Origin of the sequence: Trinickia symbiotica (assembly GCF_002934455.1) — a bacterium.
GTDB lineage: Bacteria > Pseudomonadota > Gammaproteobacteria > Burkholderiales > Burkholderiaceae > Trinickia > Trinickia symbiotica.
On the sequence record NZ_PTIR01000008.1, the window covers coordinates 114472 to 229564 of the forward strand.

Sequence of the window (115093 nt, forward strand, 5' to 3'; positions counted from 1 at the left end):
CGTTCAGCCGGACGCTGATTGCTTCACCGATTCCACCCATCCCTCCCGTCACGAGGGCGACCTTGCGAGTCATTTCCTTAGTACTCCTATCTATGTGAGCTGAATAGCGTGGGTTTTTTGGGGCATCCGGCGCGGACCGTGAACCCCCCTTCGTCAGCGGATGCGCGAGCAGGCTTCCAGAACGGAATTACCGTTCTGTGTGATGCGTGGGCGCGAAAGGCCACGCTCCGCTCGTTCGAGCGCGACAAGCTCGCGCTCGAGCAACGTGCTGAGTTCGGCACGGTCGGCCTCTATCTGATCGGGGGCATCCCGAACCAGAATCAACGTCGCGATTTCATGAGGACTCAACATGCTCAACTCCTGATTTCGAAAGGCCTCAGTTGTTTTAATCGAGGTAGTTGCGGGCACAACTACCTGAGCGCAAGCCGGGGATCGCGCATCATTTACATAGTCGGAGAAAAGTGGCGACGAAAACCGGCAAATATTCCGTCAAGCTGCCCAACCAATGCATGAGGCCCTCTCGTGTAATATGTTACGAATTAGTCGTTTCACGCCCTTCCTCGAAGAGCTCGGGAAGGAATTTATTGCAGACGATAACCACTCCGCCGATCGGGGGATGGGTAATTGTTTCGGATTCTCGCTTTCCGGCGAGCCATCATTGGCGATTCGACGTTGGCCACATACTAATACCGATGGGCGCGGTTCGCAATACGGAATGACCACGTTTCCATCGCGACCTACTTACGTTATGAGGAATACGATGATTGAAAACGGTTTCCCGGCGGCTGAATCCGGCTCGAGCTGCGGCCCGGTCATTTTCTCGTAACATTGAAGTGCATATTCAAAACGCTTTATGCCGCGGTTAAAAGAGATCGCGAATCGATTTATACGCTCGTTTGGATAAAACAGGAGCCGTGCACATCTGAATTGTCCATTCACTCCTGAATCGCACGGGTGCCGGCAATGTCTGAAAACGATGTCTCGCCGGTCCGCCGGTTGCTCCGAGTACCCTGAAGGCGCTCGCGCCGACTTTCACGGAGGACCTTATGCAAGAATCCAACGAGCCGCAGAACCCTGGCGATGAAGGGCCGCCCGATGCGCCAGGAGTTGGCGAAAGCCCATGTCATGTGTGCCGCGGCACGGGAATGGTGGAAGGCCAGCCATGTACCGTATGCGGGGGGACAGGCAGGGTGTTGCAGGGAATAGGCGGCGGTTGAGACTCGAACGCTTTGCATCTCAGCTCTCGACGCGTGAAAAAGGGGCGGCGGAGCCGCCCCTTCCTTTATGCCCAAGCGTTGTCGTTGTGACGCCGGCGGCGCTCCGGCCAGGCGGTCGCTCGGAATTACACCGGGTCAGTGGGGCAAGTCGTCGCCGAGCGGCGTGTCGCCGAGCGGCGTGTCGCCGAGCGGCGCTCCCGCTTCATCGCCGCCTCTGGTTTGCGCTGCGCCACGCCAGTACGGCGCGCTGCCGTAATAGTCGTGGAGTTCGTTCGCCCATGCCACGTCAGCCATCGCCGGCCAGTGATTCTTATCGAACCCCGGTGCGTTTTTGACCGTGTCGGACGTCACCCCGAGCTGGAAGCATTTGCGATCGGTGTCGAGCGTCAGCGCGTTCCACGGGATGGCGAGCAGTTTGTCGCCGATACCGAGGAAACCGCCTACAGACATGACTGCATATGCGATGCGTCCGGTGTAGACGTCGAGCATGATCTCCTTGATCTTGCCGACCTCATTGCCGTCCGAGCACATGACCTTGTCGCCCTCGAGGGTGCTGGCCGCCATCACATACGGCCCCGGGCCTTCGGCGCCCGCGCTGCCTTTGCCAACGATACGCGTCTCGCCTTTACTGCCGATCGGATCGGGTGTCGTGCTCATGCTGTTCTCCTAACGTTTCCGTGTCACCGGAGCGGTCTTCGCCCCGCATCCCGCTATTCCATTTGCCCGATCGCCTTCGATACGGCGGCGGGGCTGTCGTAATCCTTGTCGGGCAGGCGATCGATCATATCGACGATATCCTGGTCGGCATGATGGGCGCGCGCGGTCTCGGCAAGGTGCTCGCGCGTCGTCGGGTAGTCGACGCCGGCGAGCGCTTTCTGAATCGCGACGGGCGAGGGGTGCCCCGACCGTCGATGGTCTTGCGAATGAGCCGGGTGTTGGGCCATGGATGCCTCCTTATCGCGCGGCGAACGGCGTTTGGCGCCTCGGGGCGCGGTGTTGTCCGCGCATCGTGCGCGCTCCGCGCGGCCGCTGGGTTGAACACATCGTCATCGGAGCAACGGCCGTTCCAATTCGCGCTCGGCTGCCCTGACGGGTTGTCGCCGCGTCGTTTGCAAAAACTGCTGAGATCGCTGAATGGATTGCCGTTTTCTATCCTTCGGCGGGCGGCCGCGCGCGGGTGCGGGTACGGACGTTGCGCCATTTATCGTTCGTTGTACGCCGACCGGACAGGAGCCCGCATGCGTCCCGATTTTGCCCTCGATCAACTCGCCATCGATACGATTCGCACGCTGTCGATGGACGCGGTTCAAAAGGCCCATTCGGGCCATCCTGGAACGCCGATGGCGCTGGCGCCCGTCATCTATCAGTTATGGCAGAAGCATCTGCGCTTCGACCCTGAAGAGCCGCTGTGGCCGAACCGCGATCGCTTCGTGCTTTCAGTCGGCCACGCGTCGATGCTGCTCTATGCAACGCTCCATCTCGCGGGGGTGAAAGCGGTCGACGATGAAGGTCGGGCGACGCGAGAGCCCGCTGTGTCGCTCGACGACATCAAGCGCTTTCGCCAACTCGACAGCAAGACGCCCGGACACCCCGAGTACCGTCTCACGACCGGCGTCGAAACGACGACGGGGCCGCTTGGCCAAGGGCTCGGCAACAGCGTCGGGATGGCGATTGCGGCCTGTTGGTACGCCGCGCATTTCAACCGCGACGATGCGGCGCTCTTCGACTATCGCGTCTACGCACTATGCGGCGACGGCGATCTGATGGAGGGCATATCGCACGAGGCGGGATCGCTCGCGGGGCATCTGCGGTTGGGCAATCTCACGTGGATCTACGACAGCAATCGCATCACGATCGAAGGTCGTACCGATCTCGCCTACAGCGACGACGTCGAGACCCGTTTTCGCGGGTACGGATGGCATACGCTGCACGTCGACGACGCGAACGATACCGCCGCGCTCGATGCCGCGCTGGACGAGGCGAAGGCGGTGGGGGACGCGCCCACGCTCATCGTCGTAAAGAGCGTGATCGCTTGGGGCGCGCCGAACAAGCAGGATACGGCTGCCGCGCACGGCGAGGCGCTCGGCGAGGAGGAAGTCGCGCTTGCGAAGCGAGCGTACGGGTGGCCGGAAGATAAGACGTTCTACGTGCCCGACGAAGTGCCAGGGCGCTTTGCAGAGGGAATCGGTGCGCGCGGCGCGCAGGCTCGCCGCGATTGGGAGGCGAAACGTAAGGAGTACGAAGGACGCTACGCCGAACTCGCGCGCGAGCTGGCGCAGATTGAATCGCATACGCTGCCCGATGGGTGGGATGCGGACATCCCCGTTTTCGAGCCTGACGCGAAGGGCGTTGCCACTCGCGCCTCTTCGGGCAAGGTGCTCAATGCGATCGCGGCACGCGTGCCGTGGATCGTCGGCGGCGCGGCGGACCTCGCGCCTTCCACGAAGACGTTGCTCGAATTCGAAGGCGCGGGCAGCTTCGAGCACGACAACCGGGCCGGACGCAATCTTCATTTCGGGGTGCGCGAGCATGCGATGGGTGCCGTCTCCAACGGTCTCGCGCTTTCCAACTTGCGTCCGTTCGCGGCTACCTTTCTCATCTTCAGCGATTACATGAAGCCGCCGATCCGACTGGCAGCCATCATGGAAGTACCCGTCATCTACGTATTCACGCACGACTCGATCGGTCTCGGCGAGGACGGTCCGACGCACCAGCCGGTCGAGCAGCTCGCGACCCTGCGCGCCGTGCCTGGCCTGACCGTGCTAAGGCCTGCCGACGCGAACGAGGTGGTCGAGGCTTGGCGCATCGCATTGAACAACGTGCGCCGTCCGTCCGCCCTCGTCTTGTCGCGCCAGCCGTTGCCCACGATCGATCGCCAACGTTATGCGGCGGCCGAGGGCGTGCGGCGGGGCGCATATGTCGTGGCCGATCCGGACGACGGCCGGGCCCCGCAAGTGTTGCTGCTCGCCACGGGCAGCGAAGTGGCGATTTGCGTCGAGGTCTATGAGCGATTGAAGGGCGAGGGCATTGGCGCGCGCGTCGTATCGATGCCATCCTGGGACATCTTCGAGCGGCAGGACGACGGCTACAAAGCCTCGGTGCTGCCGCCGGAAATCGACGCACGCGTCGCCGTCGAGCAGGCGGCCACGCTCGGCTGGGATCGCTACGTTGGGCGAACGGGCGCAAAAATCGTGATGCACACGTTCGGCGCGTCGGCGCCGATACGCGATTTGCAAGGCAAATTCGGCTTCACGCCCGAGTGTGTCTACGAGGCGGCGAAGCAGCAAATCGCGCGCACTATCGCGACGCGAGGGCTGCCCGAAGGAGATTGATGCGGTGATGACGCCGCGCGCCGCGCAACGGCAACCGCAATGCGCCGCGCAGGCTGGCCGTCGGCGGGAGCCTGGCGGCCGGGCTCGCAGCCTAGCGCAGGCTAGCGGCGCCCCGGAGCGGAGACCCCGCTCCGGGGCGGCCTCCCGTCACTGGCGATGCTGATAATCGGGTTGATTTTGCGGGTTGTCGTTCGGATTGTTGTAGCCCGGCTGGACGTTCGTGTTGCCGCTGGTGCCCGTTCCGTTCATGTCGCTACGGTTGCCCATCGCGCCGCCGGTCCTGCCCGGGGTGCCGTAACCACCCGTGTTGCCGTTGCCGCGCATCTGGGGCTGGTTCAGCGTATTGCCGCCGGGAGTGGCGCCATAGCCGCCCGTCGCACCGCCGCCGGTTCCGTTGCCGCCGGTCGCGCTCGTGCCGCCGCCCGCACCAGTACCGCCCGCGCCGGCGCCGCCGCCCGCGCCGCCGCCAGCCTGCGCGTAAACGCCGGTTGCGCATGCGATCGTCAGTGCCGAAGCAAGCAGAGTCTTCATCGTGGCTTTCATGGGGGTCCTCCTATAAATGGTTGCCTTATGCGTTGCATTGATTCCGCACGCATACGTAATTCCGCAAAGGCTGTGCCGCAAACGGCTCTTTGTGCGTCGCTTCGCCCCCGGGTATAGCGATTGCGAAACTTAGTATCATCTTGCGCCGCTCGCGGTCTGCACGCCGGCGCGCCGCCGCGCGGCACGAAAAGGAGCACGCCATGACCGTCGCACTCGATCCCCACCAAGGCCTTATGGAAATCGAACAAGCACTGTCTAAAAGTTTCCCTTTTCCCTCGACGAAGATCACGCATGTCACCGATTCAGAGGACGTCGTGACGATCCAGGTTTCCTGGGTCGCCTCGGCCGCCGATCTGAGCATCCTCGATTCGCGCTGCGCGTTGAACCTCGTGCTCGAGCCCGATGTGCTCGGGCGATACTGCGCGCTCGACGGCGCTTCCAGACTGCGCGTGAGAGAGTCACTGCGAGCAATGGCGGAGGACGCGTGGCGAGCGCGTACGCGCGAGGGCGGGGACGATCTCGCCGAGTGCAATCTCATGGTGGGCGTGAGCGTTTCCGCCGTCGATGCGGCGGCTAAAGGGCTGGCGACGTGAGGTTGGAGCGGCGCGCACGCGCAAGCGTGCAGCGGCGCATCGCGGCGGACCTTTGGCAAGCCGTCTGGCGCTACCGGAAAGAAACGCTGGGCGCGACGGTATTGATGATCGCGTCGAAACTCGCGGGCGTGACAGTACCGCTCGCGCTGCGCTCGATTGTCGACGATCTCGCGCACCCGGCGCCTTATCTGCTGATCCCGATCTTCCTCGTGCTCGCCTACGTTTTGCTGCGCTTTTTCGGCGATGCGCTCGGCGAGGCGCGAGACGTCGTGTTCAGCACCGTTACGCAGCACACGGTGGCCGCGCTCGCGGAACGCACCTTCGCGCGCCTTCATCGGCTCGGCGCAAGGTTTCACGCCAAGCGCGAGACCGGCTCGATCGTGCGCGACGTGCAAAAGGGCACCGACGGCATTGGTTATTTGCTCGGCGTCGGGCTCTTCACGATTCTTCCCGCCCTCATCGAAATTGGCACGGTCATCGCCATCATCGCGCTCCATCTGACGATCGAGTTCACCTGGATCATTGGGGCGACGCTCGTTTGCTATGCGATTTACACCGTGGTGTTCACGCGCCGCCGAATGGTCGTCCAGCGAGAGGTCAATCGCCTCGAATCGGCGGCCGACAGCCGGCTCGTGGACAGCATGCTCAATTACGACACCGTCAAGTACTTCGCGGCCGAGGAGATCGAGGCGGAGCGCTATCACAATGTACTCGCGCATTGGGTCATCGCGCGGCTGCGCAACCAACGCGCGCTGACGACGCTCCATGTCGGTCAGAGCGCAATCGTCTGCTTGGGCATTGCCGCGACGATGCTGCTCGCGGTGCAACATGTCGCGGCCGCGCGCATGAGCGTGGGCGATCTGGTTCTAGTCAATGCGTACATCGTGCAAGTCTGCATGCCGCTCAATACGCTCGGCTTCGTTTTCCGGGAAACCAACGATGCGCTAGTGAACGTCGAGCGCATGTTTTCGGTGCTGGCCGGGGAGCGCTACGGCGAAGCGGGCGGCGGAATCGGGGACGAGGATCGCGACGAGCCGGGCGCGCGCGATCTCGTCGTCGCGGCCGGAGAGATCGTGTTCGAGCACGTCGATTTCGGCTATGACCCGGCGCGGCAAGTGCTGCACGACATCAGCTTTCGCGCATCGGCCGGGCATACGATTGCCGTGGTGGGCGGCAGCGGTTCCGGCAAATCGACGCTGGTGCGGCTTCTCTTTCGTCTCTATGCGCCGTCGCGAGGAACGATATCGATCGACGGCCAGGACCTCCGCCAAGTCACGCGGCGAACACTGCGCGAAGCGATCGGCATCGTGCCGCAGGACACCGTGCTCTTCAACGAGACCATCGCCTACAACATCGGCTACGGACGCGTCCGGGCGACGCGCGCCGACATCGTGCGCGCGGCGCGCGCCGCGCAGCTCGACGCATTCATCGAGCGCTTGCCCGATCACTACGACACGCGCGTAGGCGAGCGCGGCCTGCGCCTGTCGGGCGGCGAGCGCCAACGTATCGCCATTGCCCGCGCCTTCCTGAAAGACCCGCCGATCATCGTATTCGACGAAGCGACTTCGGCGCTCGATACGCGCTCGGAGCGCGCAATCCAGACGGAGTTTCGTCGGCTCGCGCAAGGACGCACATCGATCGTGATCGCGCATCGTCTGTCGACGGTCGTCGATGCGGACCGCATCCTCGTCATGGAGCACGGACGCATCGTCGAGCAAGGCACGCACGACGAGCTCATCGCCCGCCCGCATGGCGTCTACGCGCGGATGTGGGCGCTTCAGCGCGAGCAAGGCGAACTCGAGCATACACAGCGCAGGCTCGCCGCGCAGCCGCGGACGATCGGGGACCTGGCCTCGGCGATTGCCGCGCGCGTCGCTCGTGTTGCCGCCACGCGCGGTGTCGCGTTTCGCACGAATGTCGCCGATCCGGAACTGCCCGTCACTGGTGAGACGGACGAGATCGAGCGGGTTGTCGCGATGCTCGCTTCGAACGAAATCGAGCATGCGGCCTACGGGCAACGCGTTGAGCTGCGCGCGCAGCGCAGCGAAAACGGCGCGTGGCTCGTCGTGCTCGGCGCGCACGAGGAGCCGGCCGAACTGACCGACGAGCAAGCGGCCGTTGCCGAGGCGGTGCTCAGTGCGGCCGGCGGGACGTTCATGCCGTCCCCGGTCGACGGACGCGTCGCCTACGTTGCGGCGCTGCCGCTCGTACCCGTCGTTCCGGTGGGCGCTGCAGCGATGCCGGGCGAGAGAACGGCTGCTTTGACCGTCGACGGGTACGCCACTGGCGCCCGGCCTCCGGCTGCCGCATCGATGCTCGAGGGGATCTCGGTTCTCGCGATCGACGACGACGAGGAGGCGCGCGATGCCCTGGAGGCGGCGCTCGCGTCACATGGCGCGCGCGTGGCGCTCGCTGCGTCGGGCGCCGATGCGGTCGATCAGCTCGAGCGCACCGTGCCGGCGCGGTGGCCGGGCGTCGTGGTCTGCGATATCACCCTCGGCGAAGAAGACGGCTGCGACGTGCTCGAGCGAATCCGCGCGGTGGCGCGTCGGCACGCGGTGCCCGCGCTGCCGGCCATTGCGCTGACCGGTCATGCCGATGGCGCAACGCGGGCTCGGACCGAGCGCGCCGGATTCGAGGCGCATCTCGTCAAGCCCGTGCAGATCGATGCGCTCGCCGATGAGATACGCCGATTGGCGGTTCCCGCCTGAGCAACCGACGCTTGGCTCAGACCGCGAGCGCCATCCGGCAGCTCGCCGATGCGCGCTCGAGCACCTCGTCCACCCATTGATTGATGCTTTTTCCGGCGGCCGCCGCCGCGATGCCCACGGCGGCATGGACCTCCGGGCGGATGCGCAGCATGAGCTTGCCTGAAGCGGGTTTTTGCGGCGAGCGCCCCGTCCGGGCGCAATCGTCCAGATAGTGATCGACAGCCGTATGGAACTCGGCGGTCAGCTCGTCGACCGTTTCACCATGAAAGCTGATGCCGTCGGCGATGCCCAACACGTGCCCGACGAAAATGTTGTCGCGCGGATCGTACTCGATGCGCGCGAGGTATCCCTTGTAACTCATGACATTCATCACGGCTTGACTCCTAATTCGCTGAACCACGTTCGCAGGACCTCGACCTGGTACCGCTTGGCCTCTTTCGCGGGATGCGGCCGGTGCATGTACTTGCTCGTGCCCCATAGTTCGAACGCGACGCGCGAACCGGCGCCTTCCCTGGCTTGTCCGCCGAGCGCGACGACAAGTGCCTCGATGTCCCCGAAAACGATGCTGACGGGCGTGGGCCTGGCGAATATCGCGCTGAGAGTTTTGACATGCTTGCTGTTCATCGGCACCTGCGATAGCGAAAGATGATATCAAACGAATGGGTTTGATGCTATCGAAAAGTGCAATCAACGGGCAGTCGGCTGTTTGGCTAAAGAAAGCCGGGGCGACAAGGGCGCCCCGGCTGGTGTGGAGGAACGTTGTCCGCGGGTTGCCCGCGCGGCTCAGAGTGAGCGCCGTGCCAGCATCGATCGGATATGACCGATTGCAGCGGCCGGATTGAGCCCTTTCGGGCAGACGTCGGCGCAGTTCATGATCGTTCGGCAGCGAAAGAGCCGATAGGGGTCCTCGAGGTTATCGAGCCTTTCGGCCGTGGCCTGATCGCGCGAATCGACGATGAACCGATACGCCTGGAGCAACCCGGCGGGGCCGACGAACTTGTCGGGGTTCCACCAGTACGATGGACACGAGCTCGAGCAACAGGCGCACAGAATGCACTCGTAAAGACCATCGAGCTGGTCGCGCTCCTCCGGCGTTTGCAGTCGCTCGCGCTCGGGCGGCTGCTCATCATTGATGAGATACGGCTTGATCGAGTGGTACTGGCGAAAGAAGTCCGTCATGTCGACAATGAGATCGCGAATCACCGGCAGACCCGGCAGTGGGCGCAGCACGATGTGCTGCGGCAGCGCCTTCATGTTCGTGAGGCATGCGAGACCGTTCTTGCCATTGATGTTCATGGCGTCGGAGCCGCAAATGCCTTCGCGGCACGAACGGCGATAGGCAATGCTTTCGTCGAGCGCCTTGATGCGCCCGAGAACGTCCAACAGCATGCGGTCTTCGGGCCGCAGCTCGATCTCGTAACGCTGCATATGGGGCCCCGCGTCGCGGTCGGGGTCGTAGCGGAAGATGTCGATCGAACGCGCGTCGCTCATATCTGGGCTCCAACGAGGGTATCGGCTTGCGGATGCGGTTGCGACGCGCATTGCCCGTGCCCGGCCAGCGGGGCTTGCAATGCCCGAATGCCCGCGTCGCGCCGAGCGGGACTCCCTCTTGCTCGTTTCGCTTCCTGTTTCGAACGCAACTCTGACGGAGAGCGAACATGAAGGCAGTGGTATTTCACGGGCTCGGCGACATTCGCCTCGATACGGTGCCTGATCCGACGATCGAGGCGCCCACCGACGCCGTCGTACGCATCACCTCGAGCGCAATTTGCGGCACGGATCTGCACATGGTGCGCGGCACGCTCGCGGGCATGAAGCCGGGCACGATCCTCGGTCACGAAGGTGTCGGCATCGTCGAGGCGGTGGGCGCGAAGGTGCGCAATTTTGCAAACGGCGACCGCGTGCTCATACCGTCGACGATTTCGTGCGGTTATTGCGCGTATTGCCGCTCCGGCTACACGGCGCAATGCGACAACGCGAACCCGAACGGGCGGCTCGCGGGCACGGCGTTTTTCGGTGGGCCGGCGCCGAGCGGTCCCTTCAACGGCTTGCAGGCGCAATACGCGCGCACGCCGCTCGCGAACGCGAGCCTTATTCGTTTGCCCGACGAAATCGACGACGACCGCGCGATTCTGATGTCCGATATCTTTCCGACGGGCTGGTTCGGCGCGCAGCTCGCCAACGTGCGCGTCGGCGATACCGTCGCGGTCTTCGGCGCGGGGCCGGTCGGGCAATTCGCGATTGCCAGCGCGAAGCTGATGGGCGCCGGCCGCATTTTCGCCGTCGACCGGCTCGAATCCCGCCTGGCCATGGCGCGCGTGCAAGGCGCCGACCCGATCGACTTCGATCGCGAAGACCCGGTGGAGGCAATTCGCGAGCTCACTGGCGGTATCGGTGTCGATCGCGTCATCGATGCGGTCGGCGTGGACGCCGAGCGCGCGCAGCGCGGCCCGGCCGTGAACGGTCATGGCGGCCAGTCTTTCGACGCCGAGCTCGAGCAAGTTGCGCCGCAGCGCGCGTCCGGCGCCGATAACCAAGACGGCCGATGGAGGCCCGGCAGCGGACCGTCGCAAGCGTTGCAGTGGTCCATCAAAGCCGTTGCGAAGGCCGGCACGATCGGCATCATCGGCGTCTATCCGCCAAGCATGACGAGCTTCCCGATCGGCGAGGCGATGAACCGCAACCTCGATATACGGATGGGAAACTGCAACCATCGCGCGATCACGCCGCACCTCGTCGAACTCGTGCGCAATGGCACGGTCGATCCGATCGGCATCCTCACGCAACGCGAGCCGATCGCCGACGCGATCGAGGCTTACAAGGCCTTCGACGCGCGCGAGCCAGGCTGGATGAAAGTCAAGCTCGAGCCGTGAGGCGGCGCGCCGCGGCCGTCATGGCGCGCGTGCGCGAGCTGTGCGCGGAAATAGCCGGCCGTTGCGGCGAGGCCTTCGTCGAGCGCGGTTCGGGGCTCCCAACCGATCAGCGCGCGGGCGGATGAAATGTCGGGACGGCGATGCCAGGGATCGTCGATCGGCAACGGCCGGAATGTGATCGGGCTGGCGGAGCCCGTCGCGCGCGCGATGCGCTCGGCGAGTTCGAGCATCGTGATCTCGTGCGGATTGCCGAGATTCACGGGATCGCAGGTGCCGTCCGGCGCATCCATGAGAGCGACGAATCCGTCGATCATGTCGTCGACATAGCAAAGCGAGCGCGTTTGCGAGCCATCGCCGTAGACGGTCAACGGTTCGCCGGACAGCGCCTGAACCATGAAGTTCGAGACGACGCGGCCATCCGCCGGATGCATGCGCGGCCCGTAAGTATTGAAGATCCGCGCGATCCGTATCTCGAGACCGTATTGCCGCCGGTAATCGGCGAAGAGGGTCTCCGCGCAGCGCTTGCCTTCGTCGTAGCATGAGCGCGGGCCGATCGGATTGACGTGGCCCCAGTAGTCTTCCTTTTGCGGATGCACGCGCGCGTCGCCGTAGACTTCGCTCGTCGATGCCTGGAAAATCTTCGCGCGCAGGCGCTTCGCGAGCCCAAGCATGTTGATCGCACCGTGCACACTCGTCTTCGTCGTGCGGACGGGGTCGTATTGGTAATGGACCGGCGACGCGGGGCAGGCGAGATTGTAGATTTCGTCGACTTCGACATAGAGCGGAAACGTCACGTCGTGCCGCATCAGCTCGAAATTGCTGCGTGGGATCAGGTGCGCGACATTTTCTCGAGTGCCGGTGAAAAAGTTATCGACGCACAGCACGTCGTGGCCCGCTTCGACGAGCCGCTCGCAAAGATGCGAGCCGAGAAACCCCGCACCGCCCGTCACGAGGATGCGCTTTCGATCGAATTCCCGCATGTTCGTTTCTCCCTTCATCCAGCCGTTTCGTCCAGGACGCGACACCAGTCGTCGACGAAGCGCCCGATCGAAAACCGCTCGAGCGCGGTGCGGCGCGCGCCGGCGCCGAGCCGCCGAGCCTCGGCGGCGTCGCCGATGAGCCCATGCATCGTCGATATGAGCGCGTCGACGTCCGTCGCGATGTATCCGTTCTCACCGTTTTTGACGACCGTCGCGAGCTCGGTCGTCGCGAGACCCACGATCGGCATGCCGATCGTCATCGCCTCGACGACAGCCAGGCCGAGGCTCGTCCAGCGAATCGGATTGAAGAAGAACCGATAGCGAGCCGTGAAGGCGGCGAGATCGAGGTTGCCGATCTCGCCGAGCCCGCCGGCCTGCTCGGCATTCATTCCGACCAGATCGAGCGGCACTTGCCGGCGGACCGTCTCATAGACGTCGGCGCCGAGGCGCCGGCCTCTGCTTGCAAGATTGTTGACGACGACGATGCCGCGCGCGAGCTCGCCCGTGTAGCGGACGCCTTCGGGCACGAGCACGCCGTGCTCGATCACGGATGTCGGCGTATCGCCGCAATCCCACATGAGGCGATTGAAATGCGTCACGTGCACGAGGCGCGTTTGCGGATCGTCGACCCAGTGCCGCTCGCAAAACGGATTGCATTGCGGCGGATCGTGTTCGAGATAGATGCGCGGCAGGCGGCGCTGCTCATCCGAAAGCACGGACAGGCGATCGTTTTCCCAATGATCTCTGTGCTGGTACAGGACCAGGTCGAACGAGCGGCCGGCCACCTCTGCCGCGTCGACCTCGTGGACGTTGTCGCCCCAGGGCAGCACGCCCGTTTTTCCCACGTGTCCGGCCGGGTTGCCGGGCCGCGTGACGAGCCAGAAGTCGTGCGGCGCCTGCGTGAGGTAGTAGAGGTAATTGCCGTGCACGTGCCAGGTCAAAATGCGCAGGCGCCGATCAGGTCGCATGGCGATCCTCCGTCGCGCGTCGCGCGCCGCGCGAATGCAAAACGCCCGGCGCCGCCGCGCGCGTGCGCGAGTAGCGAGAGAGCTGAGCCAGCGCCGCGTCTACTACCCGCTCGACGCCGACGTTGAGCGCGCACGGATGGCCGTACGGGCAATCGCGGAACGAGCACGGCCGGCACAGCGGATAGTCCGCCACGATCCGGTGTCGCTCGCGATTGAGCGGCGCCCAGCGGCGCGTGTCGCTGCCCAAGGCGACGACGGCGCTCGGGGTGCGCAGCGCCGCCGCGACGTGAGAGATGCCCGTATCGTTGCAGACCACGAGCTGCGCGCGCGCCACGAGCGCCGCAAGTCCGCCGAGCGACGTCGCGCCGGCCAGATGGAGCGCGGGTGCGGCCATCGCGCCGAGCACGGCGCTCGTGATCGGCGTCTCGCTCGAAGTACCCGTGATCGCGATTTGCCATCCCCGCGCGGACAGTGCGTCGGCCACTTCCGCGAAGCGGGCGGGAGGCCAGCGGCGGGACGGCAATTGTGCGCCGGGATGCAGCAGCACCAGCCTTTCGGGCTCGATGCCGTGCCGTGCTTCGAGCGCCGCATACTCGTCGCGATCGCCAGGCCTGAGCGGAAACGTCAGCGCGTCGCTGGACGCGGGCAGGCCGAGCGCACGCACGAGCGCGAGATAGCGCCGAGGCTCCGGCAGCACGTCGGGCCAGAGAATGAAGCGCGGCTGCGGCGCTTCGTGCGGCTGCAGAAATCCTGCGCAGGCGCGGGCGCCGAGCTGCCTGACGATAGCGTTCGCCGGGCCGCCGCTGCCGTGAATCTGAATGGCGAGATCGAAGTGGCGCTCGCGCATCGCCGCGAAAAAGCGAGGCAAGCCTTCGTCCGTCTCGGGCTGCTCGGGAAAGCCGAGCGCGCCGGGAAAGACGGCGAGCTCGTCGACGAGCGGCGCAAATCGCTCGACGAAGCTCACCGCCCACGGCAAGCCGATCAGCGTGATGCGCGCGCGTGGCCACGCGGCTCGCAGCGCTCGCAGCGCGGGCACGGCGCAGAGCATGTCGCCGAGCTGCAGCGCGCGGAACACCGCGACGCGACGAGGCGGCCGTTGACCTGGCGCGACGGGGGGACTGTCGATCAAAGGAACCATGTCCGATAGTGGATGGCGCCACGGATGCGCCAATAGATGGAAAGAAACGGAATCAGTGCCGACGTGACGGCCATCTCGGCGATATGGCGCCAGTCGCGGCTGCGGCCGCGTATGCGCCGCGCGAAGAAGTGCGCGGTCAACGCGAACCAGACGAGCGCACTCGCCGCGGCGATCGGAATCGCGCCGTAGGCCGCGCCGATCGCGGCGACGAGCGCTGCGATTGCCGTCGCGTAGTAGTCGAGCGGCGGCTTGCGCGCGATGCGGTGTTTGTAGAGTCGGCGGTGTTTGTAATAAAGAAGCGCCTCGAAGCGGCTTTTCTTCTGCTGCGTCAGGCTGATGCCCCAGCGCGCGGGCCTGACCGGATGCGCGACGATCGCGTCGGGCGCGCGCACGATGCGGCCGCCGGCTCGCATCAGCGAGAACTGAAGGTCCGAATCCTCGCGCCAGGCGGACGTGAACCGTTCGTCGAATCCGCCGACCGTATGGAGCGCCGCGCGCCTGACGAACGCGTTGGCCGTCGCGAATTCGGCCCGCTCGAGCCCGCTCGCGTCGGCCTCGTAATCGGTCGGCGGGTCCGGAATCGGTACGACGATCGCGCCCGCGGCCGCGGCCGTGTCGTCGTCGATCGCCGCGAGGCCGGCTTCCAGCCACCGTGCATCGGGGATCGTGTCGTCGTCCGTGAAGGCGATGACGGGCGCGTGCGCGTGGTGCCACCCCGCGTTGCGGGCGGCCGCCGGGCCTTGGGTCGCTTTGATCGCGAGATATCTGACCGTCAGCCCGTGTGGGCGATGTGCGTTCGCGAAGCGGTGGACCAAAAGGCGCGTCTCGTCGTCGGGACCGTCGTCGCAGACGATGATCTCGTAACGCTCGGGCGCGAGCGTTTGTGCGGCGAGCGCATTGAGGCAGCGCTCGAGCAACTGCGGCCGTTGCCACGTCGGCACGACGACCGACACAGCGAGGCTTGCCATCCCGCGCTCCGGCGCGAGGGTGGGCGATACGACGGCGGCCGGCGCGGCGAGCCTCACGGCTTCGGAATTTTCCGAGGAGTCGGCGGTGTCAGCGACCCGAGCGGCGGGTCGGAGATTGTATAAGCTCACGCGGCTGCCTCCTCTTTTGTGACGAGAAACGGGCCGATGACGAGTGCGTCGAGCGGCGATGTCCAGAACGACTCGAGCGCATCGCGCGGCGAATTGACCATCGGCTCGCCGCGCGTATTGAACGAGGTGTTCACGAGAATCGGCACGCCGGTGCGCGCAAGGAAAGCGGCGAGCAGATCGTAGTAGAGCGGATGCTGCTGCCGGTTGATCGTCTGCACGCGCGCCGTGCCGTCGACATGCCGCACGGCGGGAATACGCTCTGCCCGCTCGGGCCGCACGTCGAAGATGAAGAGCATGAACGGCGCCTTGCGGCCGCCTACGAACCAGTCCGCGACGTGCTCTTCCATGACGACAGGAGCGACGGGGCGAAAATCTTCGCGGTCCTTGATCTCGTTGAGCTTGGCCTGCATGCCCGGGTCGATCGGCGAGGCCAGAATCGAGCGGGCGCCGAGCGCGCGCGGGCCGAACTCCGTACGCCCCTGGTACCAGCCGATCACGTTGCCTGCCGCGAGCAGATCCGCCGTTTCGCCCGCGACATCGGCGAGACGCTTGAATCGCACCTTGGACCAGCGCAGAAACCGCTCGATCTCGGCGTCCGAATAGCCCGGCCCCAGGTAGGCATGATCCATCGTCCAGCGGCGCGTCGGCGTGCTGCCGGCTTTGCCGCGCTCGCGCCAGTCGATCCAGAGCGCGGCGCCGAGGGCAGTGCCCGCATCGCCCGCCGCCGGCTGCACCCAGACGTCCTCGAACGGCCCTTCATCGCGAAGGCGAGCATTCATGACGCAGTTGAGCGCGACCCCGCCGGCCATGCAAAGCCGAGGCAAGTTCGTGCGCGCGTGCAGCCATTCGGCGAGCTGAAGCACGGTTTCCTCGAGCACGGTTTGCAACGAGCTTGCGATGTCGTAATGCCGTTGCTCGAGCGGACCGCCGCGTTCGCGCGGTGTGCCGAACCGTTCGACGAGCCGCGGCTCGTCGACAAAGTAGCTCCCGTCGCCGCGATAGCGCACGATTTCGCGAAACACGTCGGCATAGACCGGTTGGCCGAAAGCCGCGAGCGCCATCACCTTGTACTCGTCGCACGAGTGCAGGAAGCCGAGCCAGTCCGTCACGGCTTCATAGAGGAGGCCAAGCGAATGCGGCAGCTCGACCTGCTTGATCCGCTTGTACTCGCCGGCCACGAACTGCCCGAGGCTGGTCGTCACGCCTTCGCCGCGGCCATCCATCGTCAGCACGGCCGTATCCCCGCACGGAGCGGCGAGAAAAGCGCTCGCCTCGTGCGCCAGATGGTGCTCGACGTAGTGCCACGCGAAGCGATGTCCGCTTCCGTTCGCTCGAAATCGCTTCTTCAGATGATGCGGCGCGCCGTCGATGAGTTGCGCCCGCGCATTGACGATGTAGCTCACGAAGAGCGGGTCCCAGGGCGACGCCGACGGATCGCCCATCGGTTGCAGGCCGGGCTCCAGCGGCAACGCGATCGTCGCGCGTCCCGGCGCAGGCATCGTCGCCAGCAGCGCGGGATCGTACGAATAGGCAACATGATCCACGTCGGCGAGCGTAATGCCGGCCTCTTTGAGGCAGTAGTCGATCGCATCGAACGGCAGTTGCCAGGTCGAGAACGGCACGGGCCGCTTCGCGTGCTTGACGTGCGTGAACCGCTCGTCTTCGGCTGCCGCGATCACGACGCCATCGCGCACGAGCGTGGCGGCGCTATCGTGATAGACGGCGTTGATTCCGAGGGTATACATGTTCAGCACTCCTCACTTGTCAGTCGGACAGTTGCAAGGCGGCATGGCTCGCCGCCGCGCTCGGCACGGCATCGGCGGAGTCGAAGACGAGGCCTTGCTTGGCGGCGAGCTCGAGCGCGGCCGCGGCGACTTCGGCCGCCGGCACGCCGAGCAGGCAGGCGTGGTGACCCTTGGGGCAAACGCTGCGATAGCACCAGCGACAGTCCACATCGCGGAACAGCACGCGCTGCTCGGTCTGCCAAGGCGTATGCTGCGGATTCGTCAAGGCATAGAGGTCGACGACGGGCGTGCCGAGCGCCGAGGCAAGATGAACGGGGCCGCTATTGTTGGCGATGAGCACGCATGTGCGCTCGATGAGCGCGCCGAGCTCGCCGAGGTCGAGCTGCCCGGCGAGGTCGTGGAGTCGCGCTCGCCAATTCGGGCCGGCTCGTTCGATGACTTCGCGGATGAGCCCGCGCTCCGCTTCATCTCCCGCGAGCAGAATCGGTAGCGACGTGAGCCGGGCGAGACGCGCGGCGACTTCTGCGAATCGCTCGGGCGGATAGCGGCGCGATGCGGCGCTTGCGCCCGGATGGATCAGGAACCACGGATCGTGCGGGCGCAGCCCATGGGCGATGAGCTGCCTGGTGAGCTTGCGCCTGGAACGCGTATCGACCTTGAAGTGCATGCGCGTATCGCTGCAGACAGCGCCGACGTTCGCGACGAGTTTGAGTTGCCGCTCTGCCTCATGGCGCACGCCTTCGCTCGGTTCCGTCTCGCAGATCCAGTCCGTCAACAGGTGGTAGGGGTTTTCGCGGCAATGCGCCAGCCGTCGCGGAATGCCGGCGAGATAGCAGAGCATCGCGGCGGGCAGCGGATTCTGACTGTAGACGGTGAAAATGACGGCGGCGTCGAAGCGCCGCTCGCGCAAGGCGCGGACCATATCGATATCGGCCGATGGATCGGGGTCGGGCGAGAGGCCATGCCACGGCGCATCATAGGGAATGACTTCGTCGACGTCCTCGAGAAACGGCGCGAGGCTCGCTCCGACTTTCGACGTGAGCAACGTGATGTGCCTGTCTGGCATGGACGCGCGCAACGCATGGATCGCCGGCGTCGTCATGAGGACGTCGCCGATCCGATCGAGCCGCACGCAGAGGATGCGCTTGACGTCGGCGCCCCAACGCTTTACCGCCGATTCACGCACGCTTGCATGCGCGAGCATGGGCGTGATGGTGAAAGGGACCCCGTTCATCGACGATCCTCCGCCAGGCCCGCCCGTACTGAAGTCGCCGGTGCCGCATCCCGAGGCGCCGCACCTGCCGTCGCCTCGACGATCGCGAGCGCCGCCCGATAGACATCGGGCACGCGCAGCGTCGGCCTGCGCAGTGGTCCGTCCCGCCATTCGGTCTCGTTGCCGTTGTCGATCAGAATGGTGCGGCAGCCGGCGCGCGAGCCCGCTTCGACATCGTCGAGAATGTCGCCGACGAACCAGCTCCTTCGCATATCGAGCGGATGCTCGCGCGCCGCGCGCATGATGAGTCCCGGCGCGGGCTTGCGGCAATGGCATGTAACGGCATAGCGCGGGACGACACCCTTGGGATGGTGCGGGCACCACAAGGCGGCCCTCAAGCCGGCACCGCATGCCGCGAACATGGCGCGCAGGTGCGATTCCATGTCGGCGAGCGCTTCGAAACGAAACCGTCCGAGCGCGACGCCGCTCTGATTGCTGACGACAAAAAGCGCGAAGCCTTGCGCGCCGAGCAGCGACAGCGCCTCGGGCGCGCCGGGCGCGAAGTGCATCAACGTCGGATCGACGTTGTACGGCACATCGTCGAGCAATGTACCGTCCTTGTCGAGGAACACAGCCGGTTCGAGCATCGGGAAAGTCGATCGATTTCAGGCGCGTTGGGCCGCTGAACGTGCGGCGGAGACTCTGACGCGCTTGGCCGGTCGCGCATCGGATGTCGGTTCCGCGGGGACGCGCGCGAGCTGTCCATAAACCGCTTCGAGCTGTTCGGCTACGCCGCTCCAGGTGAAATGCTCGTGCGCACGTTCCAGGCCGGCCGCGCCCATGCGCTCGGCGAGCTCCGGGTCTTGCGCCAGGCGCGCGAGCCGTTCGGCGAGCGCCTCGGGGTCGCGCGGCGGGACGAGAAAGCCCGTTTGGCCATCGACGACGCTGTAGCGAATGCCTCCGACGTCAGCACCGACGACGGGCCGCGCGCAAGCCATCGCCTCGATCGGTGTGATGCCGAACGGCTCGTACCAGGGCGTCGTGACGAAGACGTCGGCCGCCCCGTAATAGTTGCGCAGTTGCGCGCGCCCGCGTCGACCGACGAACGTCACGTCCGCGTCGGCGCCGCAGCCGGCCGCCACCCCGCGCAGGCGCGCGATCTCGGGTGTGGCGATTTCGTTGGGTATGTCGGCATTGCCGCCGACTACGTAAAGATGAGCGTCGATGCCCATGCGCGTGCGCAAGATGGCGAGTGCACGCACGACGTTGTCGATCCCCTTGCGCGGCACGATGCGCCCAAGCTGCAGGACGGTGAACCGGTCGCGCGGCCAGCCGAGCGCGGCGCGGCAGTCCGCGCGGTCGGCGGGCGAGAACTCGGACGTATCGAAGCCGCAAGGCACGATACGAATGCGTTTCGGGTCCGGCGCATAGTGCTCACGTAGATCGAGCTCGTCCTGAGGACACTCGGCGATAATCGCGTCGGCTTCGCGCACGAGCCGCTCCTCGATGCTGAACCGCTCATCCGGGAAGCCGTCGTCGGCGCCTTGATGAAGCCGACGCACCTTGCCGAGCGCGTGAAACGTCATCACGAGCGGAATGCCGAGCGTCTCTTTCGCCTTTAGCGCTGCAAGGCCCGACATGAAGAAGTTGGCGTGGATGACGTCGTACCGCCTGCGCTCCCGCCGGCAAAATCCCAGCAGGAAATCGGCGAACTCGGGCATATAGGGCAGCAACGCTTCTTTCGGCATCTGCATCGGCGGCCCGGCGGGGACATGAACGACGCGCACCCCGTCCATATCGGAGATGGCGGGCAGCAGCGCGCGATCGCGCCGGGTGAACACGTCGACCTGATGCCCCGCGCGGCGCAACTGACGGGCAATATTCGCCACATAGATATTCTGTCCGCCACTATCGACGCCGCCCGCGACGGCGAGCGGCGACGCGTGTTCGCTGACCAGTGCGATTTTCATAAGGTGTCCTTAATTTTTGAGCTTGCCGGCCCCGGAAAGCTTGCCGGGAGGCCCTCGCGGATCAAGGGAGTGGCGAGCCGTACGCACTGTTCGAGCACATCGTGTGCCCATCGCTTCGCGGACCGGTCAAAGCTGCATAACCGCTGCAACGCCCCTGCAACGCTTCTGTGATCTTTACTCGGTGGCGCAGGCTTGAGCGGCTCTTACAGGGAGAATGTAATTACGCTGCATCGACCAGGCGAGGCGCTGCTGAAGCGCTGCGCGCATGGGATTGCTTTTTGCTGACGTACCGGGCGATATTGACCGACCCCGGCGAGGCAAAATCGATGAATGCGCGAATATCGGTCGTCGTGCTGACGCACAACCGTGTGCGTGAGGTCACGCGGACCATAGAGCGGTTGCTGTCGCTTCCTGAGAAGCCGCCTGTCATCGTCGCCGACAACGGTTCAGACGATTCGACCGTCGCGGAGCTCGAGCGCCGCTTTCCGGACGTCGTCACCATCGCGTGCGGCGCGAATCTCGGGGCGGCGGGACGCAATCGCGCGGTAATGCGGGCGACGACGGACTACGTCGCGTTCAGCGACGACGACACGAGCTGGGAGCCCGGCTCATTGGCCGAAGCGGTGCGCGTGCTCGACGCCGCCCCCCGGGTTGCCGTGCTCTCGGGGAAAGTGCTCGTGGGGGACGAGCGATGGCTCGATCCGACCTGCTCGCGCATGAGCGCCAGTCCGCTCGCTAGCGAGGGTTTGCCGGGTCCCTCGTTAATCGGCTACATGGCCGGCGCGTGCGTGTTTCGAACCGCGCTCTTTCGCGAAATCGGCGGTTATGAGCCGCGTCTTTTTATTGGCGGAGAAGAAGAGCTCGTCGCGCTCGACGTGCTCGAGGCGGGCCACGCGATTGTCTATTGCGATTCCGTCGCAACCACGCATTGGCCCTCGCCGTCGCGCGATGCGTCGCTACGACAGCGCATGCTCGCACGCAACGCTGCACTGATCGCCTGGCTGCGCTTGCCGCTTCCGGAGGCGTTCGCGGCGACATGGAGGGCTTTCGCCGCGCTGATGCGCGAACGTAGCCTGGCCCGTCATGGGCCTTCGCTGCTGCGCGATCTGCTTTGGGCTATCCGGCGGCGGCGCGTCGTCTCTGCTCGCATCATCCGTATGCGGCGGCAAGTGCGCGACGCCGAGCGAGACTTGGCTTTCCGACGGGATTACCGGCGGGTACGGCGGAGCCGCCCTGCCTTTCCGTCGAACGAGAGTCGCCAGTAGCGCTCGGGTTCGACGAGGTCGTTCGGGTGTGCATCATCGAGCGCGCGCAGTTGACTGCGATACGCCCGCACGCTACGCCATTTCCGGGTGGCGGCCCGTGCATTGCGCTGCGCGTCGAGGAGCGGTCCGGCGGTTGCGAGCTCGAGCCGCAGGCCGCGCCGCGCCAGCGCTTCGCGCCTTTCTTCCGCCACATGCCGCATGCGCCGATATAGGGCGTCCTCGTAAAGGATGACATCCGGCATCGCGTCTTGAACGAATAGCGCGCAACAAGCGTCCGAAGCGAGCGTGTGGTCCGAATGATAAAGGCCGAGGGGCGCAAGGACAGTGGGACGACCACAGGATTTCCACGCGTCGTCGAGTGCGCGTGCAACGGCATCGCACGATGGCGAAGCCCCATACTGGGAGTCGAGGAACGGAAGGCGGCGCGGCTGCGCGTCGAGCATATCGAGTGCGTGATCGTCCTCGCGCTGGCGCGCTCGCAATGCGGCGTCCGAGTGAAGAAATCCCGCGCGGCGGTCCCAGGACGTTGAAAGCGGCATGGTGGGGGCGCCGGCGAATACGGTGCAGACGATGGATCGGGGATGGGTTGCGAGCGCGGCGCCGCAACCGAAAGCCGCATCGTCGAAATGCGGCGAGACGACAAATAGCGTGGACGAAACCATGATGACCGAGTGTGCGAACGGCTCGAGAGCCCGATGCCTCCCTCGGCGCGCAAATGCGATGCCCGAGGCCGCGTGCCGCCCACGCCCCAGTGTGGCTGAGCCGTGTCTAACCGATCAGCCGGCCAGCGCCTGCCGGATGGCGGAAGCCAGGTCGCCCGCCTGAAACTTCGCCACGTAGCCCGTCGCACCGGCGTTCTTGACGTGCGTTTCGTTGGCCGTCCCCGTCAGCGAAGAATGGATGATGACCGGGATATCGCGCGTGCGCTCGTCCCCTTTGATGAGACGCGTCAGCATGAAGCCGTCCATTTCGGGCATTTCAAGGTCGGTCAGCACGAGCGCGATTTTGTCGCGAGTGCGCAGGCCTTCCTGCTGCGCTTCGCTCGCGATGCGATCGAGCGTGTCCCACGCCTCCTGCCCCGTCTTTGTCATGACGTATTCCGTGCCGAGGGCGGTCAGGCTCTGTTCGATCAGCTTGCGCGCGAAACCCGAATCGTCGGCGGCGAGAATCTTGGCGCCGCGCTTCACCGTCAGCGTGCTCCCCACTTCAGCCGGGTCGACGCTCGGGTGCTGAGCCGGGAATACGTCTCGCAGCACCTGCTCCACGTCGACGACTAGCGCAAGCCGCGAATCGCCGGTGTTGCCGTCGATCCGCGCGATGCTCGTAACCGTGCTTCCGCCGGCCGAGGACTCGGCCGAGAGCACCTGATTCCATTCGAGGCGGACGATATCGTCGACTTCCTCGACGGCGAACGCCTGTGTGGAGCGGGCAAACTCCGTGACGAGCAGAATGTTGAGCCCGCGCGTGGGATTGCACCCCATCAACTTGGGCAGGTCGATGACAGGAATGATCTGCCCGCGTATGTCGACGGCGCCGAGCACGTGCTCGGATGAGCCGGCGATTGGCGTGATCGACGGCATCGTCATAATTTCGCGGATCTTGAAGACGTTGATGCCGTAAAGCTCGTGCGAGTCGTCGTTGCCTGGCGCCGCGCCGAGCCGGAAAAGGAGGAGCTCGAACTTGTTCGAACTCGTCAGGTTGGTGCGCTCGTCGATCGAGTGGTGGTCTGCGGCCATCGAAGAATTCCTCCGGGTTGCGCCCGATGCCTTTGCGGGTTGCGCCGCTTCTCGAAGCCGGTGAAAAACGGTATTCCGGCAAAGGGGGTAATGCTTGATAACGGCGGCTTGCGGGGAAAGTTGATAGCGCTGCGTACTTCTACTTAGAGGTACGGTCCCGTTGTCCGGAAGGATCCGGTTGGGCCGGCAAGTGGATAGTGGGCAGCCTGTGCGCCTGGGCACCGCCAGGTTTCGCGCGCGATCGGCGCGCCGGCGCAAAAAAAAGCGCGGACAAGCCGCGCGTTCAAAGAGATATGATGAAAAAGACCGCTTCGAGCGGCAATTGCAGTATAAGGGAGAAGCATCCCGATAGGCTTAAGCGAAAATGAAATCGAGACTCTTCTCATGCCGTTCATGCACGCCGAACGAGCTGCGCGTGCGCTTTTTCCTTTTCCTGCGGCGTAAGCTCCACGGCGTAATCGAATTTGCCCGATACGAGTCTCGCGACAGGCGTGCCGTCACGATACACAACGCGGTTGCCCATGAGCGCCGGGACCTTTTCTCCCGGCAAAATGGTGCCGACGAGATTGAGCGGATCGGCGCCGCTGAGGCAGACCATCTCTCCGTTCCGATCGCGCTTGCGCACGTCGCGCAACAACGCGATCGCTTCCGGGAGCGCGAACTGCTCGCCGGACAGTCCGTTGACGAATCGTCCGCCGCGCACTTGACCGCGTGCTTCCAGCCGCTGGAGCACGCGCAGCAAGTCGCGCCAGCGCGGTAGCCACGTTGCTTCGCGCTCGAGCAATTGCCAGCAGACGACGCCGTAGCGTCTGAGCAGCGTCATGGCGACGTGCTCGGCGAGCTCGGGCGGTGTGACTGACGCCGTTCGCGATCGCGGCTCTGCGCTCGGGCGACGATCGCGCGCATCGTCGCGGCTGCTGCCTGACGCCGAGGCAGCCGCGTCGGGATGATCATGGGCCGCCACGCGCCGCGTAAGCGCCCAGCGTCCTGCATCGTCCATTCCGCCGATGAAGGCGCCATGCTGCGCGAAGTGGCGGCCCCGGCGCGCGCTGACGCGCGACGCACGCTGACGCGCCGCCGCCGGTTTCAGTAATGCCCGCAGCCCGGCAAAGCTGTCCGCATTCGCGAGTCCCGCGGCGACGAGCTCGCCGAGTGCATTCTCGAGCTCGATCGGCAGCATCTTGGTTTCATGCAAGAGCTCGTCGAAGAACATGGCGCCGTGCCTGGTCAGCGCGTCGAAGACGCCGCGAGCGCGCGCCGAGAGCGTATCGGCGCTCGGCGTCGAGGCGAGGCTGTGCCAGGTAGGCAACTCGCGGCGCGGTAGCAGCGCGATCGGCGTGGCGCGCACAGGCGCACTCGATCCGTGATTGCCGTCCACGAGCCGTACCCATACGAGCTTGCCCGATCGGCAAAGCTCGTCGAGCGACATGCCCGTGTAGTCGCGTATCCGCGCCGGAAGAATCTCTTCCTCCCAGGCGGCGGCCGCGGCGGCGAAGCCTTCGAGCTGCGCGATCGTCGCCGCCAACGCGTCGCGACCCATGCCGCGCGCTTGCGGTGCGACGCGCTGCCACTCGAACAGAAACCGCATGAAGTCGGCGCGCTCGACCGGTTCGATCTCACGCCGCAAGCGCCTGATCGTATAGCGATGGATGCGCGCGAGAAGATGACGCTCGCACCATTCTTCTTGCGCCGCATCGGGTGTGAAGCGTCCGCGCATCGCATAGCCTTCGCCCTCGAGCGTGACGAGTGCCGCGGCCACCGTGGATGCGGGCAGCGCAAGCGGGCGTGCGATCGCCGCGACCGTCGATGGCCCTGTCGCCGTCAGGCGCGCGCGCACGATTTCGACGGCGGCGCTTTCCGGAGTCCATGTGTCGGGCACGCCGTCGGGCGCATGAAGATGCGGCTCGTAGACCGCGTCCGGATAAACGGCGCGCAGGCAGGTGAGCCGCTCGATCGGCAGCCATAGCGCGTCGCCCTCGGCCACTTGCATGCGCGTCGCGCGCCCCGCATGCGCCAACGCGCCGAGCCATGCAACCCAATCCGCGTCGTTGCGCGCTTCCTTTTCGGCAATGCAGCCGAGCCCCATCAGCGCTTCGTGCATCTCGTCCGCATTGCGCGCCTGCGGCCAGGCTTCGTCGCGCACGCTGGCGATCGCATCGGCATCGAGCGCGCCGAGGTCGTCCGCACTGTCCGGTTCCTGAAACCGTCGGGCCAGCACGGCCTGCGTGCGCCGCTCTTCGAGCGGTGCATCGTCGAGGAATGCGTAAGGCCGCGCATTGAGTATCTCGGCCGCGAGCGGCGATGGCGCGGGCAGCTCGCGCGTGACGAGATCGAGCTCGCCGCGTTCGATCCTGCGCAACAATGCCAGCCAGCCGTCGCAATCCATCGCTTCGTGCAAACAGTCGTCGACCGTCTGATCGACGAGCGGATGTCGCGGCAACTCGCGCTCGCCGACGATGTTTTCGAGGCAGGCGACCTGGTCCGGGAACACCGCGGCGAGCAGGTCCTCGCTCTTCATCCGTTGCAGTTGAGGCGCCGTTTTGCGTCCGCCGGTGAAGCGAGGCAACGCAAGCGACGTGGTCGCGTTCCAGCGCCACCGCACGTTGAAGAGCGGCGCATCGAGCAGCGCCTGGATAAGCACGTGCTCGGCCGTGTTCGAATGCAGGTAGCGCCAGACTTCGTCGAGCGCGAAGCTATGGCCGCCCGTGAGCGAGAGCACGATGGCGTCTTCGGTCGCCGCCGCCTGCAGCTCGAAATTGAACGTGCGGCAAAAGCGCTTGCGCAGCGCCAATCCCCACGCGCGGTTGACGCGGCTGCCGAACGGCGAGTGAATGACGAGCTGCATGCCGCCCGATTCGTCGAAGAAGCGCTCCATGACGAGCCTGTCCTGCGTCGGCAGCACACTGAGCGCCGCGCGTGCGCGTGCGAGATAGTCGACGATCTGGCGGACGGCGTTGTCCTCGAGCCCCAGCTCGCTCGTCAGCGCGGCGACCGCTCGATCGAGCACCGCCTCCGATGCCCCGCGGACGGTTTTACGTACGGCCTCGTCGCGACTATCGTAAGGACTGCCGATCAACTCGTCGACGCGCGCGCGCAGTCGCGAGACGGCGGCCGAGAGCTCGTTGCTGCGGCCCGGCGCTTCGCCGAGCCAGAAAGGAATATTCGGCGCCTCGCCCGCGGCATCGACGACACGCACGCGCCCCGTCTCGACGCGCAGGATCCGATAAGCGCTGTTGCCAAGCTGGAAAACATCGCCGGCCAGGCTTTCGACGGCGAAGTCCTCGTTCACGGTGCCGATTTGAATGCCTTGCGGCTCCAGCAACACCGAGTAGTCCGCGTTGTCGGGAATGGTGCCGCCCGACGTTGCCGCCGTGAGCTTGCTGCCGCGCCGGCCGCGCAGCGTGCCCGTCACGATGTCGCGGTGCACGTACGCGCCGCGCGGGCCGTGCCGGCTCGTATAGCCTTCCGCCAGCATGCGCAGCACGGCGTCGTAGCGTTCGCGCGTGAGCTCGGCGTAAGGCGCGGCGCGGCGCACGCAATCGAAGAGCGCATCTTCGCTCCATTCCTCGCAGGCGACTTCCGCGACGATCTGCTGCGCGAGCACGTCGAGCGGCGCGCGCGGGATCAGCAGCGCGTCGAGTTCTCCGCGCCGAGTGCAGTCGATCAGTGCCGCGCACTCGATGAGATCGTCGCGCGAGGTCGGAAAAAGGCGCCCCTTCGGCATGCCGCCGACATGGTGCCCGGAACGTCCGACGCGCTGCAGAAACGGCGCGATCGCGCGCGGCGAGCCCAGCTGACAGACGAGATCGACATCGCCGATATCGATGCCGAGCTCGAGCGATGCCGTCGCAATCAGCACGCGCAGCGCACCGCGCTTCAGGCGCTGCTCTGCATCGAGCCGATGCTCCTTCGCCATGCTGCCGTGATGGGCCGCGACGGCGTCCTTGCCGAGCCGTTCGGTCAAATGGCGCGCAGCCCGCTCGGCCATGCGACGCGTATTGACGAAGACGAGCGTCGTTGCATGGGCCGAGACGAGTTCGGCGAGACGGTCGTAGACTCGCTCCCAGACCTCGTTGGCCATCACCGCTTCGAGCGGAACGGGCGGCAGCTCGAGCGCGAGATCGCGCGGGCGATCGTGGCCGACGTCGACGATCGCGCATTGCGCATGGTCTCCCACGCCGACGAGAAAGCGAGCCACGGCTTCGATCGGCTTTTGCGTTGCGGAAAGGCCGATGCGCGGCAGGCGTCGCCGGCAGAGCGCGTCGAGCCGCTCGAGCGACAGAGCGAGGTGACTGCCGCGCTTGCTGTCGGCGATCGCATGGATTTCGTCGACGATGACCGTTCGTGTCGTCGAGAGCATGCGGCGCCCGGAATCCGACGAGAGCAGCACGTAGAGCGACTCCGGCGTCGTCACGAGGATGTGCGGCGGGCGCTTCTTGAGCGCGTTGCGCTCTTGCTGAGTCGTATCGCCGGTACGGACGGCCGTGCGAATATCGACACGCGGCAGGCCTTGCCGCGCGAGCTCTTCCGCGATTCCCGACAGCGGCCGGTCCAGGTTCGCGTGTATGTCGTTCGAGAGCGCCTTCAGCGGCGACACGTAGACGACGAGCGTTTGGTCGGGCAACGAGCCGCCGCGAGCAAGGCCCTCGCGCACGAGCTCGTCGATGGTCCAAAGGAATGCGGTGAGCGTCTTGCCCGAGCCGGTCGGCGCGGCGACGAGCGTGGACACGGCGCGGCGAATATGGGGCCACGCGCGGCATTGCGCGTCCGTCGGCGTATCGAACGTTGCCTGAAACCAGGCCGCCACCGCGGGGTGGAAATCGGCCAGCGCAGGCACGGCGGCATCGGCGACGGGACTATCGGGAGCGTTCATTTGAGGCGATCTGGGGGCGTTCGATCGATTTCTCAATGGCGGCGAATCGACGAATTCGTCAGGACTGCTCAATAAACATATCGCGCGACGCCGTGTACGTCGACAGATAGATAAGCGGAGCCACGACGAGGAGCGCGATACCGAGTGTCACCAGGGCCGCGAGCAGCAATCCCGCCACGAAGGCGCCATAGACGAGTGTCGACCACGGATTGCGGCAGATGGCGAGAAAACTCGCCTTCAACGCGGCGTCCGGCGCGGCGCCGTGCAGCACGACCAACGACGGCGCGAGCCAGAGCGCCATTGCGCTGCCGAAAGCGGCTACGACATAAAGCAGTGCCGCGAACCACGGCGCGGCGCCCGCCTTCGCGGCGGGATCGGCACTGATGAGCAGATGCAGTCCAGCCGACACACGAGTGCCCGCAAAATCGCAGAGAAGCGATGCGAACAGCGCAACGAGGCCGGCCGCGAAGAGCGGCTGGAAATTTTTGCGGATGGCGTCGAAGACGTCGGCAATCTTGACATCCCCCGTCGCCGCGCAGCCTTGCGCCGCAGCCGTCATTCCTCCGGCCCAGAGCACGGTGAAGACTGACACCAGGTCCGAGGCAAACGGGATCGCGCCGAGCGCAACCGTGACGGCGAGATCGATGACGCCGAGCGCGATCCATACGGCTGGCCGCATGCGAAAGAGCGACCACGCGCTTGCGATCCACTGCGATCCGTGTTCGGCGGGAACCGTGCGCATCTGCATATCGGAAAGCATTCCTTACGAAATAGTCGGATTCTGAAAGCGATTCGTCTCTGCCATTATCGTCGAACGGCGCGTTGCGCCCTCAATCCGCGTTTCGCAAACTGTTTGTGCATGGTATAAGCGCCGTCAGGTCATTTTGTCGACGAAGGAGGAGATTCGATGAGTTCGATAGTCGGGATCAAGTCGGCCGCGGCCGCATCGGCGATCGTTGCGTTCGCAACGATGTCGATCGGCTTTCTCGAAAGCACGCCCGCCGTTGCGAAGACCAATGCGGCAAAACCTGTATTGACGGCCTCCGCGCTGGCGGTGGCCGACAAGTACAGCGCCGATGCGGCCGAGCGCATTTTCAAGGAGGGTGGCAATGCCGTCGACGCTGCCGTGGCGATCGCGTTCACGCTCGCCGTCACGTACCCTGAAGCCGGCAATCTCGGCGGCGGCGGATTCATGACGCTCTATGTGAACGGCAAGCCGTACTTCCTCGATTATCGAGAGCGGGCCCCGCTTGCCGCGACGAAGAACATGTATCTCGACAAGGACGGCAACGTCATCAAGGGGATGAGTCTGGTCGGCGCGCGCGCCGTCGGCGTGCCGGGAACCGTCGAAGGCATGTGGGAAGCGCAAAAGCGTTTCGGTCGGCTGAAATGGAAACAGGTGCTGGCCCCGGCGATCCATTACGCGCGCGATGGCTTCGAGGTCGACGAGCAGCTGCAGCAGCGCCGCGACAGTGCCGCGAAGGACTTCGGCGACAAGACGAACTTCGACAAATATTTCGGAGGACTGAACAACGGCGTGACCTTCAAGCAGCCCGAGCTTGCCGCCACGCTGACGCGCATCGCCGAGCACGGAGCGAAAGGGTTCTACGAAGGCGAGACGGCGAAACGCATCGCCGCCACGATGAAGGCGGATGGGGGACTCATCACCGAGCGCGACTTGCATGAATACAAGGCGGTCTGGCGGCAGCCCGTCGAGGCCAACTGGAACGGCTATCGCGTGATCACGGCACCGCCTCCGAGCTCGGGCGGCGTCGGCCTCGTGCAGCTGCTCAAGATGAAGGCCGATCTCGCCAACGATTTCGCCAACGTTCCGCTGAATTCGGCGAAGTACATTCATCTCGTCGCCGAGATCGAGAAGCGCGTGTTCGCCGATCGTGCGCAGTACCTCGGCGACCCGGACTTCTACAAGGTGCCCGTCGCGCAGTTGATCGACGACGCGTATCTCGCCAAGCGCGCGGCGGACGTCGATCCGAACAAGCCCTCGGATACCAAGAGCATTCAGCCGGGGCTCGGTACGTCGATGCCGGAGAAGGCGGAGACCACGCATTTCTCGGTCGTCGACAAATGGGGCAATGCCGTCTCGAACACCTATACGATCAACGGGTATTTCGGCTCGGGCGTCGTGGCGGAGGGCACCGGGGTGCTGCTCAACGACGAGATGGACGATTTTTCGGCAAAGCCGGGCGTGCCGAATATGTTCGGCGTCGTGGGCAGCGATGCGAATGCGATCGCGCCGAAAAAACGCCCGCTTTCCTCGATGACGCCGACGATTCTGACCAAGGACGGCAAGGTATCGCTCGTCATCGGCACGCCGGGCGGCTCCCGCATCTTCACGTCGATCTTTCAGGTCATCAGCAACGTCTATGACTTCAAGATGCCGTTGGCCGATGCGGTGGCTGCGATGCGCTTCCACCATCAGCTGCTGCCGCCGAACACGATCTTCTGGGAGCCTTACAAGCCGATCGAGGGTGAGCTGGCTCAGCAGTTGCAGTCGATGGGATATGTGCTGCAGAAGCAGGGCTTCAACGGCGACATCCAGGCGATCGAGATCGAAGGCGATACGCCGACCGCCGCGGCCGATCCGCGCGGCCGCGGCGTCACGAGGATCGTTCAGTAGCCATCGGTCCGATCGCAGCATCCCGGGCCTGCCGTCGATATCCGCAGGCAGGCCTGCCCCGGCGCCCCGAGTCGCCGGCCCCCACCCGCCTCCTATGCCGAACGGCCGAATTGCCCGGGTCGGTCTCAGTTAGTTACTGTCTGCTTCCAGTCTCTGCGGCGCCGTGATGGTTTCCGCATCGGCATCGTGCTATCCGAACGGATATGTAATAACATTGTGTTGACCATCTTCCCGAGATGGTATAACTTTGTGCTTACATATTGCCATGAAGACGACGATTCGCAGAATGGGCAACTCGCAAGGAATACTGATCCCCAAGCCGATCCTGGCTCAGCTTGGGTTCGAACATGAGGTGGAAATGGAAATCGAGGGCGATGCACTGGTGATTCGACGTCCGCTGAAGAAGGCACGTGAAGGCTGGGCGGACGCAAGCAAGCGTCTCGCGGCCGCCGGCGATGATGCGCTCGTGATGGGCGAGTTCGGCAACGGCGAAGACGCGGAGTGGTCGTGGTAGTCCGGGGCGAGGTGTGGCTCGTCGCGCTCGACCACACGCTCGGCAGCGAGATTCAGAAGACGCGGCCGTGCGTCGTCGTCTCTCCGCCCGAGCTGCATGAGCATTTGCGCACGGTCATCGTGGCGCCTATGACGACGAAAAGCCGCCCCGCGCCGTTTCGTGTACCCGTGACGTTCGAGAGAAAGCGGGGGCTCATTCTTCTGGACCAGATCCGAACGGTCGACAAGATTCGATTGGTGAAGAGGGCTGGGGCGATCGTCGACAGAACATTGGCCGATACGTTGCATACGCTGCAGGAAGTCTTCGCGGAATGACGGCGAGCGCGCGCCGTTTTGAGAGCGCGCGGCCTCGCCGAGCCGGGAATAGGCCTTGCTGCAACGCGCAGTCACCGCGAAAGAGGGGTGCGACGAACAAATGGCTATCCTTATCGGCATTTCGGGCTGGCGCTACGAGGGGTGGCGCGGTGTGTTCTACCCGAAGGGACTCCGGCACGCCAGCGAGCTTTCGTTCGCATCGCGGGCCGTGGACACGATCGAAATCAACGGCTCGCATTACTCGCTGCAAACGATCGACAGCTACCGCTCATGGCATGAAGAAACGCCTGACGGTTTTGTGTTCGGCGTCAAGGGGCCTCGATTCCTGACGCACATGCTGCGTTTTCGCGATGAGGCGGCGAGGCCCGCCATCGCGAATTTTTTCGCCTCGGGCGTCCTCGCGCTCGACGAAAAGCTGGGCCCGTTTCTCTGGCAGTTTCCGCCGAACTTCCCCTTCGATGTGACGCGGCTGGAACGCTTTCTCGATTTGCTGCCTCGAACGGTGCAAGAGGCCGTTGCCCTGGCGTCGCAACACGACGCACGCGTCAAACGCGCGTGGTTCGAAGCGAGCGGCAATGGCCAGCTCCGGCACGCGGTGGAAGTCAGGCACGCCAGCTTTCAAACGCCCGAATTCGCGGACATGTTGCGGCGTTACCGTGTTGCGCTCGTCGTTTCCGATTCTGTGGCAGGATGGCCCTATGCCGAAGACGTCACGTCGGATTTCATCTACATGCGCCTGCACGGCACCGAGACGCTTTATAGCGGCGCATATTCGGATCGCGCGCTCAAACGATGGGCCAAACGGATTGCGATCTGGGCGCGAGGCGACGAACCGGCCGATGCCGTTCGCCTCTCGCCTTCGCCTGTGCGCCGTGAGGAACGCGATGTCTTTTGCTACTTCGACAACGACCAAAAAGTGGAAGCCCCGTTCGATGCCCAGCGGCTCAAGCGCTGGATAGCGGCGGAGCAGACAGGAGCAAGCCGATGACACGGATGGTGTCCGAACTGCTGCAGGCGTTTCGTAAAGTGCGCAAGCGGAGCGTCGAGCTCGCGAGTTCTCTGTCGCCCGAAGACCAACAGGTGCAATCGATGCCCGATGCGAGCCCGACGAAGTGGCATCTCGCACACACGACCTGGTTCTTCGAGACGGTGCTGCTCGTTCCTCACGCGCCCGGCTACGTTCTCTTCCACGACCATTTCCCCTTTCTGTTCAATTCGTACTACGAAGCATTGGGTCCGCGCCATGAGCGCGCGCAACGAGGGTTGCTGACCAGGCCGTCGCTCGGCGAAGTCCATGCATACCGCCGCCATGTCGACGCGGCGGTCATGGCGCTCATTGAAATGGCCGATCGCGATTCGTTCGACCGGATTGAGCCGATCGTGACGCTCGGCCTGCATCATGAAGAGCAGCATCAGGAGCTGATCCTGACCGACATCCTGCACGCGTTCTCGTGCAATTCACTGATGCCCGCCTATCGCGCCGAGTCGCGCGAGCGGCCGCGAGGCCCGCATTCATCGAAGGTGGCGACGACGCAAGCCGTAGCGTACCCGATCGAATGGCTGCGCCAGCCCGGCGGCATCGTCGGCATTGGACACGCGGGGCAGGGGTTTTGCTTCGATAACGAGCTGCCGCGCCATGAGACGTTGCTGCGACCGTATGAAATCGCCCACCGCCTCGTCACCTGCGGGGACTATGCATCGTTCATTGCCGATGGGGGGTACCGGCGGCCCGAGCTCTGGCTATCGGACGGCTGGGCGATGGTTCAGCGCGAGCATCTTGCCGCGCCTCTTTATTGGCGTGGCATCGACGATGGCAACTGCGAGAACGACCCTTCGGGCTGGCTTGTATTCGGCCTCGACGGCCTCGAGCCGATGAACCCGCGCGCGCCCGTTTCGCAACTGAGTTTTTACGAGGCCGCGGCCTACGCCGAGTGGGCCGGTGCCCGGTTGCCGACCGAATTCGAATGGGAGGCCGCTTTCGACGCGCCGGGCATTACGCAGATGACGGGCCACGTTTGGCAATGGACGCGCTCGTCATACGATCCCTATCCGGGTTTTCGGCCGTTGCCGGGCGTAGCGGCGGAATACAACGGCAAGTTCATGGTCGGGCAACTCGTCTTGCGCGGCGGCAGCTTGGCGACGCCGCCGGGGCACACGCGTCCTAGCTACCGCAACTTCTTTCCGCCGGCGGCGCGCTGGCAATTTTCGGGAGTACGCCTTGTACGAGACATCTGAAGCAACGGGTTTGGCCGGTGCGGCCGAATTCGTTGGCAGTCCTCTTCGAAAAGGCGCGGCCGCAGCCGAGTTCGCGCGCGATCTTGTCGCCGCCTTATCGAAAACGCCGCGCAGCATTGCGCCGAAATACTTTTACGATGCGGCGGGCTCGGCCCTCTTCGACAGGATCTGTGAATTGCCCGAGTACTACCCCACGCGGACCGAGTGGCGAATTCTGACGAGCCATGCGCATGACATCGCGCAATGCATGGGATCTCGCGCGGACATCGTCGAATTTGGCGCGGGATCGCTCGCGAAGATACGGCTGCTGCTCGATGCGTTCGTTCCGCGCGATGCGCCGCGGCGCTACTTTCCCGTCGACATCTCAGCCGAGCATCTGGATAGCGCCGCGCGGAAACTGCACGCCGACTACCCGCAGCTTTCGGTGCAGCCGGTCGCGGCCGATTACATGAAAGAGGAACAACTGGCCGGTCTCGCAGCGAGCCTCGAAGCGTCGTCGCAGCGCCGCGTCGGTTTTTTTCCGGGCTCGACGATCGGCAATTTCGATCCTGACGAAGCCGCGGCGTTCCTGCGCCTCGCCGCGCGCTTGCTGCGCGGTGGCGGGCTGCTCGTGGGTGTCGATCTCGTGAAGGAGCCGCAGACGCTGCACCGTGCGTATAACGATGCCCAAGGCGTGACGGCGGCGTTCAACCTGAACTTGCTTAGGCGGGCGAACGATGAACTGGGCGCTGACTTCGACGTGAAGAAGTTCGCGCACTACGCGTTTTACGAGCCGGTAAAGCAGCGAGTGGAGATGCACCTGCTCAGTCTTTGTGCGCAAACGGTGCGTCTGGCCGGAAGAGAATTCGCTTTCGAAGAAGGCGGCAGCCTTCATACGGAGAACTCATACAAGTTCACCATCGAAGGCTTCCGTGCGCTGGCGGTTTCGGCAGGATTCGTGCCGGGCCCCGTATGGACCGACGAGGCGAGGCTCTTCAGCGTGCATTGGTTGGAGAGCCCGTCCGCCGGTTGAACTCGGGCCTGCTCGCTCCGCGTCGCCGTTACCAGCCGCGGCGCTCACGCCACTCGTGTTCGCGCCATTCGTGTTCGCGCCACTGACGCTCACGCCATTCGTGACCGCGCCATTCGCGTTCGCGCCAGTCGTCGCCTCGCCAGTAGCCGACCGCGTACGGTGCTGGCTCGACGTAGGCAGGGGCGGCAGGCGCTGCATAAACGGGCGCGGGACCTGTATAGACCGGTACCGGGGCCACGCCGACGGGCACGCCGATGCCCACGGCGAGATCGACATGCGCCGAGGCCGCCGTGGAAACACCGAGGACCATGAGACCGATGAACCCTCCAATGAGCTTCTTGTTCATTTGCGTGACTCCTTGCACGATGCGTGCGTTTCAGTTGACCACGGCCTTAGTCTAGGAGCGCGGCCCGGACACATGTGAAAACGCCGTGCGAGATCGGTAACGCAAGATTACGGCCGGGTTTCGGGGAAAGTCGCTTTGCCGAGCGTCAGGTCGATCAACGCGGCGCGGGCTGCATCGAGCGCGGTCGCGGGAAGTTCCATGTCGAGTCGCACACCGACATCGTAAGCAGTACTGACGAGCGAGACGCGCTCTTGATCCATCCAACGCCGTACTCGCGCCTCGTCGGCGTAACCGACCTCCACGACGAGGCGCGCCTGCGCGATCCGTTCGACGCGTTGGATCTGCTGAAGGGCGCCAGCGATCGCATCGGTGTAGGCGCGTACGAGACCGCCCGCGCCGAGCTTGACGCCGCCGTAGAAGCGCACGACGGCGCAGAGCACCCCGTCGAGATCATGGTGGCGCAGCACTTCGAGAATGGGCCTGCCCGCCGTTCCTGACGGCTCGCCATCATCGGACATGCCCGACTGGCCGCCTGCGAGCAGTGCCCAGCAAACATGGGTGGCTGTCGGATGCTCATGGCGCAGCCGCTGCAGCGCCTGCATCGACGCATCGCGATCGGCGACCGGGATCGCGTAGGCGATGAAGCGGCTTTTGCGGATTTCGACTTCGAAAACCGAGGTCGCCGCTAACGTATAGGTCATGACGATTGCGGCCTCAATAGATCGACCAGCGCCAGGGCCTTGGCCGGCACGCGGTTCGTGGGCGGAAATACGGCGCGAATATCGGACTCCGGCGCGACCCAGCGTGGCAGCAGACGCACGAGCGCGCCGGCCGCAACATCGCCGGCCACCGAGAAATCGGTCAGCACGCCGAACCCGCCGCCCGCGAGCGTTGCCGCGCGGCAGGCCGTCGCCGTATTCGCGAGGAACCCGCTGCGGCCGCACTTCACCGTTTTTTTCGTGCCACGCGTGTTCTGAAGCTCGAACGAGAACGGGTGCGGCAAAATCGAGACGGCAACGTAAGGCATGGAGGCAAGGTCTGCCGGGTCGCGCGGCTCGCCATACTTGGCGACGAATTCCGGCGCGGCCACGACCCACTTGGCGTAGCTGCCGATCTTCACGGTTCGATAGGTCGAATCGGCGAGCCGGCCGAGACGGATCGCGACGTCGATGTTTTCCGCGACGAGGTCCATATAGCGATCGTTGCAGATCAGCTCGATATCGAGCTCCGGATGCATACGCCTCAGTGCGACGATTGCGGGGGCGACGACGAGCTGGCCGAAATCGATCGGCGCCGTGACACGCAAGGTGCCGCGTAGCGGTCCGCCGTCGCCGGCCACGTCCGCCAACGCTTCCTCGGCGGCGCGCAAGATTTCGCGCGCCGCCTCGTAAAAGCGCCGTCCCGCTTCCGTAACGTTGAGCCTGCGCGTCGTGCGAATCAAGAGGCTCGCGCCCACCTCGGCCTCGAGCCGCTGCATGTGCGTACTTACCACCGTTTTCGCAAGTCCGAGCCTTTCGGCCGCGGCGGTCAGCGAGCCTGCTTCCACGACAGCTGCGTAAATGCCGAGCCGATTCAGATTCACATCCCGCACGTCCGCCATCTGCGATTGTCCGTTCAAAGAGGATTGTGTTTTTGCGATTATCCGTCTTCCGCTGACAGTTTGCACGCGATAGGCTGCACCTGTCGGTCGCCGAGGACGATGATCGATCGCGGTCGATCGACTTCCGGTGCGAACCGTTGCGTGCTCAGCGACCCTTTGGCGGAATGGAGATGACGATGACCGAGGCGCCTACCGTTGCACCCGGCTGGTCGGGTGCTCAACTGCCGTTTCACGAGGGCGAGCTTGCCGCGCAGGAACGGGCAGGAGTCCTAAGCGTTGCGGCGTCGATCGGACGCCGCGGCATTCGCGACTACATGCCGGATCAGCATCGCGAGTTCTACGCGCAGTTGCCGTTCATGGTGATCGGCGGCGTCGATGCGCAGGGGCAACCGTGGTCGACGCTCCGTGTGGGTGAGCCTGGCTTTGTTTGGTCGCCCGACGCATGGACCCTGCGCATCGACGGCGGGGCACTGCCCGGCGATCCGCTCGCGGGCATTTGGCGACGCGGCTCGATGGTTGGCGGACTCGGTATTCAGCTCGAGACGCGGCGGCGCAATCGGATCAACGGCATCGTCACGACAATCGAAGGGGATACGCTCGCTTTGACGGTCAGCCAAAGCTTCGGCAATTGCCCGAAGTACATTCAAAGCCGCACGCCGATGCGTGCGTCGCGGCCCGAAGAAGGCGCGGCGCTCGAGCATTCGCGGGCTCAGCAATTGAGCGATGCCAACCGTGCATTGATCGCTCGCGCCGACACCTTCTTCATTGCTAGCGCCAATCTGGCCGAAAGAGCAGGGCCGGCGCGCGGAATGGATGTATCGCATCGCGGCGGGTTGCCTGGGTTCGTTCGCGTCGATGACGCGGTGACATTGACGACGCCCGACCTGAGCGGCAACCGGCTCTTCAATACGATCGGCAACTTGCTCGTCGAGCCCCGAGCCGGGCTCCTCTTCATCGACTTCGAAAGCGGCGATCTGCTCTATGTCGCCGCAGAGGCGGAAATCGTCTGGAACGGCCCTGAGTTGAGCGAATTCGCGGGCGCCCAGCGGCTGGTTCGATTCCATATCCGCGAAGTGAGGAATAGCCGAGGCGTGTTCCCCTTCCGTTGGTCCGAGGTGCAGTATGCGCCACAGTTCGCGTCCTAAGCTGCGTCCGAAGTCGGCAAAGCGGCCTCGCGTTCAATATCGCGGCAGTGACGCAGATGGCCGGTGCCGTTGCGCTGCCGGAGGCGTCGCTGAATTAACGGTTGAAGTCACGCCCCGAGGTGACGGCTTCCACGTACCCCGCGCGCACGACGAAGTCGCCGAAATGCTCGCCTTCGTGCCGTTCACGCGCGAAGTGACCGAGCGTCTTGTCGAGCGTATCGAGGATTCCGTCTTCTCCGACGTTCTCGAGGTACATGCGGGCGAGCCGTTCCCCGTGAAAGCCGCCGCCGAGGTAAAGGTTGTACTTGCCCGGTGCCCGCCCGGAAAGACCGATTTCGGCGACATACGGCCGCGAGCAGCCGTTCGGGCAGCCGCTCATGCGGACGGTGATCGGGACGTCGGAGAGTCGATGCCGCTCGAGCAGCGCCTCGATACGGGCGATAAGCGACGGCAGATAGCGTTCGCTTTCCGCCATCGCAAGACCGCACGTCGGCAGCGCGACGCAGGCCATCGAATTCACCCTCAGCGCGCTGCCCCAGTCAGATGCGAGCAGGCGATAGTCGCGCGCCAATTGCTCGATGCGCTCCCGGTTTGCATCCGAGACGCGCGCGATCGTGATGTTCTGGTTCGGCGTGAGGCGGAGCGTATCGTCGTGAACTCGGGCGATTTCGCGCAAGCCGTCCAGCAACGGGCGGTCCGGCTGGTTCTCCAAGCGGCCGTTCTCGACGAAAAGCGTCAAATGATGGGCTCCGTCGTCGCCCGTTTGCCAACCGAGCGTATCGCCGTTCGAGGTGAACGTATAGGGACGCGCGGGGGCGAGCGTGAAACCGAGCCGACGTTCGATTTCCGCCGTGACCCAATCGAGGCCGAGATCGTCGATCGTGTATTTGAAACGCGCGTGCGCGCGTTCCAAGCGATCGCCGTAGTCGCGCTGCACACTCATCACTGCATCGCTGGTCTCGAGCACCTTGTCGGGTGTCACGAAGCCGATCACATCGGCGAGCCGCGGATAGGTCGCCGTCGATTGATCGCTACGTCCCATGCCGCCGCCGATCGCGACGTTGAAACCCTTCAATTCGCCGTTCTCGGCAATCGCGATGAATCCGAGATCCTGTGTATAGACGTCGATATCGTTGACGGGTGGAATCGCAAAGCCGATCTTGAACTTGCGCGGCATGTACGTCTTGCCGTAGAACGGCTCCTCGGGCGCTTCGGCGGGCTCACGTTCACGTGCTTCGCCATACCAGATCTCGCGATAGGCGCGCATGCGCGGAATCGCGCGATCGCTCGCGCGGTGCGCGAGGTCGTACACGGTGGAGTGGAGCGCGGATAGATGCGGATTGACCGAGCACATGACGCCGCGCGCATCGTCGCCGCATGCTGAAATGGTGTCGAGCCTCGCTTCACTCAAGCCTTGAATGAGCGGGCGCAGATCGTTCTTGAGCACCCAGTGAAACTGAACCGTTTGCCGCGTCGTCAGGCGCAGCGTCGCATTTCCGTGGGTGCGTGCGAGCTCGTCGAGCTTGAGCCATTGCTGAGTCGTGCAGACGCCTCCGGGCATTCGCACGCGGATCATGAATTGAAACGCCGGCTCTAGTTTCTGCCGCCGACGCTCGTCGCGTACGTCGCGATCGTCCTGCAGATACATGCCGTGAAATTTGAGCAGCTTCGCGTCGTTCGCCGAAACCGCTCCGGTCAGCGGATCCGCCAGTCCTTCCCGAATCGTGCCGCGCAGCTGGTCGCTTCCCGCTTTCAGCCGTTCGTCGGCGCTCAATCGCTCGACGGGCTGTGACAGATCGCGGCTGCGATCTGGCCGAGGATGGGTTTCGCTCATTTGAATCCTCTTTGGATGGTGCTGGGCCGCCCCAAGCATTCATCCGCGCTGGGGGGCGGGGGCCTCTCCTGCGAAGGCAAAGACCCAGAGGCTTCGCGTCGTCAATAGACGTCGCGCTGGTAGCGCCGTTCGCGTTGCAGCTTCTGCAGATAGTCCTGCGTGGCCTCCGGGCCGAAGCCGCCTTCCTTGGCGACGATCTCGGCGAGCGTCCGATGGACGTCAGGTGCGAGCCGCTTAGCATCGCCGCAGACGTAGAGATGGGCGCCTTCCTCGAGCCATGCAAAAACGTCGCGTGCATGCGCCTTCAAACGATGCTGGACGTAGGCTTTCGCCTCGCCGTCGGAGCGACGATCGCGCGAAAACGCCACGTCCATCCGCGTCAGCAGCTTGTCCTTCAGCAGCCTCTGCCACTCGGTCTGATAGAGAAAATCAGTGCGGAAGTGACGATCGCCGAAGAAAAGCCACGACCGCCCATTCGCGCCGCGCGCCTCGCGCTCTTGCATGAAGGCACGAAACGGCGCGACGCCCGTGCCGGCGCCGATCATGATGATCGGGACATCGTCGCCAGGCAGACGAAAGTTAGGATTCCTATGCACGTAGACGGGCAGCTCCGCATCGAGCGCGACCCGGTCCGACAACTGACCCGATGCTACGCCCGCGCGACGCTCGCCGTGCAGCTCATAGCGCACGGTCGCGAGGGTCAAATGGGCCTCTTCGGGCGCGGCGGCCAGGCTCGACGCGATCGAATAGAGCCTCGGCTGCAGCGGCCGGAGCGTCGCCACGAAAGTTGCGGCATCGAGTCCCTCGACGGGGAACTGCCGGATCACATCGATAACGTGATGGCCGCTCAGGTAGGCCGCGCGTTCGGCGATGTGGTCGCTCGCCGCCAGGTTCCGCAGCGTTTTCGCACCGGAAAGTTCCGCCCAACGATCGAGGAATCGCGGCGTCAGCGTAGTGATTTCGAAATGGGAAGCAAGCGCCTCGCCAAGCGCAGCTTGTTTGCCCTTCATGTCGACCGTCTGCGACGCGTCCAGCTTGAGCGTGCACAGCAACCCTTCGACGAGCGCGGGATCGTTGGTCGGTACCAGGCCCAACGCATCGCCGGGCTCGAAGTGAATACCTGAGCCTTCGAGCGAAAGCTCGATGTGTCGTGTTTCCTTGGACGAGCCGCGCCCCGAGAGCACGATGTTCTCGATGACGCGCGCGGGGTGCGGGTTGTGCTTATCGATCGCGGGCGTCGGCGTTGCAGCCACGGAAGACAGCCGCGAGGCCGTGCTCGTCGTGCTATCACCTCCTGCCGCCGTCTTAGCGAGGATGTCGAGGACATCGTCGATCCAGGCATTCGCTGCCTCTTCATAGTCGACGTCGCAATCGACTCTTGGCGCGAGGCGTTGAGCGCCGAGTTCTTCGAAACGGCGATCGAGACGCTTGCCTGCCTCGCAATAGCGCTCGTAGCTCGAATCGCCGATCGCGAGCACGCCGAAACGAACGGTAGGCAGCTTAGGCGCCTTCCGACCCTCGATAAACTCGAAGAAATCGGCCGCTGTTTGCGGCGGATCTCCTTCGCCATATGTGCTTGCTACGATCAGGACGTCCTGCTCGTCCTTCAGTTGACGCGGCTTGTAATCGACCATGTCGTGAAGCGACACGGCCAGACCGCGTTGCGCCGCGCGCTCCGCGAGCGTTTTGGCGAGCGTGCGGCTGTTGCCTGTTTCGCTGCCGTAAAGCACGGTCAGCCGCCGGGTGGACCCGGCACCTGATTTATCTTGAGCCGTGGAGGGCGCCGGCGCGGCTTTGGCTGAGGACGCCTGTTCGAAGCCTGCCAGAAAACCGCTGATCCAGAGCAACTGCTTGGAATCCAGCGATGAGACGAGGGCTTTGACATGCTCCCACTGGGTGTCGGTGAGATCGGGCCCTTTGAATTCGGAAACGGTCATTTCTTCCGTCGATGCAGATTAGAGTGCGTCACGCCGCCCGACCTTTTGGGGCATTCGCCTGGACGTATCGGCGCGATGCGTATTACGCGTCTAGTGATTTTCTCTTGATCCGCGATAATATGCAAGCGCATTATGCGTTTGCATATATTAATGACCTTTAGTTATTTGTCCGCTTCAGCCGGATATTGGGTTGAAGCGAAATCTTTCATAAGCGAACAAGAGCTATCGAGCTTTGTATCGGTCCGCCTGGCGCGGGTTGCTGCGCGCGGCAGCGAGCTGCCCTTATCGATTCTCGCGGGATGGCGCCAGCAATTCCGAGCGACCGATTACCTGCTTCAAACTATCCGCTGGCTCAGGGTCAGAGAACCCTGCGGCTTCGATGGCCGAGCTCAAGCTCCTGAAGCGCGCTGCTTGCTTGGTACTGCGCAGCGAAGCCATGCCTTCATTCCAGGCGTGCAGCATTTGCTTTGCAATCCAACGCCATTGCGTCTCATTCTTCGCGGCTACGATGATTTCCTGCGCCACGGCGACGGCCGAGTCGCACAGTTGCTCGACCATCTCGTGATATTTCCTCGGGGTGATACCGAGGCGGGCGTTGAAAAACCTTTCGAGGGTTTTGCCGCGTGCCCATGTCTTGCGACCATCGATGGAGAGACCTGGCGGATTGGAAGCAAATCGGGGATAGGCCTGCGTTGTGACGATGTCATAGGCCGGCGTAAAGGCGACATCATCGTATGAGGTGTAGAGAAGCGCGATGTTTTTCGAGTGGCAATCCGCGTTGCGGACGACGAAGTTAGTCAACAGCAGCCAGCCCAGATGCTCGAGTTGTTTGCGCTGATCCGCGTTTGTCAGGTAGGCTCGCGTCGCATTCAGGACGCGTTCGGTCGAGGGCAAATACTTCTCGTGGGGGGGAAGGCCGAGCAAGCCGCACGCATCCTCGAGACCGCGGATCGGCAAGCCTGCATGATCGACGTCGAACCGGTCCACTATGAGCACGCGGCCGTCGTCGGACATGCACGTTTTTGCAACGGGTGACACTGCCAATCGCTCCAGCACGCGCATCGAATAGTATTCGTTGAAGCCGAGGTAGGGTGTTTTATCGTCTGAGCCCTTGATGATGTGGCGACTCGTTCGAATCGTCGATTTTCCGAGAGGATGGTCTTTAGCGTTGGATGAAGGCTCCGGCGCGATGAACTTGGGCACCGCGCCGGAGATAGCGGCTCGCGCATACGTACGCACGAGCGACGCAAAGCACTCGGCCGTGTTGTCGCCGTGAAGCAGCTCCTCGATATGCACTGGTTCCAGGTCGCTGCCGGGCTCGGCTCCTTCGGGCGTAACGGTTACTCGGCCAATGCTCATGCCTCCAATGACGGCGAGCAAGGAAAGATCAGTCCCGTCCAGGTACGGGCCGAACTCTTCGCGAATGACATTGAGCAGGTAGCCTTCCGGCAAGTTCTGCCGGAAAAACGGATGGAGGTCACGTGGCCATACCCAAGGTGCTTCGCGCACCGGCATCGTCAGACTGACAAAGTCTTCGGTTGCGGCGCCGGCGCTGTACCTCAGGACATATTCATCGCGCTCACGGTAGAGTTGTGCGACTTTCTTGCCTTTCACCTGTACGTCGAGTTTCACGAGCTGCCCTCACCCTGTCGTTGCTCAGCGAGAATGTCCTCTAGGGTTCGGCGATGCCCATGCTTGACGATGCGCAGGTCGTAACCTGCCGCCTCGAGCAGCCGCACGAGTGCGGAGACGCTCATGTCGCCACGGGCGAGCGTCTCCATCCGGGCAACCGTTGTGCGGGCTACGCCGGCGCGTTGCGCAGCCTCTTCCTGCGACAGGTTGGCTTCGCGTCGCGCATCGCGGAGCATAGTAGCGACATCGGCCAGTGTCGTCATTTGTAGCCCCAAGGCACCGAGGATGGCAAAACCAGTGATCACTGTAGCCCCCCGAGCACAGTTTTGCAAGTCACCATTGTAGCCCCGCAGCTACAATGCGGAAGAATCGGTGGATTTCGTGGCTCTGGGGCTACGCCCGACGGTCAAGAATAAACTCGAGAGAAGGCCCCTCTAGGAGCCGATCGCAAAAACCGCTCGCTCACCGAGGGAATCAAAAAATCCGACCGTGCCCTCGTCGAAGGTCACGATCCGTTGCGCTTTCGGATTCGTCGCCACCCACTCCCGCTTGAGCACGCCGCCGCTGCGGCTCCAAACAGACAGCTTTCCGGGGCGATAAGCCGCCGCCAGGCGCTCCCCTTCCGCGTCGAACGCGAAGTCGGAATAACTGTGGTGACTGTGATGCGTGGGTCTTCCGTCCGCCAGGTCCAGCGGATCCGGTTGGTAAGCATCGGCGACATCGATCCCCTTCGCCAGATCCACGAGTACGAGTCCCGCGTGATATCCCAAGATCGCAACCAGTTCGCCCCTCGGATCGCCTCTCAATGCAGCCGGCGCGAAAGTTTTATAGCTGGTTGCGGCGGGTAGTTCGACTCGATGTTCCTCGCGACCGCTGTCTAGATCGAAGACGGTCAGGTCGGCAAGCTGTTCTTCGCAGCGATGGCCACGCGAGATCGCGACGCGCCTATTAGGAAGTAAGGCGCAGGCATGGGCAGGCCCTCCGTGGAGCACGCCCAATTGACCGAGATGCTTCTCGAAGATTCGCGTTCCGTCGTGCTTTCTAACAATGATGATGCCGTCTTCGAAATACGCGATGTGCTCGCGATCGACAGCGGGCAGTGCGCTTGTTGAGATGCCGACCTCACGAGCAGCCCCTTCTCTCATGTTTATCGAGATCAATCGCCGCAGGATACCTGTGTCGCTGACTTGTCCGCCGGTAAGGGCGTAGATCAGTTCTCCATCCGGCGTGATTTGGTGTCCCGCGCTCAGTTCCGATAGGGAATACGAGCTGATCACCTCGCCGGTAGTCCTTTGGATCTCAAGCGTTGTTTCCGGAAATTTTCGTGAAAGAACTTCTTGGCAAATAAAAGGACCGTGCTGGGTCCCACTATGATTACCTTTTTTCTTTTGATTCGATTTGGCGTTCATCGTGTGTCCGTGACCCTTTGCAGTCGCTATGGATAGTGTTGAGAGACTGCCTCCGATAAGAAGCATATCTCGATTGGATCTTTTGCCGGAAGGGGTTCGAATTACCGCGATGAAAGAAATATAGCACCGTCCGGCGGTCGCCGGAGCGAGCGCCAGATCGCGAGCCGTTCGCGCCGCCACGATATCAAACGCGCTGGCCGAAGCTTCGGCGGCGTCCTCGGCTCTAGCCCGGTGAGTGCTCTGAGCGGCTCAGAGCTTTCGCGGTGCGCTCCGTCAGCAACGGCAAGCGGTGGGTTATCCCCAGATTTTGTTGGCAAACCTGTGAATAACTCCCGCATAGTTAGCGCAAGTACCTGACGGAAAACGCGCAAGCTTTCGTGCGATGTCGCCCGAGCAAAAACGGGGCGCGGTGGCGAGGTCGTCTTGCCGATGCGATCGGCATCTGGTACGGGTGCGCGTCGGATGACGCCGCATCGATACTCGGGAAGGCCCGCATATTGATTTCAAAACATCGCGGCGCCGTCGATGGCATGATATGCGCCTTGACATTCCTGGCTTTTTCACCCCCGCCCTGTCCCCGAATATGTCCGACCTCATCGTTCACGGCGGCGTGCCGCTTCGCGGCGAGATTGTGCCGTCCGCCAACAAGAACGCCGTTCTTCCAATTCTCTGTGCCACGCTTTTGACCGACGCGCCGTTGCGCCTCGTCGGCGTGCCCGAGATCACCGATGTCAAGAAAATCCTCGATATCTTTCGCACGCTGGGAAGCGAGGTGTCGATGGATTTTTCGACGGGTGTGCTCGAGCTCCATCATCATGCGACGTCGTTCGATCCCGCGATTCATCGCTTGCCCGAGGAGATGCGCTCGTCGATCATGCTCGTCCCTCCGCTGCTTGCGCGCTTCGGCGTGGCCCGGCTCGAGAACGACGTGAAGGGCTGCACGCTCGGTGTGCGCGAGATCGATCCGCACGTCGAAGTGTTCGAGCGATTCGGCGCTCGTATCGAGCGCACGACCGATTCGTTGATCGTGCGAAGCGTGAAGCGCTTGACCGCCAACGATCACTGGCTCGATTACGCATCGGTGACGACGACCGAAAACTTCGTCTTGTGCGCGGCGTCCGCGTCGGGCGTATCGACGCTCGTCAATGCGGCCTCGGAGCCGCACGTGCAGGAGTTCTGCCGCTTCATCGAGATGCTCGGCGTGCCCATCGAAGGAATCGGCACCTCGCGACTGCGGATCGAGGGTGGGCATAAGCTCGGCGAGCTTGGCGGCGGCGAATTCCGTTTCAGCGAGGATTTCCACGAGATCGCGACGTTCCTGGCCTTGGGCGCGATCACGGGCGGCGATATCGCCGTCAAGAATGGCGCGCCCGAGCAGTTCCCGCTCATCGATCGGACATTCGCGAAGTTCGGCATCGACATCGTTCACCAAGACGGATGGTCGCGAGCGGTGCGAGAAGGTCCGATGCGCGTGCGCCAGCCTTTCACGCCGAATATTTTGACCAAGATCGAAGCTGCGCCGTGGCCCTACTTGCCCGTCGATCTGTTACCGATCTTCATCGCGCTCGGCGTGCGCGCCGAAGGCAGCGCGATGTTCTGGAACAAGGTCTATGACGGCGCGATGGGCTGGTCCGTCGAGCTATCGAAATTCGGAGCACATGTGTTCCTGTCGGACCCTCATCGGCTGATCACGTTCGGCGGCATTCGCCTGAGCCCTGCAAGGGTCGAGAGTCCTTACATCATTCGCGTCGCCATCGCGCTTTTCATGGTAGCGGCGAGCATCGAAGGGCAATCGGTCATCAAGAACGCCTTGCCGATCCGTCGAGCGCATCCGCGGTTCGTCGAGAACTTGCGCTCGGTGGGCGCGAAGGTCGAGTGGACGAGCACCGACTGAATGCCAGGCGGCTGCTGTTGCCGCAAGCGCGGCGTGTGTTTGCGGCGGCGATATCGCTGCGTTGACCTTGATCGCGTTCTCGGGGGCGACTGCGAGCGATCGGCGGTTTATCCATTCGACCCTGAGCAGGCGTGCGGCTTGCTCGTATCTCGTTAAGTCCGTTCGATGATGAGGGTTTTGACTCGATGGATGCGATGCCGCTTACGCTCGATTGGCCTGCGGCCTTGGCGCGGCTTGCTGGCGCGCTCGTCGCGGGCGCCATCTTCGGCCTGAACCGCAGCGAGTCGGGTAAAGCTGCCGGGTTGCGCACGACACTGCTTGTCTGCCTGGCCGCTTGCATTTCGATGCTCCAAGTCAATGCGTTGCTCGAGCAAGCGGGCAAGCGGCCGGACTCGTTCGCCACGCTCGACCTGATGCGCTTGCCGCTCGGCATTCTGACCGGGATGGGCTTCATCGGCGGGGGTGCCGTGCTGCGCAAAGACGGGCTCGTGACTGGCGTCACGACCGCGGCGACGCTCTGGTTCGTGACAGTCGTCGGCCTGTGTATCGGCGGTGGGCAGTATCGGCTGGCCGTCAGCGCAACGGTGGTCGGGGTCGCGGTGCTGTGGGGATTGCGGTACGTCGAAGACCGGCTGGAGCGGCGCAAGACCGCCTGGCTGACCGTTGGATATGCGGGAGAGAGCAACTTTCAGCAGCGTCTTGCCGACGAATTTGAGCGCATCGGATGCCGAATCAGTCCACGCCACGCGGAATGGAAACGCGGTGAGGCAATCTGCGAGACGCGCTTTCTGATCCAGTGGCGCGAGCAAACGGATATCTACGCGAAGGCCCCCGCATTTACGGAAGCAGCGCAGCGCGCCGGCGCGAATACAGTCCAGTGGGAGATCGTCGATTAGGGGCGACGTTGACTCTTCGCAGGAGCACCTGGGTGGGCTGCGCGGGAACGGACGTACCGCCCGGCTGCTTCTCAATTTCGAGTTGATGAAATCCGGCTATCCGCCCGCGGTCATTCGGAAGGAAGATCGGCTCGCCTATTACGATTCCTTGGATGAGGCGTGTGTCCGCGGCAATTTCGACGGCATCACCGAACTCGTCGCAAGCGCGGTGCAGCGTTCACTCGAGATATACCTCAGCGTTCTCGGCCTCGGCAATGCATCGCGTCCTGGAGGCGCGTCGGTCTAGAGCCGTCGCCACGCCTCCTCGCGGGCGCTGGCTGTGTGAAGCGCACCGTCGCGACTAACCCGCCCGCAAGGGCGGCAGCGAAGGATTCTCCGGCTGCGTATAGCGGCGCTCGATCGCGGCGCGGATGCGCCCACGCGTTTCGTCGACCGAAAGTCCGCGCTCTGACTCGATGGCTTGCGCTTCGCGTGCGAGTTCATCGTCGCCGATGACGTCACCGAACCAGCGCGAATAATCGCCGCGTTGCAGGTGATAGCGCCATGTATCGGAATCGACGCCGTCGGCGATTTCCAGAAAAAGCACAAGATTGTGCGCGCGCAGATTGAGCCTGCCCTCCGGACCGCGGAAGTAAAAGCTGCGCTCGGGGATCAAGAGTCCCTCGGCATATTTGCGATGATGGCGTCGGCGTTGCGTCGTTCCAGGCTCCACGCTGACCAAGTACGGTTCGCTGGCCGGCATTTGCGTTTCCCAGACCAGCAGTTGTCCGCGCTCGAGCGAATCGGATTCGAGCGGCAGCCGAGGGACGGGTTTGCCGAGCGTGCTCGCGAACGCGGCCACGGTTGCGCTGGGTTTGTTGCCGGTGACGAGCGCCATGTTGACTTGCCGCAAGAAAGGCTCCGCGATCTGGTCGGGGTGCACGGTGACGGCGAGCGCGGTTTCGAGCGCGATGGGCAGCGATTGTGCCGCCATGCCCCAATCCGCCGGGAAAAGTTGATGGGCTTCTTCGAAAACGAGCCAATGCGGACGGCCCGTTCGTACCCGCAATTCCTGCAGGCGCGAGAGCAGCGCGGCGCAGTAGCGTGGACGCTCAATGAGCGGCACGCGCAGCAGGTTGACGGCGACGTGTTGACCGGGCCTCGCCAGCAAATGCAGGGCGCTATCCATCGGGGGCGGAGTATGCGCATCGCCGAGCGAAACCAGACTGCCTTCATTGTCGTAGTCGCCCTCGGGATCGAAGATGCAGGCTTGATAGCCGGCCATGGTGAGCCGCTCGAGCAGCGCGGCGGTGACGGTCGATTTCCCGCCGCCGGACGGCCCTGCCAGCAGCGCGATCGTGCCGTAGGCATCGAGGCTGACGGATGCCGCCTCGCGGCCATCGGACCGTTGACCGAGCAATACCCGCGAGCGATCGATGCGCGATGCACGCGAGGCGAGGTCGTCCTCGAGCAGCGCGGCGACGAGCTCTTCCACGCCGCGGCCGGCCGCGCCCGTCGTGACCATATCGGCGTGTGCTTTGAGCATCGGCAGCGCATTGGCAACGGCGGCGGAAAAGCCGCACGCATCGAGCAACGGATGGTCGTTCTCGGCATCGCCGACGCCGACGACGTTCAGCGGTGAGAGGCCGAGCTCGTCGAGCGCGGCTGCGAGACCGCTCGCCTTCGTGACGCCCGGCGCGAGCACCATGACGGCATCGCCGTTGAAGACGACGTGAAGATCCAGGCCCAGCTCGCGGATGGCATCCAAGGCGATGCGATCGTACGGTTTCATCGTGGCGACGAGCGTTTCGCTGACGCTGAACTCGTGCAGGCCGCGTTCGTGCAGCGCCCGAACGAATGCGTCCGGCGGAGGCGGTGCGAGCAGGCGTTTCTCGCCGCTATCGGGCCGATAAAGCACGCCGCCGTTTTCCGCCACCACGCGCGAGAATAGATCGAGGCGCGGGCAGATCGTACGCAGATCGCCGAGTTCGCGGCCGCTCACAAGCACGAGTTGACGGCCGGATTGCCGCAGCCGCTCGAGCACTGGCCAAGTCGATTCGGCCACCCGGCCATTCGATGCCAGCGTGTTGTCGTAGTCGGTTGCAAGCGCAACGAAGCGCATTTCGGACTCCTTATCGATCGTCGGTGGTCGTATCGCTTTCATGCGGGAGACGACATCGCGGCGCGATTGCCCGTTTCCCGTAAGAGCTCACCGTAGAGCGCCAGATAATCGTCCGTCATCCGAGACACGGTAAAGCGCCGCTCGAATGCGGCACGGCAGTCGGCGCGGCTCAGCTCGCCCAGACGTCCGATCGCGCGTACCGCGCCCTCGACGTCGTCGACGACGAATCCGGTCACACCGTCCTCGATGATTTCGGGCACCGAGCCGCGCCGAAATGCAATGACGGGCGTGCCGCAGGCTAGCGCCTCGATCAGCACGAGCCCGAAAGGCTCGGGCCAGTCGACCGGAAACAGCAGGGCGCGCGCATGCGCGAGAAACTCGCCTTTTTCATGATCGCCGAGCTCGCCTCGATACTCGACGAGCGGATCATGAAAGAGCGGCTCGATGCTGCCGTCGTAATACCAGCGATCGCCGTTGTCGATCTTGGCCGCGATTTTGATCGGTATGCCCGCGCGTTCGGCGATTTCGATGGCGAGATCGGGCCGCTTGGTCGGCGCGATTCTGCCGAGAAATGCAAGGTAGTCGCCGCCTTCCGCGGAAAAGGGCATTTGGCAGTCGGGCAGGCCGTGATAGACCGTGCCGATCCAATTGACCCAGGGCAGCGGCGCGCGCTGCGAGTGCGAGATCGAGACGAGCGGAAGGTCGGAGAATTCGCGGTAGAGCTCAGCGAGGCCCGGTATGTCGAGCCGCCAATGCAGCGTCGTGAGATGCGGGCAAGCCAATCGGCGCGCGAATGGAAACCCCTGATAGTCCGTATGAAAATGGACGAGATCGAAGTCGCTCGACATTCGCACCACGCGTTCGAGCATCGCAAAGTGGTAGGCTTGCGGGTCGGCCGTATCTTCGATGAGACGCAGCGCGCTTGGGCACGCCTCGACAAGACGCGCGCGCGTTGTCGAGCCGCCGCTCGCGAACAGCGTGACGTCGTGGCCGCGTTCGGCGAGCGCCTCGGTCAACCAGGAAACGACGCGTTCTATTCCCCCATAAGCGCGTGGAGGGACGCTTTCATAGAGCGTTGCCACTTGCGCGATTCGCATTTCGCTTTCCGTGTTGGTCCAGAGAGTCCCTTGCCTGAACGGCAGGGTATCGAGCGAAACGATGTGCAACGTCCGTGCCGGCGACGAGATGGGCTCCCCGCGGCACGGACGAAAGCGCTAGTGATGTCAGGCTAGATTCGCCCCAAAAGGACTAGCACGATAACAATGATGACGATGAGGCCAAGCCCGCCGGTCGGCCCGTAGCCCCACCCGCGGCTGTAAGGCCAGGCTGGGAAGGCGCCGATCAGCAGAAGGATCAGCACGATGATAAGAATGGTTCCTAACATATCGCCCTCTCACGAATGAGGAAATGGGCGCGGCGGTGGCCGCGGCGTACCCCGTCGATGCAATTCGTGTGCCGGGCGATCTACCTACTGTGGATTCAGCGCGGTTCGTCCTCCGGTTTTACAGTGCCTGCTGTAAATCCGCGATGACGGCCGCCAGAAATCGGGCGGCCTCTCCGCCCGTCACGACGCGATGATCGAACGTCAAGCTGAGCGGCAGTACGCGATGAACGGCAGCTTCGCCTTCGCTGGCCACGACTTCGTCGTGCATGCGCCCCGCGCCGAGGATGGCTACCGTCGGCGGGACGACGATCGGCGCCGCGTACTTTCCGGCGATCATGCCGAAGTTTGATAAGGTGATCGTGGCGCCGCGCAACTCTTCGGGTGGAATCTTGCGCGCCTTCACGTCCGCGCGCATTCGATCGAGCCCCGCACGCAGATCGGCGGCATCGCGATGCGCGACATCTCGCAGCACCGGTACGAAGAGCCCGTCGGGCAAATCCACGGCAATGCCGACGTCGATCTTGGAAAGCACGTGACGCCGCGCGGCCCGTCCATCGAACCACGCATTGAGTCCTGGCTCCGCGCGGCAGCCCGCCACGAGTGCGCGGATCAACCGGATCGTCACGTCGGTGCTCGGCTTCCAGGCATGAATGTCGGCGTCGTCGATGACCGTTGCGGCGGCCACTTCGCTTTGCGCGCGGCCCATGTTCTGCGCCATCGCACGTCGCACGCCGCGCAGCTCTTCGGGCGGTCCGAGCTCGGAGAGCAACTTCGCCGTGCGCTGAACGTCGGCCGACGTCACGATGCCGTCCATCCCGGACGGCGTCACCATGGCGAGATCGATGTCGAGTTTGCGCGCGAGTGCGCGCACTGCGGGCGTCGCTTTGATCGAGGTCGAGCCGGTTCCCACACCCGAGAGCCCGCCGTAGACGCGAGGCGCCGGTGCGTGCCTCTCGCGTGCGGTACGCGCCGTTCCCGATGCCTCGGGCATTCGGCCGACAACGGTGCCCGCGTCGTCGCTATCGGCTCCTTCGAAGCCGACGAGGGCGGCGCCGAGATGGACGATGTCGCCTTTCTTGCCGAAGCGCTTTGCGATGCGTCCCGCTTGCGGCGAGGGTATCTCGACGATGGCCTTTGCCGTTTCGACTGAAAGCAACGGCTGATCGGCTTTGACTTCGTCACCTTCGTCGACGTGCCATTCGATGATCTCGGCTTCTTGCAGGCCTTCGCCCAGATCGGGCAGCTTGAACATCTTCATGACGATGCCTCGAGCGTTTTTCTGACCGCGTTCAAGATCCGCTCGACGCTGGGCATGTATTGCCGTTCGAGCCGGGGAAGCGGTACAACGACGTCGTAGCCGGTGACGCGTTCGATCGGCGCGAGCAGCGAATAGAGGCCTCGTTCCGCGAGCGTCGCGGCAATTTCCGCGCCGACACCACAGGTGCGCGGCGCTTCATGAACGATGACGCAGCGCCCCGTTTTCGCGACCGAGGCGAGGATCGTCTCCATATCGAGCGGCTTCAACGTGGCCACGTCGACGATTTCGGCCGAGACACCGTCGGCGGCCAGCTCATCGGCGGCCTCTTGCACTTCCTGAAGCATGGCGCCCCAGCTCACGAGCGTAACGTCATCTCCCTCGCGCGCGACGAAGCATGTATCGAGCGGCAACGCGACGCCGTTGTCTTCGACCGACTGCTTGAAAAGGCGATAGAGCCGCGTCGGTTCGAGGAAGATGACGGGATCGGGATCGCGGATGGCCGCGAGCAGCAAGCCATAGGCGCGCTCGGGCGACGAAGGCATGACCACGCGCAGTCCAGGAATATGCGCGAACAATGCTTCGGGGCTTTCGGAATGGTGCTCCGGCGCGTGGATACCCGCACCGCAAGGGGTGCGGATAACGAGCGGGCACGCGAGGCGCCCGCGTGTGCGGTGACGCAAGCGCGACGCGTGATTGAGCACATGATCGATCGTCGGATAGACGAAGCCCGCGAACTGAATCTCGGCGATCGGGCGCAGGCCCATCGCCGCCATGCCGACCGCAGTGCCTGCGATGGCCGTTTCGGCGAGCGGAGTATCAACGACGCGCGCTTCGCCGAAACGCGCCTGCAGTCCGACCGTCGCGCGGAAGACGCCGCCGTTCGTGCCGATATCTTCGCCTAGCAGTACGACCGAATCGTCGTGCTCGAGTTCGTAGGCAAGAGCGGTATTCACGGCTTCGACGAAGTTCAGATCAGCCATGTCGATGCTCCCCGTTCTCGGGCGCAAAGTGCTCGGCAGTTGCAAGTTGCTCGTCGAGTGCGTGCGGCAGCGCCGCATAAAGATGGGCAAACATCGCGGACGCATCAGGCGGCGCAACGGAAAGGTATTCCTGAACGGCGGCTTCGACCTGCTCGCTCGCCACCTTGGCCAGCGCTTCCTCGCGCGCTTTGTCCCATGCTCCGATATTCGTCAGGTACTTGCGCAAGCGCGCGATGGGCTCGCTTTCCCATTGATGCTGGACGATCTCGGGGTCGCGGTAGCGCGATGCGTCGTCAGCCGTCGTGTGGTCGCCGAGCCTGTAGCTGAGCGCTTCGACGAGCGTCGGCCCGTCGAAGCGGCGAGCCTTGTCCAGGGCGCGAAGGAGTGCATCGTGCACTGCAACGACGTCGTTGCCGTCCACTTGGCATCCTTCGATGCCCGCCGCGATGGCCTTTTGCGCGAGCGTTGCCGCGGCGGTTTGCTTGGTGCGCGGCACCGAAATCGCCCATTGATTGTTGTTCACGACGAGGACGAGCGGCGCGCGCCAGACACCCGCCATATTCATCGCTTCGTAGAAATCGCCTTTCGACGTGCCGCCATCGCCGAAGATGGTCACCGCTACGCGGGGCTCGCCGCGCAGTCGAAACGCGTAGGCCGCGCCGGCGGCATGGCAGACTTGAGTGCCGATCGGCACGCAATTCGGGAAGTCGTCGCGGGCGCGGCTGAAATTGCTGCCGCGCTCGTCGCCGCCCCAATAAAGCAGACTTTCGGCCATCGTGACGCCGCGCAACAATTGCGCGGCATGGTCCCGATACGAGGGGAAAAGGACGTCGTCCGGCCGCATCGCAGCGGCCACGCCCACGCCGATGGCTTCCTGCCCGAGTGCCGATGCAAACGTGCCGAGCTTGCCAGTGCGCTGCAGCGAGATAGCTTTGGTGTCGAATGCGCGCGTGAGCACCATTGCGCGGTAAAAGCCGACGAGCGTGGCGGCGTCTTGCGCGAATTCGGGCAACGGTTTGTTCGCGTTGCCGGCCGCGTCGAGATAGCTCGTATGGTCGACCGTAAAAGTTGCGACCGTCGTCATGATCGATGTCCCAGGTCCGGGTCTTTCTTTGACTTTGCGCTGCGGCGTCAGCCGGGTTGTGGCTGCACGGGTCCGCATTCGCCTTCTCGTGCGGCTCATGGCCGCATTGAAAACGTTAGTACGTTTGGCGGTGAAAACAAGTTGGCGCAAAACCGGAGGGTGCGCGGGAGAGCATTGCAGAAACCCAAGCCGCCGCTGCCGCATACGAAACATCGATGCCGGATGCGAACCATCGGCGCCGGGCGGGTGGACCGTCACACATCGGGCGGTATGCCGAGCAGTTGCAACGTCCCGCCGGCAATCGAAGCGAAGACGGGGGCGGCCACCTTGCCGCCGTAGTACGTGCGGCCCTCGGGCTCGTCGATCATGACCGCAACCACGATGCGCGGCGCGTCGATCGGTGCCAGTCCCACAAAAAGCGAGCGATATTTGCCCTTCTCGTAGCCTGTGCCCACGTGCTTCCAAGCCGTCCCGGTTTTGCCGCCGACGCGATAACCCTCGATGCGCGCCCCCTCGGCGGTTCCCCCTGGCGCGGCCGCCGCCTCGAGCATTTCGCGGATCGCCGCCGCTGTTTCGGGCGCCGTTACGCGCGGAGCAGGGCGCGCCTGCTGTCTATCGAACGAGGAATCGGATGTGGCGTCTTGATCGTCGATGACGAGGCTTGCACGCCGCAGCGTGCCGTCGCCGGCGAACGCCGTGTACGCTTCGGCGATTTGCAGCAGCGACATCGACAGGCCATATCCGTATGCCATCGTCGCTTGCTCGATCGGCCGCCAGCGCTGCCACGGTCGCATGCTGCCCGCGGCGAGGCCGGGAAACGGCAATTGAGGTGCCTGCCCGATGCCATATTCCCGATACTTGCTCCAGATACGCTCGGCCGGCAGATTCAACGCGAGCTTGGCCATTGCCACGTTGCTCGACTTCGCCACCGCCTCGGCGATCGTGATCGTTCCGTGATTCGACGTGTCGTGAATCGTATTCGGGCCGATCGTGTAATGACCAGGCGCCGTCTCGACGAGCGTCGTCGGCTTCACGAGGCCAGCATCGAGTGCGAGCGCGACCGCGAGCGGCTTGATCGTCGAGCCGGGCTCGAACGTATCGGTCAGCGCGCGATTGCGCAATGCATGACCTTTGCGGCTCGCCTGTTGGTTGGGATCGAAGCTCGGCGCGTTGGCGAGAGCCAGGATCTCCCCGTTGCGGGCGTCGAGCACGATGGCACTGCCTGCCTGGGCGCCATGCCGGGCGAGGGCGGCTTGCAGTTGTGCGAAAGCGAGTTGCTGAATGCGACGATCGATCGTCAGCCGGACCGTTTGTCCGTTGCACGCGGGAACGGGCGGCGCGAGCTCCGAAACGATGCGGCCGAGCCGGTCGCGAATGACATCGCGTGCTCCCGCCTGTCCGCCCAACAGGGCGTTGGCGGCGAGCTCGATCCCTTCCTGGCCGTCATCGTCTATATCCGTGAACCCGATGACGTGCGCAACCGATTCCGCTTCAGGATAAAAGCGCTTCGACGCAGCGACGTGCGTAACGCCGGCCAGTCCGAGGCGGGCGATCGAGTTCGCGGTCTGCATGTCGACGTGGCGCTCGAGCAGGACGAACGTACGCTCGGTAGCGAGGCGCCGTTCGAGCTCGGGCACGGGAAGCGCAAGCGCTCGCGCGAGCGCTACATGAGCCGAACGTTCGATGCGCCTGGGTTCGGCCCAGATTTCGTAGGTTGTCAGGCTGACGGCCAACAGCGCGCCGTGTCTGTCCACGATCGGGCCGCGCATCGCATCGAGCTCGACCGTCCTTCGATAACGCTTTTGCCCTTGCGCGACGTGGAAATCGTGCGCGACGATCTGCACCCACACTGCGCGCGCAGCGAGCACGCCGAAGGCGAGCCCCATGACCGCCATGACGAGCGTGGAGCGCCACGCAGGGACGCGTGGCGCGAGGATGGGATTTTTCTCGGGCCCTGCAAAAGGCCGTGACGTTCGTTTCTTGACCAGCATCGAGGAGCGGAATTGGACCGGGAGACCCGGCGCGGCAATGAGCGCTTTCGACGATGGCGCGGCACCGTCGATTTGACGGTGTATTGTAATGAATTTGTAATTCAGGCGGGCAATCTAAATCCCGAGATTGCATCGCGCAGCACGCCTGCCTGATCTTTCAGCGATTGCGCGGCAGCCGCCGCTTGCTCGACGAGCGCGGCGTTCTGCTGCGTCACTTTGTCCATTTCCCCGACCGCGCGATTGACCTGCTCGATGCCTGCGCTCTGCTCGCGCGACGCATGGCTGATTTCTTCGAGAATCTCGTTGACGCGTCGCACCGATTGCACGATTTCGCCCATCGTCGATCCGGCGTTGGCAACGAGCGCCGCCCCTTGATCGACCGTGCTCGTCGACGATTCGATCAGTGCCTTGATCTCTTTGGCCGCCGTCGCCGAACGTTGCGCGAGGCTGCGCACTTCCGAGGCGACTACGGCGAACCCGCGGCCTTGCTCGCCGGCGCGCGCCGCTTCGACGGCTGCATTGAGGGCCAGGATGTTGGTCTGGAATGCAATGCCGTCGATGACGCCGATGATGTCGCCGATCTTCTGCGAACTCGATGTGATCTCGCTCATCGTCCGCACGACGTCGTCGACGACACTGCTGCCGCGCGTCGCGACGTCGGCGGCTTGCTCGGCAAGATGGGCCGCTTGCGAGGCGCTATCGGCGTTCAGCTTCACATTGGCCGTCATCTCGTCCATGCTCGACGCGGTCTGAACGAGTGCCGCCGCTTGCTGCTCGGTGCGTTGCGACAGGTCGATGTTGCCGGCGGCGATTTCGCTCGCCCCCACGTTGATGTTTTCGGCGCCCATGCGAACGCGCGACACGGCATCGGCGAGACCCGAGCGCATCTGCGCAAGCGCGTGCATGAGACTGCCGTGATCGTCGGACGAGACGGGCACATGCGCGGTCAGATCGCCCTCGGCAATCCGTTGCGCCGTGGAGATCGCAACCTCGAGATCGCCGCCGAGGCCGCGCCGCACGCTGCGCAGCACGAGCACCATCGCCACAGTGGCAAGGACGCCGAGCACGCCCGTGATGATGGACCAGCGGATGATCGCGTTGACGAATTCCGCATTGACGTCGTCCATATACATGCCGGTGACGAGCACCCAGTCCCACGGCGCGAAGCGCAGCGAATACGATTTCTTTTGAACGGGCGTTTCGCTGCCGGGCTTGGACCAGAGATAGTCGACGAAGCCGCCGCCTTCCTGGCTTCCCGCGCGCACGAGATCGATGAAGAGATGGTTGCCGGCGGGATCCGTGAAGTTCGCCAGGTCCTTTCCGATCAATTGCGGCTTGATCGGGTGCATCAGCATCACGGGCTTCGAGTCGTTGATCGAAAGATAGCCGTCCCGCCCGTAGCGGATGGCGGCCACTGCTTCGAGCGCCTTCTTCTTCGCATCGTCCTCGCTCATCGCATGCTGCTGCGAAAGCTCGTAGTCGCGCTTGACGATGCTCATGGCCGATTGCACCACCGACATCAGCTGCTCGCGGCGATCTTTCAGCATCGACGCGCGGTATTGCCAGACGCCGGCCACGGCAATGAGAATCAGCCCGATCCACAGCACGGCGATCATCGAGCCGAGCTTCTGGTTCAAAGTCATTTTTTGCATGCGCCTTCCATCGAGTAGTCGATCCGTCTGACAAATTCGTGACCCGGACGGCTGGGTCGAGAATGCGAGAAACCACTCGCACCCGACCGGCTTATCGACACCTCGCCCGTGGCGACGCAGCGGGGGAAACCCTGATTGAGGGAGCGATGGCTATAGGATTAGGGCTTGCGGCGCATCAGACCGGGTCCTTGTCCGGCGGCCCTTCGGGACGCTGGGGCTCGTCGTTGTGATGGCCGGGGGGCGGCGGAACGAACGGCTCGCCCTCCGGGTCTCGCGTCGGGTCCGCGAGCGGTTCGGGGATGGGCGTGGTATGCATGTAGTAATCCATGACAGCCTCGTCAGCAAAGTGGGCTTGGCGGGAAAGCGGGCTCCTTTGGCTCAGTTATAGGGCATTCCTTGAAAGGAAACGAGACGGCTCAGAGCCACTGAGCGCTTGTCGCGCGAGCGGCCGTCGCCGTCCCATCCATGCTCAGTCACCAGACGAGTCGACCCAGGCCTGCAGACCGGCTTCGACTTCATCGCCCGCCAGTTCCGCGTTGATTCGGACGTGCATCGGCAGCTCATCGGACTGGCCGTGCGTCTCGCGCAGCGCCCGGATCGTGCGGCCGGCCTCCGCTCCGCTCTCGAAGGGACCACCGTGAAGCAGCACGGTTCCGCCGCTGGACACGAGCTTGAAGTGGAAGCTGCCGTCCGACTCGCGGTACTGCCGCATCGTCGGCGGTTTCGACGATGCCGCCGCGACCGCCTTCGGTGCCGCCGGGTGAGCGGCGGCGCCAATCGAAGAAAAGCCGCGCAAACCCACCGCGTCGCGCAGTTCTTCCAGTAACGCGCGTGCGAGCGCGCGCGCCTTGTCCGCCCCCGCCAGCAAAATCTCTTCGACTTTGGCCGGCGCAGCCATCAACGATTCGTAACGTTCGCGCATCGGGGCCAGTTCACGCTCGATGCATTGGACGAGGCGCGATTTGGCTTCGCCCCAACCGAGACCGCTCGCGAGCTCGGCCCGGAATGCCGCGGATTCGTCGGCGCCGGCGAACGCCGAATAGAGCGTGAGGATCGGATTCGCATCGGGGTCCTTCGGCTCGCCCGGCAGCTTCGAATCGGTGACGATCTTCATGACGCCGGCCGAGAGCCCATCGCGTCCGCCGGCGAAGAGCGGGATCGTATTGCCATAGCTCTTGCTCATTTTTCGCCCGTCGAGACCGGGCAGAACCGCCTGTTCGCCGACGACGGCTTCGGGCAGCGTCAGCAATTCCTTGCCGTTGCCGAACAGTTGATTGAAGCGCTGCGCGATATCGCGCGTCATTTCGAGGTGCTGAAGCTGATCGCGGCCGACGGGGACTTTGTGCGCGTTGAAGAGCAGGATGTCGGCGGCCATCAGAATCGGGTAGCAAAACAAACCCATCGTCACGCCGGCATCGATGTCCTCGCCTTCCGCTTCGTTGCTGTCCGTCGCCGCCTTATAGGCGTGCGCGCGATTCATGAGCCCCTTGGCGGTGACACAGGTCAGCAGCCAATAGAGCTCGAGCGTTTCGGGGACGTCGCTTTGCCGATAGAAGTAGGTTCGCTCGGGGTCGAGGCCCGACGCGAGCCATGCCGCGGCGATCTCGACGCGCGAACGTGAGAGGCGCACGGGATCGTCGCACTTGATGAGACCGTGATAGTCGGCCAGAAAGAAAAACGATTCGACGCCCGAAGCCGAGCTTGCCGCAATGGCAGGGCGAATTGCGCCCACATAGTTGCCAAGATGCGGAATGCCCGTTGTGGTGATGCCAGTAAGAATTCTTTGCTGCATATCAACCCCCTCGTTCGCAGCGCAGTATTTTATATCCACGCACCGCGGTCATCGCTGCGAACCTTCGAAAGAGTCTGAGCGGCTCATGTCGAGCGCCACAGGTGAATGCATCGAAGAAGGCCTTGCCTTCCTCGGGGTAGGTATGGAGGGAGACGTGCGATTCGGCGAGCAAAAGCAAAATTGTGACGCCGCTCGGGTCGAATGCGTGCTTGAGCGTGCCGAGCACCGTGACGCCTTCGGCGACGGCGGCGCTGACGAGCGCCTGCTCGAGCCGGTCCATGTCGTCGAGGATAGCGGCCGGGGTTTCCGCGATGTCGACGATGACATGACGCCCGTATGCGAGGTAGCTGCCGTCAGACATGGATTGCCATCGACTTTGCTTTCAATTTGCCCGCATAGGCGATCGACGCGACCATGATTCCGATGATCGTAATGCTGAAGCTCGTCGAAGCATGCGAGGTCAAAGCACCGGCGAAGCCGCCCGACAATGCCTCGCCGGTGTTCGCGAGCGTCGAGAAGAGGCTGAAGTTCTTGCCGAGATTCCCGCCCGTGGAGAGCTTTTGAATATTCGTGGGCAAGATCACGTCGACGAATGCACCGAAGCTGCCGAGGATGAAACACCCGCAGAAGATGGCGGATGCGCTCGATAGGCCCGCAGGCAGCAGTGCCAGGGCGAGACCGTAAGCGAACCAGCAAAGCATCAGCGTCCGGGTGCTGAAGTCGCTGACTATCTTGCTGCAAAGCGCGGCGCCCACGATCGCGCCGAACGCGATGGCGCTCATCGCGTAGCCGATCGCGCTCTCGCTGTAGCTGGCGCCCTTCAGCATCGAAGGAATCAATATTCGCAACGCGGCGCCGGCGAAAAAAATGCATAGCGCCGAGCAGGCGATCGTGACAAGCAGATCGCGCGCGATCATGACTTCTCTCAGGTTTCGGAGGAAATCGCCATAGAGGCCGCGAACGGTTAGGGCTCCTGACGGTGTTTGCGGATCGGCTGCTGCCGGTTTCGGCGCGGCCAGGAGAATGCAAGCCGCCGATAGTAGGTAAGTTGCCGCGTCGAGTACCAGGACGAAGCCCGCGTTGCCTATCGCGGACAGGGCTAAGCCGCCGAGCGCCGGCCCGACGAGGCTGCCGATTTCCGCGGCCAACTGCGTGGCGCCGTTCGCGGCAGGCAGATGCTCGGTGCGCACCAGCGACCGGATAGTCCCTTGGAACGCGGGCTGGAAAAGCGTCCTGAACGACGTCATCGACATGCCGATGGCGGCGAGCGATGCGAGCCCGGCGCGGTCGTTCGCCAGCAGGACGCAGAAACAGGCCGTAATCGACATGCGCGCGAGGTCCGCCCCGAGCATGAGCGCGCGCCGCGAAACACGATCCGACAGTGCGCCGCCGAGCGGCCCGAGGACGAGATAGGGGATGAATCGGAAGAAGTAGACGAGGCCGGCGAGCGCCACGTCGTTATTCGCCGCTTCGAGGACGGCCACAATGAAGATGAATTCGTGGACGCCGTCGCCGATTTGCGAAAGGACGTTACCCGAGAGCAGCACGGTAAACGGGCGCTCTCGGCGAAGCATCGTGATCATGATTGAGTCGCCGCGGAGCTGAGCGAGACGACCGGATAAAGCAGCTCGCGCTTGGTGAAGGACCGTCCGGGGTCTTGCAGCCTTTGAGCGACCAGCGCGTTCATCAGCAATTGATCGGCTTTGGGCATCAGGAAGTACATGATGTCGACATACCAGTACCACCCGAGCTTCGTCAGCGAGAGGGAGCTTTCGTCTTCCGTCACCAAGCCTTCTTGTTTGAGCTGATCGAGCTTGGCGATCACTTCGGGATGCACGCGGTGCCACTCCAGGCGTGGCTTTTCGACGTGCCCGTGGTAGGCAAGGCGGAGGACGAGCGGACGCGCGTAGTCGAGCGAATTGTCGTGCTCGCTCGTTTCGCATGGAATGGCACCATGCGCGATCTTTTCGCTGTAGGCGTTTCTGCTGTGCGTGTTCGTCGTCACGTGTCCCATCGTCGAACTGATTGCATTGACGCCGAAGCCCATCAGGTCGAAATCATGGTAGCCGTAGACATGCTCGTGATAGACGAACGAGTAGTCGTCGCTGACCACCGCGGACGTCACCGGGGCGCGCACGTATCCGTGGCCGTTGTGCGGCATGAACCCGGCATGCCGCATGAATTGATCGACGAGCACATTCATGCTGAACTTGCGCATCGCGGAAGTTGGCGCTGCCTCCGCCTGGGCGAGCTTGGCGTGAAGGCCGACTTGGGTGACGATGTTGTCGATCGGGTAGATATCGACATTCGTGGTGCCCAGCTGGACCGCCTGGGTCAGGTCCGAGATCAATTCCTCTTCGTCCTGTCCGCTCATTCCGTACAGGATGTCGAATGTCTGGAACGGGAATATCTCCTTCAGCAATACGGCCGCTTCGTGAACCTGGGGCAATGTAGCGGTCAGATCGAACATGTCTCGCCATTTCTGCGAAAACGTCTGCAGGCCGAAGCGGGGATGGGTTACGCCGATTTCGCGCATGGCATTCGCTCGTTCGCGAGTCAGGCTCTTCACTTCGACTTCGAACGAAAACTCGCGGAGATGAGAGAGATCGAACGTATTGCGGATCAGTTCGCCGATTTCGACGATTTGATCGGGGTCGAGCAGGCTCGGTGTTCCTCCACCGAAAAATATGGCGCCGATCGGGATGCCTTTGAGATCGGCAAGATCGGCTTTCATGCGAATCTCCGAGAGCAACGAATCGAAGTAGCGATCGATGACCGTGCGTTCGGAGTACTTACCGCGCGTGAAAGGACAAAAATTGCAGATGGTGTCGCAAAACGGGATATGGAAGTAGAGCGCACGCGATCGCGCGTGCCGGTTCGCTTCGGTCCATATTTCGGAGAAGGTGCGTGTGGACCGTTCTTTTCCCTGGCTCGGGAAGAAGAAGTTGTAAATGGGAAATTGGCGATCGAACTTGACTAGGGACTGCTGACGAAGCAGGTTCATGGACGAGGCTCTCCAGTCGGAACGCGAAGGGGGAGCGCGTGGGTTCCGCTCGTCCCCCTTCCACCGTCATCGGGCGCTTGCTTACCAGACGCCCATCTTCACCGGCATCGTGTTGACCGCCGTCGTTTCGAAGTAGCTCAGGACTTCATTCATTTCGTACTCCTAAATGGTCGGTGCAGGATGCCCCCTGCGGGGGATGTCGGAAGGTGTTTCCGGCATTGGGACCACCCATGCCACGGCCATCGCAATTCCTCGGCGGCTGCGACACGGAAGGGTTGGGATCGCGCGATCGAGATAAATTAATCTCGATCGGTAGGCGGCATCGTATTGACGCAGCGGAGAGGGTTCAACCTATCGGGGTTGATAGCTTGGTGGGCGTTGCAATCGCCGGTACCGGGGATAGTCGGGCTGGGTCCATGCATGCGTTGCTGAATGTGCACGGCCGCGGACGAATGAAAAACAGCACCTCACTAGCGCAACAAATCCCCCGGCGTATCGACATCGGCGATGACACCCGCATCATCGACGTCGATCGTCGTCAAATCCGACGACTCCAGCAGCAGGCGTGCGCCGACGTCTCCATTGAGTGCCGCGAGCGCCGTACCGTGCATGGCGCCGAATCCGACAGGATGCCCGCGCCGACCGCGATAGACCGGCGCGACGATCGACGAGCCCTGACCGAGACGCCGTGCGACCGCTTCGATGGTTTCGGGGGCGATCCAGGGCATGTCGGCGAGCGCGACGACCCATCCATCGGCGTCAGCGCTCGCATGGACCCCGGCGGCCAGGCTTGCGCCCATGCCGCGTTCCGCCTCGCTCGAAAAGATGACATCGCAGCCCGCGTCGTTGAGCAAATGGGCGAGCGCTTCGTCGCCGGTTCTCACGACAGCGACGACGCGCGCAACGCTGGCAAGGAGCCGCTGCGCCGCGGCACGCGCGACAGGCGTGCCATCGGGAAGCGGTGCGAGGAGCTTGTTTTGCTGACCGGTCGGATCGAAGCGCGTGCCGCGTCCCGCGGCGAGGAGCAGACCGGTGGCGAGGGAGGCATAGGTCATCGGGGCATCCGGTTGTTCGGCGATGGAGGGCAGTGCCGCCGATCCCGCATGGCGCCGCCCGCCGCCGCAAGCATACCGCATGTACCGATGTGCATAGTGGATGTGTTCAGCTTCTTAAGCAGAACTAAACAAGACGTCAGGCCGTCATTTGCATCATGACCTTATCGAGCGTAATCGGCAGATCGCGTACGCGCACCCCCGTCGCATGGTAGACGCCATTGGCGACGGCCGCGACGATCCCGGTGATGCCGATCTCGCCGATGCCACGCGCGCCGAGCGGGTTGAAGTTCGTATCGGGAACGTCGAGCACCGTCACGTCGATCGTGCCGATATCGCCATTGACGGGCACGTGATACTCGGCGAGGTTGCCGTTGACGAAGCGCCCATAGCGCGTATCGAGCGAACTTTCTTCCTCGAGCGCGGCGCCGATGCCCCAGACGAGTCCGCCCATAAGCTGGCTCTTGCCTGTCTTCTCGTTCAGCAGCCGGCCCACGTCATAGACGGCGACGACGCGCGGCACGCGGATCACCCCGAGTGCCGCATCGACGTGGACCTCAGTGAAGACCGCGCCGAACGAATGCGATTCGAAACGTTTGCTCTCATCGCCGCTCTTTGCGGTGGCCGTGGCCTCGATCGGGCGTGAGCCGGCACGCGCGATGATTGCGGCCGCCGGATCGCGCTTCGTCGGCTGCGATCGGCTCACCACCCAGCCGTCGACGACCGTCACGTCTTCGACGGCGAGGCCGTGCAGCGGCGACGCTTCGTCGGCGCGCGCCAGCGCGATCAACTGCGCGCGCGCTGCACTGGCGGCCTCGTGTACCGCGGGCGAAACGCTTGCCGCCGATTGCGAGCCGCCCGAGATCGGCGCGCGCGGCAGCGAGGAGTCGCCGAGCCCGAAGCTCACGCGATCGACGGGAAAGCCGAGCGCATCCGCGGCAACTTGCGTCATGATCGTGTAGGTTCCGGTGCCGATATCTTGCGTGCCCGAGACGACGACCGCGGTGCCGTCGGGCATGATGCGCGCGATCGCCGACGCCTCGCTACGGTGGGCCGGGTAGGTGGCCGTCGCCATACCCATGCCGATCAGCGTATCGCCGTCACGCAGCGAGCGCACCGCTTGCGGGCGCTTCGACCAGCCAAAGCGCTCGGCGCCGACGCGATAGCACTCGCGCAGATGCTTGCTGGACCAGGGCTTGCCTTCCTCCGGCGAGACTTCGGCGTAGTTTTTCAGGCGCAGCTCCACCGGATCCATCTTCAGCGCGTAAGCGAGTTCGTCGAGGGCCGATTCGAGTGCGTACGTCCCTGTGGTCTCGCCTGGTGCCCGCATGAACGTCGGGATGCCGACGTTCATCGGGACGAGACGGTGTGTCGTGTCGAGATTGGGTGTGGCGTACAGCATGCGCGTGACGACGCCCGAGGTCTCCGTCCAATCTTCGAGCACCGAGGTGTTCGCAAACGTATCGTGCCGCAACCCCGTGATCGTGCCGTCGCTGCGCGCGGCGACGGAGATGTGCTGCTCCGTGTATGGCCGCCCGCCGACGGGACCAAACATCTGGGGACGCGTTAGCGCGAGCCTGACCGGCCTGCCTGTCTGCCGCGACGCCATCGCGCAAAGCACGACGTGCGACCAGACCGAGCCCTTGCAGCCGAACCCGCCGCCGACGAACGGCGAAATGACATGGACGTCTTCCCGCGCGATGCCGAGCGTCGTCGCTACCGCTTGCTGCGAGTTCGCGACGCCTTGCGTCGTGTCGTAGAGCGTCAGGCGGGGCCCGTCCCACAACGCGAGAACAGCATGCGGCTCCATCGGATTGTGGGTCTCCATCGGCGTCGTATACACCGCATCGATGCGCACGGACCCTTCGCGCAGCCCGCTTTCGACATTGCCGCGCTTCGTGTCGGGCGGGCCGCCGAACATCGAAGGAGGCGGATGGGCGTTGGCCTTGGCCGCTTGGAAATCGAGCGCGGGTGCGGCCTGCCGATACGAAACGCGCAGCGCATCGGCCGCGTGGGTGGCCTGCTCGAACGTTTCGGCCACCACCACGGCAATGGGTTCGTTGTTGTAATGCACCTCGTCGTCCTGCAGCAGCGAAAGCCGCCTCAGCGCGGGCGGGGTCACCTTCGGCCGACCGTTGTTTGGCAGACGCGGCGCATTGCGATAGGTCATCACGAGAATCACGCCTGGGAGGTTTTCCGCGATGCTCGTATCGATCGAAGCGATGTTGCCGCGCGCGATGGTGCTCGTGACGAGAACGCCATGCGCGAGCTTGCCCGCCGGGAACTCGCCGCCGTATTGAGCCTGGCCGGTGACCTTGAGCACACCGTCGGTGCGATCGAGCGGTTGACCGATCATGTTCATGCGACTACTCCGGTAATGCCCGGGCTGCTGCGTCCCGCGGCTACGTTGACGGCACGTACGATGGCCCGCTCGGCAAGCGCGACCTTGAACCGGTTGCCGGCAAGCGGCTTCGCATCGCGCAATTCGGCGGCCGCCGCTTCGCGCAATCGCTCGTCGTTGAGCGGCCCGCCGCTCAACATGCGCTCGGCGACGGACGCGCGCCACGGCTTGTGCGCGACGCCGCCCAACGCGATTCGCACATCCGAAACATTGCCTCCCTGCAGTTGCAGTGCCGCGGCGACGGAAACGAGAGCGAACGCGTAGCTCGCGCGATCGCGCACCTTCAGGTAATAGGCATGCTCGGGGAAGGCGGGCGGCGGCAAATCGACGAACGTGATGAGCTCACCAGGACGCAGTGTCGTATCGCGCTCAGGGTGATCGCCCGGCAGACGGTGAAAATCCGCGAACGGAATGGCACGCTCGCCGTCGGCGCCCGTCACGCGTACCGTTGCATCGAGGGCGGCAAGCGCAACGCTCATATCGGATGGATTCACCGCGATGCATTGCGAGCTGGCGCCGAGAATAGCCTGAGTGCGTTGATATCCGTCGATGGCGCCGCAGCCGCTGCCGGGCATGCGCTTGTTGCACTCGGCGAACGCCGTGTCGTAGAAATAGGGGCAGCGCGTCCGCTGAAGGAGATTGCCGCCTACCGTTGCCATGTTGCGCAACTGCGCGGAGGCGCCCGAGACGAACGCCTGCGAGAGCAGCGGATAGTGCTGGCGGACGAGCGCGTGATCGGCCGCGTCGCTGTTCCGCACAAGCGCGCCGATGCGCAGGCCGCCATCGGGCAGCCTCTCGATCGCGTCGAGCCCGCTGCCGAGATGGGTGATGTCGACGAGCTTGACGGGCCGTGCGGCGCCGCCCTTCATCAAATCGAGGAGATTCGTGCCACCGCCGATGAACATGGCGCCGGGCTCGCGCGCCGCTCGTATGGCGCCCGCGACATCGGACGCGCGTTCGTAGGAAATCGCTTCCATCAGAATTCCTTCGTTGTCCTATCGTTCCGCTTCGACCGTGCGGGTCGAGCGTTATGCCGTGCGTTGACGTCGATAGACATCGATCACCGCGGCCACGATGTTGGGGTAGGCGCCGCAACGGCAGATGTTGCCGCTCATTCGCTCGCGAATTTCCGCTTCGGTGAGCTCGGTCGGCTTCGCGCGGACGTCGCGCGTGGCCGCGCTCGCGGCGCCGGCACGGAACTCCTCGATGAGCGCCGTCGCCGAGCAGAGCTGGCCCGGCGTACAGTAACCGCACTGAAAGGCATCGCGTTCGATGAACGCCTGTTGAATCGGGCTTAGCTTGCCGGCTTGCGCCAGCCCTTCTACAGTCGTGATCGATTCGCCCTCGTGCATGACGGCGAGCGTGAGGCACGAATTGATGCGGCGGCCGTCGGCCAGCACGGTACAGGCGCCGCACTGTCCGCGGTCGCATCCTTTTTTCGTGCCCATGAGGCCCACGTACTCGCGCAGCGCGTCGAGCAGCGTGACACGGGGCTCGAGCTGTAGCTGATGAAGGCGGCCGTTGATCGTCAGCTTGACCGGCATGACCGGCGAGCGGACCGTTCCCGTTGCGCCTGTTGGCGCTGGCGCGGAAGCATCATTCATCTGGGATTCCTTGGCGTGCAAATGAGGCGCCGCGCCGACAGTGACGGCCGCGGCGGCCGATTGCAAAAAACGGCGACGCGCCAGGTCAGGGTTGCATTCGGTTTGGCTTACGGCCTTGGCGTCGTCGGAGGGGGGGAGAGGCGGCTTGGACATGGCGATCGGCTCGCTCCATTGGGCGTCGATGCTGTCGACTTCGTCGATGCGATGAAGCACGGCGGAAATGGACGCTGAGTTTGCGTCCCAACGAGTCGGAGTTTGCAGCAAGTCAGATGCCCGGACCGCTCGCGCTTAGCGCGCGCATGCCGCGCTGGGTGCTTGCCAGCGCGGTCAGCGGGGCTTACGTGATTATTTCAATCAATCGATGCCGTGAAATACGGCGTCGTCAGGACCGATATACGCGGGTGGCCGCCATGTCGCGTCGCGCATCGAGTGCTGCACTTGGTTTTCAACGCCGAGCAGCACCGCGAAGATTGCCATGCGGATCGGAATGCCATTGTCGGTCTGGCGGAAGATGGCGAGCCGCGGATCGTGGTTGAGATCGGTGCTCAGGTCGTTCGCGCCCGGCCGGCTGTCGCGCGGCAGCGGGTGCATGATCAGGGTGTCGCGCCCGCAGACCGTCTCGACGAGCGCTTCATTGATCTGGAAGTCGGGCGTGTAACCTTCGAACGATTCGTCGGCGAAGCGCTCCTTCTGGATCCGTGTGGCGTAGACGACATCGGCACCGCGCAGGCCCGAAGCCAACTCGCTCGTCTGCTCGACGACATGCCCGTTGCGCGAGATTTGATCGACGATGTAGCCGGGCATCTCCAGCGTCGGCGGCGAAATCAGCGTGAATTTGATGTCGCGATAAAGCGCGAGCAGCTTGACGAGCGAATGCACGGTCCGGCCGTATTTGAGGTCGCCGACGAGCGCGATATGCGCACCGTCGACGATCTTGCCGAGCCGCGAGAATTCGCGCTGGATCGTGTAAAGATCGAGCAGCGCCTGGCTCGGGTGCTCGCCCGGGCCGTCGCCGCCATTGATGACGGGCAGATTCGTCGCGCGCGCGAATTCGGCCACGGAGCCCTGCTCGGGGTGACGCACGACGAGTGCGTCGACGTAGCCGCTCATGACGCGGCTCGTATCGTAGATCGACTCGCCCTTGGCCATCGAAGAGAAAGTGAAGCCCGTCGTATCGCATACGGAGCCGCCGAGCCGGCAGAACGCGGCGCCGAACGATACGCGCGTGCGCGTGCTTGCCTCGAAGAACAGGTTGCCGAGCACAGCCCCTTCGAGCACGCGCGAAATCTTCTGGCGGCGCGCGATCGGCTGCATGATGTCGGCGACATGGAACAGCGACTCGACGGCGTCACGCGAGAACTGATCGACCGATAGCAGCTGTGGTTTTCCCTCGAAAAGAATCTTGCTCGCGAGTGGCCCAGAGTCTACGCTTTGCGTATAGTTTTCGTCGCGCTCGATGTTGCCGACGATTTCGGATACGAATCGCCCGACGATTTCCGGCATCGATCTCGATTCCTGCGAATCGTCGGGCAGCAGCCACGTGTCGAGCGCTCGACGGCTCACGCCGATGCGGTTCGCGAATGCCTCGCGCGTCATGTTCATGCGTCGCATGGCGTCGCGAAGGAATGCCTGCTGGGGAACGCTCATGGGTGGCCTCGCCGTCGTAATTGTACGCGCTGCGTATATTACGTTGGCGTGGGTGGAAGTCAAGAACGGGTTGCGAATATTCGCTGGTGCGCCCCGGCATCGAGGGTCACCCGCATTTCGACGATCATTTCGATTTCGGCGGCAGTCCCATCTTTTCCAGCGTCAGCGTTTCGTCGGCGCGGCCCCAGCCGCCGTCGGCGACTTCCTCGACGAGCACCATCGAATAGGGGCGGACGCCTTCCCCGAAGTATTCGACGAACATCGCCGTCGTGCGATGGATGATTTCCTCTTTGCGGGCGTGATCGAGGATGCCTTCAGGGAACTTTTAATTTGCAAATGGCATGGATTGCTCCAATTTGGGTGGTCCCAGGATAACGAGGCAATGTGCGCGCGTCGCCTGACGATGAGCCTTATCGGGCGATACCGCTTGCCCGCGCGTCGTCTGCGAGAGCGTCGACGGAACATTGTTGCTGGTGAGCCTTGGCCGATAAAGGGATTGCGATGGGTAACTGCATTCAACGCGCGTCAATAATTCACGTGGCGCGCGGGGCATCGGAGCGGCGGCTCAACGCAAAGATCGATGCGCATGGGACACGGAATTAAATTTGCACTGGATCAATCCTGGCGCACCAGATAAACTGCGCCGAATGGAACCCGCATACCCGCTTCTCCTCGTGATCGCCATGCCGCAGATGCTCGCCGCGCCCGGCGCAGCAGGCGTCGCGTCGCGTGCGATCGCGCTTCCGGTTTCCAAAGCCAAAAAACAGCTGCTCGTCTGACCGGCACGCTGTTGCCGTCGGACTTGCGACGGGACAGCGGCAAACCGGCTTTCACCCCTGCGCCTTCCCCTCATTGTTCGACGGATTCCTTCGGTCATTTTTCGAGGTGAAGACATGTCGATTTTTTCCGGTATCTGGATTCCGCTCGTCACGCCGTTCTCGCGTGGCGCCGTTGACCACGGCGCGCTGGCGGCGCTCGTCGATCGCTATCGCAAGGCCGGCGTAGCGGGCTTTGCCGCGTTGGGCACCACCGGCGAGCCCGCGGCGCTCTCGCTCGACGAGAAGGATGCGGTACTAGACACGATCTTGCGGGAGGCGGAAGGCGTGCCCGTCATTGCGGGCCTCGCCGGAAACCAGACGGCGCAACTCCAGAACCGCGTGCGGCGCATGAACGAGCAGCCCGTCTCAGGCCTTCTCATCAGCGCGCCTTATTACATTCGTCCTTCGCAGGCGGGGCTTGTCGAACATTTCGAACGACTGGCCGATCTGAGCACGAAGCCGATCGTCCTTTACGACATTCCGTACCGGACCGGCGTGCGCATCGAGCTCGATACGTTGCTGACGCTTGCCGCGCACCCGCGCATCATGGCGATCAAGGATTGCTCGGGCTCTGTCGATACGACGCTCGCATTGATCCGCGACGGGCGCTTGCAAGTGTTGGCCGGCAACGACGACGCGATCTTCAGCACACTTTGCATGGGCGGCAGCGGAGCGATCTCGGCCAGCGCGCATCTGCGGACAGAGCGCTTTGTGGCGATGCATCGCGCGCTCGCCGAGGGGCGGCTGGCAGATGGCCGCGCGATTTTTCACGAGCTCGCGCCCCTCGTGCGTGCGCTCACGTCCGAACCGAATCCCGCTCCCGTGAAGGCGGCGCTTGCGGCGCTTGGGCTGATCGACAATGAGTTGCGCGCGCCTATGACGCGGGCGAGCGAGGCGTTGACCGATCAGCTCGCGCGACTCTTGAGTGCCAAGGCTTCAGCCACGGCATCGATGACGCTCGCCCAATCGCCGAGCGCGGGCTGACGAAAGAGACGGGCGCTCGGGTACCACGGGCTGTCCGAACGCTCGATCATCCAGCGCCAGCAGGTGTCGAGCCGGTTCATGATCCAGACCGGCTTGCCCATCGCGCCGGCGAGGTGAGCCGTCGACGTATCGACGGAAATGACGAGATCGAGGTTGTCGACCAATGCGGCCGTGTCGGCGAAATCGATGATCTCACCGGTCCAATCGACGATAGCCTGGCTTGCTTCGCGGCCCGCGCGCGCGGCTTCGAGCTGCGCGGCGGGCGGCCCCTTCTGCAGGCTGAAGAAACGGACGCCAGGCACATCGATGATCGGGCCGAGTTGCTCGAACGAGAGCGAGCGCCGCGAGTCGTTTCTGCGCAGCTCCGGTACATGTGGCCGGCTGCCTCCGGCCCAGACGAGCCCGACGTTGAGCTTCGCATCGTTTCGGGCTCCGTTTTCGGCTTCATCGCCGATTTCGGCAATGCGGGCGCGAAACCGTTCGGACTCCTTCGGATCGGCAAAGAGATAGGGCGTCTTTGCCGGTATCGTCGATATGTCCGTATGCAACGCCAGTGGCAGGCTCAGAAGGGGGCAGTGGTAGTCGAAGGATGGCAGCGTCTGCCCCGCTTCGACGAGCTGTGCGACACCTTCGAGTCCCGTGAGTAGCCGCATGAGTTCGGGTTGCACTTCCAGAATGACCTGTGCGCCTTGCCGCGCAACGAGCGCCGCGTAACGGCAAAACTGCAGCGTGTCGCCAAGGCCTTGCTCCGCATGCAGGAGAATCGTCTTGCCCTCGAGCGGCGCATCGCCAAGCCACAACGGTGCATCGAATGCGCGCTTGCCCGCCTTGATGCGCTTGCGTTCCCAACGCCATTCGTACTCGGCCCAGCCCGCGTCGAACCGACCCATCTGCAGCAGACAAAGTGCGCGATTCCAATGTGTTTCGACGGCATCGGGCCCGAGGGCCAGTGCGCGGTCATAGCAGGCGAGCGCGTCCTCATGTCGGTTCATGTCGATGAACGTGAGGCCCAGATTGTTCCATGCGTCTGCGAATTCCCCGGACGCCGCGAGCGCGCGTTCATAACTTACTTGCGCGTCCGACGGCCGGTTCATGTCGCTCAATGCGTTGCCGCGGTTGCTCCAGGCCTCGGCATAGTCGGGGCGCAGCGCGAGCGCCTGGTCGCAGCTCGCGACGGCATCGGCGGGCCGTCCGAGATCGCGCAGCGCGCAGCTGCGGTTGCTCCACGCCTCGGGAAAATCGGGCTTTCCCGCGATCGCTTTCTCGAAGCTCGCGAGCGCATCGAGCGGACGCTCGAGCGCCGCGAGCGCCATGCCGCGATTGTTGAGCGCATCGGAAAAGCCCGGCTTCAGCGATAGCGCGCGATTCGCGGCTGCGAGCGCTTCCTCGTGCCGCCCGAGCAAGTTCAGCGCGAACGAGAGATTGGAATAGAGCGGCGCCTGCGTGGCGTTGATCGAGAGAGCCTGCTTCAGGAGTTCGGCACCTTCCTCGATGCGGCCGGTTTGCAACGACAGTGCGCCGAGCAACTGCAACGCATCGAAATGGCGCGGACGTTCGGCGAGGATTTCGCGATAGAGCTCCTCAGCATCGGCGAACGCGCCGTTTTGCTGAAGCGCGACGGCTTGCTCGAGCAATTTGTCGAGATGTCGCTGTTTGCTGGGCTTGCTCATGAACCGGGGGCCGCTTGGACTTCTGTGAAGGACATACGTAATCGTAGTTTTGGGAATATGAGCCGGACCGTCGAGGCCACGTTCATCGGCTGGCGGAACGCGAAGCGTTCTCTAATAGCGCATTAGGAGTTCGTATAGGCGTTACACCAACCGGCGGCTGCCACCTGCTTGTTGCCGAAAATGATGCAGCCTCCGTAGGGATCGCCAGACTGGCCCTGAAAGAGCGAGCAGTTGGCGCAAGTCTGTCCGGGCTTGTACGCCGGAGACGTCGCGACATCGACCTTCGTCGCATCGAGCTTGTAACTGTACTGCTTGGCCTGCGGATCACTTTCATCGAGCTTGAGCGCGGTATCGGCTAGGACTTGGCGTTGCCAAGTCAGTGCTGAGACGGCGGCGACGCTGCCAATGAGAAAAGTGCGGCGCGATGCTTTCATGTTGCTACTCCCTTTTATGCGGTGGTTGTCAGGATCAACGAAAACCATCAAAGGCGCCGCACTCGATGCGAACAAAGCGGGCGCGCAACCGCGTCATTGCGTCGGCAACGATCGCAAATCGACCGTCGGCGACTGGCCATAGGCATCGCTGAGCAGATAATCGACGAACTTCGTCGCCGCCTGTTCCGGCGACGTCAGCTGTCCCGAACGCTTGAGATCGACGAATTTTTGGCGCGAGGGAAAGTGCGCTTCGTCGACATTGCGAATTTCGGCTTGCATATCGGTATCGACGACACCCGGTGCGATGGTCGCGATGCGCAGCGCCGGTTCGGCGTCGAGTGCGATGCTTCGCGCATGATGGTCCAAGGCCGCCTTCGTCGCGCAATAGATGCTCCACCCGGCGTATGCGTTGCGCGCCGCGCCGCTCGAGACGTGAGCGATGCGACGATCGGGCGCGCCCGCGGTTGCCGCGGCGAATGCGCTTGAAAGCATGAGCGGTGCGGCGACGTTCAGCACGACGGAGCGTCCCACGTCCGCGGGCGATTGCGCGCTGCATGGGCCGATCGGCTGGGCGGTGCCGGCGTTATTGACGAGAAGCGCCAACCTGGCGCCTTGCAAGAATCGCTGCACGTTTCCATCGGCGAGCCATCTTTCGACGTCTTGCGCATCGGAGAGATCGACTTCGACTTCTTCGAATGCGCCCGGAAATCGTGCGGCAAGCGCGGGATGCCGCTTGCGAGCAGCGCCGAGCACGGCGAAGCCGCGGGCTAAAAGAACTTCGGATAGCGCGGCACCCAGTCCGCGTGTATGGCCCGTGACGATGGCCCTGGAGGCAAACGAGGTGGGGGAGGTCATGGCGAAACGCTGCATCCGCGAATTTGTCGAGAACAAAAGGATAACTGTTCCGATGGGCGGATGTGGCTGCAATGTGCATGCAGCCCGCGGCTCATTGCACGGCAACCGGCTCCGCGGGCCGCCTCCGTTATGGAAGGCGCCGGCGGAACCGGGCACAGGTTTAGACGCTGTGTGCCTGCTCAGGCAGCTACGGCGAGCGACGGATAGTCGATATAGCCGACCGGGCCTTCCGAATAGAACGTGTCAGGATTCGGCGTGTTCAAGTCGGCATCGAGTTTTAAGCGCTCCGGCAGATCGGGGTTTGCGATAAAGAGCTTGCCCCAAGCCACCGCATCGGCTTCTCCCGCGTCGAGTACTTTCTGCGCCGTTTCTTTCGTGAACCCTTCGTTTGCGATGTAGACGCCGCCGAATTCTTCCTTCAGGAACGGCCCGAGACGATCGTCGCCGAGCGATTCGCGCGCGCAGATGAACGCGATGCCCCGCTTGCCGAGTTCGCGCGCGACATAACCGAACGTTTGACGCGGGGTGGAGTCGCCCATCGAATGAATGTCGCGGCGCGGCGCGAGGTGCACGCCCACGCGTTGCGCACCCCAGACGGCGATGCATTCGTCCACGACCTCGAGCAGGAGGCGCGCGCGGTTCTCGATCGGGCCGCCGTAAAGATCGGTGCGACGGTTCGTGCTGTCTTGCAGAAACTGATCCAGCAGGTAGCCGTTCGCGCCGTGAATCTCGACGCCGTCGAAGCCCGCGGCTTTCGCGTTTTCCGCGCCCTTGCGGAAGGCGGCGACGACGTCGCGAATCTCATGCAGCTCGAGTGCGCGCGGTGTCACGAACGGGCGTTTCGGGCGCACGAGGCTCACGTGCCCTTCGGGCGCGATGGCCGTCGGCGCGACCGGCAGCTCGCCGTTCAGGAAGATCGGATCCGAGATGCGGCCGACGTGCCAAAGCTGCAGAAAGATGCGTCCGCCCGCGGCATGCACCGCATCCGTCACGACCTTCCAGCCTTCGACCTGCTCGTCGGACCAGATGCCGGGCGTCGCGGCGTAGCCGACGCCTTGCGGCGTAACGGAGGTAGCCTCGCTGAGAATGAGCCCCGCCGAAGCGCGCTCGGCGTAGTACTTCGCCATCAGCGCATTGGGCAGGCGCTCGTCGCCTGCGCGCTGACGCGTGAGCGGGGCCATGATGATGCGGTTCGGCAAGGTCAGGTCGCCGACGACTAGCGGATCGAAAAGTGTTGGCATGGCAATATCACCTCGTTGCGGGCTGCACGCCCGCCGTATGACGTTGAATTACGTCGATCGAACGATGACGAACAACTGACCGCGACGAAAGGACTGAGGGCCGGGGAACGGCCTTACAAATCCGATCGCAGCGAATCGAGAAACGCTTGGATGACGGCCTCGTTGCGCTTGAAAAAGCACCACTGGCCGATGCGCTTCACCGTGACGAGGCCGGCGCTTTGGAGCGTGGCCATGTGTCCGGAGCAAGTCGATTGCGAAAGGCCGACGCGCGCGTTGATCTGTCCCGCGCATACGCCCTGGTCGAGCGGAAGCTCCTGGGCCGGGAAGTTGGCCTCCGGGTCCTTGAGCCACGCGAGAATCTCCCGACGCACGGGGTTCGCAAGCGCCTTGTGAATGGCATCGATGTCTATCGTCATATCAAGCGTAGAAACTACAAGCCCAGCGGGGACTGCATCGCTGTTGGCAGAAGTATATATCGGAAATGTCCGATATGTTTAAGGGGCATTCGAGGGGCTGCCGGAGTTTGTGTGAGCGCACAAAAAAGGCCGTAGTTTCACCGCCACTGAGGCAGCATGCCCACAGACCTACCGTGGGCATGCTGCCTCAGTGAAGCGCGGGCTTTTCCCCTATCGATGGCGAGGGGCGTTCGGCGGGTGAGCGATCCTAATCATCGCCGCTGCGGCTGCCCGGCAGGAATCGGACGGGTCAGCCCGTGCCCATACGGATGGAGCGAATCTGGATTGCACAATCCAGCGGTCATGTTTATCATTCTGATCGTAGTCGGGAGCGCTGAGACATCGGTGCGATGGACGATTGTTCCACCCGGCTTCCCAACTCGACGGACCGCAAAGCGGTCCGTTTTCTTTCAAGGGCCAGAAATGAGCCCGAACACGCCCTTCATGGTGGCCCGCAATGCGGCTGCCCGCGGCCACGGTAGAAGAGTCGACGCATTCGTGAGCCCATTCTGATCATCGAGCGGTTCGACCGTATACCGCGCCGCGCCGCGGACGACCCGACGCGCATCGTCGGGGTTAGCGCCTACACGCCATCGACAGTTGCCAGGCGCTCGACGTCCCGTCTCGCTACGGCTAGATGTGTTGGTGTACGACCTTGATGCGATGGCCGAGTACTTTGCCGAGTTCCTCCGCAAGGCGCGGCTCAATCACCCAATTATTAAATCCGAAGCCGAGATTGCCGAACCCCCAATCGAGTTCGAAGAAAGTCCAGTCGACGATGCTGGCCGCACGAACGCACGCGGGGCACGTCAGCGTGTCATCGGACTGGCTTGCGCACCATCGGTCCACCGCTTCGTCCCACGGTACGCTCTCTAGCGAGTGCGCTACGCCGCAGTGGGGGCAGCGTATTCCCTCTGCGCCTGAGTCTCCTGTATGGAACACCGTCCGGTCCACCGATATTTCGAGGCCGCAGTGCAGCAAATCGCTGGCGACCAGCTCTGACCATGCTGCTGCTTTCGGTCCGGGGCGATAGAGATCCAGGTCGCCCAGCAAGCGCTCGACGTCAGGAAACGGCTGAACGATGGACTGTTGGATGAGCCATTCAAGGCCTCGCTGCGCAAAGATTGGTGCTTCTTGAAGGCTTGCGTCCAAGTCGACTACCCAGGTGATGTGATCGCTCATAGTTGGTTCACGGTAAATAGAGAAGTTGGAAGGCCTGGCTCCCATTGCACGCGCAGATCAACGACACAAGGAAAACGATCGTTCCATCGATACGTTGAAAGAGGCGAATGCAACGCTATTGCGGTGGAGCATCGATGATTCTTATGGTGGGAGGGCAGGACGCGTGCTATTCGACGCAAAACCGGACCAACGGAAGCGGAATTCGTGCGGCTTGGTGGCGGCCGGTGTGGCCTTCCTCCAGCGGATCATCGCTTAGTCGCCCGCAATCGCGTTCGCGGCGGGGCATTGAAGCGGCCACGAAGCGCCGAAGGGCGAACGCGGTTGTTTCGTTGCGTGCGGTCAGGTCGACGTCGACGCGCCAAAATAGCCGCCACAAGAATCGCCAAGTCTCCCTGCCGATGTCTTTATGCCATTAAAAATAAACGACTTTATGTCGTAAGGTGCTGCATCTTCGCGCAAAAAATAGCCGCCACGCAACGCGCCATCCCTCGAGGTGCGCACAGCCGACAGGCTGCTCGCCGACCTCTTCAAGATCGTGCGAGCAACTGCCTATGACGCACTTCGGTTTCCTCATCGGCGGGGAACATGCATTCCATGCGCAGTTCCTGTGCCGCAACGTTCTGGGGTGCGCCAACGGTCGTGACCATCGAGAAATATCGAAGCACGACTCCCTCACTGACGAAGCTCACCGGAATGACGGGCGTCATGGACGCGGCGGGCGATCCACGATGCGTCTTCCAGTCGCGCGGCACGTCGGGATAGGCAAGCAGTTCGTCGAGCAGACGTCGAGTGCCGTCGTCGATCATGTGACCGACCGACTCTCGATGGACGCGCTGCAGCAAGCTTCGCGACACCGTTTCCCAGTCGGCCACGAACGGACGCAGTCCCTTCGGATCGAAGACCAGATGCAGCATGTTGCGCGGACCTTCGCGCCAGGCCATGTCGACGAAACAGCCGAAAAAGCGCTGCGCCGCGTCGTTGGTCATCAGAACGTTCCAGTATCGATCCATCACGATCGCCGGAAACGGCTCATGCTGTCGAAGGACGCGCTCGAGCGCGCGGATCACGCCATGCATGTCCTCTGCGTTCCAAGGCGCCGCTGAATACACGGGCGCGTAGCCGGCGGCGAGGAGTAGGTCGTTGCGTTCGCGCAGCGGCACATCAAGCGCCTGCGCGAGTGCTAGCAGCGTGTCCCGGCCAGGCACGCTGCGCCCACTTTCGATGAAGCTGATCTGGCGCTGGGAAATGCCAGCCTCGAGCGACAGATCGAGTTGACTCACGCCACGCACGTCGCGCCAGTAGCGCAGCAAGTCACCGAGTTCGCTTGGCGGCGCTTCGAGATCGAAACGGGAGGCGTTCATCGGATTTCCGTGCGTGATCTAAGCGGAGTAAAGAAAGACGCCTCAGGATGCAGGCGCATGCCAGGCGAACTCCTCGAACTGCGCTTCGAGCGGTGGCTCGGTTACGCCGCTCGTGAAGTTCGTGATCGTCGATGCCGCCACCACCGCGATGACCTCTAGTATCTGCTCTGCACTGAATCCCGCTTCAAGAAAGCGCCTCTGGTTCGATTCGGCGAGGCGGCCGCGCTTTTCTATCAGCGTGCGTGCCAACGCCGACAGCGCAGCCAGTTTGGCATCATCAGGCAACAGGCCGTGCCGGATCGCATCCACATCGGTGCGATGCACGCCCTCCTTCAACGCGAGCGCGGTGTGAAACGCGACCGGCCACTCGCTGGCGTTCGTGACGGCATTCGTCAGCAACAGCGTTTGGATCTGCGGTTCCGTCAGACTGCTCGCGTGCACGCGCTCGAAGAGGCCGATGAAACCGTTGATCAGCACGGGCGATTCAGCCATCTTGGCCGCGATGTTCGGGATCTGGCCGAACGCCTGTTGCAGTTGATTGAGCACTGGCTTGGATTGCGCAGGAGCGGATTCGATCGTATGCACGGGATAGCGGGACATGGTATCTCCTTGGCCGCGAGCGCTGCCGGAATGGCGGCGCGACAGCCGAAGAGTAGAAGCGGCCGTTCCGTTCGCCAATTACATCGCATGTAATCAGAACTTGCCGGCAAAGTCGGTAAAGTACTGGCCGATCGCGGCAACGCGATCCGAGGCTGTCAAGCGGGAGTCTCTCTCGCGCAGCCTCGTGTTGCTCTACCCAAACAGCCGCTCGTCACATTAGGGCGGGCGATCGCACGAAATTGGACTGCAACAATGGCTAGGAACGTAGAAATCAAGGCTCGCATCGAAAGCGTTGCCGATCTTGCTCGCAGAGTCGCACCGATGGCGACTGAAAAGCCGGCGGTGATCAATCAGGACGACACTTTCTTCCACTGCGCCAACGGGCGCCTCAAGCTGCGCCAGTTCGACGACGGCACGGGGCAATTGATTTTCTACAAGCGCCCCGACCAACGTGGGCCAAAGGAGTCGTTCTACGTCCTTTCCGCGACAAGTTCACCCGATTCGCTACGCGAAGCCTTGGCGCTTGCCTATGGAGTGATCGGTCGAGTCACGAAGCAGCGACTGCTGTATAGGGTCGGTCGCACCCGCGTCCACCTCGATAAAGTGGAAGGGCTCGGTGAATTCATGGAGCTCGAAGTCGTTTTGGGGGAGGGTGAATCGACCGATGACGGCAATCGGGAAGCGGCTTCGTTGATGGAGCAACTCGAGATCGAAGACAGCCAGCTCATCGATGGCGCATACCTCGACCTATTGAAGCAGATCACCGGCTAGACGAGCGCCCGGCCCGAAGGTGCGGTGGCCACGAGACACTGCCCAGGAGGGAGGGCTCCCACGGAGACTTCCTCTCGGGGCCCCGGGGACGGTACCCGGCTTCTCAGCCATCCGCCGATTTCAGCACCCCGCTGATCCATCGCTCTTCCGACGCACTCAGGTGTGCGCGCATCATCGTCTGCGCGGCGATAGGATCACCCGATTGCAACGCCTTCAAGATCCTCTCGTGCTCGTCCGCCGCCGCGGTCCACGTTTGTGCGCTCTCGGCATGTCCGCGGATGGCGACCGCGAGCGGGTCGTGACGACTGTCGAAAAGCTCCGCCACGAATCGGCTCAGCACTAAGTTGCCGGCGCATTCCGCGATAAGCATATGAAACTGCCGATCCGCTTCGATCGGCGATTTGCCCGCGTTGGCCAGCCGGCGCATCCGCTCGATCGTGCGGCGCAGACGCTCGAGCGTGGCCGCGGTCATATGCGCGGTGGCAAGTACGACGACGCTTCCCTCGATCGCGGCGCGCGCCTGCATCAGCTCCGATGGACTGTCGCCGAGCGCACCCATCACCCCTTCGTCTCTCGCGCCTCCGTCCAGCACGTAGACACCTGAGCTCATGCGGATTTCGATTTGACCGCCGATCTCGAGCGCGACCAGCGCCTCGCGTAGCGACGGCCGCGACACCCCCAGCCTCTGTGCAAGCTCACGTTCCGGCGGCAGCCGTTCCCCGACCGGAAGCTCACCCTGGCGAATCAGGGCGAGGATTTGAGCGGCAACGGATTGGTAAAGCCGCTTTGGCTCTGTCATCTTCATTTTGCAGATCGTACTCGGTTGGCGAGCAGTGCGGAGGAGTGCGGAAAGAGTCTAGCACAGCGGCTCGAATCCCTTATCGGAAGCGGCTCTCCGCGACTAACAGGGGTTTACCCGTCTTGGTCAGGACAGTTCGATGAAATATATATCGGCTTGACCAAATCGACGGGTTGCTGCTTTAATCTTCGCAATTGGACTGACCAGTGCATCGCGCCAAGGTCGGCCGCTAACCGCTGAGGGATTGGACCAGGTGCGAAAGCGCCGGCTCCAGCCGAACCTCAGCCTGGGACCAGGAGACGGAATGACGATGCCGCACGGTCTGTCCGACCAGAAACACGACGGACCCGACAAGCTTTCAGGGAGTGAAATCCTGCGCTTGCAGGGCGTCGGCAAGCGCTTCCCGGGCGTGGTCGCGCTCGATGGCATCCACCTCGACCTGCGGCGCGGCGAGGTCCACGCCATCTGCGGTGAAAACGGCGCGGGCAAGTCCACGCTGATGAAGATCATCAGCGGCCAATATCAAGCGGATGAAGGCAGCATCGTCTATCGCGGCGAGCCGGTTCGCTTCGCCTCTTCCTCCGAAGCGCAGGCGGCCGGAATCGCGATCATTCACCAGGAACTCAATCTCGTTCCACACCTTTCGGTCGCCGAGAATCTTTTTCTTGCTCGCGAGCCGAAGCGCGGGCCATTCGTCGATTACCGCAGGCTCAATGCCGATGCGCAGCGCGCGCTGGCTCGAATCGGTCTGACCGTCGCCCCCACGACGCTCGTCGGCGCCTTGTCGATCGCCCAGCAGCAGATGGTCGAAATCGCGAAAGCGCTCACATTCAGCGCGGAAGTGCTGATCATGGACGAGCCGACTTCGTCGCTGACCGAGTCCGAGACGGCCCAGCTCTTTCGCATCATCAAGGAACTGCGCGCCGAAGGCGTCGCGATTCTCTATATCTCTCATCGTCTCGACGAGATGGCCGAAATCGTGGATCGCGTCACGGTACTGCGGGACGGCCGCTACATCGCGACGGACGACTTCGCATCGACGACGGTCAGCGAGATCATCGCGCGAATGGTGGGGCGCTCGCTCGACGATGTGTATCCGCCGAGACAATCGGTGCCGACCGACGAGATCATGCTGCGCGCGCAAGGATTGCGGCGCGCCGGCACGTTCGGCCCCGTGTCGTTCGAGTTGCGCAAGGGCGAAATCCTCGGTTTCGCGGGCCTGATGGGAGCAGGGCGGACCGAGGTTGCCCGGGCCATCTTCGGCGCGGACCGGCTCGACGCCGGCACGATCGAGCTCGCCGGCAAGGATGTCGCGATCCGCTCGCCGCGCGAGGCGATCCGCCACGGTATCGCGTACTTGTCCGAGGACCGCAAGAAAGACGGGCTGGCACTCGCGATGCCCGTTGCGCCGAACGTCACGCTCGCCAATGTTCGCGCGATTTCGTCGCGCGCCGGGTTTCTGCGGTTTTCCGAGGAAGTCGCGGTCGCGGAGCGCTACACCCGAGAGCTCGGCATTCGCACGCCGTCGGTCAACCAAATCGCACGCAACCTGTCCGGCGGCAATCAGCAGAAGGTCGTCGTCAGCAAGTGGCTCTATCGCGGCACGAAGATCCTCTTCTTCGACGAACCGACTCGCGGCATCGATGTCGGCGCCAAATTCGCCATCTACGGGTTGATGGACCGGCTCGCCGCGGACGGCGTCGGGGTGATTCTGATCAGCTCCGAGCTACCGGAAATACTCGGGATGACCGACCGGATCGCCGTATTCCACGAAGGTCGCGTCGCCGCGGTACTCGAAACGAAGTACACCAGTCAGGAGGAGATCATGCACTATGCGTCGGGGCGGGCCCATGCTTGAAATGACATCGAATCGCAGCGAAGCCGTCGAGAAAACGGCGCGTCAACGGCGCCGCGACCTCATTCAGAAGTTTGCCGCGCTCGGTAGCCTGGTCCTGCTCGTGATCGTGTTCTCGGTGACGAGCCAGGCGTTCTTCTCCGTCGGAAATCTGATGACGGTCTGCCTGCAGGTGACCTCCATTGCCTACCTGGGCGTCGCCGCCACCTGCGTGATCATCACCGGGGGCATCGATCTGTCGGTGGGCTCCGTCCTCGCGCTGGCCGGCGTCGTCGCGGCACTATTGGTGAAGGCGGGGACCCCGGTTCCGCTGGCAATGTGCGGCGGTGTCCTCGTAGGTGGCCTCTGTGGGCTAGTCAACGGCATCTGCGTGACGCGCATGGGCCTGCCCCCGTTCATCGCGACGCTCGGCATGATGCTCGTTGCGCGCGGCATCGCATTGCAGATCACCGGGGCGCGTCCGGTATCGGATCTGGGTGACGCGTTCGGCGCGCTCGGCAACGGTGCGCTTTTCCGGGTCTCGCACCTCGGGGCCGACGGATTTCCCGATACGACGTTTCCGGGAATCCCCTATCCCGTCGTGATCATGATCGTGCTTTTCATCGTCGCGGCCGTATTGCTCGCGCGCACGGCCCTCGGTCGCCACATCTACGCGACGGGCTCGAACGCGGAAGCGGCCCGACTCTCCGGCGTCAACGTGCGAGGCGTGACGCTCTTCACCTACGTGCTGTCCGGCGTGCTCGCGGGCGTGACCGGTTGCGTGCTGATGTCGCGGCTCGTTACGGGACAGCCGAACGAAGGCGTGATGTACGAGCTCGATGCGATAGCAAGCGCGGTGATCGGCGGAACGTCGTTGATGGGCGGCGTCGGCACGATTTCCGGCACCGCCATCGGCGCATTCGTGATCGGTGTGCTGCGCAACGGGCTCAACATGAACGGCGTATCGAGCTTCATCCAGCAGATCATCATCGGCCTCGTGATTCTCGGCACCGTTTGGATCGATCAGCTCAGGAACCGCAGGTCGTAAGTCAGAAGAAGTGCAACCAAAACCACAGGAGTGAGACATGAAGAAGTTTTCCATGCTGGCGGTATCGGCATTGCTGCTGACGTTGTTCAACACGGGCGCGCAGGCGGCGGGCGGCGAGATCGCCGTGATCGTCAAGACGGTCAATTCGAATTACTGGCAGAACGTGCAGAAGGGCGCGACGGCAGCGCTCGAGAAAGAGAAGGGCTACACGATGACTTTTCAGGGTCCGGCCGCCGAATCGGACATTGCCGATGAAGTCAATATGGTCGAGAACGCGGTCAATCGGCATGTCGCCGGCATCGTGCTCGCACCGTCCGATCCCGATGCGTTGGTACCCGCTGTGAAAAAGGCATGGGAAGCGCATATCCCGGTCGTGCTGATCGACTCGATGCTCTCAGATTCGGGCAAGCAGTATTACCAGTCGTTCCTGTCGACGGACAACAAAAAGGCGGGCGAACTGTGCGCGAAGGCGATGATCGACCGGGTCGGGCAGACGGGCAAGATCGCGATCATGTCCTATGTGCCGGGCGCGGGATCCGAGATCGGCCGCGTGGGTGGCTTCCGCGAGTACATCGCCGCGCACTCGAAGCTGCAGGTCGTCGGGCCTTTCTATTCGCAGTCGCAAATGGCGACCGCGCTCAATCAGACGACCGATACGCTTTCGGCGAATCCCGACCTGAAAGGGATCTTCGGCGCGAACGAGCCTACCGCTGTGGGGATGGGGCGCGCGCTGAAGCAAACGGGCAAGGGAGGCAAGATCGTCGCGATCGGCTTCGACGGTAACCAGGACCTGCAAAGCTTCGTGCGTGACGGAACGATTCAGGCGATTGCCGTGCAGGGTTCGTACCAGATGGGCTACAAGGGCATCCAGACGGTGGTGAGCGTCATTGAGCACAAGTCGGTGCCGAAGATGGTCGATACGGGTGTCGTTGTCGTCGATAAGCAGAACCTCGATTCGTCCGAAGCGAAGAACGTTCTCTACTGATGCTGCGGCGAGACGTGGATGTAACAACGGCTCTTCCTGGGCTCGGACCACTATCGCCGTAACACATAAAGATTATCCGTAGAATCGCATTGCCGTATATTGGGTGACCTCCGACAATCGCTGGCAGCGGCGTAGCCGCTGGCCGAGACAGACATAGATCCGCCGTTCGTGGCGTACCATGAGCGGCGGAAACTATCAGAACTACAGCGATCAACAGGAGGAGACACCCCATGAACGGGAAACCGGTCGTCAACATCCAGACGTTCATCGACGAGAGGCCATTCGGCGGTTTTCAATGGCTGATCTTCTGCATGTGCTTCGTGATCGTCTTGCTGGACGGCTTCGACACGGCATCGATCGGCTTCATTGCTCCATCGGTGCTGACCGAATGGCATTTGACCAAGCCCGACCTCGCTCCCGTGCTGAGCGCGGCGTTGTTCGGGCTCGCTTGCGGCGCGCTCACCTCGGGGCCGCTGTCCGATCGCGTTGGGCGACGCGCCGTTTTGCTCACGTCGGTCTTTCTGTTCGGCATCGCCTGCCTGGCGTCGGCATTCTCGTCGAGCATCGGCCAATTGACCGCGCTGCGCTTCGTCACCGGTGTCGGTCTCGGCGCGGCGATGCCGAACGCGGTCACGATGATGGGGGAGTTTTGTCCTAACCGCCGCCGCTCGACAGTGATCAATCTAATGTTTTGCGGCTTCCCGCTCGGCGCGGCGCTGGGCGGCTTTCTCGCCGCGTGGCTGATTCCCAATTTCGGCTGGCGCAGCGTGCTCATGCTCGGCGGTGTCACGCCGTTGCTGCTCGGTATCGCGCTGATCGTCAAGATGCCCGAGTCAGTGCGCTTCATGGTCGCGAATGGGCATCCGGTCGAGAGAATTCGCGCGGCGCTCGCGCGCATCTCGAACGACGCGATGAACGCCGGCTCGTTCACGATGACCGAGACCGCGCCGCAAGCGAACGGCAAAGGAATCAGCGTCGTCCTATCGCGCTCGTATCTCGTCGGCTCCGTCATGCTGTGGGTCGCCTATTTCATGGGCCTCGTGATTTTCTACGCGTCGATCAACTGGATGCCGATCCTGTTGAAAGATGCCGGACTGAACGCGAAGACCGCAACGTTGATTTCGGCGCTGTTCCCGCTCGGCGGAGTGGGTGCGGTGGTCTGCGGCGCGCTGATGGACCGGTTCAACGCGAACCGAGTCATCGCCGTAAGCTATGCGCTCACCGCGGTCAGCGTCTATTGGATCGGGCAGGCGGTCGGCAATGTCGGCATGCTGGTGCTCGCCGTATTCGTCGCGGGCGTGCTGATGAATACAGCGCAGTCGTCTATGCCGGCGCTGGCCGCCGCGTTCTACCCGACGTCGGGGCGGGGCACAGGGGTGGCATGGATGCTCGGCGTCGGCCGCTTCGGCGGCATTGCGGGCTCGTTCCTCGTTGCTGAGCTGACGCGTCGGCATTTTTCGTTTGCGGGCGTCTTCACGACGATTGCGATCGCGGGTCTCGTCGCCTGCATTGCTTTGTTGATCAAACAGATGGCGCGGCCCCATGCGTTCGAGGCGTCACCGAGTAAGATGGAATCGCTCGGTCACTGAGCTCATCAGGGAGGGATGGCCATGTTCAAGCGATTGATTGCCGCGGCAACGGTGAGTCTGCTCGCCGCGCTCACCGGTATTGCGTACGGACAAACGCAGGCGTTGTCGGGCGGCGCTTCGATGGCGCCTGGAACGGGTGCTGCCAACTGCGACACGCAGGCGGTGGGCAAGGACGGGAAACCGCTTACCGGCGCGGCGAAGAACTCTTTCATGAAGAAGTGCATGAGGACGGCCGCCGCCAAGCAATGCGAAGCAAACGCGGTTGGCTCGAACGGCAAGCCGCTCACGGGCGCGGCCAAGAACTCTTTCGTCAAGAAGTGCGTGGACTCGGCCGTCAAATAAGAACGATTCGCAAAGGCGAGCGCCGCTAGCCGCAGCGAGCGGCGCTCGATTCGCTCACCGTCGGTGCCTGATCAACCCATCGCTACGTTGGCCAGAATTTCGTGTCAACCGATTCGGCTTTGTAACGTTAATGAAATGTCACAATTTGCTATATCGGTTGATTCGCGGGTGTGACCGCTCTCCTCATGAGTCGACGATTGGCGCCGGTGCCGTCGTGGGCCGGGCGGTTCGCGCGCGTGGCCAACTGCTCGAGACATGCAGAGAAGTCAGGAGGATCGCTGCGCGAGGGTCGTTGCCGCCTTGCGCAGTACTTGGAGGCGCGTCGACTACAAGCGTCTGGTGTCGCCCGCGTTCGCACTTGGCATCTGCGTACTGCTGCTGCTCGCGCTACAGCACATCTCGCGCGATATCAACTATCACTCGATATGCCGGCAGCTTTTCAACTTCGATTCCGCTAGCTGGATCGCTGCCCTAGGCGTCACCGCGTTGAGCTTTGGCGCGCTCGTCGCACGCGATGCGGTCGGACTGCGTCATGTCGACGCAAAAGTGCCGCGCACGCTGCTGCTGATCGGCGCAACGGCTGCTTCGGCCCTCGGCAATGTCGCCGGCTTCGGCGCGTTGACGGGCGGCGCCGTGCGTTGCCGCGTCTACGGCGCGGCAGGCGTTACCCCTTCGCAGGTCGGACGCCTCACTGTTTTCACGAGCGTTTCATTGGCCTTCGCGTTGGTGCTCGTCAGCGCGATCGGTGCGCTATGGGATGCGGCCCCGCTGGCGGCCATGCTGCGTGTTTCGCCTGACATCCTGCGTTCGGGCAGTGCGCTTCTGCTCGTCGCGTCGGCCCTCATCATCGGTTGCTGCGGTGCTCGCACGAAAACGATACGCACCCGCTGGCAACGGTTCACCATCGACGTTCCCGCGAGGGCGGATTGGCTCGCCCAGCTCGCATTCGGTGTCGTCGACATCGCCGGAGCAGGGGCTGCGCTCTGGTGCTTCCTTCCTCATGGGAACGTGAGCTTCGTCACGTTTCTCGCCGTTTATTCCGCATCGCTCTTGCTCGGTATCGCGGGCCATACGCCGGGCGGCGTCGGCGTATTCGAGTCGGCGATGGTCTTCGCGTTGCGCGGGGACGTGACGGCGCCATCCCTGGTTGCCGGTCTCCTTGCTTATCGCGTCGTCTATTTCGGCTTGCCGCTGATGCTGTCGGCAGGCTTGCTCGCGGGCTTCGAGGGCCGAGCGCTGCGCGACCGGTTGCCGTTGCGGCGCGTGGCTGGCCTCGCGGAATCCGCGCCGCTCTTTCTTTGCCTGATCACATTCGTCGTTGGGTCGATGCTGATCGTGTCGGCCGCCACGCCCGCGTTTGCCCGACGGCTCGCCGTCCTCCGCGACGTCGTTCCGCTCTGGGCGCTCGAGAGCTCTCAACTCGTGAGCGGTATGCTGGGCGTGCTGCTGCTCTTCGTCGCACGCGGCTTGCTGCGCCGGTTGGACGCCGCGTGGTGGATGACCGTAGCGCTGACGTCGGCTTCTTTGGTTCTATCCGTCATCAAGGGCTTGGCATTCATCGAAGCTGGGGTGCTGGCTTCGTTGCTTCTGCTGCTCATATCGACACGTCGCCGCTTCAACTTGCATGCCGCGCTTTTCGCCGAGCGTTTCACCGCGGGCTGGTTCGTCTCGGTGGCGATCGTGCTCATCTGTGCGGCATGGGTGATGTTCTTCGCTTATCGCAACGTGCCCTACGATAACCAGCTCTGGTGGCACTTCGCGTTCGACGAGCGTGCGTCGCGCTCGTTACGAGCCATGCTGGCTTCCGGCCTCTTTGCGACCGCGTTCGCGCTTTGGCACCTGATGCGGCCGGCAGCGGGACGCTTCGTTCGTCCGAGCTCGGCGGATCTCGGCGATGCGATGCGGATCATTCGGGCTCAGGAGCGCAGCGACGCCGGGCTCGCCATGATGGGTGACAAGAGCTTCCTGTTTTCCGATTCACGCGAGTCGTTCCTCATGTATGCCAAACATGGGCGTACCTGGGCTGCGCTGCACGATCCGGTCGGGCCGCGCCGCGAATGGGCGGAACTCATCGGCAAGTTCGTCGATCTGGCGGTGAAACACGGTGGCCGGGCAGCCTTCTACCAGGTACGCGCCGACTCGCTGCCGCTCTATCTGGATTCTGGCCTCACGCTGATGAAGCTCGGCGAGGAGGCGCGGCTGACGCTCGACGGTTTCGATCTCGACGGGCCCCAGCGCGCGGGCTTGCGCTACGCGACGCGGCGCGCCGAGCGCGACGGCTGCACGGTGGAGGTCATCGATGCCGGCCATGTCGCCGAGCATGTCGATGTATTGCGGGCCATCTCCGACGGATGGCTCGAAAGCCGACGCGAGAAGAGTTTCTCAGTGGCCGCGTTCAGCGAGCCCTATCTGGCGGCGCAATCGGTGCTGCTCGTCCGCCAGAACGGGGCGCCGGTAGCGTTCACGACGTTCATGACGACCGACCTGAATGTTGAAGCGACAGTCGGGGTGATGCGTCATCTTCCGGAAGCCTCGCCTTATGTCATGGATTATCTGTTCGTGCAGCTGGCCATGCATCTGAAACGCCGTGGCTATCGTTCTCTGAGCCTCGGCGTCGCGCCGTTTTCCGGCGTGCAGCCGGCACCGCTCGGCTCGCCGCTCCATCGGATCGGCGCGATGGTCTGGCGCTTCGGCGGGCGCTTCTATAACTTCCAGGGGCTGCGTGCGTTCAAAGGCAAGTTTCAGCCGTGCTGGGAGCCGCGCTACCTCGCGGTGTCCGGTTGGGCGGGGGCGGTCGTCGCACTGGTCGATCTTTCTATTCTGGCGGGGGGGCGCCGTTCGTGACCATTCGTTCCATGTTGCAGAAATTCCGATGGCTCGCCGTGCTTGCGGGCCTCGCCGTGTGCGGCCCGACCTATGCGGCTGAGTCACAAGTCTCGGGGGGACGATATGGCGACGTCACCGTCGCATGGCCCGAAGGCGAAATGGGCGGCTTCGTCATTCTCTTTTCGGCGGGCAAGGGCTGGAGCCCTGCCGACGCGCAGGCGGCTCGCGCATTGGCGCATGAAGGCGTATTGACGGTTGGGGTCGACACGGGGCATTACGCCGCGAATCTTGCCGCCACCGGGCAAGCGTGCCGGCACCTCGACGGGGACGCCGAGGCGATCAGTCATCAGCTCGAGCGCCAGTTGAAGTCGAGCCGGTATTTCGCGCCGATCGTCGTCGGGGCGGGGCAAGGTGGGACGCTTGCCTTGCACGTTCTGGCTCAGGCGCCCGCGAATACGATCGCCGGCGCCGTAGCGCTCGATGCCGAGGGAACGCTCGATAAGCGTTTCGAACCTTGTGCGCCCGATCCGACGGTAAGCCGGGGGAGTGTATTGCCGGGTTTCGTCGAGACAGGTGTGACGACGCAGACTGCAATCAAGGCGTCGCAACAGGCGGAACGTTCAGCGGTGAAGGAAGGGGCCGATTCGCCGGGCTTTCACTACGGCAAGAACGTCACGAGTCTGATGGCTCCGCTTTTGGCGAAACGGCCGCGGGTGTTCCGCGGGACGACGACTCGGGCAGACCAGCTCGTTGCGTTGATCGGGCCGCATCTGCTGTCGCAGACGGGTGGCGAGCAGGACGTTTCGGACTTGCCGCTGATCGAACTGCCCGCTGCTCACCCTAAAGGGATGGTCGCCATCATCATGTCGGGCGATGGCGGCTGGCGCGATCTCGACAAGACGATCGGCGAGGAGTTTCAGAAGGACGGGGTATCGGTCATCGGTTGGGACAGCTTGCGGTATTTCTGGAGCGAGAAGACGCCGGAGCAGGTCAGCCGCGACCTGAGCCGCGTTCTGCGTGTCTATGGCGCGCGCTGGCATGCGGACTCGTTCGCGTTGATCGGTTACTCGTTCGGCGCGGATGTGATGCCGTTCGCGTACAACAGACTGCCGGCTTCGTTGCGAGACAGGATTGCCATCGTTTCGCTGCTCGGATTCGCCAACGCGGCTGACTTCCAGGTCCGCGTGACCGGGTGGCTCGGTTTGCCGGCGAGCGCTAAGGCGTTGCCGGCCAGACCCGAGGTCGATCGCATGCCTGCCGGCGTGATCCAATGCTTCTATGGGGAAGACGAGGACGATACGTTGTGTCCGGCCCTAGCTCCTACGCGCGAGGTGGTGCGCACGCCGGGCGGGCATCACTTCGGCCGCGGATACGGTGTGATGGAAGATCAGATCCTCGCGGGGTGGGAGAAGAGAATCCGCGGCGAGAATGCTGTTGTTGTCCATACGGGATCTACTCCGTAGACCTGCGTCCGTGCGCGGCTTGCGTCTGAGCGCCGAACCTCTGGTTATGCTCGGCGATCAGAGGATCCCTTTGCGGTTTTCAATCGGTAGCCTGCACGGACCTTGCATCTCGCCACGACAGTAGCTTGTCGGTTGGTTCCGCGACGTCATCGTGAGAGATGATGACCAGTATCGAGTGATTAAACCGTTCGCGGAACGCGGCAACAATCGATTTTGCCGAACCCCGATCAAGGTTTGTGGTCGGTTCATCGAGAATCAGCACACCAGCCTCGCGAACGAATGCCCGCGCGAGCGCGATTCGGCGCCGCTCGCCGCCTGACCAGTCCGCGCCCCTGTCGTTGATGCGGGCCGACAGCGTAAGTCCTCGCGCCGCCAGCATCTCCGATATGCCCAACCGCCGGGCGGCATCGTCGATCGCTTCGTCCGAGATCGCGGAATCGCCTAAACGTATGTTGTCGGCGACCGTCCCGGCGAAAACATAGTCGACTTGCGGCACATAGAGCGTGTGCCGACGTAGTTCCCGACTACTCATCGGCAGGGGATAACGTTTGCCGTCCACAATCACGGTACCCTTTGCCGCGGGAACGAGCCCTGCCAGGGTGCGGGCCAGCGTTGACTTTCCAATGCCGCTCGGTCCTTGAAATACCACGACGTCGCCTCGTTGCCATGCCGCCGATCGCGGCTCACCAAGGGGTCGATCGCCGTTCATCGTTATGACGCCGTGAAATTCGAAGGTTTTTACCGGCACGCGGGAAGGTGCAGCCGGTGGTCGCTCGCCATGAGCATCCCGGAGAACATTCGCCGCAACCTCCATGCTTGCCGACGAGCGCGTAAGGCGCTCCGCCGAACGCGAGAGATTGACGATCGGCGCGATCAGTTGGAAATAGGCGAGTATCAGCGCTACCAGTCCTCCTACTCTCTCAGCGCCTTCAGCCGGTGTGCTTGTACCAAGCCCGGATAGATAGACGGCAATCGTCGCAACGAGGCCGAGCCAATGAACGATTTCGAGCCGGACATGCTTGGCGAAATAGTGGCGGGCGTGTCGACGGACCTGGCCGTCGAAGTCCTCGAGCTGGTTGCGCAACTGGCTGGTCAGAAAGGTCTCCGTCCCGTAGCTGCGCACTACTTCGCCCAGTTCGTGCGCCGTTGCGATGTTCGCTAGAATGCCGCGTTGCGCCTCGTCGAAGGATTTGCCCAGTGCATATTCGTTGCGCACTTCATGAAGATTCCAAGCGATAAAGATGAATGCCGTCGAGAAAATGATGATTGCAGCGGGCCAGCTCACCTGCGCTGCGACGAACAAAACGGCAACCAGGAGGCCCGCTAGATAAGGCCCAACATCGATGAATAAGTCAGAGACGATTGCATGAGCAGCGTCTCGGCCTTTGTCGAAGGCATGCATCAAATCGCTGATGGAATAGCGCCAGAATGACCGGTCTGGGCGGAGCAGCGCGGCCAGTGTCGCAAACGCGACATCCCCACCGATTCTCTCGCGCGAGCGCAATGCAAAATAGTTCGCAGTGGCCGAGCATATGCCGCTGGCCAAGCCAATGCTTACGTAAGCGCCGAGGACTGGCGTCAGCCCGCTCCCGTGCATCACGGCAACGGTTGCGCGCGCCAAGACGAAGGGCTGAAACGCGAGAAACACGCTTGCGGTCGTAGCGCAAACCGCCACATAAAAGCCAACTCGGACGGTGTTGGGCGGGATGACGCTCCTCAACAGACGGATGTTGGCGATCAGCGACATGGCCTTTTCTTCAAGACGATCTTTGCCTGCGCGATCTGCACAGGGCTGGCGACAATAAAATCGCCGCAGTAGGAAGAGATGATTCGCTGCGAAAATCGGACGGAATTACCCCGAGGGGAGGCTCGGATGTCCGCTACATCGATGACAGAGAGTCCGACCGGGGGAGGGCAGGCCAAGGGTAGCGAACAATCACGTATGATTTGCGAGTTGTACACCTCGTCAATCAGCGCGGAGGAGCCAGAGATGACGCTCGACCTGTCCAAACCGTCGACGGCCGGCTACCAGAGCGGCTTCGCCAACGAGTTCGCGACCGAAGCGCTGCCATGCGCGTTGCCGCAGGGTCGCAACTCACCGCAACGCGCGCCGTATGGCCTTTACACGGAGCAGCTGTCCGGCACCGCGTTCACCGCGCCTCGCGCTCACAACCGCCGCTCGTGGCTCTACCGGATCCGTCCGGCCGCGGTGCACCGCCCGTTCGAGCGATTCGAGGGCCCGCAGCGGCTCGTGTCGAACTTTGTGGATTCGGTGGATGTGCCGCCGACGCCGCCGAACCAATTGCGTTGGGATCCGTTGCCGATGCCGGTCGAGCCGACCGACTTCGTCGAAGGCTGGGTCACGATGGCGGGCAACGGCTCGGCCGCCGCGATGAACGGCTGCGCAATCCACCTCTACGCGGCGAACCGCTCGATGGGCGACCGCTTCGTCTACAGCGCTGATGGGGAGCTATTGATCGTCCCGCAATCGGGACGCCTTCATATCGCAACCGAGCTGGGCCGCCTCGACGTCGAACCGTTCGAGATCGCGGTGATTCCGCGCGGCGTGCGCTTCACAGTCGAGTTGCCGGACGGTAAGGCGCGCGGCTACATCTGTGAGAACTTCGGCGCGCTGCTGCGGCTGCCCGACCTCGGCCCGATCGGCTCTAACGGTCTCGCCAACCCGCGCGACTTTCTCACGCCGCACGCGGCCTACGAGGATCGCGAGGGTGACTTCGAACTCGTCGCGAAGCTGAATGGCCTGCTCTGGCGTGCCGATATCGATCACTCCCCGCTCGACGTGGTCGCCTGGCACGGCAACTATGCGCCGTACAAGTACGACTTGCGTCTTTTCAATACGATCGGCTCGATCAGCTACGATCATCCCGACCCGTCGATCTTTCTCGTATTGCAGGCGCAAAGCGATACGCCGGGTGTCGACACCATCGACTTCGTAATCTTCCCGCCTCGCTGGCTCGCGGCAGAGAATACATTCCGGCCGCCCTGGTTCCACCGCAATGTCGCGAGCGAATTCATGGGCCTCGTTCACGGCGTTTACGATGCGAAGGCCGAAGGCTTCATGCCCGGCGGCGCGAGCCTGCACAACTGCATGTCGGGCCACGGCCCGGACGCTGACACGTACGAGAAGGCATCAGCAAGCGATACGACGAAGCCGCAAAAGGTCGCCGACACGATGGCGTTCATGTTCGAGACACGCACGCTGATCCGGCCGACGCGCTTTGCGCTCGATACCGCGCAGTTGCAGGCGAACTACTTCGAATGCTGGCAGGGCATCAAGAAGCATTTCGATCCGGACCAACGATGAGCACGATTTCCGACTGACGCGCGACGCTCGCGCTGGACGCGACTCGCAATAGCGAGATCGGACTCGCTTGTGACTTCGATTCGTCAGTCGAAAATCGCCAGTTCCCCGACATGATCGGCGCGCTCCTTCCCCTCGCGCTTTTGTCTCCTATACTTCGAGCCGTTGCTCTCCTTCGAAGCGAGGCAGCCAATGGCCGATCATTCCACGGGTGCGCAATCGAGGCAGCGTGACACTGTCACGCTGCGCGTCAACAAGCAGCCGTACACCGCGACGGTCCACCCGCGCGTCACGCTGCTCGACTGGCTACGAGAAGAAGCGGGTCTCACCGGCACGAAGAAAGGCTGTAACGAAGGCGCGTGCGGGACGTGTACGGTGCTGATCGACGGCAAGCGCATGAATAGCTGTCTAACGCTCGTCGTGCAGTGCGAAGGCGCCGATGTAACGACTGTCGAAGGCATCGCCGGCCCGGACGGCCGTCTGCATCCCGTGCAGGAAGCGTTCATCGATCACGACGCCTTTCAGTGCGGTTACTGCACGCCGGGGCAGATCGTTTCGGCTGTTGCCTGTATCGCCGAGGGGCATGCCGTCGATGAAGCCACAGTGCGCGAATGGATGAGCGGTAACCTCTGCCGCTGCTCGTGCTATCCCCAGATTACGGCCGCCGTTCTCGATGCAGCCAGACGCATGGAGAACCCCGAATGAACGACTTCGGCTACGAGCGAAGTGCAACCGTCGAGGATTGCCTCGCGACGATCGCCGCGAAGCATGCGGCCATCATCGCGGGCGGAACGGAACTGCTGAACTGGGTGCGGCTCGGGATAGCGGCGCCGCCGCAACTCGTCGACATTGGTGGCATCCGAGATCTCGACACCATTGCGATCGAATCCGATCATCTGGTCATCGGCGCCCTCGCGAACCTCAATGCGATCGGCGAGCATCCGCTGGTCGCGACTCATGCCAATACACTCGCGCACGCCTGCCTTCAGGCGGCGTCACCGCAAGTGCGCAACCGGGCCACGCTGGGCGGAAACGTGTTGCAGAAAACGCGCTGCGCCTATTTTCGCGCCGAAACACCGCTGCCATGGCCGTGCAACAAGCGCGAGCCGAACACAGGGTGCGCCGCCCGCAACGGCGTCAACGATCGTCAGGCCATTTTCGGATGGACTGACGAGTGCGTGGCCGTTCAACCGTCGGATCCGGCCGTAGCCCTTGCCTGCCTCGATGCGCAAGTGGAGATCGCCGGCGCGAACGGCTCGCGCTCGTTGGCCATGACCGAGTTCCATCTTACCCAGGCGGAGGCGGCGGCCCTCGGGGACGCGGCACGCCATGAGACGCGTCTCGCCGACGACGAAATGATCGTCGCGTTTCGGATCCCGCTCCATGCTGGCAGTCGCTCCGCCTACGTCAAGGTACGCGAAAGAGCCAGTTACGAATATGCGCTCGTGTCCGCGGCGGCCGTGATCAAGATGACCGGCGACGTCATCGAGCGCGTCTCGATCGCATTGGGCAGCGTGGCGCAACGCCCGTGGCGGCTTCCCGCCGCCGAGACCGCGCTCGTCGGTCAATCGCTCGACGCAAAGACGCTCGCCAGTGCGATCGACGCGGCAATGAAAGATGCACGGCCACTGGCGGAAAACGGCTTCAAGGTGAAGCTCGCGCGCAACGCCGCGGTCCGGGCCATTCTCACGGCTACAGGTAGATCATGAGCATCGGAGCTCCCGTATCGCGCGTCGAAGGCATCGCCAAAGTCACGGGGCGAGCGAAATACGCCGCCGATCACACGCCGAAGGGCACGCTGCACGCAGTGATCGTCGGCGCCCCGATCGCCGCCGGCCGGGTTGCCGGCATCGACGTGGATGCCGCGCTTGCCGTTCCTGGCGTCGTGCGGGTCCTCACGGCGAAAGACATGCCGCGCTTTGGCGAAATCGGCCCGCCGGCGGCCGTCCTCAGCATGCCGATGCAACACGACGAGATTCGCTTTCAGGGCGAGCCCGTTGCGATCGTGCTGGCGGAATCGATCGACGCCGCCGACGAAGCGCGAGCCGCGGTCAAAGTCCGATGCGCGCCGCAACCGCCGATCGGTCTTGGCGCGGGCAAGAACGAAGCGGCACCCTCGCCGCGTATGCTCGGCGAAGACCTCGACATGGGCCATGTCGACAGAAGTCTCGCGGAGTCGAAGTTCGTGGTGAGGCAATCGTACGAACAGCCTGACCGGCACCACAATGCAATGGAAACTTCCGGGACGGTCGCTCAATTCGAGGACGGTAAGCTGACGCTCTGGGATGCGGTGCAGGCCGGCGCGAATGTACCGCCGGTCGTGGCGGCGGCGTTGGGGATCGATGCCGCCGATATCCGCGTCATCGCGCCGCACACGGGCGGCGGCTTTGGCTCCAAGGGATACGTCTGGCCGCATCAGATCCTGGCCGCGGCCTGCGCGCGTATCGCCGGTCGGCCCGTGAAGCTGCACTTGCGCCGCCAAGACCAATATGCGTGCGTCGGCTATCAGCCTTGGATGCTCCAGCACGTGAGTCTCGGCGCGCGCGACGATGGCGCGTTGACCGCCATCGATCATGAGATCGTCAACTCGACGGCCATCGCCGATACGCATGTCGAACCGTCGAGCGAAGGCAGCAAGTCGCTTTATGCTTGCCCCGCCATTCGTACAAGACAGCTCATCAAGCGCATTCACATCAATGTCCCGACGCCCATGCGGGCGCCTGTCGAAGGGCCGGGTCTCTGGGCGCTCGAAAGCGCGATGAACGAGCTGGCGGAGCAACTCGGCATGGACCCTCTCGATGTTCGGCTCAAGAACTATGCCGAAGTCGATCCGCTGACGGGCAAACCGTGGTCATCGAAGAAGCTGCGCGAAGCGTACGACGCCGGGGCGCGCCTCTACGGTTGGCGTACGCGCCATCAACGGCCGCGCGAGGAGGGCCCGTGGCGTATCGGCCATGGCATGGCCACCTGCTCGATGGGCAACTATCGTTTCCCTGGCGGCGCGCTTGTTCGATTGAAGGCAGACGGTTCCGCGATCATCGAAGCCAATACGCACGACATCGGCACCGGCACGCAGACCGTGTTTTGCCAGATTGCCGCGAGCGAACTCGGCTTGCCCGTCGAGAGCGTTTCGATCGTATGGGGCGATACGCGGCTGCATCCCGGCGGGCCGGTTTATGGATCGAGCGCCACGGTCGGCACGGGCAGCGCCGTCGCGCTGGCATGCCGTGAGATCAGGACGAAGCTCGCGGCGCTGGGGGCGGGCGACGATCCGGGTGCGATCCTGCGCGCTGCCGGGCTCGAAGAGCTATCGGCATCGGGTCACTTCACTTTGCCCGGCGGCGCGCCGTTCAACGCGGACGGCGCGGATACGCCCCACGCCATGCGAACCTGGGGGGCGATCTTCGTCGAAGTCGGTGTGGATCCCGATCTCGGTCTCGTGCGCCTGCGCCGCGCCGTCGGCGCCTATTCGGTGGGGCGAATCATCAATCCGAAGACGGCTCGAAGCCAAATGACGGGCGCGATCATCTGGGGCTGGGGCAAAGCGACGATGGAGGGAAGCACTCAGGAGCCGAACCACGGCGGCTGGCTTGCAAAGAATCTTTCGAACGTGGTGATACCGGTCAACGCGGACATTCCAACCGATATCACAATTCACTTTGTCGACGAATACGACTCGCATGCAAGCGCCATCGGCGCGCGCGGCATTGGCGAGCTCGGCGCCACGGGCGTCGATGCCGCCGTCGCCGCGGCCGTTTATGACGCGATCGGCGTGCGCGTCAGGAAGCTGCCTATTCGCCTGGAGCCTCTGCAAAGATGACTTCGATGCCGAGACCGCGAAGCCACTCGCGATATTCGGGCGCGAGCCCGCGATCGGTCACCACCGTGTGCACACGCTCCATCGCGCCGAACGTCGCGAATTCGCGGCGGCCGAACTTCTCGGAATCGGCGAGCAGATAGACGTGCCGCGCGGCGCCGATCATGCCGCTCTTCACGTGCAGGTCGATAAAGTCGGGATACGAGATTCCGCCTTCCTTGGAGACGCCGCCGGCCGCAAGGAAGAGCTTGTCGACGAACATGCCTTCGAAGAACGCCGATGCTTTTTCTCCGGAAACGGCCAACGTCTCCGGCATGAATTGACCGCCCGTCAGCATCACGCGGTTCGACGGCTCGTTGCCCAGCAACATCGCAATGTTGAGCGCGTTCGTGACGATGCGCAGGTGCTGGCGGCCGACCAGGTTCTTTGCCATCTCCGTCGTCGTCGCGCCGCAATCGAGAATCATCGAGTCGCCGTTGGCGACGAGCGTCGCCGCTTTCGCGCCGATCCACACTTTCGCGGCGGTCGGCTGCAAATGGCTCATTCCCGTGCCGTCGAACATGTACGACAGCGTCTTGAGACGCACGAGCCCATGCACGCGCTCGACGAGTCCGTCGCGCTCGAGGGCATCGACATCCTTGCGGATCGTCGGCATCGATACGTTGAAACTTCGCGCGAGGTCCGACAGCTTGACTGCCTTCATGTCGCGCACGCTCGCGTAAATATTTTCCCAGCGGGTCTTCTGGTCCATCTCTTGGTTTCCGATCTAGCTCGTGGGGCTGCTTCGTTCCCCGGCCGCCCTCGCAAGCCCACCTTGCGCATGGTTTCGATCGATTATAGCTCGACTTTCTTTTTGGAAAGTCAGGGCGCTGCGCTAGCCGTTGGTTGTTGTCGCGCGTGACGGCAGTTGGATCGCTTTCTTCCGTGCCTAGGGGTATTCCCTGGCCAAAAAACGGCGAGAAGTCGTTGACTTCCGTTCGCTCGCGGAAGAAACTAAAAGCAACTCAAGAGAAACTAAGAGAAAGTAGATGGAAAACCCGTTCCTCCTCGCCGAGCCTGACCTCAAGGCGCGCGCCCGCGCGATCCGCAAGCGCATCTGCGTCATGAACGCGACGGCAAAGAGCGGTCACACGGGCGGCGACATGTCGGAGGTCGACATTCTCGTTGCGCTCTATTTCCGTGTGATGCGTTACCGCGCGAGTCCTCTCGTATGGCACGACCAGTTCGTGTTGAGCAAAGGGCATGGCGTGGGCGGCCTCTACTGCTGCTTCGCCGAACTCGGCTGGCTGCGGGACGAAGAGCTCTCCGGCTACCTGCGCGACCATTCGCGCCTGCCGGGGCATCCAGTCCGCGAAAAGCTTCCCGAGTACGTGACGGTGAATACCGGCGCGCTTGGCCACGGCATGTCGATCGCGGCTGGACTTGCGCTCGCGAAACGCCGCCGGACGCCACAAGGCGAAGCCGGCCGCGTGTTCGTGCTGACGGGCGACGGCGAGCTGGAAGAGGGCTCGAATTGGGAAGCCGCGATGGCGGCGAGCCATTTCGGGCTCGATAACCTCGTCGTGATCGTCGACCGCAACCACCTTCAGTTGGCCGATGCGACAAAGAACATCATGGACATCGAGCCGCTCCACGAAAAATTCGCGGCTTTCGGCATGGAGGTTCACGAGACCGACGGCAACGATCCGCTTGGATTGGCGAAACTCATGGAAAGCTTCGATTTCCAAAACGGAAAGCCGAAGGCGGTAATCGCGCAGACCATCAAGGGGCGCGGCGTCTCGTTCATGGAGAACGTTGCGGCGTGGCACCACAAGTACCCGAATGAAGACGAGCTCGCGCTCGCGTTGAAGGAACTCGATCATGCATGAACCGGCAGACTTGCGCGACGGCGTCGTCGGTGCGCTCACTGAGCTCGCCGACGGCGGGACCGATCTGATCGTCATGGTCAGCGATTCGACCTCGACCTCGAAGATCGCCTCGTTCCAGCAACGCTATGAAGACCGTGTCATCAACGTCGGCATCGCCGAGCAGAATATGGTCGGCATGGCCGCCGGCCTTGCACTCGGAGGGCATGTGGTCTTCACGGCGAATGCGGCTCCGTTTCTCGTCGCACGTGCGAACGAGCAGGTCAAGAACGATGTCTGCTACAGCCGGACCAACGTCAAAATGCTGGGCTTGAACGCAGGGGTCGCGTATGGGCCGCTCGCGTCGACGCACCATGCGATCGACGACGTCTCGATCATGAGCGGCCTCGGCAATGTCCAGATCTTCGCGCCGTGCGACGCGCTCGAGGCTGCGCAGATGGTGCGCTATGCCGCGAGCGTCGATGGCCCGGTCTACATCCGGCTCGACAACGCGAAGTTTCCGATCTTGCACGAGGTCGACCATGTTTTCGAAGCTGGCAAGCCCGACGTGCTGCTGCGAGGGCGCGCGAGCGAAGAGTCTGGCGGCCGGCGAGTGGCCATCGTCGCGCTGGGATCCGTCGTCGGTGAGGCGTTTGCCGCCTGCGAAGCGCTCGACGCCAGAGGAATCGCGCCGACGCTCGTGAACCTCTCATCGATCCGGCCGCTCGACACGAATCTGCTGACCGACATCCTGGGCGAGCACGACGACATCGTGACGGTCGAGGAGCACTCGCTGCATGGCGGCATCGGCGCACTGATCGCCGTGCAGCTGGCCAAGCGCGGCATTGCGCGGCCTCTGCGAATGCTCGGCGTGACCGAAGGCGAATTTGCGCACTACGGCACGCGTGCCGGCATTCGCCGCCACTATGGCATCGATGCGCAAGGTATCGAGCGCGCGGTGGCCGAAATGATCGGCATGCCGATCGCGACGGCATAGACAGGCGCAGGACCGATACCCACACAAGATTCTGGAGACGAAATATGGCAACCCAGTACGACATGACGTTACGCCACGGCGTCGATTTCGATTTTCGGCTCGACGGCAAGACGGTCGTCATCACCGGCGGTCTCGGCGGCATCGCGATGGCGACGAACGAGGCGTTGATCGGCAAAGGTGCGCGCATCGCCATTCTTTATCCCCGCTTCGAGGAAGGCAGGGTGGCCGATGCGATCGAGACGCTCGGTCCTGCGCATGCGGCAGCCTTTCCGTGCGACGTCGGCAACGAGGCCGACGTCGCCGCGGCGATCGACGCGGCAGCCGCGCACTTCGGCGACCTGCATCTGCTCGTCAACGCCGCCGGCACGATCACGCTGACGCCGGCCGAGGACATCACGATCGAAGAATGGCGCAGGCAGATCGACGTCAATCTGACGGGTCCGTTCTTTTGCTCCAAGCACTTCGCGCGGCATGTCTTCGCGCGCGGCCACCGCGCAAAGATCATCAACATCGCATCGCAGGCTGCGACGGTTGCGATCGATCAGCATTGCGCCTACACATCGGCGAAGGCCGGCTTGATCGGCATGACGAAAGTGCTGGCCAAGGAATGGAGCCGCCGAGGCATTACCGTCAACACCGTTTCGCCGACCGTCGTCCTGACGCCCATGGGCGCGGCCGCCTGGGAAGGGGAGAAGGGCGAGCGCATGAAAGATCTGATTCCGGCGGGACGCTTTGCGTATACGGACGAGATCGCCGCGGCCATCCTGTTTCTCGCATCGAATGGCGCCGACATGATCACGGGCGCGGATCTGATGATCGACGGGGGATACACGATCTGCTGAGGCAGAGCGTCGTTCCCCACCGGGCATGCGAGAGTCCGGCATGCGCAATACGGAAGACGAGGAGGCGATTCGTGAGCAAGTCCATTGAAAACAGCGTTGAATTGCCGAACGGGCAATCGGCACGTTCCGACGCCACCGCCGCGGCGGCGAGCTTCGCGCGCCGCGCATGGCTCAGCGTGCTGCTCGAGCAGGGGCCGTTGATCAGTCTCGTCCTGCTTTGCTTGGCGATTTCTCTGATGACGCCGTCGTTTCTGTCGCTGCGCAATTTGCTGAACGTGCTCGATCAGATCACGGTGCTCGGCATCATGGCGCTCGGCATGACAGCGGTCATCATCATCGGCGGTATCGACCTGTCGGTCGGCTCGGTGCTCGCGCTCGGCATGATGGTGATGGGCTGGCTCTCCAACAACGCCGGTTTGCCGTTCGCCGTCGCGATTCCCGCGAGCATTGCCGTGGCCGCGCTATGCGGACTCGCGTCGGGGCTTCTCATCATCGTCTTGCGGTTGCCGGCGTTCATCGCGACGCTCGCCATGATGTCGGTCGCGCGAGGACTCGCGAATCTCATCACGAACGGCGAGCAGATCGTCGGCTATCCGGACTGGTTCACCGCGCTCTCAATCGTGCGGCATTTCGGCTTTCTGTCGGCGACGGTCGGGCTCTTCGTCGCGCTCATGATCCTCGGCTTCGTGATCCTGAAATACCGCGCCGCGGGACGCAGCCTCTATGCTATCGGCGGCAGCGCCGAAGTGGCGCGCCTTGCCGGTATCAAGGTGCGTGCAACGACGCTCGCGGTCTATACGCTTTGCGGTGCGCTCGCCGGACTTGCGGCGGTCGTGCTCGCGAGCCGCCTCGATTCGTCGCAGCCGAGCGCGGGAACCGGCTACGAGCTCGATACGATCGCCGCCGTGGTCATTGGCGGAGCGAGCCTCGCCGGCGGCACGGGCACGGTCGTCGGCACGGCCGTCGGCGTGCTGACGATCGGCGTCTTGCGCAATGGACTCAATCTCATCGGCGTCTCGCCGTTCGTTCAGCAGATCGTGATCGGCATGGTGATCGTGCTGGCCGTCGGCGCCGATACGCTGCGTCGCCGCAACGCGTCTTGATGCACGAGCAACCGATCACGAAGCGCACCGAACCCCACCACGCGCCGTTGCCGCAACGCGCACGAGTATGAATTCCACGCGGCTCGACACTATAGGCACTATAACCAGGAGACATTCATGAATCGACGTTTTGCCTGTTCCTCGCTGCTCGCCATCGCAGCTTCACTCGGGTTCGCGTTCGCCGCGCCGAATGCTTCCGCCGCCGGCACGGTTACGGTCGGTCTTGCCGTCGCCAACCTGCAGGCCGATTTCTTCAATCAGATCAAGCAGTCGGTCGAATCGTACGGAAAGCAAAAGGGCGTCAATGTGATCACGGTCGATGCCAAGGGCGATGCGGCGACCCAGGTCAATCAGATCCAGGATCTGTTGACACGCAAGATCGATGCGCTCATCTACATTCCCGCTGGGGCGACTGCCGCGGGCGTGCCCGTACGTGCGGCGAAGGCGGCCGGCATTCCGGTGATCGCGGTGGACCGCAATCCGCCCGATGCGCCGGGCGATACCTTCATTGCCACGGACAGCGAAGCCGCGGCACAAGCGCTCGGCGAATGGATCATCAAGCAGACGAAGGGCCATGCGAACATCGCGGAGTTGCAGGGACAACTCGGCACGACGCCTGAGCTCGCGCGTGAAAAGGGCTTCACTAAGGCGGTCTCCACGGATCCCGGCGCCAAGGTCGTGACGCGTCAACCCGCCGACTGGGCCCAGGACAAGGGCTTCGCGGTCGCGCAGGACATGCTGCAGCGGACTCCCGATATCGACGTGATCTTCGGCCATGCCGACGCCATGGCGCTCGGCGCCGCGCAAGCCGTCAAGGTCTCGAACGTCGGTCATAAAGTGCTGATCGCGGGCTTCGACGGAGACGTGGCCGGTTTGAAGGCGGTGCGCGATGGCGTGATCGACGTGACGATGACGCAGCAGACGCAACGGATGGGACGCATGGCCGTCGACTCGGCGCTCGCCCTCATCGCGAAGAAGCCTGTGCCGGCGCAGCAACTGCTGCCTGCCACGCTGACGACAAAAGCGAACGTCGCGCCGTTCATTGCTCAGCACCCCTGAATCGAAAACGAAGCGCGCGGACGAACGAGACACGGGACGACAACCGGCCAGCGCGCCGAGTCCGTCCCGCCGACACGGAGCCAGACATGACCTCGAGCGAGCCGACAGCCGGAGCCATCGGCAACGAAGCGGAAGGGCCCGCGCATGACGGCCTGATCGTGCGCGGCATCGGTAAGACGTTCAATCGCAACGTCGTGCTCGGCGGCGTCGATCTCGATGTGCGCCCAGGCACCGTCGTCGCCTTGCTCGGGGAGAACGGCGCAGGCAAATCGACGCTTTCGTCCATCATCGCGGGTGCGCTGCAGCCTGATCCGGGCGGACGTATGTTCTGGGGCGGGAAGGCATACGCGCCGCAGTCGCCTCGCGATGCATTGGCAAGCGGCATCGGGCTCATCCACCAGGAAACGCGTCTGCTGCCCGATCTTTCGATCGCGGAGAACGTCTTTGTCGGTCGCCTGCCGATGAAGCACGGCAAGATCGACCGCGCCGAAATGGCGCGCCGCGCGCAAGAACAACTGCTCCGCCTGGGCCTCGACGTGCCGACGAGCCGGCTCGTGCGGACGTTGAGAGTGGCAGCGCAGCAGCAGGTGGAAATTGCCAAGGCGCTCACGCTCGATGCGCGATTGCTGATTCTCGACGAACCGACAGCCGCGCTCGGCGGTGCCGAGACGGACCGTCTCTTCGAGCAGATCGCGAAATTGCGCGCGCAGGGCGTATCGTTCATCTATATCAGCCATCGTCTCGAGGAAATTGCGCGGATCGCCGACCGCATCGTCGTCTTGCGCGATGGCCAGATGATCGCGACGCACGAGAACGGAAGCGTCCCGCTCAAGACGTTGATCGAGCAGATGGTTGGGCGCAACGTCGAGCGCATTTTTCCGCGCTTCGCGGAGCCGCGCGAACGGGCGATGCTCGAGGCTCGCTCCCTTTGTTCGGCGCAAGGCGCGTTTCGCGACATCTCGTTCTCGGTGCGCGCGGGCGAGGTGTTCGGCATCGCCGGCATCGTCGGCGCTGGCCGTACCGAGCTGGTGAGAGCGATCGCGGGCGCGGATCCCGTGTCGAGCGGCAGCGTGACAGTGGATGGCAAGCCGCTCGACCTGAAGAGCCCGGCGCACGCGATCCGCGCAGGCGTGGTGCTCGTACCGGAAGACCGGAAGGCGCAGGGTGTCGTGCTCGACCATTCGATCGAAGACAATCTGGCCTACGGCAGCCTCGATCGATTGGGCGCGCACGGCTGGATGCAGCCGCGCGAGGTACGCGAATTCGCCAATAGGCTGATCGCGCGTCTCGGCGTGAAGGGGCGGCCCCAACAGCGCGCGGGCAATCTCTCGGGCGGCAATCAGCAAAAGGTCGTGCTGGCGAAATGGCTGGCGCGCGAACCGAAGGTCGTCATACTCGACGAGCCGACGCGCGGCATCGATGTCGGAGCGCGTGCCGCGATCTATGAAGTGATCGCAAAGCTGGCCGCGAGCGGCGTCGCCGTTGTCGTCGTCAGTTCGGATCTCGACGAAGTGCTCGGCTTGTCTCACCGCGTCATGGTTCTCGCGCGCGGCAACTGCACGGGAGTGCTCCCGCGCTCTGAGGCCAGCGACGTGCGCGTGATGGAGCTTGCGACGGCCTGAAACGGGCGACATGAATCTGACGGCGCCGATTCGATCAGCGCCAAGCGTTGGCTGGCTCACGATCTCCACTCTACGGACTTCCTCAATATGCGATACGTGCTGGCAATCGATCAGGGTACGAGCGGCACTAAGGCACTGGTGTTCGATGCGCAGGGCAACGTCCGCGCGAGGGGATTCACGGCCGTTCGCACGGTTCATCCGCAGGCCGGTTTCGTCGAACAGGATCCAAGCGAGCTCTACCTTTCCGTGCTCAGCGCGGCAGCACAGTGCCTTGCGAATTTCGAGGGAGACCCGTCGCAAATCGCCGGCGTGGCGATTTCGAACCAGCGTGAGACGGCTGTGCTGTGGGGTGCGTCGGGTGAGCCACTCGCGCCGGCCGTATCGTGGCAGTGCCAGCGCTCGCTCGGCATCTGCGAGCAACTGCGCGGCGACGGCATGGCTGCTGGAATCGCGGATCGCACCGGGCTCCTGATCGACCCCTACTTCTCGGCCTCGAAGCTCATCTGGCTGCATGCTAACGACGCGCGTGCGCGCCATTCGATCGATTCGGGGCAGGCGCGCTTCGGAACCGTCGATAGTTGGCTGCTCTACAAAATGACGCGCGGCGCTTCCTATCTGACCGATTACACGAACGCGTCGCGCACGATGCTCTTCAACCTGCGAACGCTGGATTGGGACCGCGAGCTCATCGCCGAATTCGGTCTGTCCGCGCTGAGGCTGCCGGAACTCCGGCCGTCCGCTGCCGACTTCGGCTCGACGGATCTCGAGGGCGTATTGCCGAGGGCCGTTCCCGTGGTCGCGATGATCGGCGATTCGCATGCCGCCGCGGTGGGCGAAGGCTGTCTCTCGCCAGGACTCGCGAAGGCGACGATGGGCACCGGGTCGTCCGTCATGATGAACGTCGGGGCGCGCCCTCGAGCGCCTGTCGACGGGCTCGTCTCGACGCTTTGCTTTGCGACTGGCAGCCGCGTCGATTATGCACTCGAAGGGATCGTCATCAGCGCCGGATCGACGCCCGCGTGGTTGAAGGAAAAGCTGGGCCTTTTCGACGATTTCGCGGCGGCCGAACAGGCATTTTGCGAATTCGACAATGGCGGCGTCTATCTGATTCCGGCGTTTTCCGGCATCGGCTGCCCGCACTGGAAGTATCCGGGCGGGGCGCAAATCGTGGGGCTCGATTTCTCGACTTCATGGCAACACGTTGCGCGAGCCGCGTACGAATCGATCGTCTATCAGATCAAGGACGTGATCACGGTCATGGAGCGCGCGGCGCAACTGACGTTGCAAGAACTCGTGCTCGATGGCGGGCTCGTGCAGCGGCCGTTTTTGCTGCAGTACCTGGCCGATACCCTCGATCGCCCCGTCAGCACGCTCGAGTTGACCGAAGTATCGGCGGCGGGCGCCGCGGCCCTTGGGTTGTGCCAGCTCGGCTTGATCGACGAGCCGGGCGCCAACCGCGCCATGCGCAAAGTGATGCGCCGTGTCGAGCCAGGAAGCGGCCGCGCGCAGGCGGCGCGCAATCACGCGCAGTGGCTGACTTGGATCGGGCGTTTATGAACGATGAGACTACGAGAGGATAGAACGAGCATGGGCATTGAATTGAAGCGTTTCGAGGGAAAGGTGGTGGTCGTCACGGGCGGAAGTCGCGGCATCGGTCTCGGCATTGCGGAACGCTTTGCCCGGGAAGGCGCAAAGGTATGCGTCTGCGCGAATGAAAAGACCGTGCTCGACGCGGCGGTGCTGCTGCGTGAGGCGGGTTTCGATGCGATCGGCGTCGAGACGGACGTGACCGACAAAACACAGGTAAAAGCCCTCTATGACGAAGTGACGTCGAAGCTCGGGGAAGTCGATATATCGGTCCAGAACGCCGGTGTCATCACGATCGCGAAGCTGCAGGATCTGACGGAAGCGGAGTGGGACAAAGTGCTCGCCGTCAACACCAAAGGCGTCTTCCTATGCTGCCAGGAAGCGGCAACGCGCATGCTGGCCGCGGGCAAACAAGGACGGCTCATCAACACGGCATCGGGGCAGGCGCGGCAGGGATTCGTCTACACGCCGCACTATGCGGCCAGCAAGTTCGGTGTCGTTGGAATCACGCAAAGCCTTGCCAAGGAGCTCGCGCCGGCCGGCATCACCGTCAACGCGTTTTGCCCGGGCATCATCACGACGGACATGTGGTCGTACAACGACGAAGCGTGGGGCAAACTGCTCGGCGACTACCAGCCGGGCGAACTGATGGCGGAATGGATCGAGGGCATTCCGATGAAAAGAGCCGGCACCGGCGCCGACGTCGCGGGACTCGTGGCGTTTCTCGCGTCGGACGATGCTTCGTACATCACAGGGCAGACGGTCAATGTCGACGGGGGTATGTTTATGTCGTAAGCGCATGTCGTAAGCGAATCAGCGCAGCGCGGGCAGCGTGGTTGAGCGGGCGCTTCGCACCGGGCAGGATGTTTGCTCTGCAGTGGTGAGGCTGGCATTTTGCGCCAGGAGGGTGGCGGTCGCTGATCGCTCCCTCGCCGCGCATTACGTCGAAGCGTCAGGTCGTCGACGCGCCGGCAAGCACCCAAGTCCGACTTCTCGCGCACCGATGCGACTCCTATTTGTCATCGGCAATCTGAGCGACTATCACGTGCCTCGCTACGAAGCACTGGCCGAGCTCGCGTCCGCTCGCGGCCATGAGTTGTCGCTCGTCGAGGTGTTCGGCCGCTCGAGTGTCTATCGCTTTCCGCAGGATCGGCGCGCCGCCTTCTTCGATAGCGCACCGTCGAATGTCCTCACCTTGATCGAAGATGCCGGCGATGACGACGGGCGCTGGCCGCTCGTGAGTGCGAGATTGCTTGCTGCGCTGCGGCGGTGCGCGCCGGATGTCATCGTGACGCTCGGCTACAACACCAGCTATTCGCTGCTGTTGTTGGCGTTGAAGCTCATCCGCAAGCGGTTCTCTTTGATCTATATGTCGGACTCGAAGGCCGATGACGGCCGGCGGTTCGCCATCAAGGAACGCCTGAAGCGCTCGCTGGTGTCGAAGTTCGACGCCGCGTTGGTTGCCGGCGAAAAGCATCGCCGCTACGCGCAATCGCTCGGCATCCCCATGACACGATCCCGAATCGGATTCGATGTCATCGACGTCGAGTACTTCGCGCAGGCGGCCCGCGCCGCACTGACGAGCGAACCGGAGATACGCGAGAAGTTCGCGCTTCCCGCGCGCTACATCGTTTGCGTCAGCCGCTTTGTACAACGCAAGAACCTCCATTTGCTCATCGACGCCTACTGTCAGTCGTGCGTGCACAAGTCGGGGCTGTCGCTCGTGCTCGTCGGACAGGGTCCAGACGAGCATGCCATTCGCGAGCACATCGATCGACGCGGGATGAAGGATCGGATCACGATTATCGATTCTGTCACGAACGCGGATATGCCCGGCCTCTATGCGCTGGCGGAATTCATCGTGCTCGCCAGCGCATTCGATCAGTGGGGTCTGTGCATCAGCGAGGCCTTCGCGGCCGGCAAACCCGCTATCGTGACGCGAACCTGCGGCGTGGCCGACGAGCTCGTCGTGGATGGCGTGAACGGCTTCGTCGTCGAGCCTGGCGATACCGGTGCGCTAAGCGAAAGGATGGTGTGGCTCGCGACGAACGCTCAGCTGCGCACGCGCTTGGCCCAGGCGGCTCAGGCGTCGGTGCGCCGCTGGACGCCCGCCCTCTTTGCGAAGAATGTCATCGAACTGGCCGAGCAACTGACGGGGGCGACCGTCCGTCCTCGCGCGGCCGCCGTCGAAAGCTAGTGCCCGCGGCTCGCACGGCCTTCCCTGGGCAATCTCAAAGGTTCGGCGCGAAAGTTTGATTGGTCTTCGTCATGACACCGCGCTTGAGCGTGCGAACGACGGCGTATGCGGTGCTCATTCGTTCGACGCGGAGCCGTTGCTTGAGCGCCGCACCGAAGCCGTTGAGAAAATGGAAGGTGGATGCGTTGCCGAAACCGTCGAAGTCGAAAGTCAGCTCACGACGGATCGCTTCCTGAACCGCCGTCCAGAGCAGCAGGCTGATCGTTCCGCTATGGGCGCCCGGAGTCCGCGTCGAAATCAGGTAGTACATCGTGTGCCTGTCCCAAACGAGGCCGATTGCACCGACGAGCCGCGCGTGCTCGTACGCGCCGAGCAGGCATCCGGCGCGGCGCTCGACGAACGCGTTGACGAGCGCGCCCATGATCGCGCTGCCGTAGGCGTTCCGCCGCGATCGCGAGGCGAGGTTCGATTCGTAAAATCGCAGAAATTCGCTCGTATCGTCGATGGGCACGACCTCGAGCGCCTTGCGCGCGCTGCGGATCGCGTTGCGCGTTTTGGAATCCATGCGCGTCCATACCTCGCTCGCCCTGCAAAGCGGTGAGATCTGCAACGTGTAGCGTGCGGATACGGTAAAACCGTGCAGCGCGAATGCCAGTGCATCCTTCACGTGATAGTCGAACAACTGCGAAAAACTCTCCACGCTGGGCAGTTGCTCGATGAGCCGCGACGTCACCTGCAAGCGGTAGCGCAGTTCGTGAGCGGCATCGAGCCCCATTGGCAGGATTGCCGGGCCTAACGTTCGCGTGAGGGGCGGCAGGCCGCAGACGCGCCATATGCCCTTGCGCGTGACGTGATAAGGCAATTCGCCCAGCACTTGATTGCCGTGGACGACGCGCGCCGATTTCCACTGTCCGTCGGTCGCGATATCGAGCCACCACGGCTCATGGAAAATCGACAGGGCCGACGAAGCGTCGAGCGGAGGGGAACCGCCCGCGATAGCAGACGCTATGTCGGGAACCCCGCGAAGTCGCAGCGCGCTTCCATCATAGGTGAACGTCACTTGGGTCTCCTCCCCACTGCTTTTCCTCGCGATGCAAGAGCCATACCATGCTTGCCGAGTGCGCCAACCGGGCAAGCTACATGCTTGCTGTGGGTATGGCGTTGATGAGGGTGGGACGACATGCTGGCCAGGGTTGCAACATTGCCGTATCCGGTCCGCGCGGCTGCCGGGGCTGCGCTTAGGCGCGAAGTGCGCAAGGTTCATTCGAGGGAGGAGTTCGCCGCATTACGTGATTCGTGGGAGGCGCTTGCCGCCAATGTCCCGGACTGCCCCGGGCATATGACGTTCGACTACTGCGAGCTCGCGGCTCAGCGCGTATTGACGAAAGGCGGATCGGTCAGCGTGGCGATGGTGTTCAGCGGCTCGGCTTTAGTCGCCTTATGGCCTCTCGCAATCGTCACGAAGGGCTTGGTGCGCATGGCAAAAGGGCTCACGTGTGGAACCGGTGACGAATACGGTGGGCCGCTCGTCGATGCGCGCGCGAATGCCGCGGTCTATGCAGCGGCGGTCGCCGCGGTACGGCAAGTGGATGCCGATGTGCTCGAAGTCGCGCTCGTCCGAAACGGAAGCCCGCTGCAGCGCGCGCTCGATCAGGGTTTGCCGCAATCGTGGGTGCGCTCGCTGCTGCCTGAGCGGTGGCGGGGACTGCCTGGATTCACTGCGTCGTTGCGCGACTTCCCGCGTTGGGACGATTACGTCTCGACTCGATCCAAGTCGCTTCGCAGCACGCTGCGGTACAGGCACAAGCGGCTCGATGCGCAAGGTCGTGCGGAGTTCGGATGGTGCCGAACCGTCAGCGACGCCGCGTTCGTGCTGAGGTGGCTCCTCGAAAACAAGCGACGGTGGGCCCGCACGCACGGCGCCTACGTCCCCTATCTGCGTGACGATGGCCTGAGGGATTTCTTTGTCGCACTCGCACGGCGAACGGACCTGCGGACAACGCCGATCGTCTCCTATGTGCGCGTGGATGGCGTACCCGTTGCGGCGTCGATCAATCTCGTCGGAACGCGGACCGTCGAGGGACTCGTCACGACTTATGACGAGAGGTTCGCCGCCTGCTCGGTCGGCGCCCTGCTTGCGGAATTCCTCGTCAAATGGGCGCATTCTACGCATCGAAATTTCGACTTTCGACCGCTTTACGCCACTTACAAAGAAAGCTGGGCAAATTGCCGGACCTGGCACGAAACGAGGGTTGCCGTCATTCAGCCGCGCGGGCGTCTTATCGAGCTTTCGCAGCTCCTCGTTCTGCTCGGCCGTGTCAAGAGAAAGCTGCTTGGCGAGCGGGCGGCCTGAGCGAATTCGGCCGTTGCCAATGCTGGCGGCAAGCTGGTTGAATTCGCTTGCGACGGGTACGCGTTGCTAGCGATCGGCCGCATACGCGGACTTCCCATACGCGCACAGCGTCGGCGGCGACTACCGGCGACTGGTGCGCGGACAGGCGGGGTGTTGGTTTTCCGCTGGTAAAAATTGGCGCACGAACGCGGCAAATAACGCAAACGTTTGCGAATTGAAGGCGCAAACGATTAACGAATTGAGCTCCATTTTTTTTAAGGTCAAATTGACAAAATTTGACTATTTCGTGGACCGATCTGTTTATAATGCGGTCCGCTCGGGGAAGCGCTGCCAAAGCTGGCGCGCCTTCAGGAGACCATTTCCAGCGGCATCGAACGTCGAGGCATCTGTCGAGGCTGTCCGCATCGGGCATTCGTCTAGCGTCAAAGCGTTTTATCGTTTCTGCGGGGCTTTGCCTTGGGGGCGAAAAAGCGTTAACGAAACGTTAACAAATCCAAGACTATGGCCGCGCGAATATTGTCGATATTTGGTACACGCCCGGAAGCCATCAAAATGGCTCCGCTCGTCATGCAGCTCGAACTGGAAACGGAGATCGAATCGATCGTCTGCGTGACGGGGCAACACGGCTCGATGCTCAGTCAGGTGCTCGACCTGTTCGGTCTCGTGCCGAGCTACGACCTCGCGCTGATGAAAGTCGACCAGACGCTCAACGGCCTGACTGCCCGCCTCGTTGCCGCCCTCGACGAAGTCCTCATCACCGAACAGCCCGATCGTGTGCTCGTCCACGGCGACACGACGACAGCCGCTGCCGCGGCGATCGCGGCTTTTCATCGCGGCATTGCGATCGGACATGTCGAAGCCGGGTTGCGCACGGGCAATATGCGGCAGCCCTGGCCCGAGGAAATGAATCGCCGCGTCGTAGACGTCATGAGCGACCTGATGTTTGCACCGACTGCACGCTCGAAGGCGAACCTCGCGGCCGAGCGGCTGCAAGGCAAGATCATCGTGACGGGAAACACGGTGATCGACGCGCTGCTGGCGACCGCGGCCCGCATAGACGGCGATGCGGCGCTGCGCGGCCGACTCGATGCCGAATTGCCGACGCTCGACGATACCTTGCCTTTGCTGTTGGTCACGGGGCACCGCCGGGAGAGCTTCGGCGACGGCTTTGCCCGCATCTGCGAAGCGCTTAACGACCTCGCCCGTACCGGGCGCGTACAGATCGTCTACCCCGTCCACCTCAATCCGAATGTGCGCGGTCCGGTGCAGGAGACACTCGGCGGCGTGCCCAACGTCCACCTCATCGAACCGCTCGATTATCTCGGCTTCGTCAGGCTCATGCAGCGCGCAGCCATCATCCTGACCGACTCGGGCGGTGTGCAGGAGGAGGCGCCGGCTCTCGGCAAGCCGGTGCTCGTGATGCGCGACGTGACCGAGCGCCCGGAGGCGGTGGAGGCCGGCACGGTGCGTCTCGTCGGCACCAGTCGCCGTGGCATCCATGACGCGGTGCTGGCCTGCGTCGAACAGCTTGGCGATTCGCGCGCCGCTTTGCCGCGCAATCCGTATGGCGATGGCCGGGCATCCGAACGGATCGCGGCCGTGCTGGCCGGCCGACCCTATGACGAGTTCGGGAGCGACGCCATGCCAGTAGTAGCCGCCGCCGCGTGCGCACAATCCGCGCGCCGCGAGCTCGACGCGCACGCCGGCGCCGAATTGCCCTGAACACGCCGTCGCGCGCACCCATGCGCGCCCGGTCCCGTTGCCCTTTTCGACATCAGACCAACGTGAATCCAGCTCTCGCATCGTGCGCCGATCGTGCGCCAGGTATACGGCCTAACCCGGTTATTCGTCGCCTGACGGTCGCCGCTTCGTGGCTGCTAGGCTGCTCGCTCGCGGCTGTGGGCAGCGGCGCGTCGGCGCAACCGGCCGCACCCGCGGCGGCCTCCGCCGTCGAGGCGCCCGCGCGCGTGGGAGACTTCGCACAGGCGCTCGCCAACCCGGGCAACAGCGTGACCGCGCGCACCGTCGTGTTGAGCCGCCTTGGCGTGCGCGACACGGTCCTGCTCGACGCGCCGCAATCGATCCGCGAATACTATTTGCCGGTCCCCGCCGGCGTGCCGCTCGACGGCGCTGAATTGCACGTCGATGCCGACTATCTGCGCGCCGACGGCGGTCGGACGACGATGCTGGTCTCGCTCGATGGCTCGCCGGTATTGGCACGCGGCTTCACGCAGCCGAGCGGCGACGCGGCCGCCGCGCTCGGCGTGAGCGGCGATCCGCGTGCGAGCGGATTTGTCCGCGTCGCGTTCACGTGGTCGTCGGTGATCGATAACGCGGTGTGCGCGGACCAGACCGCGATCGGCAATGTGCTGCGCGTCGCGCCGACCACGCGCCTCACGTATCGCTACGACGCGAACGACGTGAAAGACCTCCGCACGGCGTTGACGGCGTTGCCGCAAACGCCGTCGATCGTCATCGCGGCGCAGCACGTTGATGCGCCGAGCTACGATGCCGCCTGGCGCGCCGCCGCACTGATGCAGCGCGACGGACGCGAAGTCTCGATCCATGCCTGGCCGAAAGTAGGCGACACAATCGACCTCGGCACGCTCAACGTGCCTGCCGCGCTGCGCGTATTGCCCGCTTTCGCCGCGCTCGCGGCAGGCGGAAACCACCGGCTCGCAAGCGATGCGGAAATTGGCGCGTTGGTCGCACTCGCGCCCGAGCGCGTATGGTCCGCCAACGTGATAGTCGCCGACGATGCGCTGCGCGCGGCGCTCAACGCATCGCTCGACGCATTGCAAGCGCAGGCCCAAAGCGTCTCTCGTGAAGATGCCGACGCGCTCGACGCTTGGCGCAAGCGTGCGCTGGCGCCGCTTGCGACGCCGCTGGCGGCGGGGGAAACCCGGCTCGTGCATCTCGGCGGGCAGGCGGCGATCGTCGTAAGCGACAGCAAGGCGATCGACGTGCTCGCGCAAGCATGGCGTCCCGTCGATGTATCGGACCAGCTCGTCGTGCACGACATCGAGAGCGGCGCGAACGGCAAGGCCGACGTCGTCGCGCTCGCGGCGCTGGGCGGCGAGCCGCGTTCGGTCGACGTTAGAGGCGAGGCGTCGTGGAGCGCGGCCTTCGACACGGGCGCCGTTGCGAGCGCCGGACGTCTGCCCAAGGACGTCGTGCTCGATCTGGCCGCCGCGCCGAACAGCTCCGGCAACCGGCCGGTCGCTTCGATCTACTTCAACGACGTGCTGATCGGCGCGAAGCTGCTCGACGCGAATGGCCGCACGCAACGCGTCGTAGCCGCCATTCCGCCCTACGCGCTGGCCGCGCGCAACGTGCTGCGCGTGACGTTCAAGCGTCCGCCCGACGGCGGCTGCACGACCCGGCTCGGGTACCCGGTCGCCGTGCTGCCGAGCAGCCATCTGACGCTCGCGCGCGGCGACGGCGACGACAGTTTCACCGGCATGGTGGCGCGCTTCGCGCAGA

General features: G+C 63.6%; 98 protein-coding genes and 3 pseudogenes (2 of these 101 running past the window's edge). 42 read left to right on the forward strand and 59 right to left on the reverse strand.

The window, feature by feature from the left end:
* From phbB to B0G57_RS13745, 4 genes are all read right to left on the reverse strand, one after another.
* Window positions 1-73, reverse strand: partial view of an acetoacetyl-CoA reductase gene (gene phbB / locus B0G57_RS13730; protein WP_026230275.1) — the beginning only. 671 nt of this gene lie to the left of the window's left edge; 73 of the gene's 744 nt are visible here — the first part of the coding sequence; the start codon lies at window positions 71-73; its stop codon lies off the left edge, out of view.
* 80 nt (window positions 74-153) lie between these two features.
* A complete protein-coding gene (locus B0G57_RS13735) occupies window positions 154-351 on the reverse strand; it encodes a hypothetical protein (RefSeq protein WP_018443944.1) in 198 nt (65 codons plus the stop codon).
* Between the two features lie 1001 nt (window positions 352-1352).
* A complete protein-coding gene (locus B0G57_RS13740; protein ID WP_018443945.1) occupies window positions 1353-1874 on the reverse strand; it encodes a PRC-barrel domain-containing protein in 522 nt (173 codons plus the stop codon).
* 53 nt (window positions 1875-1927) lie between these two features.
* Window positions 1928-2161 (reverse strand): DUF2795 domain-containing protein, encoded by a 234-nt coding sequence (locus B0G57_RS13745; RefSeq protein ID WP_018443946.1) that lies wholly within the window; start codon window positions 2159-2161, stop codon window positions 1928-1930.
* Between the two features lie 294 nt (window positions 2162-2455).
* Here B0G57_RS13745 and tkt point away from each other — a divergent pair, with 294 nt between their 5' ends.
* Window positions 2456-4549: a transketolase gene (tkt, locus tag B0G57_RS13750; protein ID WP_018443947.1), complete on the forward strand. Its 2094-nt coding sequence runs from the start codon at window positions 2456-2458 to the stop codon at window positions 4547-4549.
* A 147-nt stretch (window positions 4550-4696) separates the two neighbouring features.
* On the opposite strand, the gene B0G57_RS31100 is transcribed toward tkt, so the two are convergent.
* A complete protein-coding gene (locus B0G57_RS31100) occupies window positions 4697-5092 on the reverse strand; it encodes a hypothetical protein (protein WP_018443948.1) in 396 nt (131 codons plus the stop codon).
* 200 nt (window positions 5093-5292) lie between these two features.
* Here B0G57_RS31100 and B0G57_RS13755 point away from each other — a divergent pair, with 200 nt between their 5' ends.
* Both B0G57_RS13755 and B0G57_RS13760 read left to right on the forward strand, forming a co-directional pair.
* On the forward strand, window positions 5293-5685 hold the full coding sequence (locus B0G57_RS13755; RefSeq protein ID WP_020566568.1) for a DUF3022 domain-containing protein: 393 nt from the start codon (window positions 5293-5295) through the stop codon (window positions 5683-5685).
* Window positions 5686-5687: 2 nt separating this feature from the next.
* On the forward strand, window positions 5688-8396 hold the full coding sequence (locus B0G57_RS13760; protein WP_018443950.1) for an ATP-binding cassette domain-containing protein: 2709 nt from the start codon (window positions 5688-5690) through the stop codon (window positions 8394-8396).
* 16 nt (window positions 8397-8412) lie between these two features.
* Here B0G57_RS13760 and B0G57_RS13765 read toward each other — a convergent pair whose 3' ends face one another.
* The 3 genes from B0G57_RS13765 to B0G57_RS13775 all read right to left on the reverse strand — a co-directional run bounded on the left by B0G57_RS13765 (window position 8413) and on the right by B0G57_RS13775 (window position 9887).
* A complete protein-coding gene (locus B0G57_RS13765; RefSeq protein ID WP_026230276.1) occupies window positions 8413-8769 on the reverse strand; it encodes a type II toxin-antitoxin system HicB family antitoxin in 357 nt (118 codons plus the stop codon).
* On the reverse strand, window positions 8766-9020 hold the full coding sequence (locus B0G57_RS13770) for a type II toxin-antitoxin system HicA family toxin (RefSeq protein ID WP_018443952.1): 255 nt from the start codon (window positions 9018-9020) through the stop codon (window positions 8766-8768). The genes B0G57_RS13765 and B0G57_RS13770 overlap by 4 nt, the downstream gene beginning before the upstream one ends.
* Window positions 9021-9179: 159 nt before the next feature.
* Window positions 9180-9887 carry a succinate dehydrogenase/fumarate reductase iron-sulfur subunit gene (locus tag B0G57_RS13775; RefSeq protein ID WP_018443953.1) on the reverse strand — a complete coding sequence of 236 codons (708 nt, stop codon included), beginning with the start codon at window positions 9885-9887 and terminating at the stop codon, window positions 9180-9182.
* A gap of 167 nt (window positions 9888-10054) precedes the next feature.
* On the opposite strand from B0G57_RS13775, the gene B0G57_RS13780 reads away from it, so the two are divergent.
* Window positions 10055-11269 (forward strand): zinc-dependent alcohol dehydrogenase, encoded by a 1215-nt coding sequence (locus tag B0G57_RS13780; protein WP_018443954.1) that lies wholly within the window; start codon window positions 10055-10057, stop codon window positions 11267-11269.
* Here the strand turns inward: B0G57_RS13780 and B0G57_RS13785 are convergent.
* The 8 genes from B0G57_RS13785 to B0G57_RS13820 all read right to left on the reverse strand — a co-directional run bounded on the left by B0G57_RS13785 (window position 11212) and on the right by B0G57_RS13820 (window position 20380).
* Entirely contained in the window at window positions 11212-12249 is a 1038-nt protein-coding gene (locus B0G57_RS13785; protein WP_051090142.1) for a UDP-glucuronic acid decarboxylase family protein, read from the reverse strand. The two genes, B0G57_RS13780 and B0G57_RS13785, sit on opposite strands and share 58 nt — an antisense overlap.
* A 14-nt stretch (window positions 12250-12263) precedes the next feature.
* Window positions 12264-13217, reverse strand: a complete 954-nt coding sequence (locus B0G57_RS13790) for a glycosyltransferase (RefSeq protein WP_018443956.1) — start codon at window positions 13215-13217, stop codon at window positions 12264-12266.
* Window positions 13207-14265 (reverse strand): glycosyltransferase family 9 protein, encoded by a 1059-nt coding sequence (locus B0G57_RS13795; protein WP_223258678.1) that lies wholly within the window; start codon window positions 14263-14265, stop codon window positions 13207-13209. Before B0G57_RS13795 ends, B0G57_RS13790 begins: the two co-directional genes overlap by 11 nt.
* A 77-nt stretch (window positions 14266-14342) precedes the next feature.
* Window positions 14343-15323: a glycosyltransferase family 2 protein gene (locus tag B0G57_RS13800; protein WP_083925834.1), complete on the reverse strand. Its 981-nt coding sequence runs from the start codon at window positions 15321-15323 to the stop codon at window positions 14343-14345.
* A gap of 125 nt (window positions 15324-15448) precedes the next feature.
* The gene (locus B0G57_RS13805; protein WP_018443959.1) at window positions 15449-17197 is read right to left on the reverse strand and encodes a carbamoyltransferase family protein; all 1749 of its coding nucleotides are present in this window, start codon (window positions 17195-17197) and stop codon (window positions 15449-15451) included.
* A gap of 19 nt (window positions 17198-17216) precedes the next feature.
* Entirely contained in the window at window positions 17217-18431 is a 1215-nt protein-coding gene (locus B0G57_RS13810; RefSeq protein ID WP_026230277.1) for a glycosyltransferase family 9 protein, read from the reverse strand.
* The gene (locus B0G57_RS13815; RefSeq protein ID WP_018443961.1) at window positions 18428-19057 is read right to left on the reverse strand and encodes a D-glycero-alpha-D-manno-heptose-1,7-bisphosphate 7-phosphatase; all 630 of its coding nucleotides are present in this window, start codon (window positions 19055-19057) and stop codon (window positions 18428-18430) included. The genes B0G57_RS13810 and B0G57_RS13815 overlap by 4 nt, the downstream gene beginning before the upstream one ends.
* Before the next feature lie 18 nt (window positions 19058-19075).
* Window positions 19076-20380: a glycosyltransferase family 4 protein gene (locus B0G57_RS13820; protein WP_018443962.1), complete on the reverse strand. Its 1305-nt coding sequence runs from the start codon at window positions 20378-20380 to the stop codon at window positions 19076-19078.
* 326 nt (window positions 20381-20706) lie between these two features.
* On the opposite strand from B0G57_RS13820, the gene B0G57_RS13825 reads away from it, so the two are divergent.
* Window positions 20707-21645 carry a glycosyltransferase family 2 protein gene (locus tag B0G57_RS13825; protein ID WP_018443963.1) on the forward strand — a complete coding sequence of 313 codons (939 nt, stop codon included), beginning with the start codon at window positions 20707-20709 and terminating at the stop codon, window positions 21643-21645.
* Here the strand turns inward: B0G57_RS13825 and B0G57_RS13830 are convergent.
* The 4 genes from B0G57_RS13830 to B0G57_RS13845 all read right to left on the reverse strand — a co-directional run bounded on the left by B0G57_RS13830 (window position 21588) and on the right by B0G57_RS13845 (window position 28996).
* The gene (locus B0G57_RS13830) at window positions 21588-22307 is read right to left on the reverse strand and encodes a PIG-L family deacetylase (RefSeq protein WP_018443964.1); all 720 of its coding nucleotides are present in this window, start codon (window positions 22305-22307) and stop codon (window positions 21588-21590) included. The genes B0G57_RS13825 and B0G57_RS13830 overlap by 58 nt on opposite strands.
* A gap of 114 nt (window positions 22308-22421) precedes the next feature.
* Window positions 22422-23381 (reverse strand): chemotaxis protein CheV, encoded by a 960-nt coding sequence (locus B0G57_RS13835; RefSeq protein WP_018443965.1) that lies wholly within the window; start codon window positions 23379-23381, stop codon window positions 22422-22424.
* A 391-nt stretch (window positions 23382-23772) separates the two neighbouring features.
* Complete coding sequence (locus B0G57_RS13840; protein ID WP_018443966.1) at window positions 23773-28254, reverse strand: DEAD/DEAH box helicase; 4482 nt, start codon at window positions 28252-28254, stop codon at window positions 23773-23775.
* 58 nt (window positions 28255-28312) lie between these two features.
* Window positions 28313-28996 (reverse strand): BPSS1780 family membrane protein, encoded by a 684-nt coding sequence (locus B0G57_RS13845; RefSeq protein ID WP_146013367.1) that lies wholly within the window; start codon window positions 28994-28996, stop codon window positions 28313-28315.
* 228 nt (window positions 28997-29224) lie between these two features.
* On the opposite strand from B0G57_RS13845, the gene ggt reads away from it, so the two are divergent.
* The 6 genes from ggt to egtD all read left to right on the forward strand — a co-directional run bounded on the left by ggt (window position 29225) and on the right by egtD (window position 34967).
* On the forward strand, window positions 29225-30892 hold the full coding sequence (gene ggt / locus B0G57_RS13850; protein WP_399277559.1) for a gamma-glutamyltransferase: 1668 nt from the start codon (window positions 29225-29227) through the stop codon (window positions 30890-30892).
* Between the two features lie 265 nt (window positions 30893-31157).
* Complete coding sequence (locus tag B0G57_RS13855; RefSeq protein ID WP_018443969.1) at window positions 31158-31406, forward strand: AbrB/MazE/SpoVT family DNA-binding domain-containing protein; 249 nt, start codon at window positions 31158-31160, stop codon at window positions 31404-31406.
* A complete protein-coding gene (locus B0G57_RS13860; RefSeq protein ID WP_026230278.1) occupies window positions 31400-31720 on the forward strand; it encodes a type II toxin-antitoxin system PemK/MazF family toxin in 321 nt (106 codons plus the stop codon). The genes B0G57_RS13855 and B0G57_RS13860 overlap by 7 nt, the downstream gene beginning before the upstream one ends.
* A 100-nt stretch (window positions 31721-31820) precedes the next feature.
* Window positions 31821-32708, forward strand: a complete 888-nt coding sequence (locus tag B0G57_RS13865) for a DUF72 domain-containing protein (RefSeq protein ID WP_020566571.1) — start codon at window positions 31821-31823, stop codon at window positions 32706-32708.
* Between the two features lie 5 nt (window positions 32709-32713).
* Window positions 32714-33955 carry an ergothioneine biosynthesis protein EgtB gene (gene egtB / locus B0G57_RS13870; RefSeq protein ID WP_018443972.1) on the forward strand — a complete coding sequence of 414 codons (1242 nt, stop codon included), beginning with the start codon at window positions 32714-32716 and terminating at the stop codon, window positions 33953-33955.
* The gene (egtD, locus tag B0G57_RS13875; protein WP_399277486.1) at window positions 33939-34967 is read left to right on the forward strand and encodes an L-histidine N(alpha)-methyltransferase; all 1029 of its coding nucleotides are present in this window, start codon (window positions 33939-33941) and stop codon (window positions 34965-34967) included. Before egtB ends, egtD begins: the two co-directional genes overlap by 17 nt.
* Window positions 34968-34995: 28 nt before the next feature.
* On the opposite strand, the gene B0G57_RS13880 is transcribed toward egtD, so the two are convergent.
* From B0G57_RS13880 to B0G57_RS13890, 3 genes are all read right to left on the reverse strand, one after another.
* Complete coding sequence (locus B0G57_RS13880) at window positions 34996-35313, reverse strand: hypothetical protein (protein ID WP_018443974.1); 318 nt, start codon at window positions 35311-35313, stop codon at window positions 34996-34998.
* 107 nt (window positions 35314-35420) lie between these two features.
* Window positions 35421-36014: an IMPACT family protein gene (locus B0G57_RS13885; RefSeq protein WP_018443975.1), complete on the reverse strand. Its 594-nt coding sequence runs from the start codon at window positions 36012-36014 to the stop codon at window positions 35421-35423.
* Window positions 36011-36913 carry a LysR family transcriptional regulator gene (locus B0G57_RS13890; protein WP_018443976.1) on the reverse strand — a complete coding sequence of 301 codons (903 nt, stop codon included), beginning with the start codon at window positions 36911-36913 and terminating at the stop codon, window positions 36011-36013. The genes B0G57_RS13885 and B0G57_RS13890 overlap by 4 nt, the downstream gene beginning before the upstream one ends.
* A gap of 176 nt (window positions 36914-37089) precedes the next feature.
* Between B0G57_RS13890 and B0G57_RS13895 the strand changes: the two are divergent.
* Window positions 37090-38055: pseudogene (locus tag B0G57_RS13895) on the forward strand (pyridoxamine 5'-phosphate oxidase family protein); the annotation flags it as partial.
* Window positions 38056-38152: 97 nt separating this feature from the next.
* Here the strand turns inward: B0G57_RS13895 and B0G57_RS13900 are convergent.
* The 5 genes from B0G57_RS13900 to B0G57_RS13920 form a co-directional block, all read right to left on the reverse strand.
* Window positions 38153-39892, reverse strand: a complete 1740-nt coding sequence (locus B0G57_RS13900) for an NADPH-dependent assimilatory sulfite reductase hemoprotein subunit (RefSeq protein ID WP_018443978.1) — start codon at window positions 39890-39892, stop codon at window positions 38153-38155.
* 101 nt (window positions 39893-39993) lie between these two features.
* Window positions 39994-41829, reverse strand: a complete 1836-nt coding sequence (locus B0G57_RS13905) for an assimilatory sulfite reductase (NADPH) flavoprotein subunit (RefSeq protein WP_018443979.1) — start codon at window positions 41827-41829, stop codon at window positions 39994-39996.
* Window positions 41830-42111: 282 nt separating this feature from the next.
* Window positions 42112-43461, reverse strand: a complete 1350-nt coding sequence (locus B0G57_RS13910; protein WP_018443980.1) for a type II toxin-antitoxin system HipA family toxin — start codon at window positions 43459-43461, stop codon at window positions 42112-42114.
* Window positions 43458-43724 (reverse strand): helix-turn-helix transcriptional regulator, encoded by a 267-nt coding sequence (locus tag B0G57_RS13915; protein WP_018443981.1) that lies wholly within the window; start codon window positions 43722-43724, stop codon window positions 43458-43460. Before B0G57_RS13915 ends, B0G57_RS13910 begins: the two co-directional genes overlap by 4 nt.
* A 171-nt stretch (window positions 43725-43895) precedes the next feature.
* Entirely contained in the window at window positions 43896-44870 is a 975-nt protein-coding gene (locus B0G57_RS13920) for a WD40 repeat domain-containing protein (protein WP_146013366.1), read from the reverse strand.
* A 583-nt stretch (window positions 44871-45453) separates the two neighbouring features.
* On the opposite strand from B0G57_RS13920, the gene B0G57_RS13925 reads away from it, so the two are divergent.
* The 3 genes and pseudogenes from B0G57_RS13925 to B0G57_RS13935 all read left to right on the forward strand — a co-directional run.
* Window positions 45454-46764 carry a UDP-N-acetylglucosamine 1-carboxyvinyltransferase gene (locus B0G57_RS13925; protein WP_018443983.1) on the forward strand — a complete coding sequence of 437 codons (1311 nt, stop codon included), beginning with the start codon at window positions 45454-45456 and terminating at the stop codon, window positions 46762-46764.
* 185 nt (window positions 46765-46949) lie between these two features.
* On the forward strand, window positions 46950-47660 hold the full coding sequence (locus tag B0G57_RS13930; protein ID WP_018443984.1) for an MgtC/SapB family protein: 711 nt from the start codon (window positions 46950-46952) through the stop codon (window positions 47658-47660).
* A gap of 43 nt (window positions 47661-47703) precedes the next feature.
* Window positions 47704-47946 (forward strand): annotated as a pseudogene (locus tag B0G57_RS13935) (Fic family protein); the annotation flags it as partial.
* 54 nt (window positions 47947-48000) lie between these two features.
* Here B0G57_RS13935 and B0G57_RS13940 read toward each other — a convergent pair.
* The 13 genes from B0G57_RS13940 to B0G57_RS13995 form a co-directional block, all read right to left on the reverse strand.
* Window positions 48001-49761: an HAD family hydrolase gene (locus tag B0G57_RS13940; RefSeq protein WP_026230281.1), complete on the reverse strand. Its 1761-nt coding sequence runs from the start codon at window positions 49759-49761 to the stop codon at window positions 48001-48003.
* A 38-nt stretch (window positions 49762-49799) separates the two neighbouring features.
* Window positions 49800-50858 (reverse strand): glycosyltransferase family 4 protein, encoded by a 1059-nt coding sequence (locus B0G57_RS13945; protein WP_035469772.1) that lies wholly within the window; start codon window positions 50856-50858, stop codon window positions 49800-49802.
* Between the two features lie 131 nt (window positions 50859-50989).
* Window positions 50990-51145 (reverse strand): DUF3309 family protein, encoded by a 156-nt coding sequence (locus B0G57_RS13950; RefSeq protein ID WP_018443988.1) that lies wholly within the window; start codon window positions 51143-51145, stop codon window positions 50990-50992.
* Window positions 51146-51263: 118 nt separating this feature from the next.
* Entirely contained in the window at window positions 51264-52403 is a 1140-nt protein-coding gene (locus tag B0G57_RS13955) for a dihydrolipoamide acetyltransferase family protein (RefSeq protein ID WP_018443989.1), read from the reverse strand.
* Window positions 52400-53383 (reverse strand): alpha-ketoacid dehydrogenase subunit beta, encoded by a 984-nt coding sequence (locus tag B0G57_RS13960; RefSeq protein ID WP_018443990.1) that lies wholly within the window; start codon window positions 53381-53383, stop codon window positions 52400-52402. The genes B0G57_RS13955 and B0G57_RS13960 overlap by 4 nt, the downstream gene beginning before the upstream one ends.
* Window positions 53376-54467 (reverse strand): pyruvate dehydrogenase (acetyl-transferring) E1 component subunit alpha, encoded by a 1092-nt coding sequence (gene pdhA, locus B0G57_RS13965; protein ID WP_018443991.1) that lies wholly within the window; start codon window positions 54465-54467, stop codon window positions 53376-53378. The genes B0G57_RS13960 and pdhA overlap by 8 nt, the downstream gene beginning before the upstream one ends.
* 254 nt (window positions 54468-54721) lie before the next feature.
* Window positions 54722-56458 carry a peptidoglycan D,D-transpeptidase FtsI family protein gene (locus B0G57_RS13970; protein ID WP_018443992.1) on the reverse strand — a complete coding sequence of 579 codons (1737 nt, stop codon included), beginning with the start codon at window positions 56456-56458 and terminating at the stop codon, window positions 54722-54724.
* A 101-nt stretch (window positions 56459-56559) separates the two neighbouring features.
* Window positions 56560-58101: a methyl-accepting chemotaxis protein gene (locus B0G57_RS13975; RefSeq protein WP_026230282.1), complete on the reverse strand. Its 1542-nt coding sequence runs from the start codon at window positions 58099-58101 to the stop codon at window positions 56560-56562.
* A gap of 184 nt (window positions 58102-58285) precedes the next feature.
* The gene (locus tag B0G57_RS31350) at window positions 58286-58438 is read right to left on the reverse strand and encodes a hypothetical protein (RefSeq protein ID WP_018443994.1); all 153 of its coding nucleotides are present in this window, start codon (window positions 58436-58438) and stop codon (window positions 58286-58288) included.
* A gap of 141 nt (window positions 58439-58579) precedes the next feature.
* Complete coding sequence (locus B0G57_RS13980) at window positions 58580-59902, reverse strand: tryptophan--tRNA ligase (RefSeq protein ID WP_018443995.1); 1323 nt, start codon at window positions 59900-59902, stop codon at window positions 58580-58582.
* Window position 59903: 1 nt separating this feature from the next.
* Window positions 59904-60263 (reverse strand): adenosylmethionine decarboxylase, encoded by a 360-nt coding sequence (gene speD, locus B0G57_RS13985; RefSeq protein WP_018443996.1) that lies wholly within the window; start codon window positions 60261-60263, stop codon window positions 59904-59906.
* Window positions 60256-61485 carry an MFS transporter gene (locus B0G57_RS13990; protein ID WP_018443997.1) on the reverse strand — a complete coding sequence of 410 codons (1230 nt, stop codon included), beginning with the start codon at window positions 61483-61485 and terminating at the stop codon, window positions 60256-60258. Before B0G57_RS13990 ends, speD begins: the two co-directional genes overlap by 8 nt.
* Entirely contained in the window at window positions 61482-62906 is a 1425-nt protein-coding gene (locus tag B0G57_RS13995) for a coproporphyrinogen-III oxidase family protein (protein ID WP_018443998.1), read from the reverse strand. Before B0G57_RS13995 ends, B0G57_RS13990 begins: the two co-directional genes overlap by 4 nt.
* Here B0G57_RS13995 and B0G57_RS31105 point away from each other — a divergent pair.
* A complete protein-coding gene (locus B0G57_RS31105; protein ID WP_018443999.1) occupies window positions 62905-63042 on the forward strand; it encodes a hypothetical protein in 138 nt (45 codons plus the stop codon). The genes B0G57_RS13995 and B0G57_RS31105 overlap by 2 nt on opposite strands.
* Window positions 63043-63376: 334 nt before the next feature.
* Here the strand turns inward: B0G57_RS31105 and B0G57_RS14000 are convergent, their stop codons facing one another.
* From B0G57_RS14000 to B0G57_RS31740, 6 genes and pseudogenes are all read right to left on the reverse strand, one after another.
* Complete coding sequence (locus tag B0G57_RS14000) at window positions 63377-63961, reverse strand: nucleotidyltransferase family protein (RefSeq protein WP_026230283.1); 585 nt, start codon at window positions 63959-63961, stop codon at window positions 63377-63379.
* Window positions 63962-64097: 136 nt separating this feature from the next.
* Window positions 64098-66320, reverse strand: coding sequence for a xanthine dehydrogenase family protein molybdopterin-binding subunit (locus tag B0G57_RS14005; RefSeq protein WP_018444001.1), 2223 nt, complete (start codon window positions 66318-66320; stop codon window positions 64098-64100).
* A complete protein-coding gene (locus B0G57_RS14010) occupies window positions 66317-67336 on the reverse strand; it encodes an FAD binding domain-containing protein (RefSeq protein WP_018444002.1) in 1020 nt (339 codons plus the stop codon). Before B0G57_RS14010 ends, B0G57_RS14005 begins: the two co-directional genes overlap by 4 nt.
* 51 nt (window positions 67337-67387) lie before the next feature.
* Window positions 67388-68116: a 2Fe-2S iron-sulfur cluster-binding protein gene (locus B0G57_RS14015; protein ID WP_083925836.1), complete on the reverse strand. Its 729-nt coding sequence runs from the start codon at window positions 68114-68116 to the stop codon at window positions 67388-67390.
* Between the two features lie 201 nt (window positions 68117-68317).
* The gene (locus tag B0G57_RS14020) at window positions 68318-69610 is read right to left on the reverse strand and encodes an aspartate carbamoyltransferase (protein ID WP_018444004.1); all 1293 of its coding nucleotides are present in this window, start codon (window positions 69608-69610) and stop codon (window positions 68318-68320) included.
* Between the two features lie 124 nt (window positions 69611-69734).
* Window positions 69735-69923 (reverse strand): annotated as a pseudogene (locus tag B0G57_RS31740) (tautomerase family protein); the annotation flags it as partial.
* Between the two features lie 292 nt (window positions 69924-70215).
* On the opposite strand from B0G57_RS31740, the gene B0G57_RS31110 reads away from it, so the two are divergent.
* Window positions 70216-70389: a hypothetical protein gene (locus B0G57_RS31110; RefSeq protein WP_158256615.1), complete on the forward strand. Its 174-nt coding sequence runs from the start codon at window positions 70216-70218 to the stop codon at window positions 70387-70389.
* A gap of 114 nt (window positions 70390-70503) precedes the next feature.
* Entirely contained in the window at window positions 70504-71412 is a 909-nt protein-coding gene (dapA, locus tag B0G57_RS14030; RefSeq protein ID WP_018444008.1) for a 4-hydroxy-tetrahydrodipicolinate synthase, read from the forward strand.
* Here the strand turns inward: dapA and B0G57_RS14035 are convergent.
* From B0G57_RS14035 to B0G57_RS14075, 8 genes are all read right to left on the reverse strand, one after another.
* Window positions 71334-73082 (reverse strand): tetratricopeptide repeat protein, encoded by a 1749-nt coding sequence (locus B0G57_RS14035; RefSeq protein ID WP_018444009.1) that lies wholly within the window; start codon window positions 73080-73082, stop codon window positions 71334-71336. The two genes, dapA and B0G57_RS14035, sit on opposite strands and share 79 nt — an antisense overlap.
* Before the next feature lie 122 nt (window positions 73083-73204).
* Window positions 73205-73516 (reverse strand): high-potential iron-sulfur protein, encoded by a 312-nt coding sequence (locus tag B0G57_RS14040; RefSeq protein ID WP_026230284.1) that lies wholly within the window; start codon window positions 73514-73516, stop codon window positions 73205-73207.
* Window positions 73517-73609: 93 nt separating this feature from the next.
* Window positions 73610-74371: an SDR family oxidoreductase gene (locus B0G57_RS14045; protein ID WP_026230285.1), complete on the reverse strand. Its 762-nt coding sequence runs from the start codon at window positions 74369-74371 to the stop codon at window positions 73610-73612.
* Between the two features lie 179 nt (window positions 74372-74550).
* On the reverse strand, window positions 74551-75612 hold the full coding sequence (locus B0G57_RS14050; RefSeq protein ID WP_018444012.1) for an alkene reductase: 1062 nt from the start codon (window positions 75610-75612) through the stop codon (window positions 74551-74553).
* A gap of 113 nt (window positions 75613-75725) precedes the next feature.
* Window positions 75726-76028 (reverse strand): ArsR/SmtB family transcription factor, encoded by a 303-nt coding sequence (locus B0G57_RS14055; protein WP_018444013.1) that lies wholly within the window; start codon window positions 76026-76028, stop codon window positions 75726-75728.
* A 672-nt stretch (window positions 76029-76700) separates the two neighbouring features.
* Window positions 76701-77249, reverse strand: a complete 549-nt coding sequence (locus B0G57_RS14060) for a hypothetical protein (RefSeq protein ID WP_018444014.1) — start codon at window positions 77247-77249, stop codon at window positions 76701-76703.
* Window positions 77250-77776: 527 nt separating this feature from the next.
* Window positions 77777-78610, reverse strand: coding sequence for a helix-turn-helix domain-containing protein (locus tag B0G57_RS14070; protein WP_018444016.1), 834 nt, complete (start codon window positions 78608-78610; stop codon window positions 77777-77779).
* 42 nt (window positions 78611-78652) lie between these two features.
* Window positions 78653-79210: a carboxymuconolactone decarboxylase family protein gene (locus tag B0G57_RS14075; RefSeq protein WP_018444017.1), complete on the reverse strand. Its 558-nt coding sequence runs from the start codon at window positions 79208-79210 to the stop codon at window positions 78653-78655.
* A 252-nt stretch (window positions 79211-79462) separates the two neighbouring features.
* On the opposite strand from B0G57_RS14075, the gene B0G57_RS14080 reads away from it, so the two are divergent.
* Window positions 79463-79981, forward strand: a complete 519-nt coding sequence (locus tag B0G57_RS14080; RefSeq protein WP_026230286.1) for a class IV adenylate cyclase — start codon at window positions 79463-79465, stop codon at window positions 79979-79981.
* A 103-nt stretch (window positions 79982-80084) separates the two neighbouring features.
* Here B0G57_RS14080 and B0G57_RS14085 read toward each other — a convergent pair whose 3' ends face one another.
* The gene (locus B0G57_RS14085; RefSeq protein ID WP_018444020.1) at window positions 80085-80786 is read right to left on the reverse strand and encodes a FadR/GntR family transcriptional regulator; all 702 of its coding nucleotides are present in this window, start codon (window positions 80784-80786) and stop codon (window positions 80085-80087) included.
* A gap of 298 nt (window positions 80787-81084) precedes the next feature.
* Between B0G57_RS14085 and B0G57_RS14090 the strand changes: the two genes are divergently transcribed.
* The 7 genes from B0G57_RS14090 (at window position 81085) to B0G57_RS14120 (ending at window position 90867) form a co-directional block, all read left to right on the forward strand.
* On the forward strand, window positions 81085-82638 hold the full coding sequence (locus tag B0G57_RS14090; protein ID WP_018444021.1) for a sugar ABC transporter ATP-binding protein: 1554 nt from the start codon (window positions 81085-81087) through the stop codon (window positions 82636-82638).
* Window positions 82631-83662, forward strand: a complete 1032-nt coding sequence (locus B0G57_RS14095) for an ABC transporter permease (protein WP_026230287.1) — start codon at window positions 82631-82633, stop codon at window positions 83660-83662. Before B0G57_RS14090 ends, B0G57_RS14095 begins: the two co-directional genes overlap by 8 nt.
* Window positions 83663-83699: 37 nt before the next feature.
* Window positions 83700-84647: an ABC transporter substrate-binding protein gene (locus B0G57_RS14100; protein WP_018444023.1), complete on the forward strand. Its 948-nt coding sequence runs from the start codon at window positions 83700-83702 to the stop codon at window positions 84645-84647.
* Window positions 84648-84877: 230 nt separating this feature from the next.
* Complete coding sequence (locus tag B0G57_RS14105; protein ID WP_018444024.1) at window positions 84878-86236, forward strand: MFS transporter; 1359 nt, start codon at window positions 84878-84880, stop codon at window positions 86234-86236.
* A 21-nt stretch (window positions 86237-86257) separates the two neighbouring features.
* Window positions 86258-86578, forward strand: coding sequence for a hypothetical protein (locus B0G57_RS14110; RefSeq protein WP_035469779.1), 321 nt, complete (start codon window positions 86258-86260; stop codon window positions 86576-86578).
* A 255-nt stretch (window positions 86579-86833) separates the two neighbouring features.
* Window positions 86834-89422, forward strand: a complete 2589-nt coding sequence (gene mprF, locus B0G57_RS14115) for a bifunctional lysylphosphatidylglycerol flippase/synthetase MprF (protein WP_018444026.1) — start codon at window positions 86834-86836, stop codon at window positions 89420-89422.
* Between the two features lie 11 nt (window positions 89423-89433).
* Window positions 89434-90867 carry a virulence factor family protein gene (locus tag B0G57_RS14120; protein ID WP_018444027.1) on the forward strand — a complete coding sequence of 478 codons (1434 nt, stop codon included), beginning with the start codon at window positions 89434-89436 and terminating at the stop codon, window positions 90865-90867.
* Between the two features lie 79 nt (window positions 90868-90946).
* Here B0G57_RS14120 and B0G57_RS14125 read toward each other — a convergent pair whose 3' ends face one another.
* Window positions 90947-92614, reverse strand: a complete 1668-nt coding sequence (locus B0G57_RS14125; protein ID WP_018444028.1) for an ATP-binding cassette domain-containing protein — start codon at window positions 92612-92614, stop codon at window positions 90947-90949.
* 243 nt (window positions 92615-92857) lie between these two features.
* Here B0G57_RS14125 and hmgA point away from each other — a divergent pair, with 243 nt between their 5' ends.
* From hmgA to B0G57_RS14145, 4 genes are all read left to right on the forward strand, one after another.
* Window positions 92858-94192: a homogentisate 1,2-dioxygenase gene (gene hmgA, locus B0G57_RS14130; RefSeq protein WP_026230288.1), complete on the forward strand. Its 1335-nt coding sequence runs from the start codon at window positions 92858-92860 to the stop codon at window positions 94190-94192.
* A 189-nt stretch (window positions 94193-94381) separates the two neighbouring features.
* Window positions 94382-94894, forward strand: a complete 513-nt coding sequence (locus tag B0G57_RS14135; protein ID WP_018444030.1) for a (2Fe-2S)-binding protein — start codon at window positions 94382-94384, stop codon at window positions 94892-94894.
* Entirely contained in the window at window positions 94891-95898 is a 1008-nt protein-coding gene (locus tag B0G57_RS14140) for an FAD binding domain-containing protein (protein WP_018444031.1), read from the forward strand. Before B0G57_RS14135 ends, B0G57_RS14140 begins: the two co-directional genes overlap by 4 nt.
* The gene (locus B0G57_RS14145; protein WP_018444032.1) at window positions 95895-98009 is read left to right on the forward strand and encodes a xanthine dehydrogenase family protein molybdopterin-binding subunit; all 2115 of its coding nucleotides are present in this window, start codon (window positions 95895-95897) and stop codon (window positions 98007-98009) included. Before B0G57_RS14140 ends, B0G57_RS14145 begins: the two co-directional genes overlap by 4 nt.
* On the opposite strand, the gene B0G57_RS14150 is transcribed toward B0G57_RS14145, so the two are convergent.
* Window positions 97981-98757 (reverse strand): DeoR/GlpR family DNA-binding transcription regulator, encoded by a 777-nt coding sequence (locus tag B0G57_RS14150; RefSeq protein ID WP_018444033.1) that lies wholly within the window; start codon window positions 98755-98757, stop codon window positions 97981-97983. The genes B0G57_RS14145 and B0G57_RS14150 overlap by 29 nt on opposite strands.
* 277 nt (window positions 98758-99034) lie before the next feature.
* On the opposite strand from B0G57_RS14150, the gene B0G57_RS14155 reads away from it, so the two are divergent.
* The 9 genes from B0G57_RS14155 to B0G57_RS14195 all read left to right on the forward strand — a co-directional run bounded on the left by B0G57_RS14155 (window position 99035) and on the right by B0G57_RS14195 (window position 109257).
* Complete coding sequence (locus tag B0G57_RS14155) at window positions 99035-99874, forward strand: transketolase (RefSeq protein WP_018444034.1); 840 nt, start codon at window positions 99035-99037, stop codon at window positions 99872-99874.
* The gene (locus B0G57_RS14160) at window positions 99867-100847 is read left to right on the forward strand and encodes a transketolase family protein (RefSeq protein WP_018444035.1); all 981 of its coding nucleotides are present in this window, start codon (window positions 99867-99869) and stop codon (window positions 100845-100847) included. The genes B0G57_RS14155 and B0G57_RS14160 overlap by 8 nt, the downstream gene beginning before the upstream one ends.
* A gap of 44 nt (window positions 100848-100891) precedes the next feature.
* Window positions 100892-101689 carry a GolD/DthD family dehydrogenase gene (locus B0G57_RS14165; RefSeq protein WP_020566577.1) on the forward strand — a complete coding sequence of 266 codons (798 nt, stop codon included), beginning with the start codon at window positions 100892-100894 and terminating at the stop codon, window positions 101687-101689.
* 71 nt (window positions 101690-101760) lie between these two features.
* Window positions 101761-102792: an ABC transporter permease gene (locus tag B0G57_RS14170; protein WP_102607147.1), complete on the forward strand. Its 1032-nt coding sequence runs from the start codon at window positions 101761-101763 to the stop codon at window positions 102790-102792.
* Between the two features lie 117 nt (window positions 102793-102909).
* Complete coding sequence (locus B0G57_RS14175; RefSeq protein WP_018444038.1) at window positions 102910-103851, forward strand: sugar ABC transporter substrate-binding protein; 942 nt, start codon at window positions 102910-102912, stop codon at window positions 103849-103851.
* A gap of 86 nt (window positions 103852-103937) precedes the next feature.
* Complete coding sequence (locus B0G57_RS14180) at window positions 103938-105473, forward strand: sugar ABC transporter ATP-binding protein (RefSeq protein WP_018444039.1); 1536 nt, start codon at window positions 103938-103940, stop codon at window positions 105471-105473.
* Between the two features lie 87 nt (window positions 105474-105560).
* Window positions 105561-107030: an FGGY family carbohydrate kinase gene (locus tag B0G57_RS14185; protein ID WP_020566578.1), complete on the forward strand. Its 1470-nt coding sequence runs from the start codon at window positions 105561-105563 to the stop codon at window positions 107028-107030.
* Between the two features lie 30 nt (window positions 107031-107060).
* The gene (locus tag B0G57_RS14190; protein ID WP_018444041.1) at window positions 107061-107855 is read left to right on the forward strand and encodes a glucose 1-dehydrogenase; all 795 of its coding nucleotides are present in this window, start codon (window positions 107061-107063) and stop codon (window positions 107853-107855) included.
* A 208-nt stretch (window positions 107856-108063) separates the two neighbouring features.
* Window positions 108064-109257, forward strand: a complete 1194-nt coding sequence (locus B0G57_RS14195; RefSeq protein WP_018444042.1) for a glycosyltransferase family 4 protein — start codon at window positions 108064-108066, stop codon at window positions 109255-109257.
* A gap of 34 nt (window positions 109258-109291) precedes the next feature.
* On the opposite strand, the gene B0G57_RS14200 is transcribed toward B0G57_RS14195, so the two are convergent.
* On the reverse strand, window positions 109292-110317 hold the full coding sequence (locus B0G57_RS14200; protein WP_018444043.1) for a GNAT family N-acetyltransferase: 1026 nt from the start codon (window positions 110315-110317) through the stop codon (window positions 109292-109294).
* 120 nt (window positions 110318-110437) lie between these two features.
* On the opposite strand from B0G57_RS14200, the gene B0G57_RS14205 reads away from it, so the two are divergent.
* From B0G57_RS14205 to B0G57_RS14215, 3 genes are all read left to right on the forward strand, one after another.
* Window positions 110438-111610, forward strand: a complete 1173-nt coding sequence (locus B0G57_RS14205) for a GNAT family N-acetyltransferase (protein ID WP_102607154.1) — start codon at window positions 110438-110440, stop codon at window positions 111608-111610.
* Window positions 111611-112111: 501 nt separating this feature from the next.
* Entirely contained in the window at window positions 112112-113332 is a 1221-nt protein-coding gene (wecB, locus tag B0G57_RS14210; protein ID WP_020566579.1) for a non-hydrolyzing UDP-N-acetylglucosamine 2-epimerase, read from the forward strand.
* A 62-nt stretch (window positions 113333-113394) separates the two neighbouring features.
* Window positions 113395-115093, forward strand: partial view of a cellulose biosynthesis cyclic di-GMP-binding regulatory protein BcsB gene (locus tag B0G57_RS14215; protein WP_146013365.1) — the 5' portion only. 599 nt of this gene lie beyond the right edge of the window; 1699 of the gene's 2298 nt are visible here — the first part of the coding sequence; it begins with the start codon at window positions 113395-113397; the stop codon falls past the right edge of the window.

Excerpts from the sequence above, each read along its gene's own strand:
- B0G57_RS13735 (WP_018443944.1), bottom strand. The coding sequence starts at position 351 with ATGTTGAGTCCTCATGAAATCGCGACGTTGATTCTGGTTCGGGATGCC.
- B0G57_RS13740 (WP_018443945.1), bottom strand. The coding sequence starts at position 1,874 with ATGAGCACGACACCCGATCCGATCGGCAGTAAAGGCGAGACGCGTATC.
- B0G57_RS13745 (WP_018443946.1), bottom strand. The coding sequence starts at position 2,161 with ATGGCCCAACACCCGGCTCATTCGCAAGACCATCGACGGTCGGGGCAC.
- tkt (WP_018443947.1), top strand. The coding sequence starts at position 2,456 with ATGCGTCCCGATTTTGCCCTCGATCAACTCGCCATCGATACGATTCGC.
- B0G57_RS31100 (WP_018443948.1), bottom strand. The coding sequence starts at position 5,092 with ATGAAAGCCACGATGAAGACTCTGCTTGCTTCGGCACTGACGATCGCA.
- B0G57_RS13755 (WP_020566568.1), top strand. The coding sequence starts at position 5,293 with ATGACCGTCGCACTCGATCCCCACCAAGGCCTTATGGAAATCGAACAA.
- B0G57_RS13770 (WP_018443952.1), bottom strand. The coding sequence starts at position 9,020 with ATGAACAGCAAGCATGTCAAAACTCTCAGCGCGATATTCGCCAGGCCC.
- B0G57_RS13775 (WP_018443953.1), bottom strand. The coding sequence starts at position 9,887 with ATGAGCGACGCGCGTTCGATCGACATCTTCCGCTACGACCCCGACCGC.
- B0G57_RS13780 (WP_018443954.1), top strand. The coding sequence starts at position 10,055 with ATGAAGGCAGTGGTATTTCACGGGCTCGGCGACATTCGCCTCGATACG.
- B0G57_RS13785 (WP_051090142.1), bottom strand. The coding sequence starts at position 12,249 with ATGCGGGAATTCGATCGAAAGCGCATCCTCGTGACGGGCGGTGCGGGG.
- B0G57_RS13790 (WP_018443956.1), bottom strand. The coding sequence starts at position 13,217 with ATGCGACCTGATCGGCGCCTGCGCATTTTGACCTGGCACGTGCACGGC.
- B0G57_RS13795 (WP_223258678.1), bottom strand. The coding sequence starts at position 14,265 with ATGCTCTGCGCCGTGCCCGCGCTGCGAGCGCTGCGAGCCGCGTGGCCA.
- B0G57_RS13800 (WP_083925834.1), bottom strand. The coding sequence starts at position 15,323 with ATGGCAAGCCTCGCTGTGTCGGTCGTCGTGCCGACGTGGCAACGGCCG.
- B0G57_RS13805 (WP_018443959.1), bottom strand. The coding sequence starts at position 17,197 with ATGTATACCCTCGGAATCAACGCCGTCTATCACGATAGCGCCGCCACG.
- B0G57_RS13810 (WP_026230277.1), bottom strand. The coding sequence starts at position 18,431 with ATGAACGGGGTCCCTTTCACCATCACGCCCATGCTCGCGCATGCAAGC.
- B0G57_RS13815 (WP_018443961.1), bottom strand. The coding sequence starts at position 19,057 with ATGCTCGAACCGGCTGTGTTCCTCGACAAGGACGGTACATTGCTCGAC.
- B0G57_RS13820 (WP_018443962.1), bottom strand. The coding sequence starts at position 20,380 with ATGAAAATCGCACTGGTCAGCGAACACGCGTCGCCGCTCGCCGTCGCG.
- B0G57_RS13825 (WP_018443963.1), top strand. The coding sequence starts at position 20,707 with ATGAATGCGCGAATATCGGTCGTCGTGCTGACGCACAACCGTGTGCGT.
- B0G57_RS13830 (WP_018443964.1), bottom strand. The coding sequence starts at position 22,307 with ATGGTTTCGTCCACGCTATTTGTCGTCTCGCCGCATTTCGACGATGCG.
- B0G57_RS13835 (WP_018443965.1), bottom strand. The coding sequence starts at position 23,381 with ATGGCCGCAGACCACCACTCGATCGACGAGCGCACCAACCTGACGAGT.
- B0G57_RS13840 (WP_018443966.1), bottom strand. The coding sequence starts at position 28,254 with ATGAACGCTCCCGATAGTCCCGTCGCCGATGCCGCCGTGCCTGCGCTG.
- B0G57_RS13845 (WP_146013367.1), bottom strand. The coding sequence starts at position 28,996 with ATGCGCACGGTTCCCGCCGAACACGGATCGCAGTGGATCGCAAGCGCG.
- ggt (WP_399277559.1), top strand. The coding sequence starts at position 29,225 with ATGTCGATCGGCTTTCTCGAAAGCACGCCCGCCGTTGCGAAGACCAAT.
- B0G57_RS13855 (WP_018443969.1), top strand. The coding sequence starts at position 31,158 with ATGAAGACGACGATTCGCAGAATGGGCAACTCGCAAGGAATACTGATC.
- B0G57_RS13865 (WP_020566571.1), top strand. The coding sequence starts at position 31,821 with ATGGCTATCCTTATCGGCATTTCGGGCTGGCGCTACGAGGGGTGGCGC.
- egtB (WP_018443972.1), top strand. The coding sequence starts at position 32,714 with ATGGTGTCCGAACTGCTGCAGGCGTTTCGTAAAGTGCGCAAGCGGAGC.
- B0G57_RS13880 (WP_018443974.1), bottom strand. The coding sequence starts at position 35,313 with ATGAACAAGAAGCTCATTGGAGGGTTCATCGGTCTCATGGTCCTCGGT.
- B0G57_RS13885 (WP_018443975.1), bottom strand. The coding sequence starts at position 36,014 with ATGACCTATACGTTAGCGGCGACCTCGGTTTTCGAAGTCGAAATCCGC.
- B0G57_RS13890 (WP_018443976.1), bottom strand. The coding sequence starts at position 36,913 with ATGGCGGACGTGCGGGATGTGAATCTGAATCGGCTCGGCATTTACGCA.
- B0G57_RS13900 (WP_018443978.1), bottom strand. The coding sequence starts at position 39,892 with ATGAGCGAAACCCATCCTCGGCCAGATCGCAGCCGCGATCTGTCACAG.
- B0G57_RS13905 (WP_018443979.1), bottom strand. The coding sequence starts at position 41,829 with ATGACCGTTTCCGAATTCAAAGGGCCCGATCTCACCGACACCCAGTGG.
- B0G57_RS13915 (WP_018443981.1), bottom strand. The coding sequence starts at position 43,724 with ATGACGACACTGGCCGATGTCGCTACTATGCTCCGCGATGCGCGACGC.
- B0G57_RS13920 (WP_146013366.1), bottom strand. The coding sequence starts at position 44,870 with ATGAACGCCAAATCGAATCAAAAGAAAAAAGGTAATCATAGTGGGACC.
- B0G57_RS13925 (WP_018443983.1), top strand. The coding sequence starts at position 45,454 with ATGTCCGACCTCATCGTTCACGGCGGCGTGCCGCTTCGCGGCGAGATT.
- B0G57_RS13930 (WP_018443984.1), top strand. The coding sequence starts at position 46,950 with ATGGATGCGATGCCGCTTACGCTCGATTGGCCTGCGGCCTTGGCGCGG.
- B0G57_RS13940 (WP_026230281.1), bottom strand. The coding sequence starts at position 49,761 with ATGCGCTTCGTTGCGCTTGCAACCGACTACGACAACACGCTGGCATCG.
- B0G57_RS13945 (WP_035469772.1), bottom strand. The coding sequence starts at position 50,858 with ATGCGAATCGCGCAAGTGGCAACGCTCTATGAAAGCGTCCCTCCACGC.
- B0G57_RS13950 (WP_018443988.1), bottom strand. The coding sequence starts at position 51,145 with ATGTTAGGAACCATTCTTATCATCGTGCTGATCCTTCTGCTGATCGGC.
- B0G57_RS13955 (WP_018443989.1), bottom strand. The coding sequence starts at position 52,403 with ATGAAGATGTTCAAGCTGCCCGATCTGGGCGAAGGCCTGCAAGAAGCC.
- B0G57_RS13960 (WP_018443990.1), bottom strand. The coding sequence starts at position 53,383 with ATGGCTGATCTGAACTTCGTCGAAGCCGTGAATACCGCTCTTGCCTAC.
- pdhA (WP_018443991.1), bottom strand. The coding sequence starts at position 54,467 with ATGACGACGGTCGCAACTTTTACGGTCGACCATACGAGCTATCTCGAC.
- B0G57_RS13970 (WP_018443992.1), bottom strand. The coding sequence starts at position 56,458 with ATGCTGGTCAAGAAACGAACGTCACGGCCTTTTGCAGGGCCCGAGAAA.
- B0G57_RS13975 (WP_026230282.1), bottom strand. The coding sequence starts at position 58,101 with ATGACTTTGAACCAGAAGCTCGGCTCGATGATCGCCGTGCTGTGGATC.
- B0G57_RS31350 (WP_018443994.1), bottom strand. The coding sequence starts at position 58,438 with ATGGATTACTACATGCATACCACGCCCATCCCCGAACCGCTCGCGGAC.
- B0G57_RS13980 (WP_018443995.1), bottom strand. The coding sequence starts at position 59,902 with ATGCAGCAAAGAATTCTTACTGGCATCACCACAACGGGCATTCCGCAT.
- speD (WP_018443996.1), bottom strand. The coding sequence starts at position 60,263 with ATGTCTGACGGCAGCTACCTCGCATACGGGCGTCATGTCATCGTCGAC.
- B0G57_RS13990 (WP_018443997.1), bottom strand. The coding sequence starts at position 61,485 with ATGATCACGATGCTTCGCCGAGAGCGCCCGTTTACCGTGCTGCTCTCG.
- B0G57_RS31105 (WP_018443999.1), top strand. The coding sequence starts at position 62,905 with ATGGACGAGGCTCTCCAGTCGGAACGCGAAGGGGGAGCGCGTGGGTTC.
- B0G57_RS13995 (WP_018443998.1), bottom strand. The coding sequence starts at position 62,906 with ATGAACCTGCTTCGTCAGCAGTCCCTAGTCAAGTTCGATCGCCAATTT.
- B0G57_RS14000 (WP_026230283.1), bottom strand. The coding sequence starts at position 63,961 with ATGACCTATGCCTCCCTCGCCACCGGTCTGCTCCTCGCCGCGGGACGC.
- B0G57_RS14005 (WP_018444001.1), bottom strand. The coding sequence starts at position 66,320 with ATGAACATGATCGGTCAACCGCTCGATCGCACCGACGGTGTGCTCAAG.
- B0G57_RS14010 (WP_018444002.1), bottom strand. The coding sequence starts at position 67,336 with ATGGAAGCGATTTCCTACGAACGCGCGTCCGATGTCGCGGGCGCCATA.
- B0G57_RS14015 (WP_083925836.1), bottom strand. The coding sequence starts at position 68,116 with ATGTCCAAGCCGCCTCTCCCCCCCTCCGACGACGCCAAGGCCGTAAGC.
- B0G57_RS14020 (WP_018444004.1), bottom strand. The coding sequence starts at position 69,610 with ATGAGCGTTCCCCAGCAGGCATTCCTTCGCGACGCCATGCGACGCATG.
- dapA (WP_018444008.1), top strand. The coding sequence starts at position 70,504 with ATGTCGATTTTTTCCGGTATCTGGATTCCGCTCGTCACGCCGTTCTCG.
- B0G57_RS14035 (WP_018444009.1), bottom strand. The coding sequence starts at position 73,082 with ATGAGCAAGCCCAGCAAACAGCGACATCTCGACAAATTGCTCGAGCAA.
- B0G57_RS14040 (WP_026230284.1), bottom strand. The coding sequence starts at position 73,516 with ATGAAAGCATCGCGCCGCACTTTTCTCATTGGCAGCGTCGCCGCCGTC.
- B0G57_RS14045 (WP_026230285.1), bottom strand. The coding sequence starts at position 74,371 with ATGACCTCCCCCACCTCGTTTGCCTCCAGGGCCATCGTCACGGGCCAT.
- B0G57_RS14050 (WP_018444012.1), bottom strand. The coding sequence starts at position 75,612 with ATGCCAACACTTTTCGATCCGCTAGTCGTCGGCGACCTGACCTTGCCG.
- B0G57_RS14055 (WP_018444013.1), bottom strand. The coding sequence starts at position 76,028 with ATGACGATAGACATCGATGCCATTCACAAGGCGCTTGCGAACCCCGTG.
- B0G57_RS14060 (WP_018444014.1), bottom strand. The coding sequence starts at position 77,249 with ATGAGCGATCACATCACCTGGGTAGTCGACTTGGACGCAAGCCTTCAA.
- B0G57_RS14070 (WP_018444016.1), bottom strand. The coding sequence starts at position 78,610 with ATGAACGCCTCCCGTTTCGATCTCGAAGCGCCGCCAAGCGAACTCGGT.
- B0G57_RS14075 (WP_018444017.1), bottom strand. The coding sequence starts at position 79,210 with ATGTCCCGCTATCCCGTGCATACGATCGAATCCGCTCCTGCGCAATCC.
- B0G57_RS14080 (WP_026230286.1), top strand. The coding sequence starts at position 79,463 with ATGGCTAGGAACGTAGAAATCAAGGCTCGCATCGAAAGCGTTGCCGAT.
- B0G57_RS14085 (WP_018444020.1), bottom strand. The coding sequence starts at position 80,786 with ATGAAGATGACAGAGCCAAAGCGGCTTTACCAATCCGTTGCCGCTCAA.
- B0G57_RS14090 (WP_018444021.1), top strand. The coding sequence starts at position 81,085 with ATGACGATGCCGCACGGTCTGTCCGACCAGAAACACGACGGACCCGAC.
- B0G57_RS14095 (WP_026230287.1), top strand. The coding sequence starts at position 82,631 with ATGCTTGAAATGACATCGAATCGCAGCGAAGCCGTCGAGAAAACGGCG.
- B0G57_RS14100 (WP_018444023.1), top strand. The coding sequence starts at position 83,700 with ATGAAGAAGTTTTCCATGCTGGCGGTATCGGCATTGCTGCTGACGTTG.
- B0G57_RS14105 (WP_018444024.1), top strand. The coding sequence starts at position 84,878 with ATGAACGGGAAACCGGTCGTCAACATCCAGACGTTCATCGACGAGAGG.
- B0G57_RS14110 (WP_035469779.1), top strand. The coding sequence starts at position 86,258 with ATGTTCAAGCGATTGATTGCCGCGGCAACGGTGAGTCTGCTCGCCGCG.
- mprF (WP_018444026.1), top strand. The coding sequence starts at position 86,834 with ATGCAGAGAAGTCAGGAGGATCGCTGCGCGAGGGTCGTTGCCGCCTTG.
- B0G57_RS14120 (WP_018444027.1), top strand. The coding sequence starts at position 89,434 with ATGTTGCAGAAATTCCGATGGCTCGCCGTGCTTGCGGGCCTCGCCGTG.
- B0G57_RS14125 (WP_018444028.1), bottom strand. The coding sequence starts at position 92,614 with ATGTCGCTGATCGCCAACATCCGTCTGTTGAGGAGCGTCATCCCGCCC.
- hmgA (WP_026230288.1), top strand. The coding sequence starts at position 92,858 with ATGACGCTCGACCTGTCCAAACCGTCGACGGCCGGCTACCAGAGCGGC.
- B0G57_RS14135 (WP_018444030.1), top strand. The coding sequence starts at position 94,382 with ATGGCCGATCATTCCACGGGTGCGCAATCGAGGCAGCGTGACACTGTC.
- B0G57_RS14140 (WP_018444031.1), top strand. The coding sequence starts at position 94,891 with ATGAACGACTTCGGCTACGAGCGAAGTGCAACCGTCGAGGATTGCCTC.
- B0G57_RS14145 (WP_018444032.1), top strand. The coding sequence starts at position 95,895 with ATGAGCATCGGAGCTCCCGTATCGCGCGTCGAAGGCATCGCCAAAGTC.
- B0G57_RS14150 (WP_018444033.1), bottom strand. The coding sequence starts at position 98,757 with ATGGACCAGAAGACCCGCTGGGAAAATATTTACGCGAGCGTGCGCGAC.
- B0G57_RS14155 (WP_018444034.1), top strand. The coding sequence starts at position 99,035 with ATGGAAAACCCGTTCCTCCTCGCCGAGCCTGACCTCAAGGCGCGCGCC.
- B0G57_RS14160 (WP_018444035.1), top strand. The coding sequence starts at position 99,867 with ATGCATGAACCGGCAGACTTGCGCGACGGCGTCGTCGGTGCGCTCACT.
- B0G57_RS14165 (WP_020566577.1), top strand. The coding sequence starts at position 100,892 with ATGGCAACCCAGTACGACATGACGTTACGCCACGGCGTCGATTTCGAT.
- B0G57_RS14175 (WP_018444038.1), top strand. The coding sequence starts at position 102,910 with ATGAATCGACGTTTTGCCTGTTCCTCGCTGCTCGCCATCGCAGCTTCA.
- B0G57_RS14180 (WP_018444039.1), top strand. The coding sequence starts at position 103,938 with ATGACCTCGAGCGAGCCGACAGCCGGAGCCATCGGCAACGAAGCGGAA.
- B0G57_RS14185 (WP_020566578.1), top strand. The coding sequence starts at position 105,561 with ATGCGATACGTGCTGGCAATCGATCAGGGTACGAGCGGCACTAAGGCA.
- B0G57_RS14190 (WP_018444041.1), top strand. The coding sequence starts at position 107,061 with ATGGGCATTGAATTGAAGCGTTTCGAGGGAAAGGTGGTGGTCGTCACG.
- B0G57_RS14195 (WP_018444042.1), top strand. The coding sequence starts at position 108,064 with ATGCGACTCCTATTTGTCATCGGCAATCTGAGCGACTATCACGTGCCT.
- B0G57_RS14205 (WP_102607154.1), top strand. The coding sequence starts at position 110,438 with ATGCTGGCCAGGGTTGCAACATTGCCGTATCCGGTCCGCGCGGCTGCC.
- wecB (WP_020566579.1), top strand. The coding sequence starts at position 112,112 with ATGGCCGCGCGAATATTGTCGATATTTGGTACACGCCCGGAAGCCATC.